The organism is Erythrobacter sp. LQ02-29, from assembly GCF_022576075.2.
Lineage (GTDB): Bacteria > Pseudomonadota > Alphaproteobacteria > Sphingomonadales > Sphingomonadaceae > Alteriqipengyuania.
Genome location: NZ_JANCNT010000001.1, coordinates 462,058 through 575,438 on the forward strand (window position 1 = coordinate 462,058; position 113,381 = coordinate 575,438).

A 113,381-nucleotide genomic window follows, 5' to 3' on the forward strand; every position below is an offset into this window, starting at 1 on the left:
ACCCGGCGGAGCCTGAAGCCGGGTGAGCGCATCTCCGTGAACGAGGCGATCCGCGACGTGCCGAAATCGGCCAAGTTCGCGGAAATCGGCTGGAGCCCGTCCTGAGCGCTACCCCCGCCCGCCGCCCGCGCTAAACCCGCTTGCGGCCCGCCCACCGCACTGCTAGGGGCGCGCTCCTACCGGCGGGGGCCGACGCCCCCGATGCGGACTGTGTGCGGTCGTGGCGGAACTGGTAGACGCGCAACGTTGAGGTCGTTGTGGGCGAAAGCCCGTGGAAGTTCGAGTCTTCTCGACCGCACCAGATATTCTTCGCAAGCTTTCTGGACACGAGCCCGGCGGGCCGACCGGCGCGAGAGTTCGTAAGCCATCCTGCCAGCGGGGATCGCCCCTCCGAGAGGGCAAGCTTGCGGATTTCCCCAAAAACAAGCGGCGAAATTTCCTTTCGACATTCCATCGTCAGCATCTAATCCGGGCCCAGCCTCGGAACGAGACTGCAAGTTTTTGATGGGAGAGACGGGATGCGATCCCCAGTGCCGGGCACCGCCCCGACCTCGCAGCGCAAGCCGTGGTATCGGCAACTCTATCTTCAGGTCGTCGCCGCGATCGTGGTGGGCGCTTTGCTGGGGCATTTTCTTCCCGATGTCGGCACCCAGCTGAAGCCGCTCGGCGATGCCTTCATCGCGCTGGTCAAGATGATTATCGCCCCGGTCATCTTCATTACGGTCGCGACCGGGATAGCGGGCATGAAGGACATGTCGCGCGTGGGCGGCGTCGCGACCAAGGCGCTGGTCTATTTCCTCGCGGTCTCGACACTGGCGCTGATCGTCGGACTTGCGGTCGCAAACCTCGTACATCCCGGCACTGGCCTTGGCATTGATCCCGCTTCGCTGGATGCGGAGTCGGTGGCGCAATATGCCGAAACCGCGCACGAGCAGACGCTCGCGGGCTTCCTGCTGGCGATCATTCCGGAAACGCTTATCTCCGCCCTCACCAGCGGCAGCATCCTGCAGGCGCTGCTGGTCGCGATCCTCGTCGGCTCGGCGATCTCGCTCACCCGCCCGCATAGCGACCTGCTGCTCGATACGCTCGTCTCTGCCGGCGAGGTGGTGTTCAAGCTCGTCCACATGCTGATGAAACTCGCACCGATCGGGGCCTTCGGCGCGATCGCGTTCACCATCGGCAGTTTCGGGATCGGCACGCTGGCCCAGCTCGCGGGGCTTGTCGCCACGTTCTACCTCACCTCGCTGCTATTCGTAATCGTGGTGATGGGCGCGATCGCGTGGGCAGCAGGTTTCTCGATCTTCGCGCTGATCCGCTATCTGCGCGAGGAGCTGCTGCTGGTGCTGGGCACCTCGTCTTCCGAAGCGGCGCTTCCCAGTCTGCTGGAGAAACTCGAGATTGCGGGGTGCCGCCGCAACGTCGTCGGGCTCGTGGTGCCGACAGGCTATTCGTTCAACCTCGACGGCACCAACATCTACATGACGCTGGCCGCGCTGTTCATCGCACAGGCGCTGGGCATAGATCTCTCGATTGGCGAACAGCTCTCGCTGGTCCTCGTCGCGATGGTGAGTTCTAAAGGCGCGGCGGGCGTGACCGGTGCCGGGTTCGTGATCCTGGCGGCGACCCTCTCGGTCGTGCCGTCGGTGCCGGTCGCGGGGATGGCGCTGATCCTGGGTGTCGACCGCTTCATGAGCGAGTGCCGGGCGCTTACCAACTTCATCGGCAACGCGGTTGCCACGATTGTGGTCGCGAAGTGGGAGAAGGCGTTGGACAAGGACCGCCTCGCCGCCGCCATGGCAGGCACCCCGCTGCCTTTGCCGGAGCGCGACAGCGAACGCCACGAACGGCATTCGCCGGAGCTCGCGAGCCAGCAGGACGCGCCCTGATAGACGGCAGAGCGACCTACTCAGCTTCCTTCGCTTCTCGGGCCTTCTCTCTTTCCGATTTTTCGCAGCTCGCGTCGCGCCGCGCGACGGCGGCTCTTCTCGAACCACTGCTCTAGCGACAGATCGCCCTCGACCAGGTCGGCCAGCACGGCACCGCGCTCTCCGGCCGGAAGAGGCGTGCCGGTGGTCGTGTCGACGGTGGTCTGGCGCTCTATCTCGGCGTTGATCAGCGCGCCCGCCAGCACGGCATAGGCGCTCAGGAACAGCCACATCAGGAATACGACGATGGCCGACAGTGAACCGTAGGTCGCGTTGTAGTCGCTGATATACGCCACATAGAGAGAGAAGCCGAAGCTGATGAGGATCCAGAGCAGGGTGGCCAGGAATGCGCCGGGTGCAAGCCAGCGCCAGCGGGCGGGGCTGCGATCCGGCCCGTAGCGCATGATGAGCGCGAACCCCGCGCTGCCGAGGAGGAAGGAGAAAGCCCATGCCGCCACCTTCAGCACGAGGTCCAGACCCGCACCGATCAGGTTGCCCGCCTGCGTCTGGAGCCACGCGAAGGCACCGGCGCTTACGATACCGGTCAGCGCGACGAGGATCGCCGCCAGCGTCAGAGCCGCCGCGCGCAACGTCAACGGCACGATACCGCGCGTCTCGTGCTCCTCGTTGATAATGTTGAGCGCCCCGATCAAACCGCTCGCCGCCCGCATCCCGCCGTAAATCGCGAAGAACAGCGCCACGATCAGGGCGAGGCCCGTTACCCCGGAATTCGCCGAGACGACCGATACCAGCTGATCTTCCAGCAGCGTCCGGGCATCGGTGGGCAGAACGCCGGTGAACGCGCCCATCTGGCGCTGGACCATGCCGACATTGCCCACCAGCCCGTAGATCATCACGGTCGCCGCGATGAGCGGGGTGATCGCAAGGAAGGTGAAGAAAGCGACACCCGCCCCGAGCAGGGAGAGATTGTGAAATCCCCACATGGTATAGGTGCGCTTCAGTATCTTCTTCCATGCCTTCCACGGCATCGCTAGCGGCGAAGTAGCAGTTGCGCCGGGTGCATTTATCGGCGAATGTCCAGCTTTACCGGTTTGCGCCGCAGACTCAGCGTCTTGGCGGGAGGCAGGTTGGGGTCGTACTTCCGTATTCAAGGGAAGCTCCTTTTTCTGGAAGGTGCATGCGCAGGTCGATGGTAAAGTTAATGCCCTGGGGCGACCTTGGTGCCCTGCTCCCTCGTGGATTCAGCGTGGCGAGCGTGCTGGCATTGGCCATGTCTGCGCAGGCGCTGGCAGCACAAGACTCCGCTGCCGACCGTCCGGCCGGGCAGGACCCTGTCATAGACGAGGTTCCCGCCCCACCCCCGGGTGTCGAGTTGCCCGCTGTCGAGCCGGTGATTTCCGACGAGGAATTCCAGAAAGAGATACCCGAGCTCGATCCGGCGGACGATGCCGAACTCGATGCGCCGCTCGAATCGATCGACGAATTCGAGCGGCGGGTCGCGGCCGAGCAGGCCGATGCCGCTCCCGCCGAAGGGCAAGAGGCTCCCTTGGGCGATCCCGCATTGGCGGATCAGGACACGACCGAGGAAATCGGCGACGCGCCGATCCGCGATGCCGAACTGGCCGCGCCCCTGCCTCCGCTGGGCGAGTTCGATGTCCAGCCCGTCCAGATCGCCGAGGACGACAGCGATCAGGAAGTCACCGAGGTGGCTTATTCGGTACAGGTCAACGGACTGGAGGAAGCCGACGAGGAAGCGGCGACCGATCTTACCGGAATGTTCGACGACCTTTCCGCGCTGCGCGATGCCGACGGAAAAGCTGCCAATGTCGCGCAGGTTTCCGCTCGGCTGACCGAAGACAGTGCTTTGCTCAAACGCATCCTGGCCTCCGAAGGCTGGTACGAAGCGGCGGTGAATACCCGGGTCGACCGGTCCGAGGAGGTGAACGGACAGCCGTTGACCGCGGTGCTCGATGTGGTGCCGGGCAAGCGGTTCACTTTCGCGCAGATCAATCTCGACGCCCCGCCGGTGCAGCCACCGGACCTGCTGGAGAAGAATTTCGCGATTCAGGTGGGCGAACCGATCGTCGCCGAACGCGTGCAGGGGGCCGAGGCAAAGCTCGCCGTCACGCTCCCGGAGAACGGCTATCCCTTCGCCGAGATCGGGCAGCGCGACATCCTGCTCGATCAGGATACGGGCGATGGCATCTATACCCTCCCGATCGATACCGGACCGCGATCGCGTTTCGGCGGGATCGAAACCACCGGCGACCTGGCCTTCGATGCCGACCATGTCGAAGTGCTGTCACGCTTCGAACGCGGCGAGCTCTACGACAGCCGCGATGTCGACGATCTGCGCCAGGCGCTAGTCGCGACCGGCCTGTTCAACACCGTATCGGTCACGCCCGAGCGCAGCGGCGAGGATGCGGGTGACGGAACCGAATATGCCACCATTTTGGTGGAGCAGGAGGCGGGGCCGCCGCGCACCATCGCCGGCAGCGCAGGCTACGGGACCGGTCAGGGCTTCCGGCTGGAGGGCAGCTGGACCCATCGCAACCTGTTCCCGCCAGAGGGTGCGCTGATCGGCTCCGCCGTCGCGGGCACGCGCGAGCAGTCCGTCACCGGAACGTTCCGCCGGTCCAACGCAGGCAGGCGCGACCGCACCTTCCAGGTAACAGCGCAGGCGCTGCATAGCGATTACGACGCCTACGAGGCTTTCACGGGCCAGCTTTCCGCCCTGATCAGCTACGATTCCACGCCGATCTGGCAGAAGCCGTTCACCTATGCCTACGGTGTCCGGCTGATCGGCACCAACGAGCAGGACTACGACCCGGCGACCGCCGACCTGCGCCGGCGCACCTTCTTCATCGGCGGGTTGACCGGCCAGGTCGGGATCGATCGCACCGACAGCCTGCTGAACGCGACGAAGGGCTTCCGAACGACCTTGCTGGTCGAGCCGGAGGGCTCGTTGCAAGGCGGGTTCACCCCCTATGTCCGCGCGCTGCTCGACGCGTCGGCCTATATCAGCCCGACCGATTCGATCGTGCTGGCCGGCCGGGTGCGGTTCGGTACGATCCAGGGGATCGACCGGTTCGACCTCGCCCCGTCGCGGCGCTTCTACGCCGGTGGCGGCGGATCGGTGCGCGGCTTCGGCTATCAGGAACTGGGACCCAAGGCGCAGGTGCCCAATCCCGATTTCGATCCTACCGACCCGGACGAGAAGGACTCGCCCTTCCTCATCCGGCCGATCGGCGGGCGCAGCGTGAACGAGGCGGCGGCCGAAGTGCGCTACCGCTTCGGCGATTTCGGCGTGGTCGGCTTCGTCGATGCGGGGCAGGTCTATGAACAGAGCCTGCCCCAGCTTTCCGACATTCGCTTCGGCGTGGGGCTCGGCGCGCGCTACTACACCAATTTCGGGCCGTTCCGGTTCGACATCGCGACGCCGATCAATCGCCAGCCGGGCGAGAGCAAGATCAGCGTCTATGTCTCCATCGGGCAGGCGTTCTGATGACCGAGATCGAAGATCAGGAGCCGATCGCGCAGCCCGAAGAGCACAGCGGGCCTGAGCGCGAGCGTGGGCCGATCCTGCGCAAGATCGCGAAGTGGACAGCTATCGTCCTCGCCGGCCTGGTTCTGCTGGTCGGAGCCGCACTGGTGTTCCTCGACACCGCACCCGGGCATCGCTTCATCGCCGGTCAGGTGGAGGGGCTTGAGTTCCAGAACGGGATGCAGATCGGTATCGGCGAGATCGAGGGATCGATCTATGGCGAGATGACGGTCCGGAACCTGTCGATCCGCGATCCTAAGGGCGAGTTCCTGTCTTCGCCGCAGGTAAATCTCGACTGGCGACCCTTTGCCTTCGCGCGAAGCCATGTCGATATCCGGTCGCTGACCGCCGGTCTGGTGACGCTGAAGCGCCTGCCCGAGTTCAACCCGACCCCGCCTTCGGACGAGCCGCTGCTGCCCGACCTCGATATCGACATAAACCAGCTCAAGATCGACCGCTTCGTTGCCGAAGCTCCGGTCAGCGGCGAGAGGCGGGTCGCGAGCATCGCCGGAAACGCGCACATCGCCGATGGTCGCGCGCAGGTCGCCCTGAACGGCGCGACGATCGCCGGGCAGGGAAGCGCGGGAGGCGACCGCATCGCCCTGAAACTCGATGCGGTGCCGGAAGACAACAGGCTCGCTCTCGATCTCGATCTGAATGCGCCCGCCGACGGCGTCATCGCGGCGCTGGCCGGGCTGACCGATCCGCTGCGCGTACGGATTAACGGATCGGGCGACTGGAAGCAGTGGAACGGGCGGCTCGATGCCAACCTCGCGGGCAGCGAGTTCGCGCGGCTCCGATTGCTTGCTCGCGACGGCACCTTCGGCCTTCGCGGTCCGACGCGGATCGCGCGGCTGTTCGAAGGGCCCACCGCGACGCTGCTGGGGCCGGTGCTGAATGTCGATCTGACCGCTGCCCTGAACGAGCGGCGCGCGAACTTGCGCGGCGGCGTATCCAGCGACGCCTTCCGGCTCGACACGCAAGGCACCGTCGATCTGGGCGAGAGCGCGTTCGACGGTTTGAAGCTGCAATTCACCTTGCTCGAACCGTCGGCAATCGCGCCGAACCTGTCCGGGCGCGGGTTGCAAGCGCGGCTGGCCCTCGACGGCGCATTCACCACCCCTTCCGTCGATTACGTGATCAACGCCGCGCAAGTGTCGATGAACGACATGGGGCTGGTCGACCTGACCGCGAGCGGCAGCGCCACGGTCAATTCCGACCGCATCCTGATCCCCGTTTCCGCGCGTGTGGGCCGTATCACCGGTCTCGACACGGTGGCCGGGGGGACTTTGGCCAATGTCCGGCTCAACGGCGATGTGGCGATCGACGGCACGCGAATCCTGTCGGACAACATGCGCATCCGCTCGGACCGGATCGATGCCAAGGTGATCTTGCTCGCCGATACCGCCACGGGTCTCTACACCGGAGCGATCGACGGCCGGATCGACAATTACCGCGTCGAGAGCGTGGGCATCTTCAACATCGAGACCGACGTCGACCTGGAAACCGCCGCGAATGGCGGCTGGGCGCTGGCTGGGCGCGTTCGCGTGCGCTCCACCAGCCTGTTCAACGAAAGCGTGCGCAATTTCCTCGGCGGAAATGCGGTCGCCGCGACCAATATCCGCTACGGAACCGATGGGACGGTGCGGTTCACCGGGCTGACCCTGTCCGCCCCGGCCGCGCGGATCACGGGGGGGAGCGGCTCCTATTCCCCCGATGGACGCATCGTGCTGAACGCCGACGGGTTCACGGACGCCTATGGCAGAGTGGGTGTGCGGGTGGCCGGTACGATCAGCAATCCGCAAGCGACCATCACCGCAGAGCGGCCGGGCTTGGGCATCGGGATCGCCAATCTGCGCGCCAGAATCACGGGCGCGCGTAACGGGTATCGTCTCGATGCGACGGCCGATACCGATTACGGCCCGCTGACCGCAGATGTCGTGCTCGGGACCGGTCGGCAGCTGACGGTCGACATCAACAGCGCCAATCTGGCCGGAATCGATTTCGCCGGCTCGCTGCGGCAGACGCCTGCTGGGCCGTTTGCCGGGCAATTGACAGCCGAGGGACAAGGCTTGGGCGGCGTCGTCCGTCTGGATGCGCAGGGCAAGTATCAGGAGGCCCTGGTCAATCTGCGGGCGAAGAATACGGTCCTGCCCGGGCCGGCCCAGCTTTCGATCGGATCGGCGATCGTCGACGCGCGGGTCGTGCTCTACGACACGCCCTATGTCGTGGCCGATGCGCAACTGGCGCAGACCACGCTGGGGAGCCTGAACCTCACCGCCGCGCGTGCGCAGGTCGATTACCGGGGCGGTCGCGGCACTGCGAAGGTGCTAGCCGAAGGTGTCAGCGGCGTACCCTTCCGGATCGCCGCAAACGCCGACCTGACGCCGAAACTGTGGCGCGCCGCGCTGAACGGGCGCGCGCGCGGAATCGATTTCCGCACGACCTCTCCGGCTCGCATCATACCGCGCGGCGGCAGCTACGAACTGCTGCCCACCCGCATCGATTTCGGCCAGGGGAATATTCGCCTCGCCGGAACCTACGGCAACGGGATCAAGCTGCAGAGCCGTCTCGACCGGCTGGATCTGTCGCTGGTCAATGCATTCGTCCCGGGCCTGGGCGTTTCAGGGAAGGCGACGGGCAGCCTCGATTTCGCGCAGGCGAGCTCCACCGCTTTCCCGCGTGCGGATGCCCGCCTTTCGATCAATGGCTTCACGCGCACGACCGCCGCGTCGGTCAGCCAGCCGATCGACATCAATTTCGTCGGGAAGCTGCTGGCCGATGGCGGGGAGGCCCGGGCGGTGATGCGCCGCGGCGGCACCGTGATCGGTCGCCTGGTCACTTCGCTGCGTCCGCTATCCGCCGGTTCGGGAAGCTGGGTCACCCGTGTGCTCGAGGCGCCGCTTTCGGGCGGCATCCGTTACAACGGCCCCGCCGATACGCTGTTTTCCTTCGCCGGTCAGCCGGACCAGCGGCTGTCCGGTCCGATCGGGGTCGCCGCCGACTTCTCCGGCCGTGTCAGCCAGCCGCAGCTGTCGGGCATCATTCGCGCGAACAGCCTTACTTACGAGAACCAGACCTACGGCACGCGGCTGTCGAACATGGCGATCCAGGGGCGCTTCTCCGGCGATCGCATCGAACTGCAACAGCTGAGGGCAACCGCCGGCGATGGGACCGTGCAGGCGCAAGGCTCTGTCAGTCTGGCATCGGACAGCGGTTATCCGATGGACGTGCGCGTCACGCTCGACGATGCGCGGCTCGCGCGCAGCGATGCTATCTCTGCCACGGCGACGGGCAATTTGCGCCTGCAGAAGACCGCCGGGCAGACCGCGCTGATTTCCGGACAGATCCGCCTGCCCGAGACCCGCTATCAGATCATCCGCCAGGGTGCGGCGGAGGTGCCCGAACTCACCGGGGTGCGGTTCAAGCCACCCAAGGGTCCGCAGCGGATTACCGGCGACGAACCGGCAACGCCTTCCGCGGGGCTGTTCGACCAATTGCGGCTCGATATCGCACTGACCGCACCCGAACGGCTCTACGTGTCCGGGATGGGGCTGGAAAGCGAGTGGGAAGCCGATCTGAAGCTTGGGGGGACCAGCACTGCGCCGCGCCTGTCGGGTAGCGTCAATCTGGTGCGCGGTACGCTGGGCTTTGCCAACCGCTCGTTCGAGCTGACCGAAGGCCGGGTGCGCTTTACCGGCGGCACCACCATCGATCCCGTCATCGCCCTGACTGCGAGCGACGATATCGAGGATGTGACGGTCAACGTGAACGTGTCCGGCCGGGCCATGAACCCGCAGATCGCGTTCTCCAGCACCCCCGGCCTGCCCCAAGACGAGATCCTCTCGCGCATCCTCTTCGGCAGTTCGATCGGCAATCTGTCGACCATCCAGGCCGTGCAGCTCGCCGCTTCGCTGAATTCCTTGCGGGGTTCGGGCGGAGGGCTCAATCCGCTGGGCAAGCTGCGCTCAGCCACCGGCGTCGACCGGTTGCGGATCCTGGGAGGCGACGAAACGCAGGGGCGCGGCACCGCGATCGCAGCCGGCAAATATATCACCGACGACATCTACGTCGAATTCATCACCGACGCGCGCGGCTTTACCGCGACCCAGCTCGAGATCAGCCTGACACCGGCCCTGTCGATCCTGAGCCAGGCAGGCGGTTCGGGCAGCACGAACGTCAATGTGCGCTATCGGAAGAATTATTGATGCGACCCCTCGCCCTACTTCTGCCTGTGGCATGTGTCGCCGTGTCCGCGTGCCATTCGGAGCCGACCTTCGACGAACGCTACGAGAAGGCGGAAAAGAACATCCGCAGCACCGCCGGGGCGATCGATGCCGAACTGGCTCCCACCGAGCCTTCGCCGACGGAGGGACACTCCGACCCGGCCAGCAGTGGGTCGCAAGCCGGGTCCGGTCGTTCGCGATAAGGTCCGCCCCGTCCGGGTCGACCCGACCGTCCGGACCACTGGCAATACGACGGGCGAACCAAGAAGGCTTTATTTTCCTCAGTCCCGGAACCCCCTCCGACCCTACCGCGCTATCGAGCTGCACCCGGCGACAATAAACCAAAGGGAACATGCGATAGCTCTCGACCTCCTGCTCCTCGCCATCGGCGGGATCGTGCTGGTGATGGGTCTGTTGGCCGGCCTCATCAGCAACCGGACATGGATTTCCGAGGTAACCCTGTGCCTGCTGTTCGGGGCCGCGATCGGACCATTGCTGAACTACGTGGCGAAGAGCGAGCTGTTCGGAAACGATCAGTATCGCACCTTGCAGGAGGTCGCGCGCATAACCCTGGGCATCGCGGTCATGGGAACCGCGTTGCGCCTGCCGTTCTCGTTCCTGCGTCGTTACTGGCGAGACCTCGCCGTGGTGTTGATGATCGGGCTGGTCCTCATGTGGCTGACGGGCGCGGCGTTTGCGGCGCTGTTTCTGGGCGTAGGCGTACTGCCCGCCCTTCTCATCGGCGCGATCGTAGCGCCCACCGATCCCGTCGTCGCTGCATCGATCGTCAGCAGCCGAGTGGCGGACGAAAAGGTGCCCGCCCCGCTCCGGCACCTGATTTCGGCCGAAAGCGCGGCCAACGACGGACTGGGCTTGCTGTTCGTCATGCTGCCGATCCTGTTGCTGACCAAATCGCCCGACGTCGCGATAAAGGACTGGCTCGTGCACGTTCTGATATGGGAGGTGGCGGGCGCGATCCTGATCGGTGGGGCCATCGGCTGGGCGGCGGGGAAGCTGTTCGTCTGGGCGAAGAAAAAACCTTATTCGGAAGACGAATCCCTGCTGACCATCGGCGTCGCGCTGTCGCTGACGGTCCTGGCCGGGCTCGAACTGCTCGGCAGCGACGGCATTCTCGCCGTCTTCGTCGCCGGGCTGATGTTCAATCGCGGCATCTCGGAGATAGAGACGCGCCAGCATCACCTCCACGGCGCCATCACTCGTTTCTTCGACCTGCCGGTCTTCGTCCTCATCGGGGTGCTACTGCCGTGGAGCGGCTGGATGGACCTTGGCTGGCGCGGTGTGGCGCTGGCCCTGGCGCTGGTCGCGCTCAAGCGGCTACCTTGGTGGTTGCTGCTCAAGCCGTGGATCGCCAGTCTGAAGCGGCGCGAGGAAGCCCTGTTTGCAGGCTGGTTCGGCCCGATCGGCGTGGCTGCCGCGTACTACGCCTTGCTGGGGCAGCGCGATACCGGCCTTCATGACCTCTGGACGATCGCCAGCCTGGTCATATTTGTCTCGGTGATCCTGCACGGAGTCAGCGCCACCCCGCTCTCCCAACGGCTCGGAGCCCGCCTCGCAAGCGAGGCGAAACAGCAATAGGCCATTGCGGGTACGGGCGACGAACTGGTCGCGAGATTTCGCTTCGGCGCGCGTATGAAACCACCTGCCTCATCACACCGAAAGGATGCTGCGTAACAATCGGCCTTCGCACGTTGATGTCCATCGACGCCTAGAAAGGGTCTTCATGCGCATTGCCCAAATCGCTCCCCTTGCGGAAAGCTGCCCTCCCAAACTCTATGGCGGCACCGAGAGAATCGTGCACTTTCTTACTGAGGAGCTCGTGCGACAGGGTCACGAGGTCACGCTGTTCGCATCCGGCGATTCGCAAACCGCAGCGCAGCTGGTGCCATGCGTTCCGCAGGCCTTGCGTCTGGTCGATGGGGCCCACAACCTCGTCCCCCATCACGTAGGCATGGTGGAGCAAGTTCGTCGCCGGCTGGACGAGTTCGATATCGTCCATTTCCATATCGACCTGTTCCATTATCCCGCGGTGATGGGATGGCATACGCCTACGGTCACCACCCTGCACGGCCGGCTCGACATTCCCGATCTGTATGGCTGTTATGACATGTTCTCGGACGTGCCGCTGGTGTCCATTTCCGACCACCAGCGCTTGCCGCTGCCGCCGGTGAACTGGGTGGACACGGTATATCACGGCCTGCCGCAGCAAATGCTGCCCTTCAACCCAGCGGGCGGCGACTATCTCGTTTTCCTGGGACGCATATCGCCGGAGAAGCGTCCCGACCGCGCGATCGAGATCGCGGTGCGTAGTGGCAAACCGCTGAAGATCGCGGCGAAGATCGATCCGGTCGATCAGGAATACTGGGACAGTGAAATCCGCCCCTTGGTCGAGGCGCACGACGCCATCGAATATATCGGTGAGGTCAACGAGACGCAGAAAGCGGAGCTGCTGGGCAATGCCGGCGCACTCCTGTTTCCGATCGACTGGCCGGAGCCGTTCGGTCTGGTGATGATCGAGGCGATGTCCTGCGGCACACCGGTGGTGGCATGGCGTAACGGGTCGGTTCCGGAGGTCATGGAAGATCGCGTCACCGGCCGCATCGTCGACAGCATGGACGAGGCCGTCGCGGCGGTCGACGAAGTGCTCGCTCTCGACCGTGCGGAGGTCCGCGCGCGGTTCGACGCCCGCTTCACCGCAGCGCGGATGGCCGAAAACTACGTTCGGATCTACAGGGAACTGGTGACCGCGAAGCTGCGCCAGGCACCGCCCGTGCCCGGGGGATTACGTGCGGGTCGCGCGCGGGGCGAGCATCCCTACACCCCCGGCAGGGCGAGAGACGTTACAGGTATCGAAACCGCGGCGTGAGCGCCGATGGAGGAACGCGCTATCCTTTCACAACCAGAACCTGCCGGCCCTGAGGATCAACATCAGGTCCAATCGGCAAGCTCGATCCAGGAACAGGAACTCCGTGCGGTCAAGCATGGCGACGCCTTTGCCCTGTTCGACCAGCACGGCGATATCGCAGCCGACGAGACCGCGCCGGAGGGCGTCTATTATCGCGATACGCGTCACCTCTCCTTTTGGCGGATGACCATATGCGGTCGCACGCCGATGCTGCTCGGGTCGGCGATAGACGACCGGGTCGACGCGCTGATCGTGGACCTTACGAACGGCAACCTCACTAACCGCGCCGGGAAACGCATTCCAAAGGAAGTGCTTCATTTCGGCAGGATCAAGTTTCTGCACGACGGCAAGGCATACGAGCGGCTGGCAGTGCGCAATTTCGACGATTGCGAACATTGCTTCAGCATCGAATTCACCCTGGGATCCGATTTCCGCGACATGTTCGAAGTACGAGGAGCGCACCGGGAAAAGCGAGGAAAGCAGCAGGAACCGCGATGTAGTGAGGCATCGGTGGAATATGCCTACACCGGCCTCGACGATATCATACGCCGTACCGCGCTATCCTTCGATCCGGTTCCCGACGCGGTCAGCTCTCACCGGGTGCGCTTCGAAGTCGTTTTGGCGCCGGGCGAACGGAAGATTTTCTATACGATGGCCGCTTTTGGCGATGCCGAGCTGGAGGAACCGGCCCGCGCGTATCTGGAGGCGTACCGGGCATTGCGCGAAGGACGGCGCGATGCGCTGGAGAGCCGTCCAGTGATCGGCTCTTCCAACACCTCTTTCGACACGATGGTCGCGCGCAGCATCGCGGACGTGACCACGCTGACCACGCAGACGCCCCAGGGTCCCGCCGCCTATGCCGGCATACCCTGGTACTGCACGCTGTTCGGGCGGGATTCGCTCATCACAGCGCTGCAAATGCTCTGGTACGACCCCTCTCTGGCGCGCGGAACCTTGTTGCGGCTGGCCGAGCTCCAGGCACGAACCGACGATCCGGTGGCCGATGCGGAAGTCGGCAAGATCCTGCATGAAACGCGGCACGGCGAAATGGCGAATACCGGCGAAGTGCCGTTTCGACATTATTACGGCAGCGTCGATTCCACGCCCCTGTTCGTGCACCTGGCGGGGGAATATTTTCGCCGGACGGGAGACGAGGATACGATCGATCGCCTGTGGCCCCATCTGGAGGCGGCCACAAGCTGGATCGATCGATCCGGCGATCGCGATGGCGACGGTTTCTTCGAATATGGGCGCCGTAATGAAAACGGCTTGCGCAATCAGGGGTGGAAGGACAGCCACGACGCGATTTCGCATGCCGACGGCCGCCTCGCCGAGGGGCCTATCGCGCTCGTCGAGATGCAGGCCTATGTCTATGGTGCCTGGCAGGCAATGGGCGACCTCGCGGCTGCCCGCGGTGGCGGAACCGCAGCCGGCGAATGGTGGGACAGGGCCGCCGATCTGAAGAGCCGGTTCGCCGATACCTTCTTCGACAGCGAGATGGGTTGCTATATTCTCGCCCTCGATGGGGAGAAGGAACCGTGCCGGGTGGTTTCCTCCAATGCAGGACATGCATTGCTGACGGGTATTGCGACCAAGGAACATGCCGAGGCGGTGGCCGCGCGGTTGTTGAAATCGGACTGTTTTTCCGGATGGGGCATCCGCACGCTGTCGCGGCGCGAAAAGCGGTACAATCCGATGAGCTACCACAACGGGTCGATCTGGCCGCACGACAACGCCTTGATCGCCGCCGGTTTCGCCCGCTACGGCTTGCAAGAGGCCGTGAATAAGGTGTTCAGCGCGTTGTTCGAGGCATCGTTCTATTTCGACCAGCAGCGTTTCCCGGAACTGTTTTGTGGCTTCGGGCGCAAATTCGGTCGCGGGCCGACGTTATACCCCGTGGCCTGCGCACCGCAGGCCTGGTCGAGCGCCGCGCCGATCTACATGATCCAGGCGATGCTCGGAATGTCGATCGAGGCCCCCGACCAGGTGCGCTTCCGCAAACCGCGTCTGCCCGAGGTCATGTCGCAATTGTCGCTCGACCGGCTGACCTGCGGTGCGGAAAGCGTCGATCTGGATGTGCGGGAGATGGGTCCGGCGACCAGCGTCTTCGTTCGCCGCGGGGACGAGGCTCTCGATATCTCGGTGATGATCTGACCGTCAGGGGGAAACCCCCGGTGAATTCCCATACGCATTGACATCCAGCTCATGGCGCAGCTTGAGTGCATCGTCGGCTGACGGTATCGCCGAACGCTTCGTGGCGGTCACGATGGGAGAGAAACCGATGAACGCACCCAGCCATACCAGGGCTGCCTTTGCCAGCGTGACCACGCTGTTCTTCGCATTTGGACTGATCACGTCGCTGGTCGACCCGCTGGTGGCGGCGGTGAAGAGCATCTTCACGCTGTCGAATTTCGAGGCGCAGCTGACCGCCTCGGCGTTCTTCATCGCGTATTTCTTCTTTGCGATTCCAGCCTCCCTCCTGGTCGCCCGGCTGCGTGCCACGCCATCGATCATGCTGGCGATCGCCTTCATGATTCTCGCCTGCCTCGTCATCATGGGCTCCGCCAATGTCGCGACCTATGTCGGCGTGCTGGCTGGGCTGTTCGTGCTCGCTGCGGGCATCACGATCCTGCAAGTCGCGGCGAACCCCCTGGCCGCGTCGCTCGGCCCGCCCGAGACCAGCCACTTCCGCCTCACCTTCAGCCAGGCGTTCAACTCGCTCGGCACCGTGGTCGGCCCGCTGCTCGGTGCAAAACTGCTGCTGGAAGGGGTGGAGACGCACGACACCGTCCTGACCGGCGCGGCGCGAACCATGGCACTGGGGTCGATCACCACCAGCTTCCTGATCATTGCCGCCATGTTGCTGGCGCTGGGCGCGTTCATCTTCTGGTCGCGCAAGCGAATCTCCGCCGCCTCTCCCATGCGGCCGAAGGCGCTATCCATCGGCGCAACGCTGTCACAAGTCGCTGGATCGCGTTGGGCGCTCCTCGGCGGGCTCGCGATCTTTCTCTATGTCGGGGCCGAGGTCGCGATCGGCACACAGATGGTGCTGTTTCTGCACGACGATTCCGTGTGGGGCATCCCGCTGCAGGACGCGGGTTATTTCGTGAGCCTGTACTGGGGCGGCGCGCTGGTCGGGCGCTTCGCCGGGTCGGCGCTGTTGCGGGTCGTCCCCGCCCCCCGGCTGCTGGCTACCGGAACCGTCGTCGCGGCGGCGCTGTGCCTGTTCGTCCTGTCGATCGGCGGCGTACCGGGCGGCTATGCCGCGCTTGCGATCGGGCTGTTCAACTCGATCATGTTCCCCGTGATCTTCACTATCACGCTCGAACGGTCCACCGCATCGGAGGCCGCAACCTCCGGCTTCCTGTGCACCTGCATTGTTGGCGGCGCAGCAATACCGCCGTTGACCGGCGCGGTCGCCGATGCCGCCGGCTATCAGAGCGCGTTCATCGTCCCCATGATTTGCTATGTGATGTTGACGCTATTCGCGCTGATGGCCGGGCGCGGCCGCACGGATATCACCCCTCCCGCGACCGCATCCGTTCACTGACGGGGTGAGCGTGACGGACAAGCGCGTCACCTCACTGGACGTCGCGGAGGCGGCGGGGGTCAGCCAATCCACCGTCTCCCGCGCGCTTTCCGGTGCCCCCTCGATCGGGATCGCGACGCGCACCCGGGTGGAAGAGATCGCGCGCCAGCTCGGCTACCACGTCGATCGCCGTGCGGCACAACTTCGCAAGGGCGAGACGGGGACCATCGCGATCGTGGTTGTGGGGCGGGCGGGCGAAGACCCGCTGGCGGTAAGCCAGTTCCATTACGCCCTGCTCGGCAGCACCTGCGCCGCCGCCGCCCAGCGGGGGCTGCGCTCGCTGGTATCCTTTCAGAGCGAGCCGGACGATTTTTTCTGGCACTACCGGGCGGAGGGCCAAGCCGACGCGCTGATCGCGATGGGGACCAGCCTCAATCGACCTGCCTGGCTGAACCTCGCCCGGGCGCGCGATGTCGGGTCGCTCGTGACATGGGGCGCCCCCTTCCCCGAACTGGTGTGGGTGCGGGCGGACAATGCGGCGGGCGGCGAAATGGCCACCAGGCACCTGATAGCGCGCGGTCGCCGCCGGATCGCGTTCGTCGGCGCGGTCGACGAACTCCACCCGCAGTTTCGCGAGCGGTTGATGGCCTATCGTTCGACGGTGGCGGAGGCCGGACTAGCACCGATCGAGGTATTGGACGCCACCGGTGAGGATCGACTGGCCCAAGGCCGGATCGCCGCGAAGACGCTGCTCGAAGGCTCTGCGCGACCCGACGCCATCTTCGCCGCCAGCGACGCAATCGCGATCGGCGTGCTGGAGGGGCTGGCACAGGGCGGCGCGAGGGTTCCGGAGGACGTCGCGGTGGTCGGCTTCGACGGGTTGGGAAGCGGGGTGCATACCAGTCCGGCGCTCACCACGATCGAGCCGGATTTCGCCCGCGCCGGGCAAATGCTTGTCTCGCAAGCTCTGGGCGACAGCGGTGCGGGAACGCGCGTGCCCGTCAATCTGGTGGTTCGCGACAGCTGCGGCTGACGAACCACGATTTTCCTACTTCGCGCCGTCGTGGCAAGGCTGCGCGCGGGTCCGGCCTGTTGGATTCGCGTAGCCGCGAAGGAGACATCCGTGCCGACCCCCATTCCAGACCGCTTCCGTGGCGCCGCGCGGGCGATGAGCGCCGGCGCGATTTGCGCGACCGCCGCCCGCCTCGATTGCGAAGAAACCGCGATCCGTGCCGTGATCGCCGTGGAAAGCCGCGGGGGATTCGACTCCTCGGGCCGTCCCGTAATCCTGTTCGAGCGGCACTATTTCCATCGGCTGACCAATGGCCGGTTCGATAGCCTTGCCCGCGGGGTCAGCCATTCCCGGCCCGGTGGATATGGGCCGACCAATTCGCAATACCGACGTCTGGCGGATGCGATGGAACTGGACCGTGCGGCCGCGCTGCGCTCCGCCAGTTGGGGCGCGTTCCAGATCATGGGCGACAATTGCGACATTTGCGGCTTCCCGAGCATCGAGGAATTCGTCGCGGCGATGTGCGAGGGGGAAGACGCACATCTCGCGGCATTTGCCGCGTTCGTCGAAAGTAGCGAGCTCGCCATTGCTCTACGACGCCATGACTGGGCAGCGTTCGCACGCGGGTACAACGGACCAGCCTATCGCCGGAACCGGTACGACGAGAAGCTTGCCACCGCTTACGCACGAGAAGGGGTACCGCCGGTGCGGACGTTGGCGATGGGAGCGCGCGGCGACGCGGTCAGGGCGCTGCAGCGTCGCCTTGCCGCGCGGGTCGATGGCGTTTTCGGCCCCGTCACCCGCGCCGCGGTTTGCGCCTTCCAGAAGGCACACGCGCTGAGCGCAGACGGTATCGCGGGCCCGAAAACCTGGAATGCCTTGCGGGGATAGCGCCCTCGCCTCTTACCGCGCGAGAGGGTATGGGCGGGCCATGCAGGATATCCTGGTTATCGGAGGGGGCGTCAACGGGGCCGGGATCGCACGCGATGCGGCGGGTCGTGGCCTCGCCGTCACGCTGGTCGAGAAAGACGATCTGGCCGCTCACACCAGTTCCGCCAGCACGAAGCTGGTCCATGGCGGGCTGCGCTATCTTGAGCAGTACGAGTTCCGCCTGGTACGCGAAGCGCTGGCCGAACGCGAAGTGCTGCTGCGGATCGCGCCGCATATCGTCTGGCCGCTACGCTTCGTGCTGCCGCACGATGCCGGCCTGCGACCGCGCTGGATGCTGCGCGTCGGGCTGTTCCTTTACGACCGGATCGGCGGGAAACGGACCCTGCCGGGCAGCCGCGGCGTCGACCTGAGCAAGCCGCCCCACGGCGGCGTGCTGCAGGACCGGCTGAAGCGCGGCTTCGAATATTCGGACTGCTGGGTCGAGGATAGCCGCCTGACCGTGCTGAATGCGATGGACGCATCCGAGCGCGGCGCGGATATCCGCACGCGCACCGAATGCATCGCGCTGGAGCGGATTGCGGACGGCTGGCACGCGACGCTCTCGAGCGGCGAGACAATCGCGGCGCGCGCGGTGGTCAACGCGGCAGGCCCGTGGATGGACGATGTCGCCGCGATGGGCGGCGTGAACGAGGCGCACCTGCGGCTGGTGAAGGGTAGCCACCTGATCGTCCGGCGTCAGTTCGAGGGCGAGCAGGCCTATATCTTCCAGAACGGCGACGGACGGATCTGCTTCGCCATTCCCTACGAGCACGATTACACGCTGATCGGCACCACCGACCAGTTGTTCGAAGGGGACCGGAACGATCCCGAGATAAGCGCCCGCGAGCAAACCTATCTGCTCGATGCCGTGAACGAATACTTTGCCGACCCGGTCACCCCGGACGATATCGTCTCGACCTATTCCGGTATCCGCCCGCTCTACGAAGACGAATCGGCCAGCAACTCGACGGTCACCCGCGACTATGTTTTCGCGATCGATGCGGCCGATGGCGCCGCGCCGCTGCTGTCAGTCTATGGCGGCAAGATCACCACCTATCGCCGGCTCGCCGAACATGCGCTGGAGAAGCTGGCCGCGCATCTCACCGTTTCGGGGGAGGAGTGGACGGGCAACGCGCCCCTGCCGGGCGGACGCATGCCCGACGGCTTCGACGCATTCGTGGCCGATGCGGCCCGCCGTTATCCCTGGATGGGTCCCCGCATGCGGCTGCGGCTCGCCCGCGCCTATGGCAATCGGATGCACCGCTGGCTCGGCGAGACGCATGGCATGGCCGACCTCGGCGCGCGCATGGGCGGCGATCTCTACGCCGCCGAACTCGCCTATCTGGCGGAGCATGAATTCGCCCGGACGGCGCAGGATGCGCTATGGCGACGATCCAAGCTCGGCCTGCATTTGACGGCTGGAGAGATCGAGCGAGTGGAGCGCTGGTTCCAGGAGCAATATCCAGACTTCGCTTGATTGTGCATGGAACGGGGCCATGTGATGGGGATTGTCAGTGCGACTCCGCACACCTCCGACCCCATAAGGAATTCATGTCCGCACCCTTGCCGCTCGACCGTACCCGCATCCGCAAAGCATACCGGATGGAAGAGAACGCCTGCATCGAGGAACGGCTGCGACAAGCGCAGGCGGCGCATGATCGCCATGCCGAAACGTCGAAGCTGGCGGTCGCGCTGGTGGAGAATGCCCGCAGCCGCGATGTCGGTGGAATCGACGCGTTTCTCCATACCTATGGCCTTGCAACCGAGGAGGGCATCGCCCTCATGTGTCTGGCCGAGGCGTTGCTGCGCGTGCCCGACGGCGCCACCGCCGATGCCCTGATCCGCGACAAGATCGGCGAAATCGACTGGCGCGAGCATCTGGGCGAATCGAGCTCCACCTTCGTCAATGCCGCGACCTTTTCCCTCATGCTGACCGGCGAAGTGCTGGAAAAGCCGAAGGTTTCGCAAAAGGGCATGCGCAAGACGCTGCGCCAGACGGTCAATCGGCTGGGTGAACCGGTCATCCGCACTGCTACGCTACAGGCGATGCGCATCCTCGGCGGGCAGTTCGTGTTCGGCCGTACGATGGGCGAAGCGTTCAAGCGCGCCGCACCCGAACGCGCAAAGGGCCTGACCCACAGCTTCGACATGCTCGGCGAGGCGGCGATGACATTCGCCGACGCCGAGCGGTATCGCCTCGCCTATCAGGACGCGATCGAGCGGCTGGCGAACGAGAGCGACGGCACCGTCACCGGTAGCCCGGGCATCTCGGTCAAGCTGACGGCACTCTATCCCAAATACGATTTCTTCCACGCCGACGCGGCGCATGATGCGCTGATCCCGATCCTGACCGATCTCGCCAGCCAGGCGCGCGACGCCAACATCCATTTCAATATCGACGCCGAGGAAGCCGAGCGGCTGGAACTGTCGCTCGACGTGTTCGAGACGCTGGCGGCGGACGATGCGCTGTTCGAACGCGAGGACGGCACGCGCTGGGAAGGGTTCGGCCTGGTCATTCAGGCGTACCAGAAGCGCGGCGTTCCGCTGTGCGAATGGGTCGCCAAGCTTGCCCGTCGCCATGATCGCCGCTTTATGTGCCGGCTGGTCAAGGGTGCCTATTGGGATACGGAGATCAAGGTGAGCCAGGTCGGCGGCTATACCGATTTCCCCGTTTTCACCCGCAAGATCGCGACCGATGTATCCTACCTCGCCTGCGCCAAGGCGCTGCTGGAGGCGCAGGATGCGATCTACCCTGCCTTTGCCACGCACAACGCCTACACGATCGCGGCGATTAAGACGATGGCGGGCGCAGCCGGACGCCGGAACGAGGACGAGGCTTCCTACGAGTTCCAGCGCTTGCACGGCATGGGGGAAGAACTCTACGCCGCGCTGGCCGAGAAGGAAGGCAATGCACGCACGCCGGTGCGGATTTACGCGCCGGTGGGCAATCACAAGGATCTGCTCGCCTATCTGGTGCGTCGCCTGCTGGAGAACGGGGCCAACAGCTCCTTCGTCAACCGCATGGCGGATTCCGATATTCCGGCTGAGGAGCTGGCGGAGGATCCGGTGGCGAAGCTCGCCGCGATGGAGCCCAAGCGCAATCCCGAAATTCCCCTGCCGCGTGACATCTTCCCCGGCCGGATCAACAGCGCCGGGATCGATCTTTCGGATCCGCTGGTGCGCGAGCCGTTGCTCGACCGGTTGAGGAAGCTGGAGAGCGAACACTGGTTCGCCGGCCCCACCTTCCCCAGCAACGATCCGGGCGAAATGGCACCGATCAACGCGCCGCAGGATTTGGGCGACGAAGTCGGAACGCGGCGCGACGCGACCGAGGGCGAAGTCGCCTTCGCCATCACCGAGGCGCGCAACATCCAGCCCGGCTGGAATGCGCTGGGCGGCGAGAAACGCGCGGTGCTGCTCGAAGCGTGCGCCGACATGTTCGAGGAACACTCCGACGAATTCCTGAGCCTGTGCCGCCGGGAGGCGGGCAAGACCATCCTCGATGCCGTGCTGGAACTGCGCGAGGCGGTCGATTTCCTGCGCTATTATGCCAATCAGGCGCGCGAGAAGTTCGAACATCCGGTGCCGTTCCCCGGCCCTACCGGTGAAGAAAACCGGATGACGATGGCGGGCCGCGGGGTCTTCGCCACCATCAGTCCATGGAACTTCCCGCTCGCGATCTTCACCGGCCAGGCGGCGGCAGCGCTCGCTGCTGGCAATACCGTGGTGGCGAAGCCGGCCGAACAGACGCCGCTAGTCGCGGCGTTCGCGGTCAAGCTGTGTCACGAGGCGGGTATCCCGCCCGAGGCGTTCCAACTCCTGCCCGGCTCCGGCGAAGTGGGCCAGTTCATCACGAACGACGTGCGCCTCGCTGGCGTGTGCTTCACCGGCAGCACCGGCACCGCGCAGGCCATCAACCGCGTGCTGGCCGCGCGCGAGGGACCGATTGCGACCTTGATCGCCGAGACCGGTGGTCAGAACGCGATGATCGTCGATTCGACCGCCCTGCCCGAACAGGTCACGCGCGACGTCGTCGCCTCGGCGTTCCAGAGCGCGGGTCAGCGCTGTTCGGCCCAGCGGATGCTGTACATCCAGGACGACGTCTATGACGAGATGCTGGAGATGATCCGGGGTGCCTTCGAGGTGCTCGAAGTCGGCGACCCCGCCGAGTTCAGCACCGATGTCGGCCCGGTGATCGACACTGACGCGAAGGCCGCGCTGGAACGCCACGTCGCTCGGCGCAAGAAGGCGGGGCACACGATCTGGCGCCGCCGCCTGCCGCGCAAGCTGTCCAAGGGGTGCTTCGTCGCACCGACGATCATGGAACTGCGCTCGATCTCCGACCTGAGGCGCGAGAATTTCGGGCCCGTGTTGCACGTCGCGCGTTTTCATTCGAGCGAGCTCGGCCAGGTGGTGGAGGATATCAACGACATGGGTTACGGGCTAACGGCTGGCCTCCACAGTCGTCTCGACAGCACGCGCCGGTTCGTCGAGGAGCGGATCAAGGTCGGCAATTTCTACGTCAACCGCAACCAGATCGGCGCGGTCGTGGGCAGCCAGCCCTTCGGCGGTGAGGGTCTGTCAGGGACCGGCCCCAAGGCGGGCGGGCCGCACTATATCGATCGCTTCGCGGTCGAGCGGGTCGTAACCATCGACACCACCGCGGCGGGGGGCAACGCCACGCTACTGGCGCAAGGCAGCTAATCCATGGCCGATTTGCCCGGTTACAAGCACCGGGCGGATCGGCTATGAAGCGACCCCATGGGACGGGTTTGCAAGCTGCTTTTGGCGATTGTCGCCCTGTGCTGGGCCCAGGCGGCGTTCGCGCAGGTCACGATCCATTTCCATTCGTTCAACGGCTCGGTGCTGTTCGGTCGCTATCCGCACACTTTCGTTGTGCTCGACGGCACGCTGGAAGAGACGGGTGAGCCGATCGACGAGAACTACGGCTTCACCGCGAAGAGCATCTCTCCCGCGATTCTGGTCGGCCCGGTCGATTCGATGATCTTCGTCGAGAAGCAGGATCAGATCGACCGCACCAATGAACATTTCTCCGTTGCGCTGACCGACGCGCAATATTGGCAGATCAGATCGGAAGTCGCGCGCTGGCGCGCCGATCCGGTGAAATCCTACGACCTGAACAAACGCAATTGCCTGCATTTCGTGGGCGCACTCGCGCAGATCGCGGGCCTGAAGGTCGCCTATCCGCCGAGCCTTATAAAGAAGCCGACGCACTGGCTGAACTATCTCGCGCGGATCAATCCGCAGCTTAACGCGCCGCAAATCTGATCCCTCGCCGAGGGGGATAAGGGCGCGATGCGGATTGCTCCGCCGCGCGTGTTGGGGAATCGTCGCACCATGATTCTTTCCGACAAATGGATCCGCGACGCGGCCCGCAACCGCGACATGATCGAACCGTTCGAGGAATCGCAGCGGCGCGACGGCTGCATCTCCTATGGCCTGTCTTCCTACGGCTACGACGCCCGAGTGGCGGACGAGTTCAAGATCTTCACCAATGTCGATTCGGCGGTGGTCGATCCGAAGGATTTCGCCAGCAACAGCTTCGTCGACCGGAAGACCGACGTTTGCGTGATCCCGCCCAACTCCTTCGCGCTCGCCCGGACGGTCGAATATTTCCGCGTGCCGGAGGACGTGCTGGTCATCTGCCTGGGCAAGAGCACCTATGCGCGCTGCGGCATCATCGTGAACGTGACCCCGCTCGAACCCGGGTGGGAGGGGCATGTGACCCTGGAGTTCTCCAATACCACGCCGCTGCCTGCGCGCATCTATGCCAACGAGGGGGCGTGCCAGTTCCTGTTCCTGCAAGGCAATGAACGGCCCGAAGTGACCTATGCGGACCGGGCCGGCAAATATATGGGCCAGCGCGGCGTGACCCTCCCCCGCCTCTGACGCACGGAACCGTATCGTCTTTCGAGCGATGAACTGCTCGAGAGCCGTGAGCAAGCGTGCGCGCGGCGGGTGTGGGAGCCCGATCAATGTCCACAATCGCCGCCGTCATCGGCCGTATCTTCATCGCCGCGCTGTTCGTCGTGTCGGGAGCCAACAAGCTTCTCGCACCCGAACCGGTGCAGCAATTGCTGCAATCCACCAACCTGCCCGCCAATCTCGCCATGCCGATCGGCATCTTCGAAATCGTCGCCGGGCTGCTCCTGGCGCTTGGCCTGCTGACCCGGCTTGTCGCACTGGTGCTCGCCATATTCACGCTGGGCACCATCTTCTTCGTGCATAACCAGTTCGGCGATTACGAGCAGGGCACACAGGCGCTCAAGAACCTCGCCATCACCGGGGGATTGCTGATGGTGTTCGCCTTCGGCCAGGTACGCGGCTCGCTCGACTACTATCGCGACCGCAACCGTACGCGAGAAGCCGAGCTTCGGGCGGCGCGCGCAGAAGGGCGGGCCGAGGGTGCGGAAGCCGCTCATCGCCACGACTGATACGAGAGCGGGCGCGCACCGGCCTGACCGATGCGCGCCCGCAGCGTGACGACAGTCCGACCGATTAGAAGTCGAAGCGGGCCGATACGCGGAAGTCGCGACCCGACAGCGGTGCGTAATCCTTCAGGAATGACGCATGGCGCCGCGCGTTCACGTCGAAGATGTTGTTCGCCGACAGGGCCAGGCTGAGCGGGCTACCGGCTCCCCACGGGTGCAGGTTCACCTCGGCGTTGACGAGCGTGTAGCCGTCTGTCGCGGTCTCGAAGTCGGAGATTCGGTCCTGCTCGAACGCATGCTCGACTTCGCCGCGAACGTCGAAATTCCCGGTCTTCACGGTCACGCCGCCCAGCAGGCGGAGCGGCGGGATGCGCGGTGCCGGACCGACGTTTTCGATGGTTGCGTGAACGTAGTCCGCCAGGCCATCGACCGCCAGAGAGGTGGTGCCGAACCGTGCGAGTGTCGCCGAACCCTGGATTTCGAAGCCGTAATAGCGCGCGTCCGACTGACGGAACTGATAGACCGGCAGGCCATCTTCGATCTCGCCGGTCTGGTCCTCATAGATGAAGTCGTTGAACCAGGTGTAATAGGCCGAGGCTTCGAGCGAATAACCGTCACCGCCGGCCCGCAGGATCCCCTCCACGCCCCATGATTTCTCGAGCCCGAAGTCGGGGTCGCCGACCTCGAACGCCTGCGTGCCCGCATGCGGGCCGTTGGCGAACAGTTCCTCGGCCGCCGGAGCGCGCTCGTTATGCGAGACGTTCACACCGAAGCGCACGCCGTCCGCGAAGCCATACGATGCGCCGACCGATCCGGAAATGGCATCGAAGCTGCGGCTGCCATCGAAGAATTGCGGCTGATCGGGGAGCGGCTGACCCTGGAGCTTGGTGTGTTCGTAGCGCGCACCCGCTTCGAACTTCAACGCCCCGTAATCGAACTGCTGCAGCGTGAACGCGCCGACCTGCTCGGTGCTGTTCTTGGGCAGGAAAGCCTCCTCGCCCTCGACGTTGAAATCGCGGATGTAGAACTGGCCGCCGGTCACGCCGCGCCAAGCGCCTTTCTGCGCCTGGGTCAGCTCCAGCCGCCCTTCCATGCCTTGGTTGTAGAACGCGGTGCCGACCTCGCCATCCTCTTCCAGTTCGAAGTGGCGATATTTGGCGTAGCCGAACCGGGCGCCGATCTTGTCCAGCAAGCCGCCGCCGACATTCACTTCCGCCCGCGCGTCCACGCGGTTCTGTTTCAGGTCCAGCCGGGGCCCTTCCTGCTCCTGACCCGGCTCGGTCGCGAAGCGGATCGGCACCCCGTAGAGACTGTCATAGTGCTTGTAGGACAGCGCGAAGCTGCCGCCGTCGTTGATGTAGGCAACGCCGCCGCCTGCCGTCCACGTCTCGGACGCGGAATTGGGCAGCGTGCCCTCGACCGCCGCATTGGCAGCGAAGTCGATCGGCTCTTCCGCGGTGGGATCGGCCGGCAAAGTGGCCGACGCGAGCGCTTGGCGGCGCAGTTCCGGGGTCAACGCATAGCCCCCGATGTCGAGATCGTCGGTCTTGAGATAGCTACCGTCGGCGTGCAGGACCAAGTGATCCGACAGCGCGAAATCGGCCGATGCCCCGCCCGAACGCTCGTTCGCCGCAGAGCCATAGGTGGCGATGGCGCCCAGTTTGATCCGGTCAGCCGGAACGGTGGTCGGCAGGCTGTTGTCAATCACGTTGACCACCCCGCCGATTGCGGAGGAACCGTACAGGAGGGATTGCGGCCCGCGCAGCACCTCGATCCGTTCCGCCGTCAGCGGGTTCACGACGACGGCGTGGTCGACGGACGTGTTCGACACGTCGACGGAGCCGAGGCCGTTGGTAAGCACGCGGACCCGCTCGCCCTGCAAACCGCGCAGGACCGGGCGCGACGCACTCGGGCCGAACGAAGTCGCCGAAACACCCGGCGTATCGTTCAGCGTTTCGCCGAGGGACGGACGGATCGCCTGCGTCAGCTCTTCTCCGTCCACCACCGAAACGCCGGACAGGAAATCCTGCCGCTGCCGTTCCAGAACGCCGGTGACGATGATTTCTACCTGACGGCTCTGCTCGGATACGTGGCCATAGTCGGTGGCGCTCTCTTCGCTTTGCGCACTGTCCGAACTGTCGCTTTGCTGAGCGAACGCCGGCGTCGCGGCCAGTCCGGCGGCGAGTGCGAAAAGGGAAAGTGTGCCGGAGCGAGCGATTTGCATCGTGAGCTTAATCCTTGATTTAACGAGTGTGACCGATCGGCGAAGACCCAACGCTTCGCCCTAAATGTTATGTGGTAACATTCCACGGCGCGTTAAACAGAGGGCGACCGGAATTGCAACAGCAAATGACCGCCGCGCACACGCTCGTACCCGCAGGTACCGTTTCGACTGGAAGGAAAATGGAGCGGGCGAGGCGATTCGAACGCCCGACCCCAACCTTGGCAAGGTTGTGCTCTACCCCTGAGCTACGCCCGCTCACTGACGCTCGACCGGGTCTGATGGACAGGCCCGTCGGGGAAGCGCGCGCCTAGCAGTGTGCCGGATTCGCCGCAAGGGCAAAATTCGCGAAGCCTGCGTGCCCCTTCACTTTGTCCGTTCCAGCGCCCACATGGGCAGCGCGATCGAGCCCGCCGTTGCGGGCACACCGAGAATTGATAGGGGAAGCAAATTGGCCAGCATGGGTCTCAATCTGGACGAACAGAAAGCCGTCGACCGTTTCCGGCAGGACGTGGTCGAACCGAGCATGAAGAAGCTCGTGATCCTCGATTTCTGGGCCGAATGGTGCGGCCCGTGCAAGGCGCTGGCCCCGGTGCTGGAGAAGGTCGCTGCGGATTACGCGGACAAGGGCGTGGTGCTGGCCAAGCTCGACGTGGACAAGGAGCAGTTCATCGCCAGCCAGTTCCAGGTGCAATCCATCCCCACCGTCTACGCGCTGTTCCAAGGCCAGCCGGTCGCCGATCTGACCAGCGCGCGGACTGAGAGTCAGCTGAAGCAGATGCTCGACCAGATTCTCGCCCAATTGCCCATCGAAGCGGGCGATGACGATGCGGCGCCGGGCCAGGCAGGCCGGCAGCAGCAGGATATCGCGCAGTTCGTCGCGATGGGCGAGCAGGTGCTTGCCGATGGCGAGGCGGAGCGCGCCGCCGGTATCTTCCAGCAGGTGATCGAGATGGAGCCGGGCAATGTGGCCGCGCAGGCAGGGCTGATTCGTGCGCTGGTAACGGCCGACCGGGTCGAGGAAGCGCAGGCTGCGCTCGCCGCGCTGCCGGACGACGTGGCCAAGGACCCGCAGATCGATCAGGTGCGCAGCGCGCTCGATTTCGCCGGTAGCGAAGTCGACGAAGCCGAACTCGACCGGTTGCGCCTGGCGGCGGACGTCAACGCTCCGGAAACGCAGATCGAATTCGCCGAGGCCGCCTTTGCGGCAGGACATCGCGACGAGGCCGCCGATGTGCTGCTGCAGATGATCGAGACCGACCGCGAATGGAACGATGGTGCCGCACGCACCAGTCTGCTCAAGATATTCGAGGCGATCGGGCTGGAAGATCCCTGGGTGGTGACCACACGGCGTCGGCTCAGCAAGATCCTGTTCGGATAAGCAGGCGCGTGCGTCTTTCGATCTTCCCCCTGTCCGGCGCGATCCTGTTCCCGGGTCTGCAATTGCCGCTCCACATGTTCGAGCCGCGTTACCGGGCGCTGGTCGGCGATGCGCTGGCGCGCGATCGGCGGATCGCTATGATCCAGCCCAACCCGGCGGTGAAGGACGCACCGCTGTTCCAGGTTGGCTGCGTCGGGCGGATCGGCGAGGTCGAGGCGCTCGACGACGGACGCTACAACCTGGTGCTGGAAGGGGAATCGCGCTTTCGGCTGGTGCGCGAGCTCGATGTCACCACCGCGTTCCGGCAGGTCGAAGGCGAGCTGATAGACGATGACGAGGACGCGGTGCTGTCCAGCGTCGAACGGGCAGGGTTCGAGCAGGAGGCGCGCCGTTTCGCCGATTCGCAAGGCTATGCGGTCGACTGGGATTCGGTGGAACGGCTCGACGACCAGTCGCTGATTAACGGGGTCAGCCAGATCGCGCCGTTCGATCCGGCTGCGAAACAGGCGCTGCTGGAGGCACCCGATCTCGGCACCCGATGCGAACTGCTGATTCAGCTGATGCAGTTCTTCGGCCGCCACGATGGCGGCGACGACCGCGTCACCTTGCAGTAGCGGTTAAATCCCGAACGAGCCCTTCAGGCCGTCGATGACATATTGCGCGGCCAATGCGGCGAGCAGCACACCGAGCAGGCGGGTGATGACCGCTTCCACCCGCGCGCCGAAGACCTTCATGATCGGGCCAGCGGCGATCAGCGCGACAGCCGTGATGACCAGCACGGCTGCGAGTGCACTAAGGACCACCAGCGTACCCTGCACCCCCCGGGCATTGTTGGTCAGCAGCATGATCGCAGCGATCGCGCCCGGTCCGGCCAGCATCGGCATCGCCATCGGGAAGATCGAGACATCCTCCACCTCGGGCGTGGCCAGGACCTTCTCCGCGCGTTCCTCGCGCCGCTGGGTGCGCTTCTCGAACACCATCTCGAACGCGATCCAGAACAGCATCAGCCCGCCCGCGATGCGAAAGCTGTCGAGCTCGATATGCAACGCGCCGAGCAATTGCTCGCCGAACAATGCGAAGACGAGCAGGATGCCTGCCGCGATGACGCAAGCACGGATCGCCATGTTGCGTGCTTCGGCCGCGCTCGCTCCCTTGGTCAGCCCGGCATAGATCGGGGCGCAACCGGGCGGGTCGACGATCACGAACAGCGTGATGAAGGCGGAGATGAAGAGGTTCAGCACGGCGGCGGTCAGTCGTTCGTCGTCACCGCGTCGTCAACCACCGATTGCATCGCGCCATCGGTCAGGAAGCCCACCGTGACTTGCCGGGCACCGGAGGCAGACCCGGCGTAATCGACCACCAGCGTATTGTCGTCCGAAGCGATGCGTGTGGTGGCGGGATCGGCGACGAGCTGCGCCGCAGGCGCACCGCAATCGGCGACCTTGGCGGCAATCATCTCCGGCTTTTCCTCTGCGGCATCCGGATAAGCGAAATCGAGCACCCAACGATAATCGCCGTCCTTCTGGCGATGCCAGACGGTATCGAACGTCCCCTGCACCCCGCCCGGCTCGCTGTAGGTTCCGCGCGTTACTGCCAGCGAACCGTCGCAGCTGCTCCAAACGGCATAGGGTTCCCACGAAACCGCTTGCGCGGGATCGGTCTGCTGTTTGAGCCAAGGTATTGCCGCGATCGCCCCGCCAAGGCCCAGGATCACCGCCCCCTCGCCCGCATATTCGCGGAACGCGGTCCACTGCCCCTCGGTTCGGGCGGCCTGGGCGAAGGCGAGCTCGGTCGCGATCACCTTGCTCGGATTGGCGACATCGCCGACCAGTCGATCGTAGCGGTCGCGCGACATGCCGGACGTGGCGCAGGCGGAAAGGCCGAGCGCGGCGGCAAGGCAGGCGAGAGCGGCAGTCGGCTTCATCGTAACCCCCGGTTCTAGAGATCCGTCGGCGCGTCGAGCCCTGCATGGGCATGTGCGGCGACCAGCGTGTTGCGCAGCAGTACCGCGATCGTCATCGGACCAACCCCGCCCGGCACCGGCGTGATCGCGCCCGCCCGGGCACTCGCTCCTGCGAAATCGACATCGCCGACCAGGCGGCCCTTCTCCTCGCCAGCGGCAGGCGCGAGCCTGTTGATCCCGACATCAATCACGGTGGCGCCGTCCTTCAGCCAATCGTCCCGCACCATCTCCGCCCGACCGACGGCAGCGACGACGATATCGGCGCGGCGCACGACTGCGGGCAGGTCCTTCGTCCGGCTATGCGCGATAGTGACGGTCGCGTTGGCGTCGAGCAGCAACTGCGCCATCGGTTTGCCCACGATATTGGAGCGGCCGATCACCACCGCTTCCAGCCCCGAGAGATCGCCCAAGCGGTCGGTCAGCAGCATCATGCAGCCCAGCGGGGTGCATGGCACGAAACCGGTGCTGCCGGTCGCGAGCCGACCCGCATTGATGACGTGGAAGCCATCCACGTCCTTGTCCGGATCGATCGCGGCGATCACCGCCTGCGCATCGATGTGGCCGGGCAAAGGAAGCTGTACCAGGATACCGTCGACTGCCTCGTCCGCGTTCAGCTTCTCGACCAGAGCGACCAGCGCGGCTTGCGAGGTATCGTCCGGCAAGCGGTGCTCGAAGCTGTCCATGTTCGCTGCCAGCGTCGCCTTCCCCTTGCTGCGGACATAGACCTGGCTTGCCGGGTCATCCCCCACCAGCACCACGGCGAGGCCCGCCTTGCGCCCCGCCGCGGTCTGGAAATCGGCGGCTACGGCACCGACCCGTTCGCGCAGCTTGGCCGCGAATGCCTTCCCGTCGATGATGTCCGCGCTCAAGCGACACCCCCGATGAGACCGCGCAGGACGATGAGGATGATCTGGAGAAGGATGATCAGCACCAGCGGCGAGAAATCGATCGCGCCGGTTGCAGGCATGCGTCGCCGGATGGGGGCCAGCAGCGGCTCGAGCAGTGCGTTGATCGAGTTATAGACCTGCGACATGAACTGGTTGCTCGGGCTGATCACGTTGAACGCGAACAGCAGACCGATCACGAACTGGACGATGATCAGCATGACGAACACGTTCGTCAGCATCGCGACGATATCGTAGAGGGTAAGAAGGGCTTGCATATCGGTTCCTGTATCCGGCGGGCGTCTTGGCGAAGTAATACACCTGCGACGCTCGCTCAAGGGATTGGGCGCTATTTGTGGACCAGCGTCCCTGCCCCACGGCTGGTGAAGAATTCGAGCAACATGGCGTGCGGCACGCGTCCGTCGAGCACCACTGCGGCATCGCACCCTGCTTCGACCGCGGAAACGCACGTCTCCAGCTTGGGGATCATCCCGCCGGTGATGGTACCCTCCTCGCGCAGCGTCGCGATACCAGCCGGGGTCAGGTCGGTCAGCAATTCGCCGTCCCCGCCCAGCACGCCCGCCACGTCGGTCAGCAGGAACAACCGCGCCGCGCCCAGCGCTCCGGCCAGCGCGCCTGCCATGGTATCGGCATTGATGTTGTAGGTTTCGCCACCCTCCCCGGCACCGATCGGCGCGACCACGGGGATCATCCCCGCCGCGCTGGCCGTGTCGAGGATGGTGGTATCGACATGTGTCGGATCGCCCACGAAGCCGAGGTCGAGCACCTGCTCGATCTGGCTGTCGGGATCGCGCGTGGTGCGCTGCACCTTGGTCGCCGTGACGAGGCCACCGTCCTTGCCGGATATGCCCATCGCCTTGCCGCCCGCCTGCGCGATCCAGCCGACCAGTTCCTTGTTGATCGCCCCGGAGAGGACCATTTCCGCGACCTCCGCGGTCGCCTTGTCCGTCACGCGCAGGCCATCGACGAAGGTGCTTTCCACCCCCAGCCGTTTCAGCATCGCACCAATCTGCGGGCCGCCACCATGGACGACCACCGGATTGATGCCGACCGCCTTCAGCAACACGATGTCCTGCGCGAATTCACGCGCGGCCTTGGGGTCGCCCATGGCATGGCCACCGTATTTCACCACGAAAGTGCGACCGGCATAGCGCTGGAAATAGGGCAGCGCGTCGATCAGCACTTCGGCCTTGGCGAGCATGGCCGCGTTCCCGTTCGCATTCATCGCATGCATTCCTTCCGCGTCGCGTCGCCGGCGCGCTTAGCGGTTCGCCGCGATGGGGGAAAGCCGCCGCTTAGTTGGCAGGCGTTTCGGCAGCGGTGACCGGCTGATCCATCTGCTGCTCCGTGGCGTTCGGTTCGCCCGGTTGCGGCAGATCCTGATTGAGCCGCTCCTGCTGCGTGGTCACGGCGGAATCGGCGAGTTCGACATCGTCGGTATCGCCGTCGGCATTGAAATAGATCGCGACCACACCGACCGCGAGCAATACGATCAAGGCAACCCAGATCCAGCGGGTTTTCGGTGTGCTATCGGGGACCGGGTCGGACATGATGGGCTCCTATCGGAATGGTTGGAAAATGGAGCGGGCGCGGTCGGCCCGTTCGATCAATCAACGACAGCGGCACACACCCGTTCCGCGCTCTAGCTGGCCCGCTCAGTTCCGCTTGTCATGGTTCTGAGCCTCGAGAGCCCAAGGATTAGCGGACTGCTTGCTTTCGTGTCTGCCGTGGGCTTCCTTGCCATCGCTCGTGGCCTCATCGAGCGATGGCACGCTGCAATAGGCAGTCAGCAGGATGCCAGCCGCCCAGATCAGCGCCTTCCACCGACTCCGAAATATGTCCTTTTGCCTCACCAGCATGACAAAGAGGCGTTACGCAGGCGCCGGTTAAAGAAGCGCGAATGCCCCGTGCGGGAACGCTAAGGCACATCGGCAGTCTCACCTCTATTAAGCAGGGGAGTGCCATGACCAGATCCGAAGACCTTCACGGTGCCCAGCGCGGCGGAACGGGCGGAAAGCCCGGTTCGGACGAGAATAGCCATCCCCTCAACCACCCGCAGGATGGGAAGGACGATGAAGGGCAAGAGGGGGAGGATGTGTCCCACCCGCCCGAGGAGGGCGAGGCCGTCTCCGATTACTTCGGTTTCACCGAGATTTTCAAACGTGTTCTGTCGACCGCCGATCACGAATTGGACGTCAGCAATTTCTACCTGTTCTGGAGCGCGCTTGGTGCAGGCGGAGCCTTGGGCCTGACCTTCCTCGCGCGCGTGATATTCACCGAAAGTGCCGGTGAGATCGAGCCGGGCCTGCTTGGCAACCTGCTCTATCCCGTCGGCTTCCTCATCATCGTCCTCGGCCGCTACCAGCTGTTCACGGAGAACACGCTGACTCCGGTGGTGCTGGTCCTGACCCGGTTGGCGAGCCTGCGCGACCTGTTGCGGCTGTGGCTCGTCGTCTTCGTCGGCAACATGGTCGGTGCGATCGCGTTCGCGGCGGCTATCGCCTATTCGAACGTTTTTACGCCGGAACGAGCGGCGAAGGCGATGGAGATCGGCCATCACGCGATCGAAACCCCGTGGCTCGAGATTTTCTACCGCGGCATCATCGCCGGCTGGATCGTGGCGGCGATGGTGTGGCTGGTTCATGCCATGCGCGATTCGATAGGTCGCGCGCTGGTGATCTATGTGCTGATGTATTTCATTGGGGTCGGAACGTTCTTCCATGTCATCACGTCCTCGGTGGAGGCGTTCTATATCGCCTTCGCCGACCCGACAGTGAACTTCTGGGTACTTTGGCCGAACTTCGTCGCCCCGGTCCTGATCGGGAACACGCTGGGCGGCATCATCTTCGTCGCGGTGCTGAACTATGCCCAGTTCGCCGAGCACAAGGATAGCCGGATGTTCGAACGCTACGAACGGATGAGCATGAAGCAATGGATCTTCGGCCACCGCGAGCATTATTGAATGCGTAGCGCGGATCGCCGGACGCGGGCGCGGGAACGGCCCTGCCCGCGGAAGGTCCTTAGTCCATGACAGATCGCGAGTCCGAGCACGAGAAACGGCCCAAGGCGCTGAAGAACTCCGAGAGCGACGACAAGCTCGATAATCTCGACCGGAACGAGAAGGAGATCATCCGCGATCACGAGGTCGCGAGTGCGAAGCTGGTGCACGAGATCATTCGGTTGCGCGGTATCGCCGAACTGGAGAAACCGTTCTTCGCCCTGTTGTGGTCGGCGATCGGCTGCGGCTTCGTGATCGGACTCTCCCCTTTCGCGCAAGGGATCTTGGCCGTTTCGCTGCCAGACAGCAGTTACAAGGGCGTTCTGGTCGCGCTGGGATATTCGGTCGGCTTCATCGCCGTGATCGCCGGGCGCATGCAGCTGTTCACGGAGAACACACTGACCGCGGTGCTCCCGCTGGCGACGACGCGCAACCGGCGCAACCTGCTGCGCACGCTGCGCATGTGGGGCATCGTCATCGCCGGCAATGTCGTCGGCACGCTGGGTTTCGCCCTATTCAACCACTTCGACTTCGGTGGGATGCCGCAGGTCAGTGCGGCAGTTGTCGCCCATTCGGTGGAAGAAATGCACATCTTGATGCCCGACGCGTTTCAGCGGGGCGTTCCCGCGGGCTTCATGATCGCCGCGCTGGTCTGGGCCATGCCCAATCTGGAGCGGCAGGAAATCCTGATCATCACCATCATCACCTGGCTGATGGCCTTGGGTAATGTCGCGCATTCCATCGTCGGTTGCGCGGAGATGTGGGTCGCCGTGCTGAGCGGCGCGATCGGAATAGGAGAGGGGCTGTTCGGCTTTCTGATCCCTGCCCTCCTCGGCAACATCGTCGGCGGCGCGCTACTGTTTGCCCTGCTGGCCCACGCCCCCGTGCGCGCCGAGATCGAGGGGAGCGAAGCCAAGCGAACGAGCGAGGCCCGCCCGCGCGGACGGATCAGCGCATCGGCGGGGCGCGGCCGGGGATAATCCACACCCCGCCCGCACCACCACTCGGGCCTAGCCTTCCGGCTCGGCTTCGCTATCCGCTTCCGCACCGGCTCCGGCATCCGCCTGCGCTGCGACCGCCGCATCGAGCTCGGCCTTGGTCGCACCCAGATAGAGCGTTTCCACCGCGCCCTCGGCATCGGCATAGAGATAGCTCATGGGCAGGCGGTAGGTCGCATCCCCGTCGCTCACGGTGACGATGTCGCCATCGATCGAGCTGACCGTCCCGATCTGCGCGCCGGTGGAATCGGCGACAGACACGCCCGCGGTCACCTGCGCCGGGGTGGCGGCCATCATCTGCGCCGTCTGATCGACCGTATCCTGCGTGGTCTGCATGGTATCCTGCGCCGCGGTGCCCACCGTATCGGTGGTCTGGCCCACGACCTCGCCGGTATCGACCTGCGCGCCTGCCCCGGCATTGACCTGGGCGGCGGCGGGCACTGCGATCGCAGCACCGGCACTCGCGATGAGAAGCGTTATCTTGCGCATGGGTTCTCTCCTTCCTTGCGTCTGTAGGTGGGCGGGAGAACGCACGATCGCGCGATTGGGGTGCCGGGGGCCGGTCGCGACAGACATTCGGCTCGTCGCGGAATGTGCGAGTTTATCACTCGATAACAAAGACTTGTGCGCGAGCCGAGCGCTTCTCCGAAAGCGGCGAGCCGCCGCGTCCTTGCGGCAGGGCACGCCCACGCGCCCTCCCCGATGCCCCGATTGGCGGTTCGTTTACCGCTCGCGGCGCAGACTGCGCAGCGATGGGAAACCTGCCGCCCTTCCGCCGTACGAAGCGAACGCGCCGCGACTGGGCGCGCCCCGCCGCCTATGGCGTGCCGAAGCGGCGTCGCGCGGGTGGGGACGGCTGGCTCGCCGCCGCGCGCGGGCTCGGCCCGATACTGGTCGCAGCGCCGCTCGCCGCCTTCACCGCTGTCTGGCTGCTGAGCGGCCCTCCGACGGCGGAGGCCGGGTCGCGAGCAAATGGCAGCGACAGCGAGAGCGCATATTTCTCTCGCTGCGTCGGTCCGGTCCGCGTCACCTGCGTGATCGACGGCGACACCATCTGGTACCGGGGCGAGAAGATTCGCATCGCCGACATCAACACGCCCGAGGTGAGCGACCCGGACTGCGATTACGAGCGCCGCCTGGGCGAACGCGCCACCGCCCGGATGACCGCGCTGCTGAACGATGGCGCCTTTTCGATCGAGCCCAACCCCGATGGCCGCGATACGGACAAGTACCACCGCAAGCTGCGCATCCTGACCCGAAACGGCAGGAGCCTGGGCGACACGCTGGTGCGCGAGGGGCTGGCCGAGGAATGGCAAGGCTTCCGCCGCGACTGGTGCTGAACGAGGGGCGCGAAATCCAACAGGATGGAACACATGGAACAGTGTCCTGACGCGGAAAAGCGGGCGCGATCGGCACGGCCGCGCGGGTGACGAAAATGACACCCCGTCACTTTCGCCCGCGGCGGCAAGCCCTTGGGCGATAAGCGTTTTTCACTTGGACGCGGCAGGGTGACACCCAGGGGCGAGGCGGAAAAAGACCGTGCGCCGTTCGAGAAGGCGTAGGTCGGAAGAGAGCGGTGCGCGCGCATCGCCGCCTATCAAGCAAATCCCTGCGGAGTAGGAAAATCCGCCCGTTCGCCGGGTCAGAGCAGGAAGAACACCGCCAGCCCGACGCAGGCCGCGACTTGCAGCAGGGCGATGGTGTGGAGATTGCCGGAGAACGGCTGCTTGCGCGTCTTGTGCCGGAACAGCGCCCGGCCCGCATAGGCACCGATGGTCCCACCGAAGAAGGCGAGCTGGAGCAGCGTCGATTCCCGCACCCGCCGGATCCCCTGCTCCGCGCACGCCTTGTCGAGGCCGAACGCCACGAAGGTCGCGAAATTCATCGCGATCAGCGCGTAAAGCGCCAGCAACGCCGGCGGTTGGGCGAGCGTGTCTTCCATCAGGCGGCGATACCGCCGGAATGGTGAGCGAGTGGTTAGCGGGTCGTTCCAGACCAACCCCTAACCTCTCCCGCAGGCGGGAGGGGGACCACGTAGCGCCCTTCTTCTCCCCTCCCGCTTGCGGGAGGGGCCGGGGGTGGGCAAACCGTACACAGATGCCGGACTGGAACCCCCGCAACACGAAGCGCGCCCGGGAATTGCGCCGGGCCGCCACCCCGGCCGAACGCAAGCTGTGGCCCTACCTCGCGAGATCGGCTCTTGGCGCGAAGTTCAGCCGCCAGATGCCGGTCGGCCCGTGGTATGTCGATTTTCTCTGCCGCGAACTGAAGCTGGCGATTGAGCTCGACGGGGCTTCAGCCACGATGTCCAGCCCGAGCGCGACGAGCACCGCGACACGGACCTGCGGGCGCGCGGCTACACCGTGCTGCATTTCGCCAATGCGGAGGTGATGGCCGATCCCGAAGCGGTCGCGCGCGCGATCCAGCAAATCATCGAGGAATTGCCCTCTTAAGCGCCTGTACGAAGGGGCCTGCCCCCAACAGGACTGAGTCGAGGAAACAAGGTCTAAAACTTGAAAGGCAAATCTTGCTGAAGTGGCGGACTTGGCTTGCACTTCGCGAGAGCCTCAGCCGCAAAGTCGATACGATCCTCGATAGACAAGGCAGCCGCATCATCAAGTTTCATCCCTTGCAAGCCAGGCATTACCTCCAAGTTCACACTACTACGAAGGTCGAATTGCCGCTGCGAGCTGGATCTTACGATCTCGATTCCTTCTATATTAAACCCAAAAATCAATCGCAACGGTTCGATTTTGTGAAATATCTTTTTTGCGGTATCTAAATCTTTTCCATTATAGATACTGATATGTGGAACAGGATTTCCGATAAAGTCTGGCTTGGACCAGTATTTCCGAATATTGGGCACTCCAGCCTTTAAGTAGACTGTGGAGCGCCCTTCGCTAAAAAAGTTCCAAGCCCCGAGCGAAAAAGCCGACGATTTGAACTTTGCTTGCGCTCGCGCACTAGGCCTCCTGCGAAACGGCCCGGCGACCGTGATATGAGCCGGCCACTTTTCCCTAGGATTTAATATGAAAACCGCTAGGTTTAGTAAGTCCCGGATCTCAGATTTAGCTGGGAACATGAAAACGAAGTATTTCTCGGATTCGCTCATACAATGAGAAACTTCAGATATCCGTGTTGTTCAGCTACGTGTCGCACTAATCGGCCGTACGCATCGATATGCCTACCGGCATGCGCGAAAGCCTCATCACGATTCTTCTGTTCGGAAATCCAGCAGAGCGTCTCTGCCTTCGAGCGACCAGTCGCATCCAAAAACCAAGCATACTCGGCACAGAGTATATCTACATCGGCGGATATCGCGGGGTGATTACCCGCAATCTCTTGCAATCTCTCAAAAGGAATAGTTTCAGAGGTCTTGATTGCGTCTTCAACAGATAAATGCTGCCCCTTTGATAGAAGATGAGCGATAAAAGAAAAACAAATATGAAGCCGGCTGAACTTTAGTTTCAAATTACCTAAATGACCTTTCGCACTTTTCTCGGCACTTTCCACGTTCTTCCATTGTCGCGAGTTTTCGTAATTAAGGCAGAGTGTTCGCCAGAACCTAAGAATATCGTTCATCAAAAACAGGGGGCGGAAATTTTCAGAATGATCATGAAAGTCAGTGAAATATGCCTCGATAGCCTGTTTGCGAAAACCTTGGAAGCAATCCTTCCCATAAAGCCACTCACTCTCGAGCATAAGCAGCATACGGGCAGTGAATGTGTTTTTGTAATCATCAATACGACTACCGAGGGCAGTGATCACGTCTTCAATGTGGATAAACTTAAGATATTCGCCATCGTTCGAAAAGTCAGGGAAGCCTCCAGCCTCGGCCGCAGACAGCACGGCATTAAAGATTTTTACATCCTGAATTCGGCCCATCGGCGTGCCATCGGACTCCCCAGACAACATAAAGAACGCGTCGAGGTCCGAATGGATACTTGCTTCACGCCTAGCCAGAGATCCCGTAGCATATATCGCGAGCTTTGGGTGCCTACTCTCTAATTCGAGTCCATCAACTCGACCGGATAAATCCTTCCGCAGATCATCGATTCTCGATTCGCATTCGCTTTGTCGACGCGCGTAAATATCAGTCATAGAGACTTCGTATTGGTCGCATTAGATGCTGGCAAGTCAACGGACTACTTATTCCGCCGCTTCAGTCGCAGCGCCCCCAGCATCATCCCCGAACAGCCCCGGGCCGTCGTCCTCGGCGCCGTCGACCTCGTTCGCGGCCTCGGCCTTGTTGCGCTTGTCGAAGGTGCTCCACACCGTGTTCCAGTCGCCCTTGGTCGCGCCCTTCGAATATTCGGTCGCGCGCTGTTCGAAGAAGTTGGCGTGCTCCACGCCGTTCAATAGCGGGGCGAGCCAGGGCAGCGGGTGCTCGTCGACCATGTAGAGCGGCTGCAGGCCCAGCTGGCCCAGCCGCCAGTCCGCGATGTAGCGGATGTACTTCTTGATCTCCTTCGCGGTCATGCCGGACACCGGCCCCATCTCGAAGGCGAGGTCGATGAAGTTGTCTTCCAGCCGCACCGACTTCTGGCAGATGTCGATGATGTCTTCCTTCACCGCCTTGGTGTAGCAATCGCGCTCGCGCACGAATTCGTGGAACAGGCGGATGATGCCTTCGCAGTGCAGGCTTTCGTCGCGCACCGACCAGCTGACGATCTGGCCCATGCCCTTCATCTTGTTGAAGCGCGGGAAGTTCATCAGCATCGCGAAGCTGGCGAACAGCTGCATGCCTTCGGTGAAGCCGCCGAACGCCGCGAGGGTGCGGGCGATATCCTCGTCCGTGTCGACGCCGAACTGCTGCAGGTAGTCGTGCTTGTCCTTCATCTCCTCGTATTCGAGGAACATGCCGTATTCGCTTTCGGGCATGCCGATCGTGTCGAGCAGGTGGCTGTAGGCCGCGATGTGGATCGTTTCCATGTTGGAGAAGGAGGCGAGCATCATCTTGATCTCGGTCGGCTTGAACACCCGGCCGTATTTCTCGTGATAGCAGTCCTGCACCTCGACATCGGCCTGGGTAAAGAAGCGGAAGATTTGCGTGAGCAGGTTGCGCTCATGCTCGGTGAGCTTCTGCGCCCAGTCGCGGCAATCCTCACCCAAGGGCACTTCCTCGGGCATCCAGTGGACCTGCTGCTGGCGTTTCCAGAAGTCGTAGGCCCACGGATATTCGAACGGCTTGTAGGTCTTGCGGGCTTCGAGAAGGGACATGGATTGCGGCTCCGGTTCGTGTGACCCACAACATATAGCGGTTGTGGGCGGAAATGTGAATCGCCGTGTGGCGGGCGGCGCTCTCGCCTGTGGGGGATGAGTCCCATCGGCAACAGCTGCGAATCGGTTCGCCCCCGGCGCGTCGGGATCGGATTATGCGGGTGTGTCTCGCGCTGCCAAAATGCCCGCGCAGGATCGGGTGGGGATAATTCGCGTGCGGCGCGGAACTGTGGGGGCGGGCGGTGCGCTTTACCTCACACAGGCGAAACGAAAGGAGCCCCGCGATGGGCAAGCTCGAACCCGACAACAGCCCCGATCTCACCCATGCGAAGTCCGACGTGCCGTTCGAACCCGAACGCACCGGCCCGCGCGAGGATGCGGCGCGCGCCAAGGCGAAACGGCGCGAAGAAGAGGAGCGCAAGGACGATGGCGAAGGATAAGGACGAGGCGCACCGCCACGCGATCGAGAACCCGGTCGGCGACGACGATCCGCGCTACGACCAGTATGCGGTCAACCAGCCGGAAACGATCGACGAGGACGGCGAACTTCCCCCCGGCGCGAAAGGCGGCCCCGGCGATGGGGACCCGATCGCCGCCGATGCCGAGGACGACAGCTACTCCGAATCCGACGGCGATATGGAAGCGCCCGGGGCGGACGAGAACAGCAAGGCGAAGGCGGATCGGGGCGCGAAGAACGGCGAGTGATCCTTCCCCCGCACCGACCCGTTTCCAACTCGCGACGAGTTGCGGAACGCGCGACAGCGATGGTCGTTGGTATGGTATAAGACACTTTAAAGGAAGGAAGAATTCATGTTCGAGAAGCTGCGGATCAAGGAGCATATGGAAGTCGCGGACGCCAACGGTCAGCACGTTGGCACGGTGGACGAGGTCAAGGATGATCGTATCAAGCTGACCAAGTCCGATGCCAGCGACGGATCGCACCACTTCATCCCGCTGGACGACGTCGAGAAGCTCGACGACAACCGCGTCTATCTGAAGCAAGGTGCACGCGTCCCGACGGGTACCGGCGCCAACTAATCAGCCAGCATATGCAGAAAGCCCTCGCCTCCATCAGGAGAGCGGGGGCTTTTCTCGTTTAAAGCCTGAAGGTAGGCACACCCGACGCCTGAACGTTGTGTTCGCGAAAGTGGGCTGGTGCCGCTTACGTGACTCGAACACGTGACCCCATCATTACGAATGATGTGCTCTACCAACTGAGCTAAAGCGGCATTGCCGGACCGCGCCTTAATCGCGCGGGCGACGGGTCGCAACGGAATTTGCCGCTGCGACCGGAAGATGGAGGCCCGAGCCGGAATCGAACCGGCGTGCAAGGATTTGCAGTCCTCTGCGTAACCACTCCGCCATCGGGCCGCCGCCCGCGCGGCTGGCAGACAGTCGCGCGGGAACAGCGCCCCTAGCCGACGCCCGATCGCAATTCAACGGTTTTGGATTCGCACTCCCGCAGGCTGGTCCGGCGTTGCGAAGGATGGCATGGCGCTGCCATGTCCGCACTCGACCTGATCGCCCCTGTGACCGACCGCGATGCCACCATCACCCTGCCCGCCGATCCGTGGATGCAGGGCCGCACCCTGTATGGCGGGGCGAGCGCCCTGGTCGCCTATACTGCAGCCGTCCGCCGCTTCCCCGAACTTCCGCCCTTGCGCAGCGGCCAGGTCGGCTTCGTCGCGCCGATCGGGGAAACGGTCACGACGCGGGTCGCGATGATCCGCCAGGGACGAAACGTGGCGCAGGTGCGCAGCGAATTACTGGTCGACGGGGAGGTCGCGCTGACCGCATTCTTCCTCTTCGGCACCGCCCGCGAGGCGAATGCGCGGCACAGCGCGCCGCGCGCCGAGCCGTGGCCCGGCAGTCCCGAGGAGAACGCCGATTCCGCGATCGATCAGGCACCGGCCTTCCTCGCCAACAATTACGAGGTCCGCCGGGCGCAGGATCGCGGTTGGTCCGGTCCGCCCGTCATCCGCCGCTGGGTCCGGCTGAAGGATGGCAACGGGCTGGACCCCACCAGCCGGATCGTGCTGATGGGAGATACCCTGCCCCCGGGCGCGATGCGGGCGATGGAGCGGCCCGGCCCCCTCAGTTCGATCAACTGGACGTTCAACCTCCTCGACCCCGCACCGGAAACGCGCGACGGCTGGTTCCTGACGGAGAATGCCAGCGTAGAGGCTGCCGATGGCTACTCGACCGAGCGCCTGCGCATGTGGGATGCCGACGGTCGGCAGGTGGTCGCCGGCCAGCAGCTGGTCGCGATTTTCGGCTGACCGCAGGCCCTTGTCAGAGGGCGCCGTCAGACGTCGCTGAAAACAGGTATCCGCTTGGCCATGCCGGCCAGCACCGCCTCGACCTGGTTGGACGATCGAATGATCGCCGCCTGCTCCTCGCTCTCGCGCAGCAGGAGCGCCGCACCGTCCGTATCGGCCATGGCGTTGGACAGCCGCTTGGCCGCGCGGATCGCATGCGGATTGCGCATGGCGATCGTTCCGGCGAGGTCCAGAGCCCGTGCCAACGGATCGTCGGCGATCTCGGTCACGAGTCCCATCACCTGCGCTTCCTCGCCAGTAATCTCGCGGTTGGTATAGACCAGTTCGCGCAGGACATCGTCGCGCACCAGGCCGCGCCAGTGGCGATAGCCGCCCATGTCGGGCACGATCCCCCAGCGCATTTCCATGATCGCAAGACGAGCATCGGCGCGCGCGATCCGGACATCCGCGCCGCTCGCGATCTGCAGCCCGCCGCCGAAGCAAACACCGTGAATGGCCGCGACGACCGGCACGGCCAGCTCGCGCCAGGCAGTCGCCACCTGTTGGAACCGGTTGGCGATGCCGTAGGTGCGCTCTTCCAGCGGGGGTTCGTCCGGATCGGCCATGTTGGCGAAGCTGGCGGTATCGAGCCCGGCGCTGAACGCCCGCCCTTCCCCCGACAGGACCACGGCGCGCAGCCCGCGCATCTTGTCGAGCGATTCGGCAGCGGAAATGATGCCGTCGAACATCGACCGATCGAGCGCGTTCATCTTGTCCGGCCGCGTCAGGCGGACCTGAGCCACGCCATCGTCATCGAGCGAAACTGCAACGCGGTCGTTCGTCGAAAGAGGAATGGCCGCCATCGCTTGTATCTCCTGTAGGTATCGCGCCGTCGCGCAATTCGGGGGCGCTGTCTAGCAGGTGATAATAATATTAATCGAGGTGGTGGCGAAACCCGATGCGGGCGACCGCTCAACCCGCAGCGCGCCGATCGCCGGTGTTGATTCCCTGCGCGGAAAGATAGCGTTTGATGTTGCGCGCCGCCTGCCGCAATCGCTGTTCGTTCTCCACCATCGCGATGCGGACATAGCCTTCGCCCTCCTCGCCATAGCCGACGCCTGGCGCGACCGCGACCTGCGCATGCGTGAGCAACTGCTTGGAGAATTCCAGGCTGCCCAGATGGGCGAGCGCAGGCGGCAGCGGAGCCCAGGCGAACATACTGGCGGGCGGCGGCGGAATATCCCAGCCGGCGCGCGCGAACGCCTCCACCATCACGTCGCGCCGCTTGTGATAGATGCGCCGGTTCTCCTCCACGCAGTCCTGCGGGCCGTTGAGCGCGGCACAGGCGGCCGCCTGGATCGGGGTGAAGGCACCGTAGTCGAGATAGCTCTTCACCCGCGTCATCGCCGCGATCAGCTGCTGGTTGCCGACCGCGAAGCCGATCCGCCAGCCCGCCATCGAATAGGTCTTCGACAGCGAGGTGAACTCGACCGCCACGTCCTTCGCGCCCGGCACCTGCATGATCGAGGGGGTCGGATTGCCGTCGTACCACAGCTCCGAATAGGCGAGGTCGGACAGGATCCAGACCTGGTTTTCCTTCGCCCAGGCGACCAGCCGCTCGTAAAAGGCGAGATCGACCACTTCGGCGGTCGGATTGGAGGGGTAGTTCACCACCAGCACGCTGGGCCGTGGCACGGTATAGGCCATCGCGCTTTCGAGCTGACGCCAGTATTCCTCGTCCGGGGTGGTCGGTACGCTGCGGATCGTCGCGCCCGCGATGATGAAGCCGAAGGTGTGGATAGGGTAGGACGGATTGGGTGCCAGCACCACGTCGCCGGGCGCGGTGATCGCGTTGGCGAGGCTGGCGAGCCCTTCCTTCGACCCAAGCGTCACCACCACCTCGCGCTCCGGATCGATATCAACCCCGAAGCGATTGCCGTAATAATTCGCCTGCGCTTTCCTAAGCCCGGGAATACCCCGCGATTGGGAATAGCCGTGCGCGTCGGGCTTCTGCGCCACCTCGCACAGCTTATCGAGCACGTGCTGGGGCGGCGGGCGGTCGGGATTGCCCATGCCCAGATCGATGATGTCCTCGCCCGAACGCCGCGCCGCGTGCCGCATCGCGTTCACCTCCGCGATGACGTAGGGCGGCAGGCGTTTCATGCGGTAGAATTCGGTTTCCATCGTGGTCCTGAGAAAGTGACGGGTGATCGGCGGCGATTCTGAAACATTCCGCCAGCCGCCGCAATTGCCGCGGTAACAAAATATCGATGGGGATATAGCGCGCGCGTCATGTATTGAATACCGGAGAGGAACTGCGAGGAGGGCCCGATGGCCGAAGAGACGCGCCGCGACGATCCGTTCACAGCGATGCTGGAGGCGCAGATGAAGCTGGCGCACGGCATGGCGCAGCCGATGATCGGCGGCACCGATGGCCCGGCGAAGCTGCCCGACCCGGAAGAGATGCGCGAATGGGCGGAGAATGCGGGCAAGCTGCAGGCTATGTGGCTGGAATTTCAGGGCAACCATGCCGTGCCGCAGGCCGCCCCCGAGCTGTCGGGCGATCCGGCGCGCTGGTTCGCGCTGGTGGAGAACTGGACCAAGAGCCTCCCCTTCGCGGCCGACATGGAGGCGCAGCAGAAGCTGTGGCAGGACAGCGTCGCGCTGTGGCAGTCGGTGTGGGCCGGAATGTCCGGCGATACCGGCGAACAACCCGATCTGCCGCGCAAGGATCGCCGTTTCGCCGACGAACGCTGGCGCACCCAGCCCGCCTTCGCGCTGATCCACCAGACCTATCTGCTGCTGGTAGAGCGGGTCGAGGCGATGGTAGACGAGCTGCAGGGCCTGACGCCTGACAAGCGCGAGCAGCTGAAATTCGCGACCAAGGCGATGGCCGACGCACTGAGCCCCGCGAATTTCGCCGCGACCAATCCGGTGGTGCTGGAACGGACCATGGCGACCAAGGGCGAGAACCTGGTCGAGGGTATGCGGCATCTCCTGGCCGATCTAGGCAAAGGCCAGCTGACGCATACCGACAGCGGCGCGTTCACGCTGGGCGAGAATATCGCGGTGACGCCGGGCAAGGTGGTGTACGAGACGCCGCTCTATCAGCTGATCCAGTACACCCCGACGACGGAGAAGGTGCTGGCGGTGCCGCTGGTGATCTTCCCCCCATGGATCAACCGGTTCTACATCCTCGATCTCAACCCGAAGAAGAGCTTCATCCGCTGGGCGGTCGAGCAGGGGCTGTCGGTGTTCGTGGTCAGCTGGAAATCGGCCGATGCGAGCATGGCCGACATCGAGTGGGACGATTACATCCGCGCGCAGATCGAGGTGATCGACCATGTCCGCGACCGGCTGAAGGTGCCCGCCGTGCATGCGATCGGCTATTGCGTCGCGGGCACCACGCTGGCGGCAACGCTGGCGATCTTGGCACGACGCGGCGAGGCGGACCGGGTGAAGAGCGCGACTTTCTTTACTGCCCAGGTCGATTTCCGGCAGGCGGGAGAACTGCTCAACTTCGTGGACGACCAGCAGCTTTCGGCGATCGAGAACCTGGAGACCGACGGCTATCTCGACGGGCGCTACATGGCCGCGACCTTCAACATGCTGCGCGGCACGGACCTGATCTGGAACTACGTCGTCAACAATTACCTGCTGGGCGAAAGCTACCCGGCGTTCGACCTGCTGCACTGGAACGGCGACGTCACCAACCTGCCCGCGAAATGGCACCGCGCCTATCTGCGCGACCTCTATCGCGACAACCTGCTGGTCCAGCCCGACGCGCTGTCGGCGGACGGAACCCCGATCGACCTCACGCGGGTCGAGACGCCGGCCTATATCCAGGCCGGGAGGGAGGATCACATCGCCCCGGCCGAGAGCGTGTGGAAGATACGTGAGCATTTCTCCGGCCCGACGCGCTTCGTCCTCGCCGGGTCGGGCCATATCGCAGGTGTGGTCAATCCGCCCGAGGCCAGGAAATATCAATACTGGATCAACGAAGACGACGGCGTGCGCACCCTGGCGCAGTTCCGCGAAGGCGCGACCGAGCATCCCGGCAGTTGGTGGCCGGACTGGATCGAATGGATCGAGGGGCACGACGGCGAGGAAGTCGCGGCGAAGGGCAAGCGCGTTCCGGGGAAGAACGACGCGGATACGGTGATCGAGGACGCGCCGGGACGGTACGTGATGACGCGCTGACCTTCGGTGCTCCGCTAGCAGTACCGTCTCTTCATTATTGTGCACTGCACAAAAAGCCTTGCGTTTCGCGGTCGCAGCATCTATTTGTGCACTGCACAAGAAGATGAGGCATATTGCATGGCCGATCAGGACGAAGCAAAAGTGAGCGCGAACGAGGCCGCCGAGGCGGCCTCGGCTGAGAAGGCGATCGCGCAGACCTACGAGGCGAAGACCGCGCCCAAGCCGGAGGCGCCCAATCAGGCCGCCCCTGCGAAGATGGCTCCCGCCAAGTCAAAGCCTAAGCCGGTCGCGTCTATGGACAAGCTGGCTCCAGCGAAGAAGCTGGCGAAGAAATCCCCGGCGCAGAAGGCCAAGGCCAAGGCGCCGAAGTTCACCAAACCCGATACGAAGTTCAAGGAAACACCGATCATGGATACCACCACTACCACCACCAAGAAGACCTTCACCGACACCGCCAAGGATGTCGCCGGCACCGTCCAGTCCAAGATGAAGGGTGCCTATGAGAAGGGCACCGAGATGACCGGCGAGATGGTCGCGTTCCAGAAGGCGAATGCCGAGGCGATGATCGAATCCGGCAAGATCTACTACGCCGGTCTGAAAGACATGGGCCAGATGGTCGCCGAAGACGGCAAGAAGGCCACCGAGCAGATGATCGAAGATGCCAAGGACATGGCCAAGGTCACCAGCCCGACCGAACTCGTGCAGCTGCAGGGCGATATCGCGCGCCGCAATTTCGATGCCGCGATCGCGTTCGGTTCGAAGGCGACCGAAAGCTGGATGAAGCTGGCGAACGACACCTTCGCGCCGATCTCCAGCCGCATGAGCGTTGCCGCCGACAAGGTTGCCGCTGCTTAAGCGAACGCTTTCGACGGACCGGGCTCTCCTCTCTCCTCTTTGATCCGATCCGTTAGCAGGGCCGGACGGCATGGCGCCGTTCGGCCCTTTTGCTTGCGGCCGATCGATGCCGAAACCGCCCCGATAGCCCCGGCGCACCTTGCCTTTGCGCCGCGCCTTACGATATTGTCGCCATGATGACCCGGACCTGCCCAGCCCCCACCAGCATGACCGCCATCGCCCCGCGTGCGGGCGACGACGACCGGCGCGGGACCGATGGCGACAGCCAGATCGGCATCGCCACCAAGACGCGCACCCGCCCCAAGAAGCCCAGCCAGTACAAGGTGCTGATGCTCAACGACGATTACACCCCGATGGAGTTCGTGGTGATCGTGCTCAAGCGCTTCTTCCGCATGAATATGGAGGAGGCGACGCGGGTCATGCTCCACGTCCATCAGCGCGGCGTGGGGGTGTGCGGTGTCTTCACCTACGAAGTCGCCGAGACCAAGGTGAACCAGGTGATGGATTTCGCGCGCGAGAACCAGCATCCGTTGCAATGCACGCTGGAAAAGGCCTGATATTCGCGCGCGCTCTCAAAGCGGGCATGACCTGACGCCGATTTGCCGTTAAGGCCGGGCACCACAGCCCCAGCGAGCCGTCACGCCTTTGTTCAAATTCCTCCCCGCCATCGACCGCTACATCCTGCGGCTGACCATCGTTCCGATGGCGGGTGTGTTCGCCATCGCCGCCTCGCTGCTGCTGCTCGACAAGATGCGGCGGCTGTTCGACTTCGTGTCGGTGGAGGGCGGCCCGGTCGGGGTCGTGTTCAAGATGCTGGGCGCGATGCTGCCCGAATACGCTGCGCTGGCCATTCCCCTGGGGCTGATGCTCGGCATCCTGCTCGCCTTCCGCAAGCTCGCCACCTCCAGCGAACTCGACGTGCTGCGCGCGCTGGGCATGAGCTACGGCCGGATGCTGCGTGTGCCCTACGCGCTGGCGGCGATCCTGATGGCGGTGAACGTCGCGCTGGTGTTCTACATTCAGCCGGTGGCGCGCTACACCTACGAGGAATTGCAGTACGAGCTGCAATCGGGCGCGCTCGGCGCATCGATCAAGGTCGGCGAATTCACCACGCTGGCGGATCGCATGGCGCTGCGCATCGATCGCAGCGAGGACAAGGGGCGGCGACTGATGGGCATTTTCGCCCGCATCGCGACGGAGAAGGGTGAGGTGCTGTCGATCGGTGCGCGCGAGGGCGCATTCCTGGCCACCACCGACAATCCCAACACCATCATCCTGCGGCTGATAGACGGCACGATCGTACAGGACAGCGGCGACGAAACGCCGCGCGTGCTGACCTTCAGCCGCCACGACCTGCCGATCGATCTGCCGCGGGTGGAGGAATTCCGCACGCGCGGGGACGACCAGCGCGAATTCATCCTCCCCGAACTGCTGCGGATCGGCTGGGCCGATACCCAGCCCCCCGATACCCGCGACGCAAGCCAGGCGAGCTTCCACTTCCGCCTGGTGGAGGTGGTGATGATGCTGCTGATGCCGCTGCTGGGACTCGCCCTGGCAGTGCCGCCCAAACGCTCCACCAGCGCGCTCGGCGTGTTCGTCTCGATCGTGCTGGTGGTCGCCTATCACAAGGTGAACCAGTATGGGGAGGATGTCGCGATGCTCGGCCGGATCGACCCCGTCGTGGCACTGTGGACGCCGTTCGCCATCTTCGCCCTGCTGATCGTATGGATGTACTACCAGCTCGCCCATGTTCCGGGCGGCCAGCCGATCGGCGCGCTGGAGCGTGTCTTCGGCAAGATCTCCAAACGGTTCGGAAAGCTGTTCGGCTGGCGCAAACGGCGCAAGCGCGCGGCAGGGCAGACCATGCTGGGCGAAGAAGAAGACGAAGACGATCTTGCGGAAAGTGGCGCCTAGGATGCAGCTCGATTTCTTCCCCTCGCGGCGTCTGACGCTCTATCTCGGCAAGATGTTCGTGACCCGCATCATCGCCATGCTCGCGGTGCTGGTCTTGGTGCTGATGATGCTGGACCTGCTGTCGACCAGCGGCGACATCCTGGCGGTGAAGGGCAACGGTCAGGGGCAATTGCTCTATTACGTCTCGCTGCGCATCCCGCAGCTGGTTCAGACCTTCCTCCCCTATTCGGTGTTGCTGGCGACCATCATCACTCTGGTCGGACTGAACCAGAACAGCGAGGTGATCGCGATGAAGGCGGCGGGGCTCTCGGCGCACCAGGTGCTGGCCCCGCTGTTCCTGACCGCGCTGATCGTCTCCGCCCTCACCTTCGTCTTCAACGAACGGGTCGTGACCCGCGCGACGGCGGCGCTGAATGCTTGGCAGGCGGTGGAATACGGGCCGATCCCGCGCACATCCGACACTCGCTCCAACGTCTATGTCTCCGATGGAGAGAACATCCTGATGGCGAAGACCGTCAGCGGAGCCGGGGCGGCGATGCGCCTGTCCGGCGTGACCTGGTATGCCCGCAATCCCGGCGGGGAGATCAACGATCAGCTGCGGGCGCGGCTGGCCCAGCCGACGCAGGATGGCTGGCGGCTCGTCGATGCGCAGAACTTCGACGTTGCGACCGCGGCAACCACCACCGCGCCTGCCCAGACAATCCGGACCAGTATCACCCCGGCCGAAATCGCCTTGGAAAGCGTGAAGGCCGAAACCCAGAGCCTGTGGGAACTGTCGGATTCCATCGCCGCATACGAGGCGGCGGGCCGCTCCACCGCGGAACTGCGGATGAACTGGTGGCACAAGATTTCCGGTCCGCTCGCCGCCCTGCTCATGCCTCTGCTGGGGGCGATCGCCGCCTTCGGGCTGGCACGATCGGGGCAGCTGTTCCTGCGCGCGGTGATCGCGATGGCTATGGGCTTCGCCTTCTTCCTGATCGACAACGCCGCGCTGGCACTCGGCAATTTCGGCGGCTACCCGCCGTTCCTGGCGGCGTGGGCACCCTTCCTGCTGTTCTTCCTGATCGGGGAAACGGTGCTGATCCGCACCGAAGAATAGCGCCTAGCGCAGCCGCATGGTGCTGCGCGCGATCCGGCCCACGAGCCGGGCCATGCCGGGGTGATTGGCACCGTGATAGGTCGAATCCGTGCCGAGTTCGGTCGCGAGCCGCCGGTGCGCCTCGGGCAACGCGTGATAGGGCATGCTCGGCATCAGATGGTGTAGCGCGTGATAGCGCAGGCCGACCGGTGCCCATAGCTCGGCAACCACACCCGGCGGCGGGACGTTCACCGAATCGAGGAACTGGGCCGTCACCGTCATCTGCTCGCCTTCGTTCTCCCACAGATGCGCGACCAGCGTGCGCAACTGGTTGAGCACCGCGGCGAAGGACACGGTTGCCAGCGCGACCAGCAGCGGATGCCAGCCGAAGGCGAAGACGCTGCCGATCAGCGCCCACGACCACACGAAGCCGCCCAGCTCCTGCCACAGAACACGCGGGCGCAGCTCGCCTTCCGGCGGACGACGGCGGAACGCCGGATTGATCGCGAGGGCGGAAAAACGCTGCCAGGTGAGCCGGCGAACCGGCGGCAGGATCGCGCCCAGCGGGACGAGGATTGCGAAGCGCGCGATCAGCGCCACCGGCAGCAACGCTGCAATCAGGACGAAGAGCGGCAGCGACCACGGCTTCATCAGCGCCAGCGGGAGATATTCCGGATCCTCCACCGTACCGTATTGCGTACGCTTGTGGTGCAGCGTGTGCACCCCTTCGTACATGAAGGACGGAGTCAGCATCGGCACACCGACCAGCAGGTTCCAGCCAAGCCGGAACCCGGGCAGAGCGTCGCGATGGATATGCGACAGCTCGTGGATGAACAGCAGCGCCCGGTAGAGCGCCAGCGCCGCCACGAGGCCGAGGGCGAGCGCAGCGAGCGTGCTATCGACCAGGATCGCGCCCGCGAGCGCCGCGTAACCCAAAAGCGCGGAGCCCAGCATGTCCGGCCAGTAGATAGCCGGGCGCGCCTGCGCGAGATCCTTCGTCAGGTCGCGGGCGGCGCGCAACATCGCCATGTCGTCCGCAACGCGCATGGCGCGCGGCTGCGCGGTGGGCGCGCCGGTCGTGGTGGCGGGATCGAGGGTATGGGACATATCTGTGTTCGGCTGTCTGCTTCCGGTGGCTATGTAGGGATTGCGCAACCGATCGGCAAATGCAGGCTGTTGGCGAGAGTGATCGACTGGCTTGTTCGTCCGCGCTATTGCGCGCCAACCGCTAATCGCGCCTGAACAGGACCACCCGTGACCAACGAAAAGATCGTGATCGAACCCGTATCCGGCAAGAAAGGCCGGGCGCAATTCGTCGACCTCGGCCGCCGCTTCGCCGCCCAGGTGCCGAACTCGGTCCCGCAATTGCGCTCCGAACAGCTGGAGCTGGTCGACCCGGACAGGAACCCGTTCTTCGGTCATGCCGAGGCGCAGCTGTTCATTGCCCGGCGCGGTGGGGAGGCGGTAGGGCGCATCTCGGCGCAGATCGATCATCTCGCCCTCGCCATTCCCGTCGAACAGGGCATGGGCCCCGGGACCGGCATGTTCGGTTATTTCGATGCGGTCGATGAAGAGGTCGGGAAGGCGCTGCTCGCGGCGGCGGAAGGCTGGTTGCGCGAGCGGGGGATGACCCATGTGCTGGGACCTATCTCGATGTCGATCTGGGAAGAGCCCGGCCTGCTGGTGAAGGGGCACGATCACTCGCCCACCATGATGATGGGGCATCATCCCCCCCATTATCGGGCCTGGATCGAAGCGGCCGGCTACGAGAAGGCGAAATCGCTCCTGACATACGATCTCGACATCACGCAGGAATTCCCGCCGCTGGTGCAGCGGATCGTGCAATCGGGGGAACGCAATCCGCGCATCACCGTGCGCCCGGTCGACCTCGCCAATTACCAGAGCGAGATGGAGATCATCCTGACGATCCTGAACGATGCCTGGTCGACCAATTGGGGCTTCGTGCCGTTCACGCCCGAGGAAGTCGCCTATGCGGGCAAGAAAATGCGCCCGATCATCCACGCGCCGCTGAACCGCATCGCGGAGGTCGAAGGGCGGCCGGTCGCCTTCATGATGACCATCCCGGACATGAACGCCGTGCTGAAGGATATCCGAGGGAAGCTGTTCCCGTTCGGCTGGATTCGTCTGCTGCGATGGCTGAAGAAGCCGACCGGCGCCGACATGCGCGTGCCGCTGATGGGCGTGCTGAAGGAGTTCCAGAACTCGCGCCTCGCCAGCCAGCTCGCCTTCATGATGATCGAATCGATCAGGCAGGAGGCCACGCGACGCTATGGCTCGAAGCGGGGCGAGATCGGCTGGATCCTGGAGGACAATCGCGGGATGGTCGCGATCGCCGAAACGATCGATAGCCGGATCAACCGCGAATATCTGATCTATCGCCGGGATCTGTGACCGGGAAGCGCGGGCCGGCAAGCGGAGCAACGCGGGAACGTTAGAACGGCGATCGGGGTTGTTGCAGGGCACGTCGGCGCGAGGCCGCGGCACCAGTCGAGGAACCGCATCGAGATGAAATCAGCGGACGGCAAAGCGGGAGAGCCCCGGTCGGGCGACGGCGCGGGCCCGCTCGGCTCCGTGTTGCTGGTGGAAGACGACGCGGTGCTGGCCCTCGCGACCGAGGACAGCCTGCGCGAGGCGGGCGCGAGCGAGGTGACCACCGTCGCTACCACTGCGGCGGCGCTCGACCAGTTGCGCGACAGCAAGTTCGACCTTCTGATCTTGGACGTGCACCTCGCCGATCGCGACGATGGCTGGGCGATTGCGGAACTGGTCGCCCAGATCGGACCGCAGCCTCCGCGGATCATCTTCTCCACCGGCGCACCCGACTCCATTCCCGAAGAGATCGCCGAACTGGGCCCGGTGCTGGAAAAGCCTTACGACTTTTCCGAGCTAGTAGCCCACGCCCGCGCACCCCGCCGCAAGGGTCTGTTGGCGCTGTTCCGCCGCTAGGGCGCTCGAACTCCTTTCCCCCGGTCCGGCGCGCGATGCCGCGCGTCCCACAGTCGCATCCGCTTCGCACGAAAGGGATCACGCACGAAAAAAAGGCCTCCGCTCGGTTTCGAGCGGAGGCCTTTCGGGATCGTATCACCTGCCGCTTGGACGGGAGGGGGGTCTCGGCGGTGACAAGGACATAATGCCCCGTTCGGAAAGGGGTTCCAGCGGAGCCGAAAAAATTTTCGCAGGCCCTTGGACCAAGGGACTAACCCCCCATCCTGCTTGTCAAACCTCCCTCCAATCGGCAGGGACGGAACCGACCTCCGGACCGCTCGTTTATCGCGCGTCCAAACGGGAAAGGGATTCATGTCGCTCGGAGAACAAGTAGCCGCCAACCTTCCGTATCTGCGCCGCTACGCGCGCGCACTTACGGGTTCGCAGCAGACAGGAGATGCCTTCGTCCGCGCCACGCTGGAAGCGGCGCTGGAAGACGAAGATCTCAAACAATCGCTCCAATCGGGGCGGGTGCCGCTTTACCGCGCCTTCAACAAGGTGTGGTCGAGCGCCTACATGGAAGTGCAGGACGATGATGATACGTCCGGCTCCGGCGAGCACGAGAATGCCGCGCACAATCGGTTGAAGGCGGTCACGCCGCTCAACCGGCAGGCGCTGCTGCTGACCACGCTGGAAGATTTCTCCATCTCGGAAACGGCCGAGATCATGGACATGGAAGAGACCGATGTCGAAGCGATGGTGCAGGATGCCATCGCCGAAATCGATCGGGAATCGGCCACGTCGGTTCTGATCATCGAGGACGAGCCCCTGATCTCGATGCAGCTCGAGGATCTGGTGCGCGGCCTTGGTCACGACATCTGCGGCACCGCCGCCACGCGCACGCAGGCGCAGCAGGTGGTCGCGGAACAGACCCCCGGCCTGGTGCTCGCCGACATCCAGCTCGCCGACGGATCGTCCGGACTCGATGCGGTGGACGACATCCTCGCGATGGGCAGTGTGCCGGTGATCTTCATTACCGCCTATCCGGAGCGGCTGTTGACCGGGGACCGACCGGAACCGACCTATCTGGTTACCAAGCCCTTCCAGGAAGCGACGGTGCGCGCGGCGATCAGCCAGGCCCTGTTCTTCAATTCGAGCCGTCCGATCGACTGATCCGTCCGGCATATCGAATAGCGAAGCGCCCGACCGCCACTGGCAGTCGGGCGCTTTTTCTTTGCGTGAGATCTAGGCTAGCTGGCTGGCGATAGGCCAGTCTGACCGGATATTCAGCCTTTCAGGTCGCCCATCGTGCTGGTGTCTTTCTGCCGGCGGGCGCGCATGGCGAACTCGCTCGGCTTTCGGACCGGCACGGATAGCGTGCACTCGACGCCGCTCCGTTCGAAGCGCAGACTGACCGGATGCTTCAGTTCGTGCGCGACGATCTTCTCCACCAGATCGGTGCCGAATCCGCGCTTGCGATCGGCGGGTACGCTCGGCCCTTCCGATTCCACCCACTCGATCCGCGCCAGATCGTCGCGAACCAGCGACCAGGTTACGCTGAGGTGGCCGCCCGCTACCGACAGCGCGCCATACTTGGCGGCGTTGGTGGCGAGCTCGTGCATCGCGAGGCCCAGCGACAGGGCGTCGTTGGGCGCCAGCTCCACCAACGGACCGTCGATAGTCAGTATGGTTTCGTCCGAACGCGCATAGGGGGCGATTTCGGTCTCCACCACCGCGCGGATCGGCGTGGTGCCCCATTCCGAATTCGTGAGCAGGTCGTGCGTTGCCGACAGTGCGCGAATGCGCCCGTCCAGGCCGTTGGCGAACTCTTCCAGCGTGGTTGCCCGCCGCCGGGTCAGCGAGACGATAGACAACACATTGGCGAGGGTATTCTTGACCCGATGGTTCAATTCGCGGGTCAGCGAATTGCGGATCGAATTCTGCTCGGCGAAGAAATCGAGCGAGGCCTGGTCCTCGTACGCCTGCTTCGTCAGCAGGCGCGCGACGATCATCGACAGGGTGGCGACGGCGAGGCCGAACAGCAGCGTGATCATCGACAGGGTCGACAGCAGTTTTCCTCGCTGGCTTTCCACCTGCACGGTCATCGGGCGGTTGGCGACGCGCACCTGCGCGGTAACATAGCGCCCGGTCCTGAACTCAGGCGCGTGCGTCGCCAGCAACGTGCCGCTCTCGGGCGTCCCATCGTACAGCCGGATACCGCGAGCGTCCGATACCTCCGGCGTGAGGACCGATTCCAGAAAGTCCTCGCCGTCGAAGGGACTGTAGATGAAGCCGATCAGCACCCGGCTGCCGCCGCGGATCTGGAAGACCGGCATGTAGATCAGGAAACCCGCATGGTTCCCGGTACCTTCCTGCATCAGCTTTACGGGACCGCTCGCGGTGGGACGCATCGTGCGAACCGCTTCGTCCATCGCCGTCCGGCGGGTCGCTTCGGAATACATGTCGAAGCCCAGCGCACGGCGGCTGCGCTCGGTATCGGGTTTCAGGAACGTGACCGGTACGGCGAAGGGCTGGGTCGGCGGGGGTAGCGGATGCACCCGCATCTGGCCCGGCACCTGTTCGGTCATCGCCATTTCGAAGGCGCCGATCTGATTGCGCGGCACGATCTGGGCCCAGCCGATACCCTCTGCCCCGCGATAATCGGAATCGATTCGCAGCTCGTTTACGAAGCGGCGGAACAGGCTGGCCGGAACCGCGTCCACCGACCCGAACAGCGCGGCTCCGGCACGCAGATAGGAACTGGATGTGTTGCCGCGGCGATCGAGGGCGGAAGCGATCGAGCGGGCCGCTTCGTTGAGCTGGGCACGCTCCTGGCGCTGTTCGCCCCGTTCGATGGCGAACACGCTGACCAAGGTTATCACGACAATCAGCATGAAGATTGCGAGCGGCAAAGCGCGGGGGAATCGGATCAGCCAGCGGCTGTTCCGGCGCAGATGAGTAGTAGGTTCCGGATTCAATTGATGCTTGCCCATTGCCGGAAGGGACACCGGCTACTTGCCAACTCTGCGTTGGGGAACCACATGGGATGAAATTCGTTCCTCGGTTTCTCATGGGATCGCGGACTTTTGGGGGCACACACTGCCCTCTCGTCTGGAGGGAGCTCTTCGATAACGGCATGACATCTGACGAGACGAAAAAAGCTGGGGCGGGTCAGGCACGTACGACCGCGCATGCATCCGGCAAGGGCAGACCCGATTGGTCGTCGGGCCTGCGCAGACTATACGATTCGGTTGTCGACGAGCCGCTTCCGGACAATTTCAAGGACCTGCTGTCGCAGCTCGACAAGGACAGCGAAGGTTCGAAAGACGGGCAGGGATGAGTTCGACGAAACGAACGGCCGCCGAAAAGGCCGATTTCAAGCGTGAGCTGACCGAAGTCGTACCGCATCTGCGCGCTTTCGCGCGCGGTCTGTGCGGACGGCCGGATATGGCCGACGATCTGGTGCAGGAAGCGCTGCTGAAAGCCTGGGCCGCGCAGGAGCGGTTCGAACCGGGCACCAGCATGCGGGCATGGACCTTCGTGATTCTGCGCAACGCCTATCTCACCGATATGCGGCGCAACCGCTTTCGCGGCGATTACGACGAGACGGTGGCCGAACGAATCCTGACCGCGCCAGCGGGGCAGGAGGAGCCGATCCATCTGTCGGACATGCACCGCGCGTTGCTGACCCTTCCTCCGGAACGGCGTGAGGCGCTGTTGCTGGTCGGTGCGGGCGGCTTCTCTTACGAGGAGGCGGCGACGATCTGCGGGTGCGCGGTCGGCACCATCAAGAGCCGCGTGGGCCGCGCGCGTTCGGCGCTCAACGCGATGCTGGCTGACGGGTCCATTCCCCAACGTTCGCGCGCGGACGACGGCGCCCACCGGGCTATCCTGGAAGAGCTGGACGATGTCGCGGCGGGCAACGGCATGGCCGAACCCACCCTCGGGCGGAAATAGGCACTTCTGCGCGCGCCGCGTGAACACTCGTTCGCGAGGTTGCGCTATGGTATGGGCTGACCATGGAAACGATGTCGCCTGAGGGGACGCCGGAGGGGGCGGAGCGGTCGCCGTCCACCGATCCGCTCGAAGTGCAGGAGGACGTTTCCGCTCCTGCGCGGCAGATGACGTTCGCCGACCAGGAATTGCGGCTGATCAGCCTGCTCGTGCTGATCCTGGGGGCGGGCCTTTTCCTGGCTCTGCCTTTCGTCCTCTCGATCGGGGCGGTCGTCTTCCTGCCGGTGACAACCGCGATCATCTTCACGATCCTGCTCGCTCCGCTGGCGGATCGCCTGTCCGGTTGGGGCGTACCCAACACGCTTGCCTCCATTCTCGCCATCCTGTTCTTCATCGGGGTGCTGGCGATCGCCTTCGCGGTGATCCTCCAACCCGCCATTTCGCTGTTCGATACCCTGCCCGCCCTGATCGAGCAGGTGGGCGCACGCTTCGCCGAGCTGCGCAGCCAGTTCGGCTGGCTCGCACGCGCCAACACGGTGTTGAACGAGGCGCTGGGTCAGGAGGGGAGCGACCGCGTCGTGCTCGCCAGCCCTTCCTTCGTGCAGGAACTGGCGATCGGCGCGCCGAGCGTCGTACTGGAGGTGCTGCTGACCTTCCTCATGACCTTCTTCATGGTCGAGGCGCGCATTCGCATGCGGCGCAACCTGCTGTTCGGGCGCAGCAGCTTCGGCACCAGCCTGAAGGCGGCCCGCGTCATGCGCGAGGTGCAGGATCGGGTGGCGGCCTATATCCTTACGGTGGCCTGGATCAATCTCGGGATCGGCGTGATCGTTACGCTGGGTGCGTGGATCCTGGGCGTCAGTGCCCCGATGATGTGGGGAGGCCTCGCCGCCCTGCTCAATTTCATCCCTTATATCGGCCCGCTGGCGATGACGACGCTGCTCGCCCTGTTCGGCATCGGTACGTCCGAAACGGTGTTCTGGGGGCTGATGCCGGCCGCCGCCTATCTGTGCCTGCATGCAACGGAGGCGAACATCGTCACCCCGTCCATCCTTGGCGCGCGCTTCACCATGAACCCGGTGATGATCCTGATCGCGTTTTCGTATTTCACCTGGATCTGGGGTGCGCTCGGGGCGCTGCTGTCGGTCCCGCTATTGCTGATGCTGACCGCGTTCTTCGATCATGTCGGACGGCCCAACCTGGTGGGGTTCATTTTCGGCGAGCCGCTGTTCGATGCCAGCGCCATGGCCGACGAACCGGACGAGGAAGCGGCCGAAACCTGACGAGGGTCCGTGGAAAAGCAAAAGGCCCACCATAACGGCGGGCCTTCCACGTTCTCGAATAATCGGATCAGCCGCTCAGGCGGGATATTCCCAGGTCGTTCCGCGCGCGAGATTGTCGCTCGCGAACTTCCAGTTGAGCTTGTCCTTCGTCAGCGCCTTTAGATATTCCGGCCGCGCGTTCTGGTGGTCGAGATAATAGGCGTGCTCCCATAGGTCGATCACGAGCAGCGGATTGATGCCGTCCTGGTCGGCCAGCGTATCGCCGTCATGCGTTTCTTCGATCGAGAGCTTGCCGCCCTTCTCGGCCAGCCAGACCCAACCGCTGGCGAAGTGGCCGGCGCCGCGTTCCTGCAGCTTTTCCTTCAGATCGTCGAGCGAACCGAAGGCATCGTCGATCATCGCCTTCAGCTCGTCGCTGGGCGATACGTCTTCGCCGACCATCGAGTGCCAGTAGAAGCCGTGGTTCCAGCTCTGCGCCGAATTGTTGAACAGGCCCTGGTCGCTGCCACGCGCGGCGGCGACGACTTCGGCGAGCCTCTTGCCCTCGTGATCGGTGCCCTCGATCGCCTTGTTGGTCTTGTCGATATAGGCCTTGTGATGCTTGCCGTGATGGTAGCTGAGCGTCTCGGCGGAAACGGCCGGGGCGAGCGCGCCGTCGTCATACGGCAGGGGGGTGACTTCGAATGCCAATGGTATTCTCCCGTTGCATGTTGGAAAATCGTGTCGTTCGCCCCACCAACGCATGGGCCGGGCGAGAGTTGCAGCTAGCGCTCAATTTCCCGATCGGTCGCCGTGGCCACCGCCACGTTCATGGTCACGTTCGCGATCGTGCGCATGATGTCGGGCAGCATCTCGACCGCCACCAGCAGCGCGAGCGGCTCTATCGGCACGCCCATGGCAAGCGCGATCGGCCCGATGGAAATGACGAAGCTGATCGTTCCGGGCAGACTGACCGAACCCACCGATATGACTAGCGCGACCGCGATGCCCGCCGCCAGCAGGCCGGGGGAGAGGGCCACGCCCGTCAGATGCGCGACGTAGATCGCCACCGCCATGTTCATGCCCGGGCTGGTCGCGCGAAAGATCGCGACGGCAAGCGGCAGGACGAAGTCGCTCGTCTCTTCGCGCAGGCGCAGGGTCCGCGCGCTTTCGAGCATGGCGGGCAGGCTGGCGAGGGAGCTCTGGGTGGAGAGCGCCACCGTCTGCGCGGGCAGGACCGCGCGGGCAAAACGCGCGAGGCCGACCCCGCCCGCCAGCCAGGCCAGCAGATATGCGGCGACCAGCGTCAGCGCCCCCATCGCGGAGACCGTCAGGATGTAGTGCAGCAGCGTCAGGAATGCGCCGTTCCCGCCCGCCCTGACCGCGACGCCGAGCGCGAGCGCGAAGACGCCCACCGGCGCGACCCACAGCACCCAGCCGATGATGACAAGCATGGCATTGCCGAGCGCGCGGAAGAACCGCCGCAGGACGTCTCCCTGCCCGCGCGGCAAGCGCGACAGGGCGACCGCGAACAGCGCGAAGAAGATCGTCAGCGGCAGCATCGCGGTTTCCGCGGCGGCCGCGATCAGATTGGGCGCGACGAGCGAGGCGATGAACTCTCCCACCCCCGGAACCTCTTGCGCCGGGCCATTCGCTCCGGCCGCCAGCAGGGCGTTTGCCGCGGCGGGGATCGGGAAAATGTCGAGCAGCAGCGGCATCAGCACCGCGCTCGCCACGCTACCCAGCACCAGCGCCAGCGCCATCCAGCCTAGCATGCGCCGGGCCACCGCGCCCGCCCGCGCCGCCTCCACCAGCTGGCTGATCCCCATCACCAGCAGCGCGCCCACCAGAGGAATGATCGTCATCTGCAAGGCGCGCAGCCACATCGCGCCGATGGGGGCGGTGATCGCGAGCACGGCCTCCTCTAACTGCGTGCCCGCCAGCAGCGAGCCGACCAGCAGACCTCCGACCAGCCCGGCAAGCGTCCACCAGACCGGAATCCGGATGCTTACCAGCCCGCCGTCGGCATCGCGGTCTTTCTCGCTTTCGGTTACGGCCATGCACCCACCCCTTCACATCGCGCGGATCACGCGTAACAGACGGGTGGCAAACAACACACATGCGCGCAATGCGGGAATGGATTGCAGATGGGACGCAAATTCTTCGGCACCGACGGAATTCGGGGCGAGACCAATACCGGGGCGATGACCGCCGAGATGGCGATGCGCGTGGCGCAGGCGGCGGGCGCGCATTTCCGCCGCGGCGACCATCGCCACCGGGTGGTGATCGGCAAGGATACCCGCCTGTCGGGCTACATGATGGAAAGCGCGCTGGTCGCGGGCTTCACCAGCATGGGGGTGGATGTGATCATGACCGGCCCCCTGCCCACCCCGGCGGTCGCGCTGCTGACGCGCGAGATGCGCGCCGATCTGGGCGTGATGATCTCGGCCAGCCACAACCCCTACCGCGATAACGGGATCAAGCTGTTCGGCCCGGACGGGTTCAAGCTGGACGACGATACCGAGGCCGCGATCGAGGCGCTGATCGAGCAGCAGCCCAGCCTGGTGCCGGCGGCCCATATCGGCCGTGCCCGCCGGATCGAGGATGCGCGCGGGCGCTACATCCACGCGGTCAAGCAATCGGTCAGCGACGATATCAGCTTCGACGGGCTGAAGGTGGTGATCGATTGCGCCCACGGGGCGGCCTATCAGGTCGCGCCCAGCGCGATCTGGGAACTGGGCGCGGAGATCGTGACGCTGGGCGTCGATCCCGACGGCACCAATATCAACGACGGGGTCGGCTCCACCGCGATCGCCGCCGTGCAGGCCAAGGTGATCGAGGAAGGCGCCGATATCGGCATCGCGCTGGACGGCGATGCCGACAGGCTGATCGTGATCGACGAGAAGGGGCAGGCGGTCGACGGCGACCAGATCATGGCCCTGATCGCGACGCGCATGGCGGAAAAGGGCGAGCTTACCGGCGGCGGCATGGTCGCCACGGTGATGAGCAATCTCGGCCTCGAACGCCATCTGGCCGAGCGCGGCCTGTCGCTGGAGCGGACCAAGGTCGGCGACCGCTACGTGCTCGAGCGCATGCGCGCGGGCGGCTTCAATGTCGGGGGGGAGCAGTCGGGCCACATGATCCTGCTCGATCACGCGACCACCGGCGACGGCACGGTCGCGGCCCTGCGCGTGCTGGCCAGCCTGGTGCGCGAGGGCCGCCCGGCGAGCGAGGTGCTGCACCGCTTCGAGCGCGTGCCGCAAGTGCTGCACAATGTGCGCTATGCCGGCGGTCACCCGCTCGAGGCGGACAGCGTGAAAGCCGCGATCGCCGATGCCGAGGCCGAGCTGGCCGAGAAGGGCCGCCTCGTCATCCGACCGAGCGGCACCGAACCGGTGATCCGCGTAATGGCCGAAGGCGACGACGAGGCGCAGGTCGAGGCCGTCGTTACGCGTATCTGCGATGCGGTGCGCGAGGCGGCCGGCTGATGCTGGAGATGCGGCCCGATTGCGAGCGCTGCGGCGTCGATCTTCCGGCGGAAGCTCCGGGAGCCTTCATCTGCAGCATGGAATGCACCTTCTGCGCGCAGTGCGCCGACGCGCTCGACGATCTCTGCCCCAATTGCGGCGGCGAAATGATGGACCGTCCGACCCGCGCGAAGACCGTGCAGGAAAAGTACCCGGCTTCTACGCAGCGCCGGTTCGAGGCATGAGCATCCCGCCCCGCATCCTCGCCATCGCCGGGTCCGACAGCTCCGGTGGGGCCGGCATTCAGGCCGATATCAAGACCGTCACCATGCTGGGCGGCTACGCCATGACTGCGATCACCGCGATCACCGCGCAGAACACGCGCGGGGTGCAGGCGGTCGAAGTGCTGTCCGCCGATCTCGTCGGCGCGCAGATCGACTCTTGCCTCGAGGATATCGGTGCGGACGCGATCAAGATCGGCATGCTCGGCTCGCCCGCCATCGCGCGCGCCGTGACCGAGCGGCTCGACAGCTTCGACGGTGCGGTGGTGTTCGACCCCGTCATGGTCGCGACCAGCGGCTCCGTGCTGGCGGACGAGGATACCATAGCCGCCTTTTCCCAGCTGATGGCGCGCGCGACGCTCACCACGCCCAACGTGCCCGAACTCGCCGCGCTTACCGGCCTACCCTGCGACAGCCCGGACCAGATCGCCGGGGCCGCGACCCGGCTCGCCAGCGATTACGGTTGTGCGGTATTGGCGAAGGGCGGTCATGCCGAGAGCACGCGCGTGATCGACCGGCTGGTCCATGCCGACGGCTCCTTCGCTTCGTTCGACGATCCCCGGATCGATACACGCCATACGCATGGCACCGGCTGCACGCTGTCGTCGGCGATCGCGACGCTGCTGGGCCATGGCCAGTCTCTCGAACACGCGGTGCGGCTCGGGCGACGCTTCGTGCGCGAGGCATTGCAGAAAGCGCCGGGTTTCGGCGCTGGGCATGGCCCGCTGGGCCATCAGGCGGTGCGCGGCGACTGACTACGCCCAGCCGGGCAGCCCTACCGGTCGAGGTCGTAGAACTCGGCGACATGCGCCCACGCCTCTTCGGCCGTCTCGCACCAGGTGATGAGGTCGAGGTCGCGCTTGGAGACCGTCCCTTCGTCGGCCAGGGCCTCGAAGTCGACCACCCGGTTCCAGAAGTCCTTGCCGAACAGCAGGATCGGCATCGGCTTCATCTTGCCGGTCTGGATCAGGGTCAGCAGCTCGAACATCTCGTCGAACGTGCCGAAACCGCCGGGGAACACCGCCACCGCCTTCGCCCGCAGCAGGAAGTGCATCTTGCGCAGCGCGAAATAGTGAAAGTTGAAGCTGAGATAGGGCGTCACGTAGTGATTGGGCGCCTGTTCGTGCGGCAGGACGATGTTCAGGCCGACCGATTCGCCGCCCGCATCGCTCGCGCCGCGGTTGGCGGCTTCCATGATCGACGGGCCCCCACCCGAACACACCACGAACTGCCGCTTGCCATTCTCGATGATCGCCTTCTCGGTGATCATGCGCGCCAGCGTATAGGCCTCGTGATAGTATTTCGCCTTAGCCGCCAGGCGCTCGGCCACCGGCTTCTCCTCCTCGGTCGCGGCTTCCACGGCGGCTTCGGCCTGTTCGGGCGAAGGAATGCGGGCCGAACCGTACATGACGATGGTGGAGCCGACCCCGGCTTCCTCCAGCAGCATTTCCGGCTTCAGCAGTTCCAGTTGGAAACGGACCGGGCGAAGCTCCTCGCGCAGCAGGAAGTCGCGGTCCTGGAAGGCAAGGCGATAGGCGGGATGGCGCGTCTGCGGCGTGTCGCTCGGCGATTTCTCGGAGAACTGCGCCTCTTCCTGCGCCTTGTAGAATTTCCGGTCGCCGATGGGGCTATCGTGTTCGTTCTTGTCGCTCATTGCTGCGGCCCTAGTGCGGGCCGCGCGGGTCGGCAATGGCGCTGTTATCGGCTCAGGACTTGATCCATGCGCGCAGGACGAAGGCGACGGCGCCCAGCGCCGCGACGCTCATCGCCCAGATCGCGACCATCCAGGCGAGCCGCCGCCAGAGCGGCGCATCGTCCGCCTCGGACCGTTCGGGCCCCATCAGTGATAGCCCTCCGCCCCGACCTTGCCCCGGAACACCCAATAGGCCCAGGCGGTGTAGCCGATGATCAGCGGCATCGTGATCGCAACCCCGACCAGCATGAAGACCTGGCTGCGCTCTGGCGCCGCGGCGTCCCAGATGGTCAGGCCCGGCGGCACGACATAGGGCCACATGGTCACGCCCAGCCCGGCCATGCCGAAGAAGAACAGTGCCAGCGCCAGCCAGAACGGCTTCGAATGGCGCGCCGCCTTCAGCGAGCCGAGCAGCGCTACGGTCACCACCGCGGTCAGGATGGGTACGGGCAGCGCGTAGTAGATCTCCGGCGCAGACAGCCAGCGGTCGGCATATTCGGGCCGCAGGCCGAGATTGTATAGGCTGACCGCGCCCATCAGCAGCACGGTCGCCACCGTGGCCCAGCGGGCCAGCCGCCGCGCGCGATCCTGCACCTCGCCGTCGAGCTTCCACACCAGCCAGCACGCGCCCAGCAGGGCGTAGCCCGCCACGGTGCCGACCCCGGTCAGGAGCGTATAGGGCGTCAGCCAGTCCCACCAGCTGCCGCTATAGGCGCGGTTGGTGACCTCGATCCCCTGCAGCAGCGCGCCCAGGATCATCCCCTGCGCCAGCGCGGCGACGAAGCTGCCGAAACTGAACCCCGCGTCCCAGAACTTGCGGTGGGCATCGTCGCGCCAGCGAAACTCGAACGCCACCCCGCGAAAGACGAGGCCCAGCAGCATGGCGATGACCAGCGGATAGGTCGCGGGCAGGATTACCGCGTAGGCGAGCGGGAAGGCGGCGAACAGTCCGCCGCCGCCCAGCACCAGCCAGGTCTCGTTCCCGTCCCACACGGGCGCGATCGAGTTCATCGCCCGGTTGCGGCCATGGCCCACCTCGAAGGCGGGGAAGAGGATGCCGATGCCAAGGTCGAACCCGTCCATCACCACATAGGCGAAGATCGCGAAGGCGATGATGAAGGCCCAGATCGTCGTGAGATCGAAATTCACCAGCATGATCAGCGCTCCATCCCGGGCGGCAGCTTGTCGGCGTCGAACTCGATGCTCGCGCGCTGCAACGCGGGCGTGATCCCGGCGGTGCGAATGGGGCCCTTCTCGCCGATCCGCACGCCGCGTTCGCCCGGTTCGGGATTCTTGCGCATCAGGCGCAGGATATACCAGGTGCCGACCCCGAAGACCGCAAAATAGACTACGACGAAAGCGATCAGCGAGGCACCCACGGCGGGCGCGGCCAGCGGGCTCGCAGCCTCGGTCGTGCGCAGCATATTATAGACCACGTAAGGCTGCCGGCCGACCTCGGTCGTGACCCATCCCGCGATCACCGCGACGAAGCCGGCGGGCGAGATCAGGAGCGCCGCGCGGTGCAGCCATTTCCAGTCGTAGAGGCGCTTGCGCCAGCGCGCGACGAGGCTCCACAGTCCGATGCCGAGCATCGCGAAGCCGAGCCCGACCATGATCCGGAACGACCAGAACACGATCCCCACCGGCGGCTCCTCGTCGTCGGGAATGGTATCGAGCCCGGCGAGCGGCGCGTTGGGATCGTGCTTCAAGATCAGGCTGGAAGCCTTGGGAATCTCGACCGCGTATTTGACCGTCTTCTCGGCGCTGTCGGGAATGCCGAACAGGATCAGCGGCGCGCCGTCGGGATGGCTCTGGTAGTGCCCCTCCATCGCCATGACCTTCTGGGGCTGGTGCTCCAGCGTGTTGAGGCCATGCGCATCGCCCGCGAAGATCTGGATCGGCACGACCAGCGCCGCCATCCACATCGCCATGGAAAACATCTTGCGCGCGTGCGGGCTCGCCCGGTCGCGCAGCAGGTGCCAGGCCCCGACCCCGCCGACGACGAAGGCTGTGGTGAGATAGGCCGCAAGCACCGTGTGCACGAGCCGATAGGGGAAGCTGGGGTTGAAGATGATTGCCAGCCAGCTGTCGCCGGGCAACATCCGCCCGTCCGGCCCCATGATGAAGCCGGTAGGGGTCTGCATCCAGCTGTTGACCGACAGGATCCAGAAGGCGGAAATGGCGGTGCCGCCTGCGACCATGCAGGTGGCGGCGAAGTGCAGCTTCTTGCCGACCCGCTCCATCCCGAACAGCATCACGCCCAGAAATCCCGCCTCCAGGAAGAAGGCGGTCAGCACCTCGTATGCCATCAGCGGCCCGATCACCGGCCCCGCCCGGTCGGAGAACACCGACCAGTTGGTGCCGAATTGGTAGCTCATCACGATGCCCGACACGACGCCCATGCCGAACGCGACGGCGAAGATCTTCAGCCAGTATTTGAATAGGTCGAGATAGAGGCTCTTGCCCGTTTTCAGCCACAACCCCTCCAGCACCATGAGATAGCTGGCAAGCCCGATCGAGAACGCCGGAAAGATGAAATGGAAGCTCACCGTGAAGGCGAACTGGATGCGGGCGAGGATTATCGGGTCGAATGCGTCGAACATCGCGGGCGCACCCTAGGCGACGGGGTGCCGGGAAGAAAGTGTCGCGTTTTCACCTTTAGTTGCGCATCCTGCAACAAGTTGCGGGAAACGGTGAAAGTCTGGAATGGATTTCGCAACTCTCGACTTAGCCGACCCGTCCTCGCAGCGCGGAAAGGTCGTATCCGGCATCGGCAGCCAGACGCAGACGCTCTTCGAGATCGTGATCGTCCGGATTGGCGATCGCATCCAGCGTGATCGAGCGCGTACCGGAGCGGCAGTACGCCAGTGTTCGGCCGGTCGCCCTCTGTCGCGCCGCGCGCTGGGCAGCCACCGATTCGGGGGGAAACACACCGCCACTTATCGGAATATGGTGGAATGCCATGCCCTCGGCCTCAGCCGCCGCGCGCATCGTCGCGACATCGGGCTGGCCAGGCTCCTCTCCGTCGGGCCGGTTGCAGATCACGGTGGTGAAACCGTCCGCCGCCAGCGCCGCCATGTCCTGCGGCGCGATCTGCGGCGCCACGGCGAAGTTTTCGTCCACCCGGTTGATGATCACGTCTTTGCTCCTTCACTCAGGCGCACCAGCGCCATGCCTGCCAGCATCGCCAGCACAAATATCGCCGCTGCGCCCGGATCGATCGCCAGCGCGGCGAAGCCCGGTCCGGGACATAGGCCCGCGATCCCCCAGCCGATACCGAACAACGCTGCGCCGATCGCAAGCCGTGCGGTCAGATCGCTGCGCTGCGGCAACACGAATTGCTGCGCAAGAAGCGGGCGTGCCATGCGCGGCTGAATACGCCAGGCGAGGGCCATCGTCACCACCGCGCCGCCCATCACGAAGGCCAGCGTCGGGTCCCAGTCGCCGAACAGGTCCAGGAAGCCGCGCACGCGCGCGGGATCGGTCATGCCGCCGATCGCCAGCCCCGCCCCGAACAGGCAGCCTGCCACCAGCGAGGTGAGGCCACGCGCGCTCATCCCAGCACCCGCCAATCGAGCGCGTTCATCGTCGCTACGGTCGCGATGCCGGTCGCCATGAAGATCGCAGTCGCGACCAGCGATCGCGGTGCCAAGCGGCTCATGCCGCAAACGCCGTGCCCGCTCGTACAACCGCTGCCTAATCGCGTTCCCACGCCCACGATCAGCCCCGCGATCGCGAGCGGCAGGGGCGCAGGAAAATGGCTCGGCAAGCCGCCCGTCGCCCATCCCCCGATCAGCGCGCCCAGGGGCAGGCCCAGAATGAACAGCCAGGCCTCGCTCCGGCCCCTCCCGCTGCCGCCCAATCCCGCAGCGCGCGCCGCGATGCCGGAAACCCCCGCGATCCGTCCGTTGCCAAGCAGCATCAGCGCGGCGGCGAGCCCGATCAACACGCCGCCGACTAGCCCGGCAAGCGGGGCGGCGTCAGGAAATCCGAGCAGGCTCATGCCGCGCGCCCGGCGATCGCGATGCGAATGTGCATCTTCGGCTCCGTCACTGGTCGGGAAGGGTCACGGGCAAGCGTTCTATTTGTCCCTGCTCGCCGCCGTCAAGCGATCGGAAGTGGCGCCCGGTCTCGAGGGCCACGTTACAGCAGCGATAGCGAAGGAGGAATTGGATGCCCCGTGAGGATTCGAACCTCAATTGACGGAGTCAGAGTCCGTAGTCTTACCATTAGACGACGGGGCATCGGCCAGCGGGGTCCAGCGACCCACCTGTGGCAAGGCCCGCGCATCTAGTTTCGCCGCACCGGGCCGTCAAGACCCGCGAAGGTGACAGGCCGTCAAGGCCCCCGAGTGTCACAGGCCATCAAAGTCCGCGACCATCCCGCCATGCGCTGCCACGGCTGACGGCGCGCCAGCTTGCCCCCCGCCGTCCGATTGGCTAGGTTCCATCCCAAGTCCCCGTGCGGCCTTTCGCGCGGGAGGAAAAGAACGAGATATATCTATGGCGGACACGAATCCGCCGGACTTCGACAGGAGGGCTGGCAAGACGGGGGAAGAACGGTCCGGCAAGGTAGCCGATTATCGCTACAAGAGACCCCCGCAGCCCGAAGACAAAGCCATCGCAGGCGGTGCGATCCGTTCGCGCGGACCGGGCGCGTTGCCGCGTCGTGCGGCGCATCCGCGCCGCCCGCGCCAAGCTTATGCCGCGCTCGACCTCGGCACCAACAACTGCCGCCTGCTGATCGCGCGCCCGTCGGGCGAGAACTTCACCGTTATCGATGCCTTCAGCCGCGTGGTCCGGCTGGGCGAAGGCCTGGCCGCGTCCGGCAAGCTGTCCGACGCGGCGATGGAGCGGACCATGGCCGCGCTGCAGGTCTGCGCCGACAAGCTGCGCCGCCGCAACGTCCATCTCGCGCGTTCGGTCGCGACCGAGGCCTGCCGCCGCGCCAGCAACGGCCCCGCCTTTATCGAGCGGGTGCGGCAGGAAACTGGCATCGCGCTCGACATCATCTCCGCGCAGGAGGAGGCGCGTTTGGCCGTCCTGGGCTGTCACATCCTGCTGGAGCAGGGGCACGGCCCGGCCATCATCTTCGACATCGGCGGCGGCTCGACCGAGCTGGTGCTGATCGAGCCCGGCGACGGACCCGTTCCGCATATCGTCGACTGGCAGAGCGTGCCGTGGGGCGTGGTCTCGCTGACCGATACCGTCACGCGCCGGGGCGAAGGGAGCGAGGCGCGGGCCGATCGCTATGCCCGGATGCGCAAGACGGTGGACGATGCCTTCGCCGAGTTCGGCGAGCGAATCGCCCCCTTCGCGAAGCACGAGGACATCCGGCTGCTGGGCACCAGCGGCACGGTCACCACGCTCGCCAGCCTCTATCTCGAACTGCCGCAATACGACCGGCGCGCGGTCGACGGGCTGATCGTGCCCTCCGCCGCGATGCGCGACATCTCCACCCGGTTGTCCACGATGAGCATGGACGAGCGGGGCACGCTGCCCTGTATCGGACAGGATCGGGCTGAGCTGGTGGTGGCGGGCTGCGCCATTCTCGAATCGATCCTCGACCTGTGGCCGGCCGACCAGCTCGGCGTGGCCGATCGCGGCATCCGCGAGGGCATCCTGCGCAGCCTGATGGCGGCGGACTTCGCGGCCGAATCGAGCCGCGAAGCGGTCCGTCGGACCCGCGGCGAAAGTTTCGCGAAGTGAGCCGAGTGCTGTTGGAAGGCGCGGCATGAGCCGCGCCAGGAGCGATCCCGATCGCAAGCTGCGCAAGGCGAAGGGGCGCACCGCGTCCTCCGCCCGCTGGCTGGAACGGCAGCTCAACGACCCTTACGTCAAGCAGGCGAAGGCCGACGGTTATCGCAGCCGCGCCGCCTACAAGCTGATCGAGTTGGACGAGCGTTTCGGGGTATTGAAACGCGCCAGCCGCGTCGTCGATCTCGGCATCGCGCCGGGCGGGTGGAGCCAGGTGGTGCGCAAGTTGCGGCCCAAGGCTGCGATCGTCGGTATCGATCTGCTGGAAACCGAACCGATCGAAGGCGTCACGATCTTCCAGATGGATTTCATGGCCGACGAGGCACCCGCGGCCCTGTCGCAAGCGCTGGACGGCGATCCCGATCTGGTCCTGTCGGACATGGCGGCCAATACCGTCGGCCACAAGCAGACCGACCACCTGCGCACGATGGGCCTGGTGGAGGCCGCGGCATGGTTCGCGATCGAGACACTGGCCCCCGGCGGTGCCTTCGTCGCCAAAGTGCTGGCAGGCGGCACGGATGCCGACCTGCTGGGCCTGCTCAAGAAGCATTTTCGCGCGGTGAAGCACGCCAAACCCCCGGCGAGCCGCAAGGGTTCGTCGGAGTGGTACGTCGTTGCGCAGGATTTCAAGGGCCGGGAGTAAGGCCCGGCCGCCTGATCAGTTGGTCCGTCTAATCAGTTGGAAGGCGCCGCGTTGTCACTCGCCACCGGCTGCTCGTCACCCATCGCATCGACCGCCGAATCGGGCTGCAACGGCTCGCCCTCGACCACGCCGGGCCCTTCGCTTGCGCCGTCCACGCCCTCGGCCGCGCCCTCTGCAGGCTCGGTCGCCTCGGGGGTCGGCAGCGGCGGGCCGCCACCGTTTTCACGCAGATAGAGAATCACATTGGCGCGATCTTCAGCCTTGCCGAGACCGGCGAAGCTCATCTTCGTGCCCGATGCGAAGGCGCGCGGGCTCTTTAGCCAGGCGTCGAGGTTCTCGTAAGTCCAGGTGCCGCCATGGCCCGACAGGTCGCTGGAGAAGGCGAAACCGCCCCGTCCCTCGCCGATCTTCTCGCCCACCACGTGGTAGAGATTGGGGCCGATACCGTTGGGTCCACCCTGCGCGATCGTGTGGCAGGCGGCGCATTTGGCGAAGATCGCCTCGCCCTTCGTCGCATCGCCCTGCGCCAGCAGGGTCGCCAGCGAGGGGCCCTCTTCGGCGCCGGCATCGTCCGCGACGCCCTCGACGAAATAGCCTTCCTTCTCGGGCTCCTCGGAATGGAACACGCGGCTGCTGATGCTGGAAAGGCCCAGCGCCACGACGCCCGAGAACAGGACCCAGCCGAAAATGGTATTGCGGTTGTCGTTCATGCGGACGGTCGGCTTTCGCGATAGAAATGGGATGGAGGAGGTGTTTGCGCCGCGATCTAGTCAGGCGCGCGGGCGAAGGCAAGTCCCAAGCCGGTCCTCGAACCCCCGCGCCCGCGCGCGAGCACGCTTGCGGCCAACCGGCCGGGCCGCTACCCGGCGCTCCACCATGAGCAGCTTCCCCGGCCCCGCCCTCGCGATGGTAGAGAAAATGCGCGCGGCCGCCGCCGCGCAGCCAGACCGTGCGATCGCGTTGCAGGGATCCCCCGGCGCCAATTCGCACCGCGCGGCGCAGGAATATGCGCCGGACATGCTGCCCCTCCCCTGCTTCTCGTTCCGCGATGCGATCGAGGCGGTGCAACAGGGTACGGCCGGTTGCGCGATCATCCCGATCGAGAACAGCCAGCACGGGCGTGTGGCCGACATCCATTTCCTCCTGCCGGGCAGCGGGCTGAAGATCGTGGGCGAGCATTTCATGCGTATCGAACATGCGCTGATGGGTCTGACCAAGGGGCCGTACACCGCCGCCTACAGCCACCCGCAAGCGCTCGGTCAGTCGGCGCAGTTCCTGCGCGAGCGGAGTATCGTGCCGCTCAGCCATGCCGACACGGCGGGGGCCGCGGCCTTCGTCAAGGAACGCGGCGATCCCAGCCTCGCCGCCATCGCGCCCGCCATCGCGGCCGATCTCTACGGTCTCGAAATCGCCGAGCGCAATGTCGAGGATGCATCCGACAACACGACTCGTTTCGTGGTGCTGGCGCAGGAAGGGATCGATCCGGCGGACCTGATCGGCGAAACCGCGATGACCACCTTCGTGTTCGAGGTGAAGAACATCCCCGCCGCGCTGTACAAGGCGCTGGGCTGTTTCGCGACCAACGGCGTCAACATGACGAAGCTCGAAAGCTACCAGCAGGGCGCAAGCTTCGCGGCGACCACCTTCTATGCCGATATCGAAGGGGTGCCGGGCGAGGCGCGCGTCGATACCGCGCTGGAGGAGCTGGCGTTCCAGACCAGCGCCGTGCGCCTGCTCGGCAGCTACCGTCAGGCGCGCAAGCGGGGCTGATTGCCGGTTACGCCACGGTCTGGTAATATGGCCCTTGCCATGAAGCAGGCGCCTGAAATCTTTCGTTATATTTCCCGTGAGGAGCTGGCCGCGCTCAGCAGTAAATCCGACGTGCGCGCCTTTGCGACTATCGGCTGGCAGGCACTGCTGGCGATTGCAGCCTTCGCGCTGGCGATCGCCTGGCCCAATCCGCTGACCGTGCTTGTCGCGATCGTGATCCTGGGTGGGCGAATCCAGGCCTTCGGGATCATCACCCATGATTGCGCGCACGGAGCCTTCTTCCGCACGCCCGCGCTCAACCGCTTCGTCGGCAAGTGGGTCAGCGGCGCGATCGCGCATGTCCCGCTCGATCTCTATCGCCGCTATCATCTCGATCACCACCGGCATGCAGGCACGGCGGAAGATCCGGACCGGTGGATGGTCAAATCCTATCCCGTCACCCGCGCTTCGCTGAAGCGCAAGCTGATCCGCGACCTGACCGGGCAGACGGGATTTCGCGACCTGGTGGCGGAGATCAAGGGTTTCAAATGGTCGCAGACCGGACCGTCGGTGCTGTTCCATGCGATGCTGTTCGTTGCCTTGCTGGTAGCGGGCGCACCGTGGGCCTACGCGATGTGGTGGGCGGCGCGGATCTTCGTCTATCCCGCGACCATGCGCCTGCGGCAGATTTCCGAGCATGGCGTCGCGAAGGATCGCGACCATCCGGATGCGCGGGTCAATACCGGCACCACGATACCGCATTGGTGGGAAGCGCTGCTGTTCAGCCCGTGCAATGTCAATTACCACGTCGAGCACCACATCTTCGCCAGCGTGCCGCCCTATCGCCTCCCCGCCCTGCACCGCCTACTCGCATCGCGCGGCTATTACGCAGCGCACGATTGCATCGCCCGCGGGTTTAGCGACGTGCTGACCCGCGCGACCAGGCCCGCTTCCGCCTGAGGCGGAACGAGTCGACCCACTATCCATTGAAGGGGGCGATGGGCGCGGGGAGAGTTGCGTCCAGATAAGGCATGCAAAGCAGGGGGAACTGCGATGAATTACCAATTCGACCAGTCGATGGCGATGAGCCTCGCGCAGAAAGCGATCATGATCGTGGTGATCATCGTCGTCACATGGCTTCTCGCCAGAGCGGCCAAATGGGCTTTCGCCAAGCTGGTCGACAAGATCGCGTTCTTTCGCCGCGGGACCGGCTCGGGCAGCAGCCTGGGCGAATCGCTGGGGCGGATCGTCTCGCTGCTGATCTGGCTGCTCGGCCTGATCGGTGTGCTGCAGGTGCTCGACCTCGGCGGCGTGATGCAACCGGTGACGAACCTGCTCAACGCGATCGTGGCCTTCATTCCCAACCTGATCGGGGCGGGCCTGATCCTGTTCATCGGCCTGATGGTGGCAGGGATCGTGCGCGACCTGGTGGTCACCACCTTGCAAACGGTGGATTTCGATCGCTGGGCCAACCGCGCGGGTGCCGACAACGTAACGGGCAACAACGCGATCAGCCGCACGATCGGCGTGATCGTCTATGTCCTGATCGTCATTCCCGTCGCCATCCTGGCGCTCGACGCGCTCGACCTCGAAAGCATCGCGGGACCGGCCAGCGACATGCTGCGCATGATCCTTGACGCGATCCCGCGCATCATCGGCGCCGCGATCCTGCTCGGCATCGGCTATGTCATCAGCCGCTTCGTGGTCGACATCCTGCAGCAGCTCATGGCAGGCTTCGGCGTCGATCGCGCGCTGGGTGAGACCGGCCTGCTGCCCGAGGGCACCCTGGCAAGCAGCATCATCGCACGCGTGGCGCAGATCGCGATCATCCTGTTCTTCGCCATCGCGGCAACACGTCTGCTCAACTTCCCCGAACTGACCGCCATCCTCAACGAGGTGCTGGCGCTCGGCAGCCGGGTGGTGTTCGGCGCGGTGGTGATCGGCTTCGGCTTCCTGATCGCGAACCTGCTGGCGCGGGTGATCGGCGGGACCGAGGGCGGCAGCACCGCCGCGACCATAGTACGCTGGGCGACGATCGTGCTGTTCACCTTCATGGGCCTGCAGTTCACCGGTGTGGGCGAGATCATCACGGAGACCGCCTTCACCGCGATCGTGATCGGGATCGCTGTGGCCGGCGCGCTCGCCTTCGGTCTTGGCGGCCGCGAGTGGGCCGCACGCCAGCTGGAAAAGTGGGACGACCGGACCGCTGCAAGCCCGGGCACCGCGCCGCGCCGGCCCGGGAGCAAGCCCACATCGGCCCCCGAGTCCGACGAGCCGCTGCCGCCGGGGGCCTGATCGCTCGCCGCGCGGGGCTTCACCGCCCGCCGCTAAACCGATACGGGGCGCAGGGTCATGATCCTGCGCCCCGCTTCACATACGGATGCCCCCACCCTCGCCGCACTGGGCCGCGACAGCTTCTGCGCCGCGTTCGAGCATCTCTATACCCCCGGCGACCTCGCCACCTTCCTGCAAGAGGTCTATTCCGAAAAGGTCGTCGCGCGCGAGATCGCCGATCCGCGCTGCATCCATCGGCTGGCGGAAGACGAGGATGCGCTGATCGGCTTCTGCAAGCTGATCCACCCCAGCCCCTACGCAGCGCACTCCGACGCCGCGAACCCGATCGCGCTGGGTCAGCTCTACACCGCCCCCGGCCGTACCGGAGAGGGGATCGGCGCCGCCCTGATGGACTGGGCCGAAGCCGAAGCGCGCGAGCGCGATCACGACGCGATCCAGCTATCGGTATGGAGCGAGAACCGCGGGGCGCAGGCGTTCTACGCCCGCTACGGTTTCGCCAAGATCGCCGATATCGATTTCTGGGTCGGCAGCCACCGCGACGACGAGTGGCTGCTGGAACTCAGGCTCTGACGTTACCAGTCGTTGCCCGCGGCAACGGCACGCTTTTCCGCCGCGGTGCTCTGCCTTCCCAGCACCGGGTTGCGATGCGGGAAGCGCCCGAACCGCGCGATCATGCGATAATGGCTGCGCGCGAAGGGCATGCCGAAGCCGCGTCCAAGCTGCGTGAACAGCCGCAGCGATAAGAGCTGGTCGGCGATCTGCTCGCTATGCATCAGCGGCATGTAGAGAAACTGCCGCTCCGCCTTCTCCATCGCCCGGTCGAACCCGCGCGCCATGGCGGTCTTCGCTATGGCACGGGCGAGCGGATCGGTGGCGAAGGCCGTGGCCGAATCGCGAAACAGGTTGCGCGGGACCTGATCGAACAGCAGCACCGCGCCCAGCGCATCGCCGGGGGAGCGCGCGAAGCTTTCCGCAGGTTGCGTGTAGAGCGCCGCCCAGTCGCGCGCGAAGCGACGGCGCAGCATCGCATCGACCGCGTCCGACTGGCGGAAATGGTCGGCCGGCTCCAGCGCATGGAACCACACCTGCAGCAGCTCGGCCGCCCAGCGCCGATCGGCTCTCAAAGCCATTTCAATTTCTTGAAGATTGCCAGCAACAGTACCCCGATCCCGCCGCACACCGCAGCGACCCACCAGAACGCATGCCCGTTCTCCACCCCCGGCATCCCCCCGACATTGATCCCGAGCAGGCCGGTCAGGAAACTGAGCGGCAAGAAGATACCCGCCACGATGGTCAGCATGTAGGTCGCGCGTTCGTTGCTGGCGAGCGCGCGGGTGCGCAGCTCGTCCATCAGCACCACCGCGCTTTCCTTGCTCACGTCGATATCGTCGAGATAGCGGCGCAGCCGGTCGATCGTCTCGGCGATCTCGCGCCGGTCGTGATCCTCGAACCAGGGGGGCGCGTCGCGGCTGATCGCCTCCAGCGCGACGTGCTGCGGCCCCATATGGCGTTGCAGGCCCAGGCAGTTGCGGCGGATGGTGGCGATCTTTTCCAGCATCTCCTCCGGATCGTCGTCCATGTCCTCTTCCTCCAGCATGTCGATATGGTCGTTCATGTCGACGATGGACTGGTTCATGCGCGTGACCATCGCTTCGGTCAGCTCGGTCACCACCGCGCCTGCATCGAGTGGACCCGCCCCCTTGTCGATCGCGGCGAGCACGTCGCGCGGGGTCTGCAGCGGGAAACGGCGCAGCGTGACGAGGCGCGTACCGTCGCTCCACACCTGCATCGACACCATGTCCTCCGGCTCCGCCCCCGGATTGAAATTGATGCCCCGCAGGGTCGCGACCAGCGCATTGCCTTCGCGAAAGGCACGCGGCCGCGTCGCGTCGCTGGTCAGCAGCTCCGCCGTCGGTTCGGGAATGGCGAACCGTTCCTGCAGCCATTCGTAGACGCCGGGCACGGTGCGGCACAGATGCATCCACAGCACCGCCCCGTCCGACCCGGGCTGCCAGCTCTGGATTTCGTCCCATCCGATCGGGCGGCCACCACCCTTCCCGTCCAGTACGCGGGCGAACAGCAGGGGCGTGTCGCCTTGCGTTCCGTCGGTATTACCGCCGCGTGATGCCATGCTTTTCCTACGCCCCTGGTCGATGCTATGGCGCGTTCATGCCCCATACCCTCTCAAAACCGCAATATGGCGCGATTATATCCCGCGACGCACGGGAAGTTTTTTCCCCTCCAGGACACTGTTCCAAGTGTTCCATCCTGTTGGAATTGCCCCGATGAGTATCGACACCATTCGCCCCTGGCGCACCATCGAACGCCGCAAGTGCCGCCAGATCATGGTCGGCAGCGTTCCCGTGGGCGGCGATGCGCCGATCACGGTGCAGACCATGACCAACACCCCGACCGAGGATGTGGGCGCGACCATCGACCAGATCCGCCGGTGCGAGGATGCGGGCGCGGACATCATCCGCGTCTCCTGCCCGACCGAGGAGGCGACCGCGCATTTCGACCAGATCACGCGCGCATCGAACATCCCGATCGTCGCCGACATCCATTTCCACTACAAGCGCGCGCTGGAGGCGGCGGACAAGGGCGCAGCCTGCCTGCGGATCAATCCGGGCAATATCGGTTCGTCCGATCGCGTGGCGGAGGTGGTGCGCGCCGCGAAAGCCAATGGCTGCGCCATCCGCATCGGCGTGAACGCGGGTAGCCTCGAGAAGGATCTGCTGGAAAAATACGGGGAGCCGTGTCCCGAGGCGCTGGTCGAAAGCGCACTCGACCATATCAAGCTATTGCAGGACCACGACTTCCACGAATTCAAGGTCGCGGTGAAGGCCAGCGACGTGTTCCTGGCGGTCGCGGCCTACCAGGCGCTGGGCGAGGCGGTCGATTGCCCGTTGCATCTCGGGATTACCGAGGCTGGCGGGCTGATCGGCGGCACCGTCAAATCCTCCATCGGCATGGGCAATCTGCTGTGGGCCGGCATCGGCGACACGATCCGCGTCAGCCTTTCGGCCGAGCCCGAGAACGAGGTTCGCGTCGGCTTCGAGATGTTGAAGGCACTGGGTCTGCGCACCCGTGGCGTACGCGTCGTCTCCTGCCCCAGCTGCGCGCGTCAGGGCTTCGACGTGATCCGCACCGTCCAGGCGCTGGAGGACCGCCTGCAGCACATCAAGACGCCGCTCTCGCTGTCCGTCCTCGGCTGTGTGGTCAACGGTCCGGGCGAGGCGCGCGAGACCGATATCGGCCTGACCGGCGGCGGCAACGGCAAGCACATGGTCTATCTGTCGGGCGTGAAGGACCATCACATCGAAAACGCCGACATGCTCGATCACATCGTGCGACTGGTCGAGGAACGCGCCGCCGCCATCGAGGCGGAATCGACCGACGCGGGCGAAGCCGAGCCGGTGGCGGCGGAGTGAACGCGGTAATCCGCGCAATTGGCGGTGGGCTCCGGACGACATTCATTGGCGGGGCGTCGCTATTCCGCTTCGCCCCGCTCATCCCTCTGCTGGCAATCGTGCCCGAATTCGTGCAGCATATCGCCGAGATAAAGCTGGGCATGTTTGCCAGCAAGGATGCCTTCAACGCGTTGGCGATGGACCCTACCCGTTGGGCGTTCGGCTATGCCAAACTAACCGGCCTCGCGCTGGCGATCTTCGCTGCCGCGCGTTTTCATGGCGGTGCGCGGCACCGTTGGTGGGACTTGAGGACAATCGCCTGGGGCCCGTTCCTGATCGCGATAGGTGTGAACGCGGTCGTGATGGCGATCGGCTATGCGCTGGGACAGGTCCTTAGCGGCACCACTCTTCAGGTCGTCACGGTCCTCTATCAGGTTGCCACGCTTCCAATGCTGATCTTCCTGGTCGGACCGCTGCTTGGAGATCGATCCATGACATTGCGCCGCGCCTACACCTCCGGATGGCTCAGTGCACTACTCGCGGGCGCGCTCTTCATGCTCGCGGCGCTCCCGGCGCAGCAGCTTCACCAGCTCGATCATACGCTGGCGATGGGTCAGCCTGTCGCGGTCGTATGGGCATTGATGACGTGGGATTCCCTGCTGGTCGGACTGATGGCATGCTGGATGGGATCGGGCCTCGCCGCCGGGTACTGGCTTGGCCGCCCGCCCGCTACGGGAGGCGATCGTTCGGGGACGCCGATACATCCGGCCTCCACCGCCTGACCTTGCTTCACGTCGTTCATCACGTCGACTACATGGCACCGCCGCCGGAGCGGGGCACGTTCAAGTTCGACAAGTACCAGCTCGTCATGCGCATCTTGCGCGAGAGTGGCTATCCGCTGGCCGAGCACGCGCCGCCGCCCTGCCCACGCGAATGGCTGGAGGCGGTGCATGACCCGGCCTATGTCGAACAGGTGCTGACCCAGACCGTGCCGCGCGAGCGGGAGCGGCGGATCGGCTTCCCAGTGACGGCACATATCGCGCAGCGCGTGCAGCACACCAATGGCGGCACCTGGCTCGCCGCGCGGCTGGCGATGGAGCACGGCTACGCCGCCAACAGCGCGGGCGGCAGCCATCACTCGCTGCACGAGGGCGGGGCCGGCTATTGCGTCTTCAACGACCTCGCGGTGGCGGCCAACCGGCTGCTGGCGCAGGGGGATGTGCGGCGCATCCTGATCGTCGACTGCGATGTGCACCAGGGCGACGGCACCGCCAGCCTGATGGCGGGCCGCGACGATGTCTTCACACTTTCGCTGCACGCGGAAAAGAACTTCCCGGTCCGCAAGGCGCAGTCCAACCGCGACGTGCCGCTGCCCGACGGAATGGAAGACGACGCCTATCTCGATACGCTGGCGCGGCATCTGCCCGAGGTGATGGACTCGTTTGCACCCGACCTCGTTCTCTATCAGGCCGGGGTCGATCCGCACCGCGACGACAAGCTCGGCCGGCTTGCGCTGAGCGATGCGGGCTTGGACGCGCGCGACCGCTTTGTCGTGGCCGAGGCGCGTCGGCGCGGCCTGCCGGTCGCGAGCGCGCTCGGCGGCGGATACGGCGCGGACCAGCATAAGGTGGCGGGTCGCCATGCCCGATCCATGCTCGCCATGGCGCAAGAGAATGCACGGTTCGCTCCACCGATCGCAAGCACCGTGGCGAGCAGCGCGCCTGCGATGAACGACGAACGGTGGCGCTTCCACGCCGAAACCTCGGGAGGCAGTGCCGCTCGCGCTTCAAGGCCCCGTTAAGCCGCGCTATGGCACACATGAACGATGAAGCGTCGCGATCTCCTCAAATCATCTCTCGCGGTCGGTGCGGCAAGCCTGCTGCCCGGGCGGGTCTTCGCTCAACCGATCGCGGGTAACGTGCGCGACCGGCAACTGGCCGAGATCGCCAAGCGCGAACTCGCCAAGGCCGGCAGTGTGATCTGGCGTCCCGATATCGTCGGCATTGCCGATTTCGGGCTGCATTCCTCCCAGCGCCGGTTCCACTTCGTCGATCTCGAACGCGGCGAAGTGCGCTCGCATTACGTCGCCCACGGCATGGGCTCCGATCCGGAGCACGATGGCTGGCTCAACACCTTCTCCAACCGGGAAGGCTCCAACCAGACCAGCCGGGGCGCGTTCATCACCTGGGAATGGTACAAGGGCCGCTACGGCACCTCGATTCGGCTGGGCGGACTCGATTCGACGAATTCCAACGCGCTCGAGCGTTACATCGTGATGCACCGCGCATCCTATGCCGAGCCCGAACACATCGCGCGCTACGGCAAGCTGGGGCGGTCGAACGGCTGCTTCGCCATGGGCGAGGCGGAGTTCAAGCAGGCCCTGCTCAACCTGTCCGGCGGGCGGCTGCTCTATTCCGAGCGCCTCGGCTTGGCGGAAGACGGCTCCACCGCCGCGTCGCCGACGGAGGAAGGCCCGCGCCTGATCCTGCCGGGCGAACCGACCGATATGCAGCGCTACAACCCCGGGGCCTACTGACCGCCCGGGCCGCGCCCGGTCAGGTCTTCAGATCGTCCACGATCTCCACCACTTCCTCGCTCGTCTTGCGCGCCCGGTTGGCCACGCGCGGTTGATCGAAGGAAGCGATGACCGGCGCGTCGCGGTCGTAGATGTCGTCGAACTTCGCCAGCTTGCCATCGATGTTCGTCGCCATGGTGAAATAGGTGATGTAGACCGGCATGCTCTTCTGGAACGCAACCCGGGTGTATTCGCCCGATGTCAGCTTCTCCACACCCTCTTCCGCGGTCAGGCCGGCCTGCAGGATGGCCAGCGTCAACGCGAGCTCGCTCGCCCGCTCGGTACGGATGCAGCCGTGCGACAGCGCCCGATCGCTCTGGTTGAAGAGCTGGCGCGCGGGGGTGTCGTGGAGGAAGATCGCATGCGGATTGGGCATGTCGAGCTTCATCAGGCCCAGCGAATTGCCCGGCCCCGGCTGCTGCACCACGCTGATATAGCCGTTCTCGCCCCGGGTCGCCTTGTAGCCCGCATTGCGCGCCCAGCCGGGGTTGTTGAGCACCTTGGTGCCCAATCCTTCGCCCTTCACGATCGATTGCGGCACGGTCCAGGTGGGGTTGAGGATCACACCCTCGACCTGCTCGGCAAGTTGGGGGGTCGCGGTCCGACCGGGTTTTCCGACCACGGTCTTGTACGTCCGCACGATCTTGTCGCCGACCTTTAGGCGCAGCTGGAACTCGGGCACGTTGGTGATGAGATATTGCGAGCCCAGATCGCGCGCCAGCCAGCGCCAGCGATCCATGTTCGCGCGCACCAGCCGCGCCCGGTCGGAGCCCGGCTTCGCCTTCGCCAGCTCCGCTTTCAGTACCGCGTAATCGGGGTGAACCGGCGCAACGGACTTCAGCGCAGCGGCCAGGTCGTCGCTTTCCAGCGCCGTCGCCATGACCGTGCCGGTCGGATAGCGATCGGGGTCGGGATCGACGACGAACCACTGCTTACGCGCCGCCATCGGCGTGCGGCCGTCGCGCATGTCCTCGATCAGCCACACGAAGCGCTGGCTGGCCGCATCGTCCAGCGCCGCCCCCTCGCCGGCAGCGATCGCCGCGCGCAGACCCGCCAGATCGTAATCGGACGGTTCGAGACCCTCTTTGCCGATCGACTCGATCAGCGACACCAGCGAGCGCGCCTTTGCAGCGCTCCAGTGCTGGATCAGCGGATCGACCTTCTGCACCACCGGATCGCTGTAGGCCGCGAACGCCGAGTCGACCGTAGGGCGGTCATAATCCGGGTCCTGCGAATCTGCCTGCGCAGGCGTCTTCGGCGCAGCGGCGGGCGCGCGCTCCTGCGGCAGCAGATTGGCCGGATCGGCGGACTGCGCTTGAGCGGGAGCCGTGAAGGCGAAGCTCGCCCCGGCGAGGAGCAGCGAGAGGGAAAGGGTTCTGGGCATCAAGGGCATATCCGTCTGGGTCGGCGCGTCTCAAGAGGACGCGGTACGCGGCAAATGTGCCGCAATCGCTCCCCCTCATCAAGCATCCCGGCTTGCAGGAAGCTGAATCGAGGGCGGTTTGCGGCCCGGCGTGACAGCCCTGCAACGTGGGGGTAAGCCACTGGACCGATGGGCCGCGAGCATCCCCTTCTGCCGATTCTCGCCGCCTTCGCGGGGATCGGGCTGCTTGCCCTGATGGATGCTTTCATGAAAGGTGCGGCCTTGGCCTTGGGGGCCTACAGTGCCAGCCTGTTGCGCTCGGCCTTCGCGCTGGTCTTCGCCCTTCCTGTATGGCTGGCGACGGGCGCGCGCAGGCCGCCTGCGCCGGTGTTGCGTATCCACCTCCTGCGCGGCGTGGTCGCATCGATCATGGCGCTGGCGTTCTTCTATGCGCTGACCAAGCTGCCGATCGCGGAGACGATCGCGATATCCTTCGTCGCACCGCTCGTCGCACTCTGGCTTGCCGCGATCATGCTCGGGGAGACCATCCACCGTCGCGCGATTTGGGCGGCGGTCCTGGGCCTGATCGGCACGCTTATCATCGTGGGCGGGCGGATCGGGCAGGAGAGGATGACGGCCGATGCAGCCATGGGGCTGACAGCGATCCTGTTTTCCGCCCTGCTCTATGCGTGGAATCTCGTGCTCATGCGCCGTCAGGCCACGCTGGCGCCGCCGCTGGAGGTGACGGTGTTCCACGCCGGCTTGGGAGTGTTCGTGCTGGGCCTGGTCGCGCCGCGGCTGTTCGAGCTTGCCACACCCGCCGCGATACCGGGCGTCGCCATCGCCGGTGCCCTCACCGCGTGCGGATCGCTGGTGCTCGCCTGGGCCTATGCGCGGGCAGAGGCGCAGATTCTGGTGCCGATCGAATATTCCGGTTTTTTGTGGGCATCCCTGTTCGGCTGGCTCTTCTTCGCGGAGATCGTGCGCGGCACTACCATCCTCGGCGCGATGCTGATCGTGGTCGGCTGCTGGATCGGGGCGCGGCGCAAACAGCCCGAACAGGCGCGGGTTTAGGGCCGCGTCAGGGGCGCTCACCTTGACGCCGCGCGTTGCATGGCGCAACGGATCGGCACATTCGCGGCGCTCGACCATTGGTCTGTCGAGAACCCCGCTTCTATCGACAGTGAAAGGACAGGCTTCCCCATGACAGAGGTCGGCAAGGACACGCTCGGCACCCGCAGCACGATGACCGTTGATGGCAAGGAGTACGCTTACTACTCCTTCGCGAAGGCGGCAGAGAAAGTGGGAGACGTCAGCCGCCTGCCCTTCAGCATGAAGGCGCTGTTCGAGAACATGCTGCGGTTCGAGGATGGCGGGAAGACCGTCTCCACCGATCATGTGAAGGCGATCGCCGACTGGCAGAAGAACCCGCAGACGGGCGGTGAAATCCAGTATCGCCCGGCGCGCGTGCTGCTGCAGGATTTCACCGGCGTTCCTTGCGTGGTCGACCTCGCCGCGATGCGCGATGCGATCTCCTCGCTCGGTGGCGACACTGCCAAGATCAACCCGCAGGTCGCGGTGAACCTCGTCATCGACCACTCCGTGATGGTCGACGAATTCGGCCATCCCAAGGCGATGGAACAGAACATGGCGCTGGAATACCAGCGCAATGCAGAGCGCTACGACTTCCTCAAATGGGGCTCGAAGAGCTTCGAGAACTTCTCTGCCGTGCCCCCGGGCACCGGCATCTGCCACCAGGTGAACCTGGAACACATCGCGCAGTGCGTTTGGACCGATAGCGATCAGGACGGCACGCAGGTCGCCTATCCCGACACCTGCGTCGGCACCGACAGCCATACCACCATGGTCAACGGTTTGGGCGTGCTGGGCTGGGGCGTCGGCGGGATCGAGGCCGAGGCGGCGATGCTGGGCCAACCGATCTCCATGCTGATCCCCGAGGTCGTCGGCTTCAAGTTCACCGGCCAGTTGGCCGAAGGCGTGACCGCGACCGACCTCGTGCTGACCGCCACCCAGATGCTGCGCCAGCACGGCGTGGTCGGCAAGTTCGTTGAATATTTCGGCCCCGGCCTCTCGACCCTCAGCCTCGCCGACCGCGCGACGCTCGCCAACATGTCGCCCGAATACGGAGCGACCTGTGGCTTCTTCGGCATCGACGACAAGACGCTGGACTATCTGCGCCTGACGGGCCGCGAGGAGCACCGCATCGCGCTGGTCGAAGCCTATGCGAAGGAGCAGGGCTTCTGGCACGATCCGGCCAATCCGGATCCGATCTTCTCCAGCACGCTGGAGCTCGACCTGTCGAAGGTCGTCCCCAGCCTCGCCGGCCCCAAGCGCCCGCAGGACAAGGTCGCGCTGCCGGAGGTGGACGAACTGTTCAATTCCGATCTCGAGCGGCTTTACAAGAAGAGCGCGCCCGTCCGCGTCGAAGTCGACGATCGCGAGCATGATATCGGCGACGGCGACGTGGTGATCGCTGCCATCACCAGCTGCACCAACACCTCCAACCCCGACGTGCTGATCGCCGCCGGCCTCGTCGCCCAGAAGGCAAACGCGAAGGGGCTCAAGCCCAAGCCTTGGGTCAAGACCAGCCTCGCCCCCGGATCGCAGGTGGTTACCGACTATCTGGTAAAGTCCGGCCTGCAGGACGATCTGAACGCGATCGGTTTCGACCTCGTTGGTTACGGCTGCACCACCTGCATCGGCAATTCGGGTCCGCTGGCCGAGCCGATCAGCAAGGCGATCAACGGCAACGACATCGTCGCCGCGTCGGTGCTGTCGGGCAACCGCAACTTCGAAGGCCGCGTCTCGCCGGACGTGCGCGCGAACTTCCTTGCCAGCCCGCCGCTGGTGGTCGCCTATGCGCTCAAGGGAACGGTGACCGAGGACATCACCGAAACCCCGATCGGACAGGACCAGGACGGCAACGACGTCATGCTGGCCGATCTGTGGCCGACGACGCAGGAGATCGCCGATCTGCGCGCGGCCAATATCGATCGCGGCATGTTCGAGCGCCGCTATGCCGACGTCTACAAGGGCGACGAGCACTGGCAGGCGGTGAAGGTCGAGGCGTCCGACACCTACAACTGGAACCCGGGCAGCACCTATGTCGCCAGCCCGCCCTTCTTCGACGGGATGGAGATGACCCCCGCGCCGATCGCCGACATCGTCGAAGCGAAGCCGCTTGCGGTGCTGGGCGATTCGGTCACCACCGACCACATCTCCCCCGCTGGATCGATTAAGGAAGACAGCCCTGCAGGCCAGTACCTGCGCGAGCATCAGGTAGCGAAGGCTGACTTCAACTCGTACGGCTCGCGCCGGGGCAACCACGAAGTCATGATGCGCGGCACTTTCGCCAATATCCGCATCAAGAACGAGATGGTGCCGGGTGTCGAGGGCGGCTTCACCACCTACAAGGGTGAACAGATGCCGATCTACGATGCGGCGATGAAGCACCGCGAGGACGGCACCCCGCTGGTGGTCGTCGCGGGCAAGGAATACGGCACCGGCTCCAGCCGCGACTGGGCGGCAAAGGGCACCATCCTGCTGGGTGTGCGCGCCGTGATCGTGGAAAGCTACGAGCGTATCCACCGCTCCAATCTGGTCGGGATGGGCGTCCTGCCGCTGCAGTTCAAGAACGGCGAAACGCGCGAAACGCTGGGCCTGAAGGGCTCCGACAGCTTCACCATCAAGGGCCTGTCGGACCTGACGCCGAGCCAGGATGTCGAGGTCGAGGTGACGCATGAGGACGGTTCCTCCTTCACCTTCACCGCCAAGTGCCGGATCGATACCGAAAACGAGATGGACTATTATCGCAACGGCGGCATCCTGCAGTACGTGATCCGCAAGCTGGCGGCCTGACCGCTGCCCCCCCCCGGCCTTCCGCAATGGGGCCGGGGGCGGAGCCCGCTGGGCGCGGGCAAGACCAGGCGAACAATACGAAAGGGGCGGCTCTTGGTGGAAGAGCCGCCCCTTTCCCTTCCGTGATCGACTCGGAAACGATCAGGCCACGCCCCCGGCGAGCAACGCGCCTCCGGCCGCGGTGGCGGATAGCTTCACGAGGGCCATGTTGAGCCTTCCTGTTCCGAGCGGGCGGTTCCTTGGGCCGCAGAGTCCGGCTGAGGGCGCTTCCCGCGTTTCGAGGAGCCTTTTTCCGGGCGCCGCCTCAAGGCAGGCCCAGCTATCCCGCTATGGAACCGAAGTACCGGGCTTCGTTGCGATATCCCTAGGACTCGTCGTCGAAAAGGCTGGTCTGGGACCCCCCGCGCGCACCGGTCGGCGGCGTCCGCTCCAGATGCGCCCACCCGCGATCGTTCAGGCAGCGACCGCGCGCGGTGCGCGCCACCAAGCCGAGCTGGATCAGGTAGGGTTCGACCACATCCTCGATCGTGTCGCGCGGCTCGGCCAGCCCCGCGGCGAGCGTCTCCACGCCCACCGGCCCGCCCTTGTAGATGTCGGCGATCATCAGCAGGTAGCGCCGGTCCATCGCGTCGAGGCCGAGCCGGTCGACCTCCAGCCGCGACAGCGCCGCATCGGCGACCTTCGCGGTCACTACGTCGTTGCTTTCGACATGGGCGAAGTCGCGCACCCGGCGCAGCAGCCGTCCGGCGACCCGCGGCGTCCCCCGGCTACGCCGCGCGATCTCGCGCGCGCCGCCTTCGTCGATCGCCAGGTCGAGCAGCCCGGCCCCCCGCGTTACCACGCGCAGCAATTCCGCCTCGGTATAGAAATTCAGCCGCACCGGAATGCCGAAGCGGTCGCGCAGCGGCGTGGTCAGCAGCCCCTGCCGCGTCGTCGCGCCGATCAGCGTGAACGGCGGCAGATCGATCCGCACGCTGCGCGCCGACGGCCCCTCCCCGATGATGATGTCGAGCGCGCGGTCCTCCATCGCCGGGTAGAGCACCTCCTCCACCACCGGATTGAGGCGGTGGATCTCGTCGATGAAGAGGACGTCGTTCGCTTCCAGATTGGTGAGCAGCGCGGCGAGATCGCCGGCCTTGGCGATCACCGGCCCGCTGGTGGCGCGAAAGCCCACGCCGAGCTCGCGCGCCACGATCTGCGCCAGCGTGGTCTTGCCCAACCCCGGCGGGCCGAAGAACAGCGTGTGGTCCATCGCCTCGCCCCGCGCCTTGGCCGCGGCGATGAACACCGCGAGGTTCTCTTTCGCCGCCGCCTGCCCGACGAACTCGCGCAGGGACTTGGGCCGCAGCGCCGCATCGGGGTCCTCCGGCTGACGCTCGGGTGTGTAAAGCGGGACGGATTCAGTCATAATTCTCGACACCGTCGCCCACGATGGCGACCCAGCCGTGCTTGCGACCCTCGTAGACGGTGTAGTCGGGCGGCGGGAAGTCCGGATCGGCGAAAGCGCCGACCGGGATCGCGACCAGTTCGGGCTGCCCGTCAGCGACGTAGTACACGCCCGAGCCGCAGGTGGGGCAGAAGTGGAAGGTCGCAGTGCCACCCTCGTCACCGGTACGGCTCCAGGTCCTGCTCTCGCCGCTTATGGTCACCTTTTCACGCGGAAAGCGGGCCTGCGCGGCGTAGGACGAGCCGTTGCGGCGCTGGCATTCGAGGCAGAAGCACACCGATACGCGCACCGGGTCGCCGGAGCATTCCGCGCGCAATTTCGCGCATGCACAGGTCGCGCTGCGGATCACCCCGCGGCCCTCTTCAACGCCACGCGGATGAGGTCGCCTTCGCTCGCCCCATCGCCGAGTTCGCCTTGTGCGGCCGCCACGGCACGGGCGGCGACAGCGGGCTTGAAACCGAGATTCTCTAGCGCGGAGACAGCGTCGGCGCTGGCGCTGCCCTTCAAAAGCGCCATGCCCGCTCCACCGACCGTGCCGCCCGGAAGCGCCCCGGCCCGGTCGCGCAATTCGTTGACGATCCGCCCCGCCAGTTTCGGCCCCACCCCTTGCGCGCGTGCCACGCTAGCCGCGTCGCCCGCCGCGCAGGCATCGCGCAGCTCGCCCGGGCTCAATGCCGAGAGAATGGCCAGCGCGACTTTGCTGCCCACCCCCTGCACACCGGTCAGCAGGCGGAACCAGTCGCGCTCGCCGCCGTCGGCGAAGCCCAGCAGGCGCATGTCGTTCTCGCTCACCTGCAGATCGGTGTAGAGCGTGCACGCCTCCCCCACCTCGCCCAGCGCGGCGAGCGTCTTGGCCGAGCAATGGACGAGATAGCCCACCCCCGACACGTCGATCACCGCCCAGTCGGCACCGGTTTCGTCGAGCAAGCCCTTCAGCTTCGCAATCATCGGGTCCCTTCCGCGCCAGTCCTTCGCTGCTTGAGCGCGTTTTGTTCCCTGCCCGAGACGATTCGATTTGGCCAGAGCGAGCATGCGAAACCCTACAGGATGGAACACTTGGAACAGTGTCCAGGGGGTGAAAAATCTTCCGCTTCGATCGCAGCAAATTGTGCGTAATCAGCATGTTGGCGGAGCGGGTGCGCATGGACCGGTTTTAACCGAGCGACCGCGAAGTAGGAAAGATGCGCCCGCGCCACGAAGAGCTATCGCATTGCATGCTCGACAGCCGCGTTCGCCGCGATAGAACGCAGCGCCATGAGCTGGAACAGCTTCGGCCACCTCTTCCGCTTCTCCACCTGGGGGGAAAGCCACGGCCCCGCGATCGGCGCGGTGGTCGACGGCTGCCCGCCGGGGATCGCACTGGCGGAAAAGGACATCCAGCCCTTCCTCGACGCGCGCCGTCCGGGGCAGAGCCGCTTCACCACCCAGCGGCAGGAGCCGGATCAGGTCCGCATCCTGTCGGGCGTGTTCGAGGGGCAGACCACCGGCACGCCGATCAGCCTGATGATCGAGAACGTCGATCAGCGCTCGAAAGACTATTCGGAGGTGGCGAAGGCCTATCGCCCCGGCCATGCCGATTACGCCTACGACGCAAAATACGGCCTGCGCGACTATCGCGGCGGCGGCCGGTCTAGCGCGCGCGAAACGGCGATGCGCGTCGCGGCCGGTGCGGTCGCGCGGCTGGTCGTGCCGCAGGTAAGCATCCTCGCCTACGTCGCAGAGATCGGCGGCGACCGGATCGACCCGGCCAATTTCGATGCCGACCAGATCGCGCAAAACCCCTTCTGGTGTCCCGACGCCGACGCTGCGAAGCGCTGGGAGGCGCTGGTCGACGAGGCGCGCAAGGCCGGCTCCTCGCTCGGCGCGGTGGTCGAATGCGTGGCGACGGGCGTGCCCGCGGGCTGGGGCGCGCCGCTTTATGCCAAGCTGGATGCCGAACTGGCGGGTGCGATGATGAGCATCAACGCGGTCAAGGGGGTGGAGATCGGCGACGGGTTCGCCGCTGCGCGCCTGCGCGGGGAAGACAATGCCGATCCCATGCGTCCGGGCGAGAGCAGCGGCGGCCCCCGCTTCCTCGCCAATCACGCAGGCGGAGTCGCGGGCGGCATTAGCACCGGCCAGCCGGTCACCTGCCGCGTCGCGTTCAAGCCGACCAGTTCCATCCTGACCCCGGTCGAAACGATCGACAGCGATGGCGAAGCGACGCAGATCGCCACGAAAGGGCGGCACGACCCGTGCGTGGGCATTCGCGGCGTCCCGGTGGTGGAAGCGATGATGGCGTGCGTCCTGGCGGATCAGAAACTGCTCCACCGGGCGCAATGCGGGTAATCTGCCTGGCCTGAAGGCCGCCAACGTCCGGCCCTTCGATCGGACAACGCGCAGGTTCCGACCGCGATCATTGATATTTCCGATGTTCGCAATCGCACAAAGCCGCTTTTGTGCGACGCAACAGTGCTTATCTGGTGCTCACGAGAGTTTCACACGAGCAAAAGGATATTGCACCCATGGGTATCATCGGAAGCCAGATCAAACCGTTCAAGGCCACTGCGTTCAAGGCGGGCGAGGACTTCTTCGAAGTCACCGACGAGGACGTGAAAGGCAAGTGGGCGGTATTCTTCTTCTATCCGGCCGATTTCACCTTCGTCTGTCCGACCGAACTGGAGGACATCGGCGAGAAGTACGACATGCTCCAGAAGATGGGCGTCGAAGTCTACGGCGTTTCGACCGACACGCATTTCAGCCACAAGGCCTGGCACGACACCAGCGAGCGCATCGGCAAGCTGAAGTTCCCGTTCCTGGGCGACCAGCTGCACACGCTGTCCAAGAACTTCGACGTGCTGCGTGAGGACATGGGCCTGGCCGATCGTGCGACCTTCGTCGTCGATCCCGATGGCGTGATCCAGATCATGGAGCAGACTTGCGAAGGCGTGGGCCGCAATGCGAACGAGCTGGCTCGCAAGATCAAGGCCGCGCAGTATGTCCGCGAGAACCCTGGCCAGGTCTGCCCGGCTGCGTGGGAAGAAGGCAGCGAGACGCTGTCCCCCTCGCTCGACCTCGTCGGTAAGATCTAAGCACCTGACACTATCGGCCCGCCGCGACCGGCGGGCCGTTTCTCTCACGGCCCGGGTTTCCCACCCCCTCCCCGGGAAATCCGGGCCGTTCTGTATCCCGCCCCTATTTGGAGACGCCCCATGCTCGACGCATCGATGACCCAGCAACTGAAGCAGTATCTCGGCAATCTGCGCGAGCCGGTGGAGCTTGTCGCCAGTCTCGGCGACGATCCGAAATCGGAGCAGACGCGCGAGCTGCTGGAAGAGATCGCGGCTCTGCATGACGATGTCAGCGCCAGCTTCGACGGCACCGACGAACGCAAGCCCAGCTTCATCATCCGCCGCGCCTCGGATGCGGAAAAATGGGTCCGCTTCGCCGGGCTGCCGATGGGGCACGAATTCACCTCGCTGGTGCTCGCGCTGCTGTGGGCGGGCGGCCATCCGCCCAAGGTCGAACAGGACGTGCTCGACCAGATTGCGGAGCTGGAGGGCGATTACGCCTTCGAGATGTATTTCTCGCTGTCGTGCCACAACTGCCCCGATGTGGTGCAGGCGCTGACCCTGATGGCGCTGTATAACAGCCGGATCACCGCCACTCTGATCGAGGGCGGAACCTTCCAGGACGAGGTCGAGAGCCGCGACGTGATGGCGGTGCCCGCGACTTTCCTCAATGGTGAGATGTTCGCCAGCGGGAAGATGGGCGTGGAGGAAATCCTCGCCAAGCTCGATAGCAATGCCGGGGCGCGCTCTGCGGCGAAGATGGCGGACAAGGACCCGTTCGAGGTGCTGGTGGTGGGCGGTGGCCCGGCCGGCGCGGCGGCGAGCATCTACACCGCGCGCAAGGGCTTCTCCACCGGCATCGCGGCGGAGCGGTTCGGCGGGCAGGTGCTCGACACCATGGGGATCGAGAACTTCATCTCCGTGCCCTATACCGAGGGGCCGAAGCTTGCCGCGCAGCTCGAAAGCCATGTCGGCGAATACGATATCGACGTGATGAATTTGCAGACCGCCGCCCGCCTGATTCCGGCGGAGGAGAAGGGCGGCTATCACGAGGTGGTGCTGGAAAACGGCGCCTCGCTCTATGGCCGCGCGGTGGTGCTGACGACCGGCGCACGCTGGCGCAATCTGGGCGTGCCGGGCGAGCAGGAATATCGCAACAAGGGCGTCGCTTACTGCCCGCACTGCGACGGGCCGCTCTACAAGGGCAAGCATGTGGCGGTGATCGGCGGCGGCAATTCCGGCGTCGAGGCGGCGATCGACCTCGCCGGGATCGTCGGCCACGTCACGCTGATCGAATTCGACGGTCAGCTGCGCGCCGACCAGGTGTTGCAGGACAAGCTGCGTTCCATGCCCAATGTCGACGTCATCGTCTCGGCCCAGACGACCGAGATCCTGGGCGACGGCAAGCGCGTGACCGGCCTCAACTACAAGGACCGCAATGCCGGGGTCGACAAGACGGTCGAGCTGGAGGGCGTGTTCGTGCAGATCGGCCTCATCCCCAACACCGACTGGCTGAAGGACAGCGGGATCGAGCTGTCGCGCCACGGCGAAATCGTGATCGACGAGAAGGCCGCGACTAGTCTCGGCGGCGTGTTCGCGGCGGGCGACTGCACCACCGTGCCCTATAAGCAGATCGTGATCGCGATGGGCGAAGGCTCCAAGGCGGCGCTGTCGGCCTTCGACTACCTCATCCGCAACGTCGCGCCGCAGGAGTTCGCCGAAGCCGCCGAGTAGAGCGGTTCACGAAGCCAGTTCCGGCCCGCCTCGCCCCACCGGCGCGGCGGGCCGTTTCGTGTCCGGTGCGGGTTGCGCACGATCCGTCGCGAGAACGCCCCGTTCGATCAATACATGCCAACTAATCGATTGGACTGATTAGGCTTGGGGGGTCATCCTCTCTCCCATCACGACTCGGGCACGGGCCCGGATACGAAAGAGGAGAGCAGGACATGGATGCCAAGACAGGATCGATCGGCGGTGGATGCCCGGTTACCGGAGACGGCGGGGTTCGCGCCCTGCTCGGTCGGACCAATCGCGACTGGTGGCCCGATTCGCTCGACCTCCACATTCTGACCCAGGGCGGGCAGTCGCCCGACCCGATGGGCGAGGATTACGATTACGCCGAGGCGTTCAACGCTCTCGACTACACCGCGCTGAAGGAAGACCTGAAGGCGCTGATGACCGACAGCCAGCCCTGGTGGCCGGCCGATTACGGGCATTACGGCCCGTTCTTCATCCGCATGGCGTGGCACGCCGCGGGCACCTATCGCACCGGCGACGGGCGTGGCGGCGCTTCAAGCGGCCAGCAGCGCTTCGCCCCGCTCAATTCCTGGCCCGACAACGGCAATCTGGACAAGGCGCGCCGCCTGCTGTGGCCGATCAAGCAGAAATACGGCAAGCATATCAGCTGGGCCGACCTGTTCGTGCTGACCGGCAACATGGCGATCGAATCGATGGGCGGCCCCGTCTTCGGCTTCGGCGGCGGGCGCAAGGACGTCTACGAGCCCGAGCAGGACATCTACTGGGGTTCGGAAGAGGAGTGGGTCAACGAAGGCGTCGCGACCCGCATCATTCCGGACGAGGGCAAGGCGCTGGAGAACCCGCTGGCGGCTATCCAGATGGGCCTGATCTACGTCAATCCGGAGGGGCCGGGCGGCAATCCGCACGATGCGGAGGGCATGGCACGCGACATGAAGGAAACCTTTGCCCGCATGGCCATGAACGACGAGGAAACGGTCGCGCTGACCGCCGGCGGTCACGCCTTCGGCAAGTGCCACGGCGCGGTTCCGCCGGATCAGCTCAGCGGCGCGCCCGAAGCGGGTGAGATGCACCTGATGGGCTTCGGCTGGGCGACCGATGCCGAGCAGATCGAAAAGGGTCACATCACCACGAGCGGGATCGAGGGTGCGTGGACGCCCAACCCGACGCAGTGGGGCAACGACTATTTCCGTCTGCTGTTCAAATACGAATACGAGCTGGTGGAAAGCCCGGCGGGTGCCAAGCAATGGCAGCCGATCGACCAGGAAGAGGCCGACATGGCCCCCGATGCGCGGGACCCGTCGAAGAAGGTCCCGACCATGATGACCACCGCCGACATGGCGCTGAAGCGCGACCCCGATTATCGCAAGATTTCGGAGCGCTTCATGAACGACCAGGCGGCGCTCGACGATGCCTTCGCCCGCGCCTGGTTCAAGCTGACCCACCGCGATATGGGGCCGAAGGTCCGCTATCTCGGCCCGGATGTACCGAGCGAAGACCTGATCTGGCAGGATCCGATCCCCGCCGGCAAGGATGCTTCGGACAGCACGGTCGCCGACTTCAAGGAGAAGGTGCTCGATAGCGGGCTGACGGTGTCCGAACTGGTGAAGGCGGCGTGGGCTTCGGCCAGCACCTATCGCAAGTCGGACCATCGCGGCGGCGCGAACGGGGCGCATATCCGCTTCGACGAACTGAAGAACTGGGCCGTCAACGATCCCGAGGAGCTGGGCAAGGTGCTGGGCAAGCTCGACGAGCTGCGCGGCGACCTGACGCTGGCCGACGCCATCGTGCTCGGCGGCGCGGCGGCGGTGGAGAAGGCGGCGAAGGACGCCGGGTTCGACGTCTCTGTTCCCGTCACCACCGGGCGCGGCGATGCGAAGCGGGAGGATTTCGACGCGGAAAGCTGGGAGCCGCTGGAACCCTTCGCCGATGGCTTCCGCAACTATCTGAAGACCAAGTCGAGCGTGAAGACCGAGGATATCCTGATCGATCGGGCCAGCCTGCTGGGCCTGTCCATCCCGGAAATGACGGTGCTGGTCGGCGGGCTGCGCGTGCTGGGTGCCAATACCGGCAATTCCGATCACGGCGTCTTCACCGATCGCAAGGGTCAGCTGACCAACGACTTCTTCACCAACCTGCTCGACATGAACACCTTCTGGGAAGTGGTCGACGAGAGCGGGGACGAGGAGTTCGTGGGCCGCAACCGCAAGGACAAGGCGCATCGCTGGACCGCGACCCGCACCGACCTGGTGTTCGGTTCCAATTCGCAGCTGCGCTCCGTTTCGGAGGTCTATGGCGAGAACGGCAACGAACAGAAGTTCGTGGACGATTTCGTGGCCGCCTGGACCAAGGTCATGGACGCGGACCGGTTCGATCTGACCTGCGCAAAATATCACCGCTGATTGCGGTGGCCCGTTCGGGCAGCGAGGGGCTCCGGCAGCGATGCCGGGGCCCCTTGTGCATTCAGCCCCCGCGGCGCAGCACCAGATAGAGCGCGCCTTCGCCGCCGTGGCGGCGATGCGCCTTGCGAACCGCGGCAATGCGCGTGGCGTGTTCGCTCGCCGCCAGCCAGTCGAGGATCTTCGCGCGGATCGCGCCGCGACGCTCGCCCCGGTCGGGGGGATCGACCGGCCGTGCCTTGCCGGTGACGACCAGCACCACGCGGGCCTCCATCGCGCGCGCCTGCGTCATGCCGTCCATCAGGCGGCGATAGGCCGCGTCGAGCCCGTGTCCGTGCAGGTCCAGCGATACGTCGGGCCGGATGTCGCCGCCCTTGAGCCGCCGTTCCCAATGCGAATCGAGCTGACTGCGCGCCAGTGGCCGGACCGGCGGGGGCGCAGGTGCCGGTCGCGCCGGCTTCGCGCGCTGGACCGGCGCGGCCTTGGGTGCAAATGTGGGCGGTAAAGGCGCGGGCGGCGCTGGCACAGCCGGGGGTGAAGCGGCCTGGGCGCGGGCGGCGCTGGCGGGGGTGCGCCGAACGAGCGGCGTCACCGACTTCGCCAACGCTTCCCACGCCGCCGCCTCGCCCGCCGAAAGGCCGCGCGGGTGGCTCATCGTCCGGTCAGGCGCGCATATGTCCCCATCGGCAGCAGCAGCAGCGCCTGCCCGCGCGCGCTCATCCCGCCCGCGATCTCGCGTGCGCGCGCGCCATTGCCCCAGAAGGTGTCGAAGCGGTTGGCCCCCTTGATCGCCCCGCCGGTATCCTGCGCGATCCACAGCCCGTTCGCCTCCACCCGGTCCGTCTGCAATACCACCGGCGCGCCGTAGGGGATGTAACGCGGGTCGACCGCGGCGCTGCTCTCCCCGCGCACCGGCACGCCGAGCGAGCCGAGCGGTCCGTCCGTGGTCAGTTCGCGGAAGAAGATGTAGCTCGGGTTCTCGTGCATCAGCGCCTGCCCCTCCACCGGGTGGTCGCGCAGGTAAGCGACGATCCCCTGCATGGAGGAGGCGTATTGCCCCGGCCCGTCGCCGAACAAGCCGCGCTCTCGCATCAAGGCACCGATGGCGGTGTAGCCGCGCCCGTTCTGCCCCGCGTAGCCGATCCGCATCCGCGACCCGTCCGGCAGGCGCAGCAGGCCCGATCCCTGGATCTGCAGGAAGAAGAACTCGATCGGATCGGCGACCCAGGCGATCTCCAGCCCGCGCCCCGCCAGCGCCCCCGCGTCGATCGCGGCGCGGTCGAAATAGGGCACGAACGCCCCCGTCTCGTCATAGCGGCCGAGCGGTGGATTACCGGTGCGCTCGCTCGCCGGCGTGTCGGCGGCCCATGCGCGCACCAGATCGGCGGGCACGGCATAGACCGGTGTGTCGTAGCCGGGGATGCGCGTGCGGCTGCCCAGGATTTCGGGTTCGAAATAGCCGGTGGCGAACGCCTTCCCGTCGCCGATCCGGACCGTCTCGAACTGCGTGGCGAAAAAACGGAGCGCGTCCCCATCCGACCAGTTGGCGGCGGCGGTGCAGGCCGGCTGCCAGTCGGCGGGCCGCGTCAGGCCGCTGCGGTCGTCCTTGGTCGTGAGCCAGCGGCACGATCCGCGGAAGGCCGACAGGGCGTCGCTTGCGTCGCGCGGCGTCAGGGCCAGCGATTCGAGCGCGGGGCCGCGCGCGAGATCCGCCGCCGCCGCATTGTCGGGCCGGGGCCCCTCGGGCAGCGGAATCGCGGCATTGGGCGGCTTGGGTATGACCCCGGCACAGGCTCCAAGGACGAGCGGCGCAGCAAGCGCCAGCAGCAGGCGTGACATGCGGGCCATCGGCCTGCCCTCCCCTTCGGTTGTCGCGCCGCCGCCCGGAGCGGCAGACGCGGAAGGCCCCTCAGCCTTCGTCGGTTTCGTCGAGTATCCAGTGCGGCCCGGCGGCGTTCACATCGCGCGCGAAGGTCCAGATGTCGCGACTTTCGATCGCATCGTCGAGCGAGCCGGCCACGAGATTGCCCTCGCTGTCGCGCGTGACCGCAGCGATGTCCGATACGAAACGCACGGTGATGCGCGCGGTGCGCCCATCGAGCACGGCGTCGCGGATCGTTGCCTCCTCGATGCGGATCAGGCGGTTTTCCATGACCTCGCCCGCTTCTTCACGCGCGGTGATCGCGCCTTCGAAGCTGGCATAGACATCGTCGTCGCACAGTTCGCGCAACGTCTCGCGGTCGCCCTTCCAGAACGCCTCCAGCACCATGCCGTAGGCCGCCTTGGCACCATCGACGAAGCGCGTAATGTCGAAGGTGCGATCCGCCGCGGCGATATCGCGAATGCCGTCCTGCACGAACGGCAGCGCGTTGGCCGGAACCTGATCGTCTGCCGCGGCCTGGACCTGCTGCTTCTCATGCTGCGGATCGGGGGCACGCGGCGACTCGAACCGGTGCGGCACCGGCTCTTCCTCGTGCTCGGCCCGGCGACCGAGGACGGAATAGAGCCTGAGGCCGAGAAAGGCGGCGATCATGGCGAGGATGACGATTTCGTAAATCACGGCTTGGCAGTCACCTGTGGCTTCGCGGGCGGGGCAACGGCGCGCCCCGGGGATTCATTACGGTTCTACTCCCAAATGGTGGACAATATCAAATAGACAACGGCTGAACCGCGAATGCGGGCGGTCGCGGGGCGCACGGGCGGCACGTCGCACCGCATTGCGAGGAGCGGGCCTTGGTGCTAGGCGCGCGGACCATACCGAAACCATACCATGGGGGCGGGCGATCCGCAGTCGCCCCTCCCCACTTCGCATCACGACAGGAAAGAAGAGCAGCACATGGCCGACGAAGGCGACATTCTCACCGATCTGGGCATGGACGGCCCGGCTGGCAGCAACGGCAACGGCGCCGACAACGGCCCCGCCGCGGGCATCGTGACGCAGTATATCAAGGACCTGTCGGTCGAGAATCCGAACGCGCCGGCCTGCTATCAGTGGCAGGACCAGCCGCAGATCGACCTGCAGTTCAACATCGCCTCCAACCCGGTGAACGACGAGATCAACGAGGTCGAGCTGAAGATCACCGTCGACGCCAGCTGCGAGAGCGGCAAGATCTACCTGATCGAGCTGCATTACGCGGCGCTGGTCGGCATGCGCAACGTGCCCGACGATCAGGGACACATGTTCCTCTATGCCGAGGCCCCGCGCCTGATCTTCCCCTTCGCCCGCCGCATCATCGCCGACGCGACGCGCGACCTGGGCTTCCAGCCGCTGATGATCGATCCGATCGATTTCAACGGCCTCTACATGCAGCGCCTGGCCGAGAAGGGCCAGGAAGAAGGCATGGGGTCCGTGCCCGGCAGCGCGGACGCGAACTGACGACCGCCACCGCCGGGCCGTGCGAGGTAGAGCCATGCATGCTCCCGGCTGACCGGCGGATCGCGGGCGGAGGGTCCCGGTGAATCTGGTTAAGTCGCTCGGCTCGGTCGGCGGGCTGACGCTCGTCAGCCGGGTGCTCGCGCTCGGGCGCGACGCGCTGCAGGCGCGCTATGTCGGCGCGGGCTTCGCGTCGGACGCCTTTCTCGTCGCCTTCCGTCTGCCCAACATGTTCCGCGCCCTGTTCGCGGAAGGGGCCTTCTCCGCCGCCTTCATCCCGATGTTCAACCGCCGCGTGGCGGAGGGCGGCGGACGGCACGCCGGGGTCGATTTCGCGGAGCGGACGCTGGCGATCCTGTTGCCGGTCCTGATCGTCTTCACCGTGGGAATGATGATCGCCGCCTGGCCGGTGACCTACGCGCTATCGGGCGGGTTCAACGATCCGACGCCCGCGCAATTCGCCTACGCGGTCACGCTGTCGCGGATCACCCTGCCCTATCTGCTGATGATCTCGCTGGTCTCGCTACTGGGCGGAATTCTCAACTCGCTGGAACATTACTGGGTCAACGCCGCCGCACCGATCCTGCTCAACGTGGCGATGATCACCGGGCTGGGACTGTTCCATGGCGAGAACCCATACGAGACCGCCTGGGTGCAGGCCCTGTCCGTAACGGCGGGCGGTGCCCTCCAACTGCTGTTCCTGATCTGGGGCTGCCGCCGCATCGGCCTGCGCCTGAAGCTGCGCCGCCCTCGGATCGATCCCGAGATGCGGCGGCTGTTCAAGCTGATCCTGCCCGCCGCCGCCGGATCGGGCGCGATGCAGATTAACCTGCTGGTCTCCACCGCGCTGGCCGGCAGCCTGCTCGATCCAGGCGCGATCAGCTACATCTACTACGCCGACCGGCTGAACCAGTTGCCGCTGGGTCTGATCGGCATCGGGCTGGGCACGATCCTGCTGCCGACGCTGTCGCGTATGCTCAGCAACGGGCAGGACGAGACGGCGATGCATACGCAGAACCGGGGCATCGAGCTCGCCCTGTTCCTGACCCTGCCCGCGACGGTCGCTTTCCTGACCATCGCGGAGCCGATCATTCGGGGGCTGTTCCAGTACGGGGCCTTCAGCGCGAGCGATACCGCCGCGACGGCGGGCGTGCTCGCGGCCTTCTCGCTCGGCCTGCCTGCTTATGTCCTGATCAAGGTGCTGACGCCCGGTTACTACGCACGCTCCGACACGAAGACGCCGGTGCGGTTTGCGATGATCGCCATCGCGCTCAACATCGTGGGCAACGTAGCGCTGATCCCGACCATCGGCGTGCTCGGCCCGCCGCTCGCCACCGCCTTCTCGGCCAGCGTCAATACCGCGCTGCTGTACCTCACCCTGCGCCGTCGCGGCCAGTTCGCCGCAGACCGGCAGTTGCTCCACCGCCTGCCCCGGCTGGCGCTGGCGGCGGTCGTAATGGGGGCGGCGCTGTTCGCGGTTCGACCGTTGGTGGCACCGTTCATGGCGGGGACCATGGGGTGGCGGGCGGCGGCGCTCGCCGTGCTGGTCGCGGGCGGGGGGATCGTCTACCTCGCGGCCAGTTTCGCGACCGGCGCCTTCCGGCTAAGTGACGTGAAGGCGCTGATGCGCCGAACGCCCCCTCCCCCGCAAGAGGACACCGAATAGATCATGCGTATCGTTTCCGGCATCCAGCCGACCGGCAATCTCCACCTCGGCAACTATCTCGGCGCGATCCGCAACTGGGTCCGGATGCAGGACGAGCTCGCGGAAGGGAGCGAAGCGCTCTTCTTCCTGGCCGACCTGCATGCGATCTCGATGCCGCATGATCCGGAAGCACTGCGGCGCGGTACGCTGGAAATGGCCGCGGCGCTGGTCGCCTGCGGCATCGACCCGGCGCGCTCGGTCCTGTTCAACCAGGCGCAGGTGCCCCAGCATGCCGAACTGCAATGGCTGCTCAACGGCACAGCAAGAATGGGCTGGCTCAACCGGATGACGCAGTGGAAGGACAAGGCGGGCAAGAACCGCGAAGGGGCCAGCGTTGCCCTGTTCGCCTATCCGGTGCTGCAGGCGGCCGACGTCCTGCTCTACCAGACGACGCACGTGCCGGTAGGGGAGGACCAGAAGCAGCATCTGGAGCTGGCGCGCGACATCGCGCAGAAGTTCAACAACGATTTCGCCCCGAAGGATGAAAACGGGGAGGAAGCACCGGTGTTCACCCTCCCCGAGCCCTATATTCCGCCGGTCGCCGCGCGGATCATGTCGCTGCGCGACGGAACCGCGAAGATGAGCAAGTCCGATCCCAGCGACATGAGCCGGATCAACCTGACCGACGATCCCGACGAGGTAATGAAGAAGGTCAAGAAGGCGAAGACCGATCCCGAGCCGCTGCCGTCGGAGCGCGAGGGGCTGGACGGCCGGGCGGAAGCGCTGAACCTCGTCACCATCTACGCCGCGCTGGCGGACGAGCCGGTCGACGCGGTGCTCGCCACCCATGGCGGCCAGGGCTTCGGCGCGTTCAAGCCGGCCCTGGGTGAATTGCTGGTGGAAACCCTGCGCCCGATCTCCAGCCGTTTCGCCGAGCTGATGCAGGATCGCGAGGCGCTCGACGCGATCCTCGCGCGCGGCGCGGCGAAAGCGCGCGAGCGGGCGGTACCGACCCTCGATGCGGCCTATACCGCTCTGGGGTTGGTGCGCGGCTAGAGCGTGGCGGCGGGAACCGCGCGCTCCGCCAAGCATCTGATATAGATAGGACTATTCAATCCGGGTTCAGCCCGCCTATGCTAGGCAACGACTCATCGTAGGGCATGCTTGTCTGCGCCGTGGCGGGTCAACCGCAGTCGCCCCGCATCCCGAACCAACGAAAGGGTTGCATATAATGACGAAATTCTCGCTTCTCCATCCGGCGAAAGGGCGCCTGTTCAAGGCGGCATCGGTGCCGCTCCTGCTGGCCAGCCTGGCCGCATGCGCATCGCCCTTCTCCGCCGACGTCTCACGGTTCCGCACGCAACTGCCTGCGCCGCAGGGCCAGACCTTCGCCGTCGTGGCGGAAGACCCGGCGCTGCAGGGTGGCCTCGAATTCTCGCAATATGCGAACTACGTCGCGGACGAGATGCAGCGGCTCGGCTACACGCGCGCCGCATCGCCCGAAACGGCCAACCTGATCGTCCAGTTCGACTATGGCGTCGATAATGGGCGCGAGCGGGTCCGCTCCACCGGTCTGAACGATCCGTTCTACGATCCGTGGTACGGCTATTCCCCGTATTACCGCAGGCGTTTCTACGGAGGCTGGGGCTACGGTTTCTACGATCCGTGGCTCGCCCCCGGCCCCGACATCCGCAGCTACACGGTCTATAACAGCGACATCGAGCTGAAGATCGACAATCGCGCGACTGGGCAGCGGCTGTTCGAAGGCCGCGCCGAAGCGGTTTCGACCAGCAAGCGCCTGCAATATCTGGTGCCCAACCTGGTCGAGGCGATGTTCACCGACTTCCCCGGCGATTCGGGCGAGACCGTTCGCATCACCGTTAAGCCGGAGGACGGCGGGCGCCGCTAGAACAGCGCGCCGCCTCGTTAGGTACATGACAACCGCCCGGGGCCATGGCGTTCCGGGCGGTTTCTTTTTTCGGGGCGAGACACAAAGGAAGAGCGTCGGCACGCTGGCCGCCGCGGGGCGGCGAATGGATGTTTCCGCCGCCCGCGCCACGGAGATGGATAGCCCAATCGCCGGGGCGCGGGCGTGGCTGGAGCGACAGGCCGATTGACGGGCGCGATCTTTGCGGGGCGCGATGGACACGGGCGTCCCGTTTCTGCTTTACCACAATTCATGAAGCGCTCCCTTCTCGCCACCGCGACAGCGGCGCTATGCGTGCAGCCAATGATCGCGCAGGCCGACACCGCGCCCGATCCGTTGGAATTCGTCGATCCGATGATCGGCACCGGCCCCGAAGGACACACCTTCCCCGGTGCCACCGCCCCGTTCGGCATGGTGCAGCTGTCGCCCGATACCGATGCGACCTGCACCGTCCGCGACTGCTACGCCCACGCGGCGGGCTATTCCTACCACGATCCGACCATTCAGGGATTCAGCCACACCCATTTCTCGGGCGCGGGACATTCCGATCTGGGCGATGTCCTGGTGATGCCGCAGGCGGGCGCGGTGCTGCTCGATCCCGGCAGTGCGGACGATCCGGACGCGGGATACCGCCAGCGCTTCAGCCACGACACCGAAAAGGCAAGCCCCGGCTATTACGCGGTCACCTTGGCCGATAGCGGCATCCGGGCGGAACTGACCGCCGGCACGCGGACCGGCGTACACCGCTATACCTTCCCGGCGGGCGAAGAGGCGCACCTGTTGCTCGATTTGCGCAGCTCGCTCTACGACTATCCCGGCAAGGTGCTGTGGTCGGGGCTGCATCTGCGGCCCGACGGGGTACTGACCGGCTTTCGCGAAACACGCGGCTGGGCGCCGGGGCGCAAGCTGTATTTCGCCATGCGCTTTTCCGCCCCGCTGACCGGTCACGCCTTCCTCGATCGCGACGAGGACGTGCCATACAAGGGCTTCCAGGGTCCCGGCCGCGGCAGCGATGCTCTGGCGGAGAAACTGGGCAAGGCGCTGGAGGCGCGGCTCGATTTCGGCCAGCTCGACGCCCCGCTGGAGGTGCAGGTCGCTTTGTCGGGCGTCGACGAGAACGGCGCGGTGGCAAACCTCGCGGGCGAGGGCGCGGACTTCGACACCACGCGCGCAGCGACCGAGGCGAAGTGGCGCGAGGCGCTGGGGCGTGTGGATATCGCGGCGCCCGGCCCGATGCGGACCAATCTCTACACCGCGCTCTACCACGCGCTGCTCGCGCCCAGCGTGTGGAGCGATGCCGACGGACGCTGGCGTGGGCCCGACGACCAGCTGCATCGGGCCGAAGGCTATACCCAGCGCTCCACCTTCTCGCTGTGGGATACGTTCCGCGCGGAGCATCCGCTGCTGACGCTGGTTCAGCCCGAACAGACCACCACCGACACCGTCCGCTCGCTGATCGCGAGCCAGCAGGCGAGCCCCTGGGGCATCCTGCCCGTGTGGCAGTTCGCGGGGCGCGAGACGTGGACCATGATCGGCTATCACGCCGTGCCGGTGATCGCCGACGCCTATATGAAGGGCATGCGCGATTACGACGCGAGCGCGGCGCTCGATGCGATGGTCGCGAGCGCGACCTACGCGCCCTATGGTGGCTTGGGCGATCACATGAAGCTTGGCTACGTGCCGATCGACCGCGAGCCCGAAGCGGCATCCAAGACGGTCGAATACGCCTATGACGACTGGACCATCGCGCGCATGGCGCGGGCGATGGGCCGCGACGACGTGGCGCAGCGGTTCGAGCGGCGCGCCGGATACTGGCGCAACAGCTTCGACGCGAAGAGCGGCTGGCTGCGCGCGCGCAAGGCAGACGGCAGCTTCCGCACCCCCTTCGACCCGACCGCGATCAATTACGGCTCGGATTATACCGAGGGCAATGCGTGGCAGTATTCGTGGTTCGTGCCGCAGGACCAGGCCGGGCTGTTCGACCTGCTCGGCGGCGACGCAGCGGCGATCGCAAAGCTCGACGCGATGTTCGACTTCGACAATTCAGGGATCGACTACAGCCATGCCGAGGACATCGCCGGGCTTATCGGGCAGTACATCCACGGCAACGAGCCGAGCCACCATGTCGCCTATCTCTACGACTTCGCCGGTGCACCTTGGAAAACGCAAGGACGGCTGAAGCAGATCGTCGACAGCCAGTACAAGCCAAACCCCGACGGCCTGTCGGGCAATGACGACCTCGGCCAGATGTCGTCGTGGCTGATGTTCACCGCGCTCGGCTTCTACCCCGTCACGCCGGGATCGAACCAGTACGCGATCGGCCGCCCGTTCGTGGATCGTGCCGCGATCACCCTGCCGAACGGCAAACGCTTCACGGTGGACACCATAGGGCTGTCGGACGATCACCCCTATGTCGGCGCGGTCGAGCTCAACGGCGAGCCGCTGACCCGCAGCTGGATCGGCGACGACGAGATCCGCGCCGGGGGCACGCTGCGCTTCACCATGCAGGCGCTGCCGAACAAGGACTGGGGCCGCGCGAAGTCTGCGCGACCCTATTCGATGTCGACCGCGCGCTAGATCAGCCGCCCATGGCAGCCGTGTCGTTGGCACGGTTCGCGTCGGGCAGCTTGTGGTCGGGGTCGATCGTCGCGCTGACGAGCGTTTTGCCTGCCGGGATCGTGACCGCGGTGGCGCTGTTCCGGATCCAGCTATCGGCGGGCAGGCGAATGTCCTCCTGACTGCCGTCGGCATAGGCAACCCGCAGCGTCGCGGGCATAACCAGCCGATCGTGGCTGCCGACCGTGATCGTTGTCGCCCCGTCCGGGCCCGCCTCGATCGCGTCCACACCCAGGTCGAGTGCCCAGTTGTTGGCAAACCAGCCGCGCCAGAAATAGGACAGGTCCTCGCCCGCCCCGCTTTCCATAGCGCGGAAGAAGTCCGCCGGCTTGGGATGCTTGTACGCCCAGGCATCGATATAGCGGCGGAAGGCCGGATCGAACCGTTCGGGCCCCAGAATCTCCTCGCGCAGCAGGACCAGCCCCAGCGCGGTCTTGAAGTAGGTCAGCGGGTGGCGGTATTTCTCTACGATCGTGTCGGTCCGCGCAAGTATCGGCGGCGCGTCGGCATCCTGCAGCAGCGGCAGGATCTCGTCCACCGGATTGCCGCCCCCAGGCGCGTATTCGCCGTCGCGCTTCGGCGCGAATTCGCCATCGTTGAAATCCTCCGACTCGTAGACATCGATGAAGGTGTTGAGCCCTTCGTCCATCCACGCATGACGCCGCTCGTCCGAGCCGACGATCGTGGGGAACCACGAATGGCCCAGCTCGTGCGCGGTCAGCCAGAACAGCATGGTATCGGGCGTATCCGCCCCGTCGAAGGCGAGACCGGGATATTCCATTCCGCTCTGCGCGCCGCCGACATTGACCGCGGTGGGCCAGGGATAGGGATACCACCGGCGCGAGAAGTTCTCGATCGTGTCCTTCAGATATTCGGTCGAGCGCGCCCAGCCGTCGGCCCCGGCAGCCTGCGGCGGATAGACCGACATCGCGAGCGACGACTTGCCGCCCGGCAAATTGATCCGCGCCGCGTCCCACGCGTAGTCGGGCGAGGCGGAAAAGGCGACGTCGCGCGTGTTCGCCATGCGGAAATGCCAAGTCAGATCGCCGCCCCGCTGGGGCCGGCTCGCCGGATCGGCCACTTCGGCGGGCGTGCGGATCATCACCGTGGCATCGCTGGTACGCGCCTTTGCCAGCCGCTCCTGCTGGCGCTTCGTCAGCACCTCGCCCGGATTCATCAGTTCGCCGGTCCCGGCAACGATCATGCTGGCGGGCACAGTGACGGAATAGTCGAAATCGCCGTATTCGAGGTAGAATTCCTGCCCGATGAAGGGCGCGGTATCCCATCCGCGCACATCGTCGTAGACCCCCATGCGCGGATACCATTGGGCAAGGTCGTACATCGTCCCGCCCTTCACCTGGCCCCAGCCCATCCGGCCACCCCACGTGCCCGGAATGGTGAAGTGCCACGCGATGCGGACGCGGATCGTGCCGCCATCGCCGGCGAGGCTTTCGGGCAGCATGATCTGCAACCGCGTATCGTCGACCAGATATTTCGCCGCGACCGTGCGACCGTCCCGCTCCACCTCGACCCGGTCGAGCACCATGCCATCTGTCTGGCCGCGCGACGCCCCGCCGCCCGCGAACACGGCCCGGCTGCGGTCCTTGTAGATGTTCTGATCGAGCTGCAGCCACAGCGAATCGAGCGGTCCCGGGCTGTTGTTGGTGTAGGTTATCAGCTCTTCGCCCGTCAGCGTGGGCGCGGTCGCATCGGGGTGGAGCGTGGCATTGATCGTGTAATCGGCGCGGTTCTGCCAGTATTGCGGGCCCGGCGTCCCGTCCGACGCATGATAGACCGTGACCGGCAGATCTTTCTCGAACGGGGCGAAGGCGGCCTGCGGATCGTACTGCGCCGCGGCGGGCGTGGCGACGCATACCAGCGTGAGCGCGGACAGAAACGGGCGGAGGGAGGGAACTGCCATGGGGCGCGCGGGCCTTTCTGCTGGAGAGCGAACGTGCGAGCACTGCATGGGCCGCCCGCAACGGTCAATGGTCGGCGAGCCTAGACAACAGCCCGTCCCGCGTTCTAGCGGCCACGCCCATGTCCGCGAACAAACCCGGCGATCCCACGACGCTCAACCGCCTGTACGGCCGCTCGAAAGGCAAGGCGCTGCGCGCGAGCCAGCAGGACCTGCTCGACAAATTGCTGCCGCAGGTTGCGGTGCCAGAGGACGGCGAAGTGACGGCGGAGCGGCTGTTCGGCCAAGCGGCGCCGCTGCATTTCGAGATCGGCATCGGCGGGGGCGAGCATCTCGCATACCGCGCCGACATGCTGCCCGATCACGGCTTCATCGGCGCGGAGCCCTTCGTCAACGGGGTGGCGCAGGCGCTGACCCATGTGCGCGACGGGCCGGAGGGCAACGGGCCGCTGCGCAATGTGCGCTTGCATATGGGGGACGCGCTGCAGGTGCTCGATCGCATTCCGGACGGTTCGCTCAGCTTCGTCTATCTGCTCCATCCCGACCCGTGGCCCAAGGCGCGCCATGCGAAGCGGCGGATGGTGAACGACGGGCCGGTGCGGATGATCGCCGACAAGCTGAAGCCGGGCGGCGAATTCCGCTTCGGCACCGACCACGCCATCTACCTGCGCCACGCGCTGATGGTGATGCGCCGCTTCACCGATGAATTCGACTGGCTGGTCGAAGGGCCGAAGAGCTGGCAGCGCCGCCCCGGCGGCTGGCCCGAAACCCGCTACGAAGCGAAAGCGCGCAATGTCTTCGAGCACGAGGTGTGGTACTTCCGCTACCGTCGGCGCTGAGGCCCCCGAATTGGAATAGCATGACCTTCGACCTCGCTTTCGTGACGCAGAACCCGCTGGTCGAGCGGCTGATCGATCGCTTCGGGCGGCGCACGCTGGGCATCGTCGCGGCGATCGTGGCGGAATTGCTGATCATCCTGCTCCTGCTGACGCTGGGTCGCGGCGAGCCCCCGCCCAAGCCGCCGCTGGAGGCGGTGACCGCGTTCGACGTTTCTGCCCCGAAGCCCGAACAGCCGCAAGCGGAGGCCGAAGCGGCGAAGCCTGAGCCTTCCCAGGCCGCCTCATCGAGCGATCGTCCGCAGCCGGTTGCGCCCGCACCGCCGCAGCGCAAGCCCGCGTTGACCCTACCCGACGTCCCTCTCGCGCAACCTTCCGCCCCGGCGCCCGAGCCTCAACCGTCCAGCCCGCCCCCGCAACGTCCCAAACCGCAGGTGAAGATGGGTGCGATGCAGGGGCCGATGCTGGGCGCCACGGCCAGCAGCATTTCGAACGACACCCCCTTGGTCGGAACCGCGCCCGACGGGCAGCCGATGTATGCCGCGCGCTGGTATCGCGAGCCGACTCACGACGAACTCGCCGGTTACCTCTCGACCGCAAGCGGGCCGGGCTGGGGCATGATCGCGTGCAAGACCGCACCGCAGTTCCGCGTAGAGAACTGCGTCGCACTGGGCGAGTCCCCGCAAGGATCGAACATCGACCGCGCGATCCTGGCCGCGGCGTGGCAGTTCAAGGTCCGCCCGCCGCGGATCGGCGGCCGCTCCCTCGTGGGGAGTTGGGTCCGGATCAGGATCGATTATACGCAGCGGGGTGCCTGAGGGGCGGAGGCATCGATCGTCGGAACGCTTCGCGCCGACCCGCGCTGAAGGGATGAAGGGCCACTCGCGCCCTCCCCATTCATCAGGAGCGTCCCATGATCACCACCCGCAACCCGGCCACCGGCGAAGAACTCGACCGATACGAAGAGCTGACCAGGCACGAGATCGAGGCGAAGCTGGCGACGGCGACGGTCGCGTTCGGCGAATGGCGCCTGTCCCCGATCGAGCGGCGGACCGAGCTGCTCGAAAAGCTAGCCGAGACCTACGAGGCGAACGAGGAGAAGCTGGCGCGGCAGGCGACGCTGGAAATGGGCAAGACCATCGCCTCCGCCCGAGCCGAGGTGCAGAAATGCGCCAAGCTGTTCCGGCATTATGCGCAGGAAGGCGCGCCGATGCTCGAACCGCTTTCCTGGCAGCTGGGCGATGGCGGGCGCGCCGAAGGGCGGTGGCTGCCCCAAGGTCCGGTGTTGGCGGTAATGCCATGGAACTTCCCCTATTGGCAGGTCGTGCGCTTCCTCGCGCCGACGATCCTGGCGGGCAATGTCGGACTGCTGAAGCATGCGAGCATCGTGCAGGGCACCGCCGCGCTGATGGAGGAGATGATGATCGAGGCGGGCGCGCCCGAGGGCGTGTTTCAGAACCTCGCCATCTCCTCGGACCCCGTGGCCGACATCCTCGCCGACGAGCGCGTGGTCGCCGCGACCGTGACCGGCAGCGAGGGCGCGGGTCGTGCGGTGGCGCAGCAATGCGGCAAATATCTGAAGAAGGTCGTCCTGGAACTCGGAGGCTCCGATCCGTTCATCGTCATGCCCAGCGCCGACATGGACGAGGCAGTGGAGCAGGCGGTCAAGGCGCGTATCCAGAACACCGGGCAGTCGTGCATCTGCGGCAAGCGGATGATCGTCCACACGGATATCTACGACGGCTTCCTCGACCGGTTCAGCGCCGCGATGAAGGATGTGACGGCGGGCGACCCCTTCGAGGACGATACCGACATGGGGCCGCTTTCCAGCCAGGAGCAGCTCGATACGGTGCTCGACCAGCTCAAGACCGCGCAAGACGAAGGGGCGAAGCTGCTGTTCGGCGGCGAGACGACCGATGACCCGGGAGCCTACATCAGCGCCGGTATCTTGACCGATGTGCCGCTGGACAGCGAGACCGCAGAGGAAGAGATTTTCGGCCCCGTCGCGCAGCTCTATCGCGCGAAGGATATCGACGACGCGATCCGCATCGCCAACGCGATCCCCTTCGGACTCGGCTCCTCGGTATGGACCAATGACGACGAAGAGCGCGAACGCTTCGTGCGCGATATCGAGGCGGGGATGACCGCGGTGAACCAGTTCCTCGCCTCGGCCCCCGAGGCGCCCTTCGGCGGCGTCAAGCGGTCCGGCCATGGGCGCGAACTCGCCCGGTTCGGCCTGCACGAATTCATGAACCTGAAAACGGTGATGCTGCCCGGTTGAGGCGGCGGAAGGACGACGACAGATGGCAGACGACAGGACAATCCTCATCATCGGGGCCTCGCGCGGCATCGGCCTGGGCCTTGCGCGGGAATTCGCGCAGCGCGGCTGGAAGGTCTTCGCCAGCGAACGCAGCGAAGGCGACGCGCTGCACGACGCGGCCGAGGAACACCGACCGCGCATCGAGATCGTGACGGTCGATGTGACGCAGCCCGACAGTTACGAAGGGCTGAAGGGCAAGTTCGGCGAAGGCGCGCTCGACGCGATAATCGTCAATGCCGGCATATCGGGCGCTTCCCACCAGTCCGCGGGGCAGGCGAGCGCCGACGAGGTCGCGCATGTCATGATGACCAACGCGTTCGGCCCGGCGCGGCTGGCGCACAAGCTGCTACCGCTGGTGAAGGACGGCGGTACGCTGGGCCTGATGACCTCGCGCATGGGTTCGATCGCCGATTCATCTGGCGGGTACGAGCTCTATCGCACCAGCAAGGTGGCGCAGAACATGCTGGCGAAGGGGATCGCGGAGCAGCAGGCCAATCCACGCGGCATCGCGGTGCGCTCGCTACATCCCGGATGGGTGCAGACCGACATGGGCGGACCCCATGCGAAAATCACGGTCGAGGAAAGCGCCGCGGGCCTCGCCGACGTGATCGAGAATGCCGAAGGCGGCTATCGCTTCGTCGACTATTCGGGCGAGGAGCTGCCGTTCTAGGCAGCCCCCGCCCGGTTTACCCGACCACGCCCGCCGCGGCGAGCACCGCCAGCGTGAGAATGTCGGGCGCAATCGCCGTCATCGGGGCGATCTGCACCGGCTTTTCCGAACCGATCGTCATCGGACCGATCGTCGCGTCGCCGCCCAGTTCGCGCAGCAGCTTCGCCGACAGGTTCGCCGATTGCAGCCCCGGCATGATCAGCACGTTGGCGGGGCCGGACAGGCGGCTGAACGGATAGAGTGCCATGACCTTCGGGTTGAGCGCGGCGTCGGGCGCCATTTCGCCTTCGTATTCGAAGGTGACGCTCTCGTCCTCGTCGAGCAGGTGCACCGCCTCGCGGATATTCCCGAGCCACTGGCCCGACGGGTTGCCGAAGGTGGAGTAGGAGAGGAAGGCGACGCGCGGCGTGTGGCCCATGCGCCGCGCCACTGCGGCGGTTTCCTTCGCGATGTAGACGAGCTGTTCCGAGGTCGGCCGCTCGTTGATGGTGGTGTCGGCGAGGAAGGTGGTGTGGTTCTTGCCGATCAGCATGTGGATGCCGAACGGCGTCGCGCCCGGCTTCGCGTCCAGCACGCGGGATATCTCCCGCAGGCTCTGCGCGAAGGGTCGCGTCACGCCCGTGATCATCGCATCGCCCTTGCCCAGCACGAGCAACAGCGCTGCGAACACGTTGCGTTCCTGGTTGACCATCCGGCGCACGTCGCGCTCGGTATAGCCGCGCCGCTGGAGCCGTTCGTACAGATAGTCGACCATTGCCGGCACATGTTCGCTATCGCGCGAGTTCTGGATCTCGAACGCGTCGATATCGTCGACCGCCAGCGCGGCAAGCTGCTCCTTCACCGCGTCGGTCCGGCCCACCAGCACCGGGGTGCCATAGCCGAAATCGCGGAACTGGATCGCCGCGCGCAGCACCACGTCCTCCTCGGCCTCTGCGAAGACGACTCGCTTGGGGTTGGCGCGCGCATCCTCGTAGGCGCGGGTGAGGACCGACGTGGTCGGGTTGAGCCGCGACTTGAGCGAGAGGCGATAGGCGTCGAAATCCTCGATCGCGTCCTGCGCCACGCCCGAATCCATTGCCGCCTTGGCAACGGCGGAGGAGACCACCTCCATCAGGCGCGGGTCGAACGGCGCGGGAATGATGTAATCCTGCCCGAACTGGTGGTTGACGCCGTAGGCGGCCGCGACCTCGTCCGGCACGCGCTCGCGCGCAAGGCTGGCGATCGCTTCGGCCGCAGCGATCTTCATTTCCTCGTTGATCGCGGTCGCCCGCACGTCGAGCGCGCCGCGGAAGATGAAGGGGAAGCCCAGCACGTTGTTGACCTGGTTGGGATAGTCCGACCGGCCGGTTGCGATGATGGCGTCGGGGCGGACCCGCTTGGCATCGTCGGGCATGATTTCGGGCACCGGGTTCGCCATCGCGAAGATGATCGGCTGATCGGCCATCTTCTCCACCCATTCGGGCTTCAGCGCCCCGGCGGCGGACAGGCCGAGGAAAATGTCGGCCCCATCCAGCGCCTCTTCCAGCGTCCGCGCCTCGGTTTCCACCGCATGCGCGCTTTTCCACTGATCCACGTCTTCGCGCCCCGGATAGATCGGGCCCTGCCGGTCGCACACGATCACCTGGTCGCCCGGAATGCCCAGCGCCTTGATCAGCGCAGTACAGGCGAGCGCGCTCGCGCCCGCGCCGTTCACCACCATGCGGCAGTCCTTGAGCTCCCGACCCGTCAGATGACAGGCGTTGATCAGGCCCGCCGCTGCGATGATCGCGGTGCCGTGCTGGTCGTCGTGCATGATGGGGATGTTCATGCGCTCGCGCAGCGCCTGCTCGATGATGAAGCATTCGGGTGCGGCGATGTCCTCCAGATTGATGCCGCCGAAGCTCGGCTCCATCAGCGCGACCGCCTCGATGAACTTGTCCGGGTCCTCGGTATCGAGTTCGATGTCGATCGAATCGACGTCGGCGAAGCGCTTGAACAGGACCGCCTTGCCTTCCATCACCGGCTTGGACGCCAGCGCGCCGAGATTGCCCATGCCCAGGATCGCGGTGCCGTTGGAAATGACCGCGACGAGATTGGAGCGCGCGGTGTATTTCGCCGCGTTCGACGGATCGTCGGCGATCGCCTGAACCGGTGCCGCGACGCCGGGCGAATAGGCCAGGCTCAGGTCGCGCTGCGTCGCCATCGGCTTGGATGCGACGATCTCGATCTTACCGGGGCGGATGGTCTCGTGGTAGAACAACGCTTCGCGCGTCGTGAAGTCGGTCTGTTTATCGTCGGCCAAGGTCTGCTCCTTCAGGCCGTGCCCTAACGTCACTTCCCACGCAGCGATAGGGTAAAGCACCGGCGGGGATAGGATCGGCGCGACGCTTCCCGAATCGAATCCCCACCCGCTAGGCAGGTCCACGATGGCCGGTTCGAAGAACAGCGGGGCGACCCCGATGATGGAGCAGTACCTCGCCCTAAAACGCGAAGCGGGCGATTGCCTGCTGTTCTATCGCATGGGCGATTTCTTCGAGCTGTTCTTCGACGACGCCAAGCGCGCCGCCGGGGTGCTCGACATCGCGCTGACCAGCCGCGGCGAACACGGTGGGGAGCCGGTGCCGATGTGCGGCGTGCCGGTCCATTCGGCGGAAAGCTATCTCGCGCGCCTGATCCGCGCCGGGTGCCGGGTCGCCATCGCGGAACAGGTCGAAACGCCCGACGAAGCTAAGGAGCGCGCGAAGCGCGAGGGCTCGCCCGTGTCCAAGGCGTTGGTTGCGCGCGACATCGTGCGCTTCGTCACCGCGGGCACGCTGACCGAGGACGCGCTGCTCGAACCGCGCCGCGCCAACACGCTCGCCGCGTTGTGCGAGGTACGCGGGCGGGTGGGCCTCGCCCATTGCGACATTTCGACCGGGCGCATGGTGCTGGAGGAGTGCGCGCCCGAAGCCGTGGAAGCGGCACTCGCCCGGATCGGCGCGCGCGAGGTGGTCTTGCCCGACGGCTTCGATGCTCCGGTGGAAGACGCGATCGTGCGGCCCGATGCGGACTTCGCCAGCGATAGCGGCGAAGCGCGGCTGAAGGCGCTGCATGGCGTGGCGACGCTCGACGGGTTCGGCGGCTTCACCCGGGCGATGCTGGCAGCGGGGGGCGGGCTGCTCGCCTATCTCGAGCACGCCGGGCGCGGCACGCTGCCATTCCTGCTGCTGCCGGAAGCGGCGCAGGGCGAAGCGCACCTGGCGATGGACGCGGCGACGCGCAGCAGCCTGGAGATTATCGCCGGGGCGAAGGGTGGGCGCGAGGGGAGCCTGCTCGCCGCGATCGACCGCTGTTCCACCGGCGCGGGTGCGCGGCTGCTGGCGGAGGATCTCGCCGCGCCGCTCACCGATCGCGTCCGGATCGAGGATCGGCTGGCGCTGGTGCGGTTCCTCCACGACGATCCGCTGCTGCGCGCCGATCTGCGCGGGGTGTTGCGCGCCGTGCCCGATCTCGCCCGCGCGCTGGGGCGGCTGGTGGCGGGACGTGGCAGTCCGCGCGATCTAGGGCAGATCCGCGACGGGCTGGGCGAAGCGCGCCGCATCCGCGACCATCTCGGCCAACAGGCCGACCGGCCCGCGCTGCTGGAGGCGTCGCTGCCGAAGCTGGGCGGCCATGGGGCGCTGGTCGATCATCTCGAGCGC

At 65.5% G+C, this 113,381-nt stretch carries 106 protein-coding genes and 5 tRNA genes (2 of these 111 only partly in view); 69 read left to right on the forward strand and 42 right to left on the reverse strand.

Annotated features, from left to right (window positions below):
- From MKP08_RS02205 to MKP08_RS02215, 3 genes are all read left to right on the forward strand, one after another.
- A protein-coding gene (locus MKP08_RS02205; protein ID WP_241554703.1) for a zinc-ribbon domain-containing protein crosses the window boundary here: on the forward strand, positions 1–105 show its end. The gene continues 738 nt to the left of window position 1, outside the view; only the last 105 of its 843 coding nucleotides appear in the window; the start codon falls outside the window, past its left edge; its stop codon occupies positions 103–105.
- Positions 106–214: 109 nt separating this feature from the next.
- Positions 215–301, forward strand: a tRNA-Leu gene (locus tag MKP08_RS02210).
- Between the two features lie 217 nt (positions 302–518).
- Entirely contained in the window at positions 519–1,886 is a 1,368-nt protein-coding gene (locus MKP08_RS02215; protein WP_241554704.1) for a dicarboxylate/amino acid:cation symporter, read from the forward strand.
- Positions 1,887–1,906: 20 nt separating this feature from the next.
- On the opposite strand, the gene MKP08_RS02220 is transcribed toward MKP08_RS02215, so the two are convergent.
- A complete protein-coding gene (locus MKP08_RS02220) occupies positions 1,907–2,869 on the reverse strand; it encodes a YihY/virulence factor BrkB family protein (protein WP_241554705.1) in 963 nt (320 codons plus the stop codon).
- A 206-nt stretch (positions 2,870–3,075) separates the two neighbouring features.
- Here MKP08_RS02220 and MKP08_RS02225 point away from each other — a divergent pair, with 206 nt between their 5' ends.
- From MKP08_RS02225 to MKP08_RS02290, 14 genes are all read left to right on the forward strand, one after another.
- Entirely contained in the window at positions 3,076–5,391 is a 2,316-nt protein-coding gene (locus tag MKP08_RS02225; RefSeq protein ID WP_241554706.1) for an autotransporter assembly complex family protein, read from the forward strand.
- On the forward strand, positions 5,391–9,638 hold the full coding sequence (locus MKP08_RS02230) for a translocation/assembly module TamB domain-containing protein (RefSeq protein ID WP_241554707.1): 4,248 nt from the start codon (positions 5,391–5,393) through the stop codon (positions 9,636–9,638). Before MKP08_RS02225 ends, MKP08_RS02230 begins: the two co-directional genes overlap by 1 nt.
- A complete protein-coding gene (locus MKP08_RS02235; protein ID WP_241554708.1) occupies positions 9,638–9,859 on the forward strand; it encodes a hypothetical protein in 222 nt (73 codons plus the stop codon). The genes MKP08_RS02230 and MKP08_RS02235 overlap by 1 nt, the downstream gene beginning before the upstream one ends.
- A gap of 202 nt (positions 9,860–10,061) precedes the next feature.
- On the forward strand, positions 10,062–11,252 hold the full coding sequence (locus MKP08_RS02240; RefSeq protein ID WP_241555507.1) for a sodium:proton antiporter: 1,191 nt from the start codon (positions 10,062–10,064) through the stop codon (positions 11,250–11,252).
- 145 nt (positions 11,253–11,397) lie between these two features.
- Complete coding sequence (locus tag MKP08_RS02245) at positions 11,398–12,540, forward strand: glycosyltransferase family 4 protein (RefSeq protein WP_241554709.1); 1,143 nt, start codon at positions 11,398–11,400, stop codon at positions 12,538–12,540.
- A 6-nt stretch (positions 12,541–12,546) separates the two neighbouring features.
- Positions 12,547–14,733, forward strand: a complete 2,187-nt coding sequence (locus tag MKP08_RS02250) for an amylo-alpha-1,6-glucosidase (RefSeq protein ID WP_241554710.1) — start codon at positions 12,547–12,549, stop codon at positions 14,731–14,733.
- A 61-nt stretch (positions 14,734–14,794) separates the two neighbouring features.
- Positions 14,795–16,129, forward strand: a complete 1,335-nt coding sequence (gene gluP / locus MKP08_RS02255) for a glucose/galactose MFS transporter (RefSeq protein WP_241554711.1) — start codon at positions 14,795–14,797, stop codon at positions 16,127–16,129.
- A 10-nt stretch (positions 16,130–16,139) separates the two neighbouring features.
- Positions 16,140–17,141: a LacI family DNA-binding transcriptional regulator gene (locus MKP08_RS02260; protein ID WP_241554712.1), complete on the forward strand. Its 1,002-nt coding sequence runs from the start codon at positions 16,140–16,142 to the stop codon at positions 17,139–17,141.
- Positions 17,142–17,231: 90 nt separating this feature from the next.
- Positions 17,232–18,011: an N-acetylmuramidase domain-containing protein gene (locus MKP08_RS02265; RefSeq protein WP_241554713.1), complete on the forward strand. Its 780-nt coding sequence runs from the start codon at positions 17,232–17,234 to the stop codon at positions 18,009–18,011.
- Positions 18,012–18,051: 40 nt separating this feature from the next.
- Positions 18,052–19,527: a glycerol-3-phosphate dehydrogenase gene (gene glpD, locus MKP08_RS02270; RefSeq protein WP_241554714.1), complete on the forward strand. Its 1,476-nt coding sequence runs from the start codon at positions 18,052–18,054 to the stop codon at positions 19,525–19,527.
- A 74-nt stretch (positions 19,528–19,601) separates the two neighbouring features.
- Entirely contained in the window at positions 19,602–22,754 is a 3,153-nt protein-coding gene (gene putA / locus MKP08_RS02275) for a bifunctional proline dehydrogenase/L-glutamate gamma-semialdehyde dehydrogenase PutA (RefSeq protein ID WP_241554715.1), read from the forward strand.
- 57 nt (positions 22,755–22,811) lie between these two features.
- Positions 22,812–23,339 carry a hypothetical protein gene (locus MKP08_RS02280; RefSeq protein ID WP_215227243.1) on the forward strand — a complete coding sequence of 176 codons (528 nt, stop codon included), beginning with the start codon at positions 22,812–22,814 and terminating at the stop codon, positions 23,337–23,339.
- A 69-nt stretch (positions 23,340–23,408) separates the two neighbouring features.
- Positions 23,409–23,960, forward strand: a complete 552-nt coding sequence (dcd, locus tag MKP08_RS02285) for a dCTP deaminase (protein ID WP_241554716.1) — start codon at positions 23,409–23,411, stop codon at positions 23,958–23,960.
- A gap of 86 nt (positions 23,961–24,046) precedes the next feature.
- Positions 24,047–24,505, forward strand: coding sequence for a DoxX family protein (locus MKP08_RS02290; RefSeq protein WP_215227241.1), 459 nt, complete (start codon positions 24,047–24,049; stop codon positions 24,503–24,505).
- 64 nt (positions 24,506–24,569) lie between these two features.
- Here MKP08_RS02290 and MKP08_RS02295 read toward each other — a convergent pair whose 3' ends face one another.
- Both MKP08_RS02295 and MKP08_RS02300 read right to left on the reverse strand, forming a co-directional pair.
- Positions 24,570–26,726, reverse strand: coding sequence for a TonB-dependent receptor (locus tag MKP08_RS02295; protein ID WP_241554717.1), 2,157 nt, complete (start codon positions 26,724–26,726; stop codon positions 24,570–24,572).
- A gap of 180 nt (positions 26,727–26,906) precedes the next feature.
- Positions 26,907–26,981: transfer RNA gene (locus MKP08_RS02300), tRNA-Gly, on the reverse strand.
- Positions 26,982–27,183: 202 nt separating this feature from the next.
- Between MKP08_RS02300 and MKP08_RS02305 the strand changes: the two genes are divergently transcribed.
- Positions 27,184–28,104 carry a tetratricopeptide repeat protein gene (locus MKP08_RS02305; protein ID WP_241555508.1) on the forward strand — a complete coding sequence of 307 codons (921 nt, stop codon included), beginning with the start codon at positions 27,184–27,186 and terminating at the stop codon, positions 28,102–28,104.
- An 8-nt stretch (positions 28,105–28,112) separates the two neighbouring features.
- The gene (locus tag MKP08_RS02310; protein ID WP_241554718.1) at positions 28,113–28,718 is read left to right on the forward strand and encodes an LON peptidase substrate-binding domain-containing protein; all 606 of its coding nucleotides are present in this window, start codon (positions 28,113–28,115) and stop codon (positions 28,716–28,718) included.
- Positions 28,719–28,721: 3 nt separating this feature from the next.
- Here the strand turns inward: MKP08_RS02310 and MKP08_RS02315 are convergent, their stop codons facing one another.
- From MKP08_RS02315 to MKP08_RS02340, 6 genes are all read right to left on the reverse strand, one after another.
- The gene (locus MKP08_RS02315; protein WP_241554719.1) at positions 28,722–29,345 is read right to left on the reverse strand and encodes a MarC family protein; all 624 of its coding nucleotides are present in this window, start codon (positions 29,343–29,345) and stop codon (positions 28,722–28,724) included.
- An 8-nt stretch (positions 29,346–29,353) separates the two neighbouring features.
- Entirely contained in the window at positions 29,354–30,028 is a 675-nt protein-coding gene (locus MKP08_RS02320; protein WP_241554720.1) for a hypothetical protein, read from the reverse strand.
- A gap of 14 nt (positions 30,029–30,042) precedes the next feature.
- Complete coding sequence (folD, locus tag MKP08_RS02325; protein ID WP_241554721.1) at positions 30,043–30,936, reverse strand: bifunctional methylenetetrahydrofolate dehydrogenase/methenyltetrahydrofolate cyclohydrolase FolD; 894 nt, start codon at positions 30,934–30,936, stop codon at positions 30,043–30,045.
- Complete coding sequence (locus tag MKP08_RS02330; RefSeq protein WP_215227223.1) at positions 30,933–31,229, reverse strand: YggT family protein; 297 nt, start codon at positions 31,227–31,229, stop codon at positions 30,933–30,935. Before MKP08_RS02330 ends, folD begins: the two co-directional genes overlap by 4 nt.
- 71 nt (positions 31,230–31,300) lie before the next feature.
- Positions 31,301–32,197, reverse strand: coding sequence for an acetylglutamate kinase (argB, locus tag MKP08_RS02335; protein WP_215227222.1), 897 nt, complete (start codon positions 32,195–32,197; stop codon positions 31,301–31,303).
- Between the two features lie 70 nt (positions 32,198–32,267).
- The gene (locus tag MKP08_RS02340) at positions 32,268–32,522 is read right to left on the reverse strand and encodes a hypothetical protein (protein WP_241554722.1); all 255 of its coding nucleotides are present in this window, start codon (positions 32,520–32,522) and stop codon (positions 32,268–32,270) included.
- Between the two features lie 413 nt (positions 32,523–32,935).
- On the opposite strand from MKP08_RS02340, the gene MKP08_RS02345 reads away from it, so the two are divergent.
- Positions 32,936–33,934 carry a formate/nitrite transporter family protein gene (locus tag MKP08_RS02345; protein WP_241554723.1) on the forward strand — a complete coding sequence of 333 codons (999 nt, stop codon included), beginning with the start codon at positions 32,936–32,938 and terminating at the stop codon, positions 33,932–33,934.
- Positions 33,935–33,999: 65 nt separating this feature from the next.
- Entirely contained in the window at positions 34,000–34,950 is a 951-nt protein-coding gene (locus MKP08_RS02350) for a formate/nitrite transporter family protein (RefSeq protein WP_241554724.1), read from the forward strand.
- A 30-nt stretch (positions 34,951–34,980) separates the two neighbouring features.
- Here MKP08_RS02350 and MKP08_RS02355 read toward each other — a convergent pair whose 3' ends face one another.
- Positions 34,981–35,457 (reverse strand): hypothetical protein, encoded by a 477-nt coding sequence (locus tag MKP08_RS02355; protein WP_241554725.1) that lies wholly within the window; start codon positions 35,455–35,457, stop codon positions 34,981–34,983.
- 263 nt (positions 35,458–35,720) lie between these two features.
- Between MKP08_RS02355 and MKP08_RS02360 the strand changes: the two genes are divergently transcribed.
- The gene (locus MKP08_RS02360; RefSeq protein WP_241554726.1) at positions 35,721–36,308 is read left to right on the forward strand and encodes a thermonuclease family protein; all 588 of its coding nucleotides are present in this window, start codon (positions 35,721–35,723) and stop codon (positions 36,306–36,308) included.
- A 302-nt stretch (positions 36,309–36,610) separates the two neighbouring features.
- Here MKP08_RS02360 and MKP08_RS02365 read toward each other — a convergent pair whose 3' ends face one another.
- Positions 36,611–36,910, reverse strand: coding sequence for a DUF1294 domain-containing protein (locus MKP08_RS02365; protein ID WP_241554727.1), 300 nt, complete (start codon positions 36,908–36,910; stop codon positions 36,611–36,613).
- A gap of 155 nt (positions 36,911–37,065) precedes the next feature.
- Between MKP08_RS02365 and MKP08_RS02370 the strand changes: the two genes are divergently transcribed.
- Together MKP08_RS02370 and MKP08_RS02375 are read left to right on the forward strand one after the other, a co-directional pair.
- Positions 37,066–37,359, forward strand: a complete 294-nt coding sequence (locus MKP08_RS02370) for an endonuclease domain-containing protein (RefSeq protein ID WP_255750362.1) — start codon at positions 37,066–37,068, stop codon at positions 37,357–37,359.
- On the forward strand, positions 37,311–37,421 hold the full coding sequence (locus tag MKP08_RS02375; RefSeq protein WP_255750541.1) for a DUF559 domain-containing protein: 111 nt from the start codon (positions 37,311–37,313) through the stop codon (positions 37,419–37,421). Before MKP08_RS02370 ends, MKP08_RS02375 begins: the two co-directional genes overlap by 49 nt.
- A 53-nt stretch (positions 37,422–37,474) precedes the next feature.
- On the opposite strand, the gene MKP08_RS02380 is transcribed toward MKP08_RS02375, so the two are convergent.
- From MKP08_RS02380 to MKP08_RS02390, 3 genes are read right to left on the reverse strand one after another with little or no spacing between them, the layout of a single operon-like run.
- Positions 37,475–38,080, reverse strand: coding sequence for a 2'-5' RNA ligase family protein (locus tag MKP08_RS02380; protein ID WP_241554728.1), 606 nt, complete (start codon positions 38,078–38,080; stop codon positions 37,475–37,477).
- Positions 38,077–39,069 carry a hypothetical protein gene (locus tag MKP08_RS02385; RefSeq protein ID WP_241554729.1) on the reverse strand — a complete coding sequence of 331 codons (993 nt, stop codon included), beginning with the start codon at positions 39,067–39,069 and terminating at the stop codon, positions 38,077–38,079. Before MKP08_RS02385 ends, MKP08_RS02380 begins: the two co-directional genes overlap by 4 nt.
- 48 nt (positions 39,070–39,117) lie before the next feature.
- The gene (locus MKP08_RS02390; RefSeq protein ID WP_241554730.1) at positions 39,118–40,188 is read right to left on the reverse strand and encodes a ribonucleotide-diphosphate reductase subunit beta; all 1,071 of its coding nucleotides are present in this window, start codon (positions 40,186–40,188) and stop codon (positions 39,118–39,120) included.
- Positions 40,189–40,472: 284 nt separating this feature from the next.
- Here MKP08_RS02390 and MKP08_RS02395 point away from each other — a divergent pair, with 284 nt between their 5' ends.
- The 3 genes from MKP08_RS02395 to MKP08_RS02405 all read left to right on the forward strand — a co-directional run bounded on the left by MKP08_RS02395 (position 40,473) and on the right by MKP08_RS02405 (position 41,226).
- The gene (locus MKP08_RS02395; RefSeq protein WP_215227213.1) at positions 40,473–40,628 is read left to right on the forward strand and encodes a hypothetical protein; all 156 of its coding nucleotides are present in this window, start codon (positions 40,473–40,475) and stop codon (positions 40,626–40,628) included.
- Complete coding sequence (locus MKP08_RS02400) at positions 40,615–40,893, forward strand: hypothetical protein (protein ID WP_215227212.1); 279 nt, start codon at positions 40,615–40,617, stop codon at positions 40,891–40,893. Before MKP08_RS02395 ends, MKP08_RS02400 begins: the two co-directional genes overlap by 14 nt.
- Before the next feature lie 105 nt (positions 40,894–40,998).
- Complete coding sequence (locus tag MKP08_RS02405; protein ID WP_241554731.1) at positions 40,999–41,226, forward strand: DUF2171 domain-containing protein; 228 nt, start codon at positions 40,999–41,001, stop codon at positions 41,224–41,226.
- 115 nt (positions 41,227–41,341) lie between these two features.
- Here the strand turns inward: MKP08_RS02405 and MKP08_RS02410 are convergent.
- Positions 41,342–41,417: transfer RNA gene (locus tag MKP08_RS02410), tRNA-Thr, on the reverse strand.
- A 68-nt stretch (positions 41,418–41,485) separates the two neighbouring features.
- A tRNA-Cys gene (locus MKP08_RS02415) sits at positions 41,486–41,559 on the reverse strand.
- Between the two features lie 131 nt (positions 41,560–41,690).
- Between MKP08_RS02415 and MKP08_RS02420 the strand changes: the two genes are divergently transcribed.
- Entirely contained in the window at positions 41,691–42,467 is a 777-nt protein-coding gene (locus MKP08_RS02420) for an acyl-CoA thioesterase II (protein WP_241554732.1), read from the forward strand.
- Positions 42,468–42,493: 26 nt separating this feature from the next.
- Here the strand turns inward: MKP08_RS02420 and MKP08_RS02425 are convergent, their stop codons facing one another.
- The gene (locus MKP08_RS02425; protein ID WP_241554733.1) at positions 42,494–43,309 is read right to left on the reverse strand and encodes a crotonase/enoyl-CoA hydratase family protein; all 816 of its coding nucleotides are present in this window, start codon (positions 43,307–43,309) and stop codon (positions 42,494–42,496) included.
- Positions 43,310–43,418: 109 nt separating this feature from the next.
- Positions 43,419–44,630 (reverse strand): LL-diaminopimelate aminotransferase, encoded by a 1,212-nt coding sequence (locus tag MKP08_RS02430; protein WP_241554734.1) that lies wholly within the window; start codon positions 44,628–44,630, stop codon positions 43,419–43,421.
- Between the two features lie 147 nt (positions 44,631–44,777).
- Between MKP08_RS02430 and MKP08_RS02435 the strand changes: the two genes are divergently transcribed.
- The 5 genes from MKP08_RS02435 (at position 44,778) to lptG (ending at position 50,514) form a co-directional block, all read left to right on the forward strand.
- A complete protein-coding gene (locus MKP08_RS02435) occupies positions 44,778–46,646 on the forward strand; it encodes a PHA/PHB synthase family protein (protein ID WP_373418061.1) in 1,869 nt (622 codons plus the stop codon).
- Positions 46,647–46,763: 117 nt separating this feature from the next.
- Positions 46,764–47,501, forward strand: coding sequence for a phasin family protein (locus MKP08_RS02440; protein WP_241554735.1), 738 nt, complete (start codon positions 46,764–46,766; stop codon positions 47,499–47,501).
- A 206-nt stretch (positions 47,502–47,707) separates the two neighbouring features.
- The gene (clpS, locus tag MKP08_RS02445) at positions 47,708–48,058 is read left to right on the forward strand and encodes an ATP-dependent Clp protease adapter ClpS (protein WP_215229732.1); all 351 of its coding nucleotides are present in this window, start codon (positions 47,708–47,710) and stop codon (positions 48,056–48,058) included.
- 88 nt (positions 48,059–48,146) lie between these two features.
- Positions 48,147–49,415 carry an LPS export ABC transporter permease LptF gene (gene lptF, locus MKP08_RS02450; RefSeq protein ID WP_241554736.1) on the forward strand — a complete coding sequence of 423 codons (1,269 nt, stop codon included), beginning with the start codon at positions 48,147–48,149 and terminating at the stop codon, positions 49,413–49,415.
- Position 49,416: 1 nt separating this feature from the next.
- Entirely contained in the window at positions 49,417–50,514 is a 1,098-nt protein-coding gene (lptG, locus tag MKP08_RS02455; RefSeq protein WP_215227204.1) for an LPS export ABC transporter permease LptG, read from the forward strand.
- 3 nt (positions 50,515–50,517) lie between these two features.
- Here lptG and MKP08_RS02460 read toward each other — a convergent pair whose 3' ends face one another.
- Complete coding sequence (locus tag MKP08_RS02460; protein ID WP_373418062.1) at positions 50,518–51,600, reverse strand: fatty acid desaturase; 1,083 nt, start codon at positions 51,598–51,600, stop codon at positions 50,518–50,520.
- Between the two features lie 147 nt (positions 51,601–51,747).
- Here MKP08_RS02460 and MKP08_RS02465 point away from each other — a divergent pair, with 147 nt between their 5' ends.
- The 3 genes from MKP08_RS02465 to MKP08_RS02475 all read left to right on the forward strand — a co-directional run bounded on the left by MKP08_RS02465 (position 51,748) and on the right by MKP08_RS02475 (position 54,612).
- The gene (locus MKP08_RS02465; RefSeq protein WP_241554737.1) at positions 51,748–52,905 is read left to right on the forward strand and encodes a GNAT family N-acetyltransferase; all 1,158 of its coding nucleotides are present in this window, start codon (positions 51,748–51,750) and stop codon (positions 52,903–52,905) included.
- A gap of 114 nt (positions 52,906–53,019) precedes the next feature.
- Complete coding sequence (locus tag MKP08_RS02470; protein WP_215227202.1) at positions 53,020–53,460, forward strand: response regulator; 441 nt, start codon at positions 53,020–53,022, stop codon at positions 53,458–53,460.
- Positions 53,461–53,811: 351 nt separating this feature from the next.
- Entirely contained in the window at positions 53,812–54,612 is an 801-nt protein-coding gene (locus tag MKP08_RS02475; RefSeq protein WP_215227201.1) for a response regulator, read from the forward strand.
- Positions 54,613–54,725: 113 nt separating this feature from the next.
- Here MKP08_RS02475 and MKP08_RS02480 read toward each other — a convergent pair whose 3' ends face one another.
- Entirely contained in the window at positions 54,726–56,333 is a 1,608-nt protein-coding gene (locus tag MKP08_RS02480; RefSeq protein WP_241554738.1) for a CHASE domain-containing protein, read from the reverse strand.
- 242 nt (positions 56,334–56,575) lie between these two features.
- On the opposite strand from MKP08_RS02480, the gene MKP08_RS02485 reads away from it, so the two are divergent.
- From MKP08_RS02485 to MKP08_RS02495, 3 genes are all read left to right on the forward strand, one after another.
- On the forward strand, positions 56,576–56,779 hold the full coding sequence (locus MKP08_RS02485) for a NepR family anti-sigma factor (protein WP_215227199.1): 204 nt from the start codon (positions 56,576–56,578) through the stop codon (positions 56,777–56,779).
- The gene (locus MKP08_RS02490; RefSeq protein WP_241554739.1) at positions 56,776–57,396 is read left to right on the forward strand and encodes a sigma-70 family RNA polymerase sigma factor; all 621 of its coding nucleotides are present in this window, start codon (positions 56,776–56,778) and stop codon (positions 57,394–57,396) included. The genes MKP08_RS02485 and MKP08_RS02490 overlap by 4 nt, the downstream gene beginning before the upstream one ends.
- 62 nt (positions 57,397–57,458) lie before the next feature.
- Positions 57,459–58,676, forward strand: a complete 1,218-nt coding sequence (locus MKP08_RS02495; RefSeq protein WP_241554740.1) for an AI-2E family transporter — start codon at positions 57,459–57,461, stop codon at positions 58,674–58,676.
- Between the two features lie 75 nt (positions 58,677–58,751).
- Here the strand turns inward: MKP08_RS02495 and MKP08_RS02500 are convergent, their stop codons facing one another.
- Both MKP08_RS02500 and MKP08_RS02505 read right to left on the reverse strand, forming a co-directional pair.
- Entirely contained in the window at positions 58,752–59,366 is a 615-nt protein-coding gene (locus MKP08_RS02500; protein ID WP_241554741.1) for a superoxide dismutase, read from the reverse strand.
- A 74-nt stretch (positions 59,367–59,440) separates the two neighbouring features.
- Positions 59,441–60,715, reverse strand: coding sequence for a dicarboxylate/amino acid:cation symporter (locus MKP08_RS02505; RefSeq protein WP_241554742.1), 1,275 nt, complete (start codon positions 60,713–60,715; stop codon positions 59,441–59,443).
- A gap of 87 nt (positions 60,716–60,802) precedes the next feature.
- On the opposite strand from MKP08_RS02505, the gene glmM reads away from it, so the two are divergent.
- From glmM to thiD, 3 genes are read left to right on the forward strand one after another with little or no spacing between them, the layout of a single operon-like run.
- A complete protein-coding gene (glmM, locus tag MKP08_RS02510) occupies positions 60,803–62,143 on the forward strand; it encodes a phosphoglucosamine mutase (RefSeq protein WP_241554743.1) in 1,341 nt (446 codons plus the stop codon).
- Positions 62,143–62,367 carry a DUF1272 domain-containing protein gene (locus MKP08_RS02515; protein WP_241554744.1) on the forward strand — a complete coding sequence of 75 codons (225 nt, stop codon included), beginning with the start codon at positions 62,143–62,145 and terminating at the stop codon, positions 62,365–62,367. Before glmM ends, MKP08_RS02515 begins: the two co-directional genes overlap by 1 nt.
- Entirely contained in the window at positions 62,364–63,158 is a 795-nt protein-coding gene (gene thiD / locus MKP08_RS02520; protein WP_241554745.1) for a bifunctional hydroxymethylpyrimidine kinase/phosphomethylpyrimidine kinase, read from the forward strand. Before MKP08_RS02515 ends, thiD begins: the two co-directional genes overlap by 4 nt.
- Positions 63,159–63,178: 20 nt before the next feature.
- Here thiD and MKP08_RS02525 read toward each other — a convergent pair whose 3' ends face one another.
- The 8 genes from MKP08_RS02525 to MKP08_RS02560 form a co-directional block, all read right to left on the reverse strand.
- Entirely contained in the window at positions 63,179–64,057 is an 879-nt protein-coding gene (locus tag MKP08_RS02525) for a TIGR00730 family Rossman fold protein (protein WP_241554746.1), read from the reverse strand.
- Between the two features lie 52 nt (positions 64,058–64,109).
- Positions 64,110–64,244, reverse strand: coding sequence for a DUF2474 domain-containing protein (locus MKP08_RS02530; protein ID WP_241554747.1), 135 nt, complete (start codon positions 64,242–64,244; stop codon positions 64,110–64,112).
- Positions 64,244–65,251 (reverse strand): cytochrome d ubiquinol oxidase subunit II, encoded by a 1,008-nt coding sequence (gene cydB, locus MKP08_RS02535; protein WP_306300110.1) that lies wholly within the window; start codon positions 65,249–65,251, stop codon positions 64,244–64,246. The genes MKP08_RS02530 and cydB overlap by 1 nt, the downstream gene beginning before the upstream one ends.
- A 2-nt stretch (positions 65,252–65,253) precedes the next feature.
- On the reverse strand, positions 65,254–66,699 hold the full coding sequence (locus tag MKP08_RS02540; RefSeq protein ID WP_215227190.1) for a cytochrome ubiquinol oxidase subunit I: 1,446 nt from the start codon (positions 66,697–66,699) through the stop codon (positions 65,254–65,256).
- Positions 66,700–66,823: 124 nt separating this feature from the next.
- On the reverse strand, positions 66,824–67,234 hold the full coding sequence (locus MKP08_RS02545) for a TIGR01244 family sulfur transferase (RefSeq protein WP_241554748.1): 411 nt from the start codon (positions 67,232–67,234) through the stop codon (positions 66,824–66,826).
- Complete coding sequence (locus MKP08_RS02550; RefSeq protein ID WP_241554749.1) at positions 67,231–67,653, reverse strand: DUF6691 family protein; 423 nt, start codon at positions 67,651–67,653, stop codon at positions 67,231–67,233. Before MKP08_RS02550 ends, MKP08_RS02545 begins: the two co-directional genes overlap by 4 nt.
- Positions 67,650–68,099: a YeeE/YedE family protein gene (locus tag MKP08_RS02555; protein ID WP_241554750.1), complete on the reverse strand. Its 450-nt coding sequence runs from the start codon at positions 68,097–68,099 to the stop codon at positions 67,650–67,652. Before MKP08_RS02555 ends, MKP08_RS02550 begins: the two co-directional genes overlap by 4 nt.
- 167 nt (positions 68,100–68,266) lie before the next feature.
- Positions 68,267–68,340: transfer RNA gene (locus tag MKP08_RS02560), tRNA-Gln, on the reverse strand.
- Positions 68,341–68,598: 258 nt separating this feature from the next.
- Between MKP08_RS02560 and MKP08_RS02565 the strand changes: the two genes are divergently transcribed.
- Both MKP08_RS02565 and MKP08_RS02570 read left to right on the forward strand, forming a co-directional pair.
- Positions 68,599–69,804: a Ppx/GppA phosphatase family protein gene (locus MKP08_RS02565; RefSeq protein WP_241554751.1), complete on the forward strand. Its 1,206-nt coding sequence runs from the start codon at positions 68,599–68,601 to the stop codon at positions 69,802–69,804.
- Positions 69,805–69,829: 25 nt separating this feature from the next.
- Positions 69,830–70,495, forward strand: coding sequence for an RlmE family RNA methyltransferase (locus MKP08_RS02570; RefSeq protein ID WP_241554752.1), 666 nt, complete (start codon positions 69,830–69,832; stop codon positions 70,493–70,495).
- A 32-nt stretch (positions 70,496–70,527) separates the two neighbouring features.
- Here MKP08_RS02570 and MKP08_RS02575 read toward each other — a convergent pair whose 3' ends face one another.
- Positions 70,528–71,205 (reverse strand): cytochrome c family protein, encoded by a 678-nt coding sequence (locus MKP08_RS02575; protein WP_241554753.1) that lies wholly within the window; start codon positions 71,203–71,205, stop codon positions 70,528–70,530.
- A 166-nt stretch (positions 71,206–71,371) separates the two neighbouring features.
- Here MKP08_RS02575 and MKP08_RS02580 point away from each other — a divergent pair, with 166 nt between their 5' ends.
- The 4 genes from MKP08_RS02580 to MKP08_RS02595 all read left to right on the forward strand — a co-directional run bounded on the left by MKP08_RS02580 (position 71,372) and on the right by MKP08_RS02595 (position 75,109).
- Entirely contained in the window at positions 71,372–72,265 is an 894-nt protein-coding gene (locus tag MKP08_RS02580; protein WP_241554754.1) for a prephenate dehydratase, read from the forward strand.
- A gap of 39 nt (positions 72,266–72,304) precedes the next feature.
- Positions 72,305–73,204, forward strand: a complete 900-nt coding sequence (locus tag MKP08_RS02585) for a fatty acid desaturase family protein (RefSeq protein WP_241554755.1) — start codon at positions 72,305–72,307, stop codon at positions 73,202–73,204.
- Positions 73,205–73,297: 93 nt separating this feature from the next.
- Positions 73,298–74,539: a mechanosensitive ion channel gene (locus MKP08_RS02590; RefSeq protein WP_241554756.1), complete on the forward strand. Its 1,242-nt coding sequence runs from the start codon at positions 73,298–73,300 to the stop codon at positions 74,537–74,539.
- Positions 74,540–74,596: 57 nt separating this feature from the next.
- Entirely contained in the window at positions 74,597–75,109 is a 513-nt protein-coding gene (locus tag MKP08_RS02595; RefSeq protein WP_241554757.1) for a GNAT family N-acetyltransferase, read from the forward strand.
- A gap of 2 nt (positions 75,110–75,111) precedes the next feature.
- On the opposite strand, the gene MKP08_RS02600 is transcribed toward MKP08_RS02595, so the two are convergent.
- Entirely contained in the window at positions 75,112–75,669 is a 558-nt protein-coding gene (locus MKP08_RS02600; protein WP_241554758.1) for a DUF924 family protein, read from the reverse strand.
- A complete protein-coding gene (locus MKP08_RS02605; protein WP_241554759.1) occupies positions 75,660–76,670 on the reverse strand; it encodes a zinc transporter ZntB in 1,011 nt (336 codons plus the stop codon). Before MKP08_RS02605 ends, MKP08_RS02600 begins: the two co-directional genes overlap by 10 nt.
- A gap of 160 nt (positions 76,671–76,830) precedes the next feature.
- On the opposite strand from MKP08_RS02605, the gene ispG reads away from it, so the two are divergent.
- The 4 genes from ispG to MKP08_RS02625 are packed head-to-tail and all read left to right on the forward strand — an operon-like array spanning position 76,831 to position 80,485.
- Positions 76,831–77,970, forward strand: coding sequence for a flavodoxin-dependent (E)-4-hydroxy-3-methylbut-2-enyl-diphosphate synthase (gene ispG, locus MKP08_RS02610; protein ID WP_241555512.1), 1,140 nt, complete (start codon positions 76,831–76,833; stop codon positions 77,968–77,970).
- A complete protein-coding gene (locus MKP08_RS02615; RefSeq protein WP_241554760.1) occupies positions 77,967–78,731 on the forward strand; it encodes a hypothetical protein in 765 nt (254 codons plus the stop codon). Before ispG ends, MKP08_RS02615 begins: the two co-directional genes overlap by 4 nt.
- Before the next feature lie 32 nt (positions 78,732–78,763).
- Entirely contained in the window at positions 78,764–79,750 is a 987-nt protein-coding gene (locus tag MKP08_RS02620; protein WP_241554761.1) for a histone deacetylase, read from the forward strand.
- A 24-nt stretch (positions 79,751–79,774) separates the two neighbouring features.
- Positions 79,775–80,485: a murein L,D-transpeptidase catalytic domain-containing protein gene (locus tag MKP08_RS02625; RefSeq protein WP_215227175.1), complete on the forward strand. Its 711-nt coding sequence runs from the start codon at positions 79,775–79,777 to the stop codon at positions 80,483–80,485.
- 19 nt (positions 80,486–80,504) lie between these two features.
- Here MKP08_RS02625 and MKP08_RS02630 read toward each other — a convergent pair whose 3' ends face one another.
- Positions 80,505–81,908: a L,D-transpeptidase family protein gene (locus MKP08_RS02630; protein WP_241554762.1), complete on the reverse strand. Its 1,404-nt coding sequence runs from the start codon at positions 81,906–81,908 to the stop codon at positions 80,505–80,507.
- 168 nt (positions 81,909–82,076) lie between these two features.
- On the opposite strand from MKP08_RS02630, the gene MKP08_RS02635 reads away from it, so the two are divergent.
- Complete coding sequence (locus MKP08_RS02635; RefSeq protein ID WP_241554763.1) at positions 82,077–82,961, forward strand: DMT family transporter; 885 nt, start codon at positions 82,077–82,079, stop codon at positions 82,959–82,961.
- A 129-nt stretch (positions 82,962–83,090) separates the two neighbouring features.
- Positions 83,091–85,766: an aconitate hydratase AcnA gene (gene acnA / locus MKP08_RS02640; RefSeq protein ID WP_241554764.1), complete on the forward strand. Its 2,676-nt coding sequence runs from the start codon at positions 83,091–83,093 to the stop codon at positions 85,764–85,766.
- 364 nt (positions 85,767–86,130) lie between these two features.
- Here the strand turns inward: acnA and ruvB are convergent, their stop codons facing one another.
- From ruvB to ruvA, 3 genes are read right to left on the reverse strand one after another with little or no spacing between them, the layout of a single operon-like run.
- A complete protein-coding gene (gene ruvB / locus MKP08_RS02645) occupies positions 86,131–87,174 on the reverse strand; it encodes a Holliday junction branch migration DNA helicase RuvB (RefSeq protein ID WP_241554765.1) in 1,044 nt (347 codons plus the stop codon).
- Positions 87,167–87,562 (reverse strand): GFA family protein, encoded by a 396-nt coding sequence (locus MKP08_RS02650; RefSeq protein ID WP_241554766.1) that lies wholly within the window; start codon positions 87,560–87,562, stop codon positions 87,167–87,169. Before MKP08_RS02650 ends, ruvB begins: the two co-directional genes overlap by 8 nt.
- Positions 87,559–88,161, reverse strand: coding sequence for a Holliday junction branch migration protein RuvA (ruvA, locus tag MKP08_RS02655; protein ID WP_241554767.1), 603 nt, complete (start codon positions 88,159–88,161; stop codon positions 87,559–87,561). The genes MKP08_RS02650 and ruvA overlap by 4 nt, the downstream gene beginning before the upstream one ends.
- 306 nt (positions 88,162–88,467) lie before the next feature.
- On the opposite strand from ruvA, the gene aroC reads away from it, so the two are divergent.
- The 4 genes from aroC (at position 88,468) to katG (ending at position 94,420) form a co-directional block, all read left to right on the forward strand.
- Positions 88,468–89,541: a chorismate synthase gene (aroC, locus tag MKP08_RS02660; protein ID WP_241554768.1), complete on the forward strand. Its 1,074-nt coding sequence runs from the start codon at positions 88,468–88,470 to the stop codon at positions 89,539–89,541.
- A gap of 176 nt (positions 89,542–89,717) precedes the next feature.
- Positions 89,718–90,284 (forward strand): alkyl hydroperoxide reductase subunit C, encoded by a 567-nt coding sequence (ahpC, locus tag MKP08_RS02665; RefSeq protein WP_241554769.1) that lies wholly within the window; start codon positions 89,718–89,720, stop codon positions 90,282–90,284.
- 120 nt (positions 90,285–90,404) lie between these two features.
- Complete coding sequence (gene ahpF, locus MKP08_RS02670) at positions 90,405–91,997, forward strand: alkyl hydroperoxide reductase subunit F (protein ID WP_241554770.1); 1,593 nt, start codon at positions 90,405–90,407, stop codon at positions 91,995–91,997.
- Positions 91,998–92,209: 212 nt separating this feature from the next.
- Entirely contained in the window at positions 92,210–94,420 is a 2,211-nt protein-coding gene (katG, locus tag MKP08_RS02675; protein WP_241554771.1) for a catalase/peroxidase HPI, read from the forward strand.
- A 61-nt stretch (positions 94,421–94,481) separates the two neighbouring features.
- Here the strand turns inward: katG and MKP08_RS02680 are convergent, their stop codons facing one another.
- The 3 genes from MKP08_RS02680 to MKP08_RS02690 form a co-directional block, all read right to left on the reverse strand.
- Positions 94,482–95,072: a Smr/MutS family protein gene (locus MKP08_RS02680; RefSeq protein WP_241554772.1), complete on the reverse strand. Its 591-nt coding sequence runs from the start codon at positions 95,070–95,072 to the stop codon at positions 94,482–94,484.
- On the reverse strand, positions 95,069–96,256 hold the full coding sequence (locus MKP08_RS02685; protein WP_241555513.1) for a murein transglycosylase A: 1,188 nt from the start codon (positions 96,254–96,256) through the stop codon (positions 95,069–95,071). The genes MKP08_RS02680 and MKP08_RS02685 overlap by 4 nt, the downstream gene beginning before the upstream one ends.
- Before the next feature lie 70 nt (positions 96,257–96,326).
- Positions 96,327–96,977 carry a Tim44/TimA family putative adaptor protein gene (locus MKP08_RS02690; RefSeq protein WP_241554773.1) on the reverse strand — a complete coding sequence of 217 codons (651 nt, stop codon included), beginning with the start codon at positions 96,975–96,977 and terminating at the stop codon, positions 96,327–96,329.
- 276 nt (positions 96,978–97,253) lie between these two features.
- Here MKP08_RS02690 and secB point away from each other — a divergent pair, with 276 nt between their 5' ends.
- The 6 genes from secB (at position 97,254) to MKP08_RS02720 (ending at position 103,939) form a co-directional block, all read left to right on the forward strand.
- Complete coding sequence (gene secB, locus MKP08_RS02695; RefSeq protein ID WP_215227164.1) at positions 97,254–97,793, forward strand: protein-export chaperone SecB; 540 nt, start codon at positions 97,254–97,256, stop codon at positions 97,791–97,793.
- A 79-nt stretch (positions 97,794–97,872) separates the two neighbouring features.
- Positions 97,873–99,456 (forward strand): murein biosynthesis integral membrane protein MurJ, encoded by a 1,584-nt coding sequence (gene murJ / locus MKP08_RS02700; protein ID WP_241554774.1) that lies wholly within the window; start codon positions 97,873–97,875, stop codon positions 99,454–99,456.
- Between the two features lie 3 nt (positions 99,457–99,459).
- Entirely contained in the window at positions 99,460–100,491 is a 1,032-nt protein-coding gene (trpS, locus tag MKP08_RS02705) for a tryptophan--tRNA ligase (protein ID WP_241554775.1), read from the forward strand.
- 175 nt (positions 100,492–100,666) lie between these two features.
- The gene (locus MKP08_RS02710; RefSeq protein WP_215227161.1) at positions 100,667–101,344 is read left to right on the forward strand and encodes a DUF4136 domain-containing protein; all 678 of its coding nucleotides are present in this window, start codon (positions 100,667–100,669) and stop codon (positions 101,342–101,344) included.
- A gap of 25 nt (positions 101,345–101,369) precedes the next feature.
- A complete protein-coding gene (locus MKP08_RS02715; protein ID WP_241554776.1) occupies positions 101,370–101,552 on the forward strand; it encodes a hypothetical protein in 183 nt (60 codons plus the stop codon).
- 62 nt (positions 101,553–101,614) lie between these two features.
- Entirely contained in the window at positions 101,615–103,939 is a 2,325-nt protein-coding gene (locus MKP08_RS02720) for a GH92 family glycosyl hydrolase (RefSeq protein WP_255750385.1), read from the forward strand.
- A gap of 1 nt (position 103,940) precedes the next feature.
- Here the strand turns inward: MKP08_RS02720 and MKP08_RS02725 are convergent, their stop codons facing one another.
- Positions 103,941–105,899, reverse strand: a complete 1,959-nt coding sequence (locus tag MKP08_RS02725) for a M1 family metallopeptidase (protein WP_241554777.1) — start codon at positions 105,897–105,899, stop codon at positions 103,941–103,943.
- A 119-nt stretch (positions 105,900–106,018) separates the two neighbouring features.
- On the opposite strand from MKP08_RS02725, the gene MKP08_RS02730 reads away from it, so the two are divergent.
- The 4 genes from MKP08_RS02730 (at position 106,019) to MKP08_RS02745 (ending at position 109,722) form a co-directional block, all read left to right on the forward strand.
- Positions 106,019–106,735 carry a tRNA (guanosine(46)-N(7))-methyltransferase TrmB gene (locus MKP08_RS02730; protein ID WP_241554778.1) on the forward strand — a complete coding sequence of 239 codons (717 nt, stop codon included), beginning with the start codon at positions 106,019–106,021 and terminating at the stop codon, positions 106,733–106,735.
- A 20-nt stretch (positions 106,736–106,755) separates the two neighbouring features.
- Complete coding sequence (locus MKP08_RS02735; protein WP_215229572.1) at positions 106,756–107,550, forward strand: hypothetical protein; 795 nt, start codon at positions 106,756–106,758, stop codon at positions 107,548–107,550.
- 95 nt (positions 107,551–107,645) lie between these two features.
- Complete coding sequence (locus MKP08_RS02740; protein ID WP_241554779.1) at positions 107,646–109,013, forward strand: NAD-dependent succinate-semialdehyde dehydrogenase; 1,368 nt, start codon at positions 107,646–107,648, stop codon at positions 109,011–109,013.
- Positions 109,014–109,035: 22 nt separating this feature from the next.
- A complete protein-coding gene (locus tag MKP08_RS02745) occupies positions 109,036–109,722 on the forward strand; it encodes an SDR family NAD(P)-dependent oxidoreductase (RefSeq protein ID WP_241554780.1) in 687 nt (228 codons plus the stop codon).
- A gap of 16 nt (positions 109,723–109,738) precedes the next feature.
- On the opposite strand, the gene MKP08_RS02750 is transcribed toward MKP08_RS02745, so the two are convergent.
- Entirely contained in the window at positions 109,739–112,003 is a 2,265-nt protein-coding gene (locus tag MKP08_RS02750) for an NADP-dependent malic enzyme (RefSeq protein ID WP_215229569.1), read from the reverse strand.
- A gap of 157 nt (positions 112,004–112,160) precedes the next feature.
- Here MKP08_RS02750 and mutS point away from each other — a divergent pair, with 157 nt between their 5' ends.
- Positions 112,161–113,381, forward strand: partial view of a DNA mismatch repair protein MutS gene (gene mutS / locus MKP08_RS02755; RefSeq protein WP_373418094.1) — the 5' portion only. 1,380 nt of this gene lie beyond the right edge of the window; only the first 1,221 of its 2,601 coding nucleotides appear in the window; it begins with the start codon at positions 112,161–112,163; the stop codon falls past the right edge of the window.

What these genes read in the sequence shown, in the direction of transcription:
- MKP08_RS02215 (WP_241554704.1), top strand. Translation starts at nt 519, where the DNA reads ATGCGATCCCCAGTGCCGGGCACCGCCCCGACCTCGCAGCGCAAGCCG.
- MKP08_RS02220 (WP_241554705.1), bottom strand. Translation starts at nt 2,869, where the DNA reads ATGTGGGGATTTCACAATCTCTCCCTGCTCGGGGCGGGTGTCGCTTTC.
- MKP08_RS02225 (WP_241554706.1), top strand. Translation starts at nt 3,076, where the DNA reads ATGGTAAAGTTAATGCCCTGGGGCGACCTTGGTGCCCTGCTCCCTCGT.
- MKP08_RS02230 (WP_241554707.1), top strand. Translation starts at nt 5,391, where the DNA reads ATGACCGAGATCGAAGATCAGGAGCCGATCGCGCAGCCCGAAGAGCAC.
- MKP08_RS02235 (WP_241554708.1), top strand. Translation starts at nt 9,638, where the DNA reads ATGCGACCCCTCGCCCTACTTCTGCCTGTGGCATGTGTCGCCGTGTCC.
- MKP08_RS02240 (WP_241555507.1), top strand. Translation starts at nt 10,062, where the DNA reads ATGGGTCTGTTGGCCGGCCTCATCAGCAACCGGACATGGATTTCCGAG.
- MKP08_RS02245 (WP_241554709.1), top strand. Translation starts at nt 11,398, where the DNA reads ATGCGCATTGCCCAAATCGCTCCCCTTGCGGAAAGCTGCCCTCCCAAA.
- MKP08_RS02250 (WP_241554710.1), top strand. Translation starts at nt 12,547, where the DNA reads ATGGAGGAACGCGCTATCCTTTCACAACCAGAACCTGCCGGCCCTGAG.
- glpD (WP_241554714.1), top strand. Translation starts at nt 18,052, where the DNA reads ATGCAGGATATCCTGGTTATCGGAGGGGGCGTCAACGGGGCCGGGATC.
- putA (WP_241554715.1), top strand. Translation starts at nt 19,602, where the DNA reads ATGTCCGCACCCTTGCCGCTCGACCGTACCCGCATCCGCAAAGCATAC.
- MKP08_RS02280 (WP_215227243.1), top strand. Translation starts at nt 22,812, where the DNA reads ATGGGACGGGTTTGCAAGCTGCTTTTGGCGATTGTCGCCCTGTGCTGG.
- dcd (WP_241554716.1), top strand. Translation starts at nt 23,409, where the DNA reads ATGATTCTTTCCGACAAATGGATCCGCGACGCGGCCCGCAACCGCGAC.
- MKP08_RS02290 (WP_215227241.1), top strand. Translation starts at nt 24,047, where the DNA reads ATGTCCACAATCGCCGCCGTCATCGGCCGTATCTTCATCGCCGCGCTG.
- MKP08_RS02295 (WP_241554717.1), bottom strand. Translation starts at nt 26,726, where the DNA reads ATGCAAATCGCTCGCTCCGGCACACTTTCCCTTTTCGCACTCGCCGCC.
- MKP08_RS02305 (WP_241555508.1), top strand. Translation starts at nt 27,184, where the DNA reads ATGGGTCTCAATCTGGACGAACAGAAAGCCGTCGACCGTTTCCGGCAG.
- MKP08_RS02320 (WP_241554720.1), bottom strand. Translation starts at nt 30,028, where the DNA reads ATGAAGCCGACTGCCGCTCTCGCCTGCCTTGCCGCCGCGCTCGGCCTT.
- MKP08_RS02330 (WP_215227223.1), bottom strand. Translation starts at nt 31,229, where the DNA reads ATGCAAGCCCTTCTTACCCTCTACGATATCGTCGCGATGCTGACGAAC.
- argB (WP_215227222.1), bottom strand. Translation starts at nt 32,197, where the DNA reads ATGAATGCGAACGGGAACGCGGCCATGCTCGCCAAGGCCGAAGTGCTG.
- MKP08_RS02340 (WP_241554722.1), bottom strand. Translation starts at nt 32,522, where the DNA reads ATGTCCGACCCGGTCCCCGATAGCACACCGAAAACCCGCTGGATCTGG.
- MKP08_RS02345 (WP_241554723.1), top strand. Translation starts at nt 32,936, where the DNA reads ATGACCAGATCCGAAGACCTTCACGGTGCCCAGCGCGGCGGAACGGGC.
- MKP08_RS02350 (WP_241554724.1), top strand. Translation starts at nt 34,000, where the DNA reads ATGACAGATCGCGAGTCCGAGCACGAGAAACGGCCCAAGGCGCTGAAG.
- MKP08_RS02355 (WP_241554725.1), bottom strand. Translation starts at nt 35,457, where the DNA reads ATGCGCAAGATAACGCTTCTCATCGCGAGTGCCGGTGCTGCGATCGCA.
- MKP08_RS02360 (WP_241554726.1), top strand. Translation starts at nt 35,721, where the DNA reads ATGGGAAACCTGCCGCCCTTCCGCCGTACGAAGCGAACGCGCCGCGAC.
- MKP08_RS02365 (WP_241554727.1), bottom strand. Translation starts at nt 36,910, where the DNA reads ATGGAAGACACGCTCGCCCAACCGCCGGCGTTGCTGGCGCTTTACGCG.
- MKP08_RS02370 (WP_255750362.1), top strand. Translation starts at nt 37,066, where the DNA reads ATGCCGGACTGGAACCCCCGCAACACGAAGCGCGCCCGGGAATTGCGC.
- MKP08_RS02380 (WP_241554728.1), bottom strand. Translation starts at nt 38,080, where the DNA reads ATGAGCGAATCCGAGAAATACTTCGTTTTCATGTTCCCAGCTAAATCT.
- MKP08_RS02385 (WP_241554729.1), bottom strand. Translation starts at nt 39,069, where the DNA reads ATGACTGATATTTACGCGCGTCGACAAAGCGAATGCGAATCGAGAATC.
- MKP08_RS02390 (WP_241554730.1), bottom strand. Translation starts at nt 40,188, where the DNA reads ATGTCCCTTCTCGAAGCCCGCAAGACCTACAAGCCGTTCGAATATCCG.
- MKP08_RS02395 (WP_215227213.1), top strand. Translation starts at nt 40,473, where the DNA reads ATGGGCAAGCTCGAACCCGACAACAGCCCCGATCTCACCCATGCGAAG.
- MKP08_RS02400 (WP_215227212.1), top strand. Translation starts at nt 40,615, where the DNA reads ATGGCGAAGGATAAGGACGAGGCGCACCGCCACGCGATCGAGAACCCG.
- MKP08_RS02405 (WP_241554731.1), top strand. Translation starts at nt 40,999, where the DNA reads ATGTTCGAGAAGCTGCGGATCAAGGAGCATATGGAAGTCGCGGACGCC.
- MKP08_RS02420 (WP_241554732.1), top strand. Translation starts at nt 41,691, where the DNA reads ATGTCCGCACTCGACCTGATCGCCCCTGTGACCGACCGCGATGCCACC.
- MKP08_RS02425 (WP_241554733.1), bottom strand. Translation starts at nt 43,309, where the DNA reads ATGGCGGCCATTCCTCTTTCGACGAACGACCGCGTTGCAGTTTCGCTC.
- MKP08_RS02430 (WP_241554734.1), bottom strand. Translation starts at nt 44,630, where the DNA reads ATGGAAACCGAATTCTACCGCATGAAACGCCTGCCGCCCTACGTCATC.
- MKP08_RS02435 (WP_373418061.1), top strand. Translation starts at nt 44,778, where the DNA reads ATGGCCGAAGAGACGCGCCGCGACGATCCGTTCACAGCGATGCTGGAG.
- MKP08_RS02440 (WP_241554735.1), top strand. Translation starts at nt 46,764, where the DNA reads ATGGCCGATCAGGACGAAGCAAAAGTGAGCGCGAACGAGGCCGCCGAG.
- clpS (WP_215229732.1), top strand. Translation starts at nt 47,708, where the DNA reads ATGACCGCCATCGCCCCGCGTGCGGGCGACGACGACCGGCGCGGGACC.
- lptG (WP_215227204.1), top strand. Translation starts at nt 49,417, where the DNA reads ATGCAGCTCGATTTCTTCCCCTCGCGGCGTCTGACGCTCTATCTCGGC.
- MKP08_RS02460 (WP_373418062.1), bottom strand. Translation starts at nt 51,600, where the DNA reads ATGTCCCATACCCTCGATCCCGCCACCACGACCGGCGCGCCCACCGCG.
- MKP08_RS02470 (WP_215227202.1), top strand. Translation starts at nt 53,020, where the DNA reads ATGAAATCAGCGGACGGCAAAGCGGGAGAGCCCCGGTCGGGCGACGGC.
- MKP08_RS02475 (WP_215227201.1), top strand. Translation starts at nt 53,812, where the DNA reads ATGTCGCTCGGAGAACAAGTAGCCGCCAACCTTCCGTATCTGCGCCGC.
- MKP08_RS02480 (WP_241554738.1), bottom strand. Translation starts at nt 56,333, where the DNA reads ATGCTGATTGTCGTGATAACCTTGGTCAGCGTGTTCGCCATCGAACGG.
- MKP08_RS02485 (WP_215227199.1), top strand. Translation starts at nt 56,576, where the DNA reads ATGACATCTGACGAGACGAAAAAAGCTGGGGCGGGTCAGGCACGTACG.
- MKP08_RS02490 (WP_241554739.1), top strand. Translation starts at nt 56,776, where the DNA reads ATGAGTTCGACGAAACGAACGGCCGCCGAAAAGGCCGATTTCAAGCGT.
- MKP08_RS02495 (WP_241554740.1), top strand. Translation starts at nt 57,459, where the DNA reads ATGGAAACGATGTCGCCTGAGGGGACGCCGGAGGGGGCGGAGCGGTCG.
- MKP08_RS02505 (WP_241554742.1), bottom strand. Translation starts at nt 60,715, where the DNA reads ATGGCCGTAACCGAAAGCGAGAAAGACCGCGATGCCGACGGCGGGCTG.
- glmM (WP_241554743.1), top strand. Translation starts at nt 60,803, where the DNA reads ATGGGACGCAAATTCTTCGGCACCGACGGAATTCGGGGCGAGACCAAT.
- MKP08_RS02515 (WP_241554744.1), top strand. Translation starts at nt 62,143, where the DNA reads ATGCTGGAGATGCGGCCCGATTGCGAGCGCTGCGGCGTCGATCTTCCG.
- thiD (WP_241554745.1), top strand. Translation starts at nt 62,364, where the DNA reads ATGAGCATCCCGCCCCGCATCCTCGCCATCGCCGGGTCCGACAGCTCC.
- MKP08_RS02525 (WP_241554746.1), bottom strand. Translation starts at nt 64,057, where the DNA reads ATGAGCGACAAGAACGAACACGATAGCCCCATCGGCGACCGGAAATTC.
- MKP08_RS02530 (WP_241554747.1), bottom strand. Translation starts at nt 64,244, where the DNA reads ATGGGGCCCGAACGGTCCGAGGCGGACGATGCGCCGCTCTGGCGGCGG.
- cydB (WP_306300110.1), bottom strand. Translation starts at nt 65,251, where the DNA reads ATGCTGGTGAATTTCGATCTCACGACGATCTGGGCCTTCATCATCGCC.
- MKP08_RS02540 (WP_215227190.1), bottom strand. Translation starts at nt 66,699, where the DNA reads ATGTTCGACGCATTCGACCCGATAATCCTCGCCCGCATCCAGTTCGCC.
- MKP08_RS02550 (WP_241554749.1), bottom strand. Translation starts at nt 67,653, where the DNA reads ATGAGCGCGCGTGGCCTCACCTCGCTGGTGGCAGGCTGCCTGTTCGGG.
- MKP08_RS02555 (WP_241554750.1), bottom strand. Translation starts at nt 68,099, where the DNA reads ATGAGCCTGCTCGGATTTCCTGACGCCGCCCCGCTTGCCGGGCTAGTC.
- MKP08_RS02565 (WP_241554751.1), top strand. Translation starts at nt 68,599, where the DNA reads ATGGCGGACACGAATCCGCCGGACTTCGACAGGAGGGCTGGCAAGACG.
- MKP08_RS02570 (WP_241554752.1), top strand. Translation starts at nt 69,830, where the DNA reads ATGAGCCGCGCCAGGAGCGATCCCGATCGCAAGCTGCGCAAGGCGAAG.
- MKP08_RS02575 (WP_241554753.1), bottom strand. Translation starts at nt 71,205, where the DNA reads ATGAACGACAACCGCAATACCATTTTCGGCTGGGTCCTGTTCTCGGGC.
- MKP08_RS02580 (WP_241554754.1), top strand. Translation starts at nt 71,372, where the DNA reads ATGAGCAGCTTCCCCGGCCCCGCCCTCGCGATGGTAGAGAAAATGCGC.
- MKP08_RS02585 (WP_241554755.1), top strand. Translation starts at nt 72,305, where the DNA reads ATGAAGCAGGCGCCTGAAATCTTTCGTTATATTTCCCGTGAGGAGCTG.
- MKP08_RS02590 (WP_241554756.1), top strand. Translation starts at nt 73,298, where the DNA reads ATGAATTACCAATTCGACCAGTCGATGGCGATGAGCCTCGCGCAGAAA.
- MKP08_RS02595 (WP_241554757.1), top strand. Translation starts at nt 74,597, where the DNA reads ATGATCCTGCGCCCCGCTTCACATACGGATGCCCCCACCCTCGCCGCA.
- MKP08_RS02600 (WP_241554758.1), bottom strand. Translation starts at nt 75,669, where the DNA reads ATGGCTTTGAGAGCCGATCGGCGCTGGGCGGCCGAGCTGCTGCAGGTG.
- MKP08_RS02605 (WP_241554759.1), bottom strand. Translation starts at nt 76,670, where the DNA reads ATGGCATCACGCGGCGGTAATACCGACGGAACGCAAGGCGACACGCCC.
- MKP08_RS02620 (WP_241554761.1), top strand. Translation starts at nt 78,764, where the DNA reads ATGGCACCGCCGCCGGAGCGGGGCACGTTCAAGTTCGACAAGTACCAG.
- MKP08_RS02625 (WP_215227175.1), top strand. Translation starts at nt 79,775, where the DNA reads ATGAAGCGTCGCGATCTCCTCAAATCATCTCTCGCGGTCGGTGCGGCA.
- MKP08_RS02630 (WP_241554762.1), bottom strand. Translation starts at nt 81,908, where the DNA reads ATGCCCAGAACCCTTTCCCTCTCGCTGCTCCTCGCCGGGGCGAGCTTC.
- MKP08_RS02635 (WP_241554763.1), top strand. Translation starts at nt 82,077, where the DNA reads ATGGGCCGCGAGCATCCCCTTCTGCCGATTCTCGCCGCCTTCGCGGGG.
- acnA (WP_241554764.1), top strand. Translation starts at nt 83,091, where the DNA reads ATGACAGAGGTCGGCAAGGACACGCTCGGCACCCGCAGCACGATGACC.
- ruvB (WP_241554765.1), bottom strand. Translation starts at nt 87,174, where the DNA reads ATGACTGAATCCGTCCCGCTTTACACACCCGAGCGTCAGCCGGAGGAC.
- ruvA (WP_241554767.1), bottom strand. Translation starts at nt 88,161, where the DNA reads ATGATTGCGAAGCTGAAGGGCTTGCTCGACGAAACCGGTGCCGACTGG.
- aroC (WP_241554768.1), top strand. Translation starts at nt 88,468, where the DNA reads ATGAGCTGGAACAGCTTCGGCCACCTCTTCCGCTTCTCCACCTGGGGG.
- ahpC (WP_241554769.1), top strand. Translation starts at nt 89,718, where the DNA reads ATGGGTATCATCGGAAGCCAGATCAAACCGTTCAAGGCCACTGCGTTC.
- ahpF (WP_241554770.1), top strand. Translation starts at nt 90,405, where the DNA reads ATGCTCGACGCATCGATGACCCAGCAACTGAAGCAGTATCTCGGCAAT.
- katG (WP_241554771.1), top strand. Translation starts at nt 92,210, where the DNA reads ATGGATGCCAAGACAGGATCGATCGGCGGTGGATGCCCGGTTACCGGA.
- MKP08_RS02680 (WP_241554772.1), bottom strand. Translation starts at nt 95,072, where the DNA reads ATGAGCCACCCGCGCGGCCTTTCGGCGGGCGAGGCGGCGGCGTGGGAA.
- MKP08_RS02685 (WP_241555513.1), bottom strand. Translation starts at nt 96,256, where the DNA reads ATGTCACGCCTGCTGCTGGCGCTTGCTGCGCCGCTCGTCCTTGGAGCC.
- secB (WP_215227164.1), top strand. Translation starts at nt 97,254, where the DNA reads ATGGCCGACGAAGGCGACATTCTCACCGATCTGGGCATGGACGGCCCG.
- trpS (WP_241554775.1), top strand. Translation starts at nt 99,460, where the DNA reads ATGCGTATCGTTTCCGGCATCCAGCCGACCGGCAATCTCCACCTCGGC.
- MKP08_RS02710 (WP_215227161.1), top strand. Translation starts at nt 100,667, where the DNA reads ATGACGAAATTCTCGCTTCTCCATCCGGCGAAAGGGCGCCTGTTCAAG.
- MKP08_RS02715 (WP_241554776.1), top strand. Translation starts at nt 101,370, where the DNA reads ATGACAACCGCCCGGGGCCATGGCGTTCCGGGCGGTTTCTTTTTTCGG.
- MKP08_RS02720 (WP_255750385.1), top strand. Translation starts at nt 101,615, where the DNA reads ATGAAGCGCTCCCTTCTCGCCACCGCGACAGCGGCGCTATGCGTGCAG.
- MKP08_RS02725 (WP_241554777.1), bottom strand. Translation starts at nt 105,899, where the DNA reads ATGGCAGTTCCCTCCCTCCGCCCGTTTCTGTCCGCGCTCACGCTGGTA.
- MKP08_RS02730 (WP_241554778.1), top strand. Translation starts at nt 106,019, where the DNA reads ATGTCCGCGAACAAACCCGGCGATCCCACGACGCTCAACCGCCTGTAC.
- MKP08_RS02735 (WP_215229572.1), top strand. Translation starts at nt 106,756, where the DNA reads ATGACCTTCGACCTCGCTTTCGTGACGCAGAACCCGCTGGTCGAGCGG.
- MKP08_RS02740 (WP_241554779.1), top strand. Translation starts at nt 107,646, where the DNA reads ATGATCACCACCCGCAACCCGGCCACCGGCGAAGAACTCGACCGATAC.
- MKP08_RS02745 (WP_241554780.1), top strand. Translation starts at nt 109,036, where the DNA reads ATGGCAGACGACAGGACAATCCTCATCATCGGGGCCTCGCGCGGCATC.